The 115,343-nt window shown below is 28.2% G+C and carries 105 protein-coding genes, 8 tRNA genes, 1 pseudogene and 2 riboswitches (1 of these 116 running past the window's edge); of the genes and pseudogenes, 14 read left to right on the top strand and 100 right to left on the bottom strand.

Going from position 1 to position 115,343, the window contains the following annotated elements; translation table 11 throughout:
- The 13 genes and pseudogenes from CSBG_RS02480 to CSBG_RS02425 all read right to left on the bottom strand — a co-directional run.
- A protein-coding gene (locus tag CSBG_RS02480) for a hypothetical protein (RefSeq protein ID WP_008676761.1) crosses the window boundary here: on the bottom strand, positions 1–8 show its start. Its footprint begins 3,151 nt before the window's first position; 8 of the gene's 3,159 nt are visible here — the first part of the coding sequence; its start codon is at positions 6–8; the stop codon falls past the left edge of the window.
- A 32-nt stretch (positions 9–40) separates the two neighbouring features.
- Positions 41–868, bottom strand: coding sequence for a carbohydrate ABC transporter permease (locus CSBG_RS02475; protein ID WP_008676760.1), 828 nt, complete (start codon positions 866–868; stop codon positions 41–43).
- A complete protein-coding gene (locus CSBG_RS02470) occupies positions 868–1,830 on the bottom strand; it encodes a sugar ABC transporter permease (RefSeq protein ID WP_008676759.1) in 963 nt (320 codons plus the stop codon). The genes CSBG_RS02475 and CSBG_RS02470 overlap by 1 nt, the downstream gene beginning before the upstream one ends.
- 69 nt (positions 1,831–1,899) lie before the next feature.
- Positions 1,900–3,252 (bottom strand): extracellular solute-binding protein, encoded by a 1,353-nt coding sequence (locus CSBG_RS02465; protein WP_008676758.1) that lies wholly within the window; start codon positions 3,250–3,252, stop codon positions 1,900–1,902.
- 434 nt (positions 3,253–3,686) lie between these two features.
- Positions 3,687–4,745, bottom strand: a complete 1,059-nt coding sequence (locus CSBG_RS02460; protein ID WP_008676757.1) for a glycosyl hydrolase family 18 protein — start codon at positions 4,743–4,745, stop codon at positions 3,687–3,689.
- Positions 4,746–4,758: 13 nt separating this feature from the next.
- Complete coding sequence (locus tag CSBG_RS02455; RefSeq protein WP_008676756.1) at positions 4,759–6,444, bottom strand: polysaccharide deacetylase family protein; 1,686 nt, start codon at positions 6,442–6,444, stop codon at positions 4,759–4,761.
- Positions 6,434–7,732 carry a glycosyltransferase gene (locus CSBG_RS02450; protein ID WP_242825262.1) on the bottom strand — a complete coding sequence of 433 codons (1,299 nt, stop codon included), beginning with the start codon at positions 7,730–7,732 and terminating at the stop codon, positions 6,434–6,436. The genes CSBG_RS02455 and CSBG_RS02450 overlap by 11 nt, the downstream gene beginning before the upstream one ends.
- On the bottom strand, positions 7,722–8,318 hold the full coding sequence (locus CSBG_RS18665) for a PilZ domain-containing protein (RefSeq protein WP_242825261.1): 597 nt from the start codon (positions 8,316–8,318) through the stop codon (positions 7,722–7,724). Before CSBG_RS18665 ends, CSBG_RS02450 begins: the two co-directional genes overlap by 11 nt.
- A gap of 24 nt (positions 8,319–8,342) precedes the next feature.
- Positions 8,343–10,946: a polysaccharide deacetylase family protein gene (locus CSBG_RS02445; RefSeq protein WP_008676754.1), complete on the bottom strand. Its 2,604-nt coding sequence runs from the start codon at positions 10,944–10,946 to the stop codon at positions 8,343–8,345.
- A gap of 330 nt (positions 10,947–11,276) precedes the next feature.
- Positions 11,277–11,924 (bottom strand): membrane protein, encoded by a 648-nt coding sequence (locus tag CSBG_RS02440; RefSeq protein WP_035284937.1) that lies wholly within the window; start codon positions 11,922–11,924, stop codon positions 11,277–11,279.
- 164 nt (positions 11,925–12,088) lie between these two features.
- Positions 12,089–13,873, bottom strand: a complete 1,785-nt coding sequence (gene ade, locus CSBG_RS02435; RefSeq protein WP_008676751.1) for an adenine deaminase — start codon at positions 13,871–13,873, stop codon at positions 12,089–12,091.
- Positions 13,874–13,883: 10 nt separating this feature from the next.
- Positions 13,884–15,170, bottom strand: a complete 1,287-nt coding sequence (locus CSBG_RS02430; RefSeq protein ID WP_008676750.1) for an NCS2 family permease — start codon at positions 15,168–15,170, stop codon at positions 13,884–13,886.
- 271 nt (positions 15,171–15,441) lie between these two features.
- Positions 15,442–16,371 (bottom strand): annotated as a pseudogene (locus CSBG_RS02425) (YafY family protein).
- Positions 16,372–16,517: 146 nt separating this feature from the next.
- Between CSBG_RS02425 and CSBG_RS02420 the strand changes: the two are divergent.
- Positions 16,518–16,946: a pyridoxamine 5'-phosphate oxidase family protein gene (locus tag CSBG_RS02420; RefSeq protein WP_008676749.1), complete on the top strand. Its 429-nt coding sequence runs from the start codon at positions 16,518–16,520 to the stop codon at positions 16,944–16,946.
- 107 nt (positions 16,947–17,053) lie between these two features.
- Here the strand turns inward: CSBG_RS02420 and CSBG_RS02415 are convergent, their stop codons facing one another.
- The 8 genes from CSBG_RS02415 to CSBG_RS02380 all read right to left on the bottom strand — a co-directional run bounded on the left by CSBG_RS02415 (position 17,054) and on the right by CSBG_RS02380 (position 23,202).
- Complete coding sequence (locus CSBG_RS02415; protein ID WP_008676748.1) at positions 17,054–17,446, bottom strand: DUF1801 domain-containing protein; 393 nt, start codon at positions 17,444–17,446, stop codon at positions 17,054–17,056.
- Between the two features lie 149 nt (positions 17,447–17,595).
- Positions 17,596–18,063, bottom strand: a complete 468-nt coding sequence (locus tag CSBG_RS02410; RefSeq protein WP_008676747.1) for a flavodoxin domain-containing protein — start codon at positions 18,061–18,063, stop codon at positions 17,596–17,598.
- Between the two features lie 427 nt (positions 18,064–18,490).
- A complete protein-coding gene (locus tag CSBG_RS02405; RefSeq protein ID WP_008676746.1) occupies positions 18,491–19,267 on the bottom strand; it encodes a class I SAM-dependent methyltransferase in 777 nt (258 codons plus the stop codon).
- Between the two features lie 308 nt (positions 19,268–19,575).
- Entirely contained in the window at positions 19,576–20,937 is a 1,362-nt protein-coding gene (gene rlmD / locus CSBG_RS02400; protein WP_008676744.1) for a 23S rRNA (uracil(1939)-C(5))-methyltransferase RlmD, read from the bottom strand.
- Between the two features lie 19 nt (positions 20,938–20,956).
- Positions 20,957–21,352, bottom strand: coding sequence for an RDD family protein (locus tag CSBG_RS02395; protein ID WP_008676743.1), 396 nt, complete (start codon positions 21,350–21,352; stop codon positions 20,957–20,959).
- A 36-nt stretch (positions 21,353–21,388) separates the two neighbouring features.
- Entirely contained in the window at positions 21,389–22,060 is a 672-nt protein-coding gene (locus CSBG_RS02390) for a hypothetical protein (protein WP_008676742.1), read from the bottom strand.
- A gap of 160 nt (positions 22,061–22,220) precedes the next feature.
- Complete coding sequence (locus CSBG_RS02385) at positions 22,221–22,436, bottom strand: DUF350 domain-containing protein (protein WP_008676741.1); 216 nt, start codon at positions 22,434–22,436, stop codon at positions 22,221–22,223.
- 91 nt (positions 22,437–22,527) lie between these two features.
- Positions 22,528–23,202, bottom strand: a complete 675-nt coding sequence (locus CSBG_RS02380) for a helix-hairpin-helix domain-containing protein (protein WP_008676740.1) — start codon at positions 23,200–23,202, stop codon at positions 22,528–22,530.
- 157 nt (positions 23,203–23,359) lie between these two features.
- On the opposite strand from CSBG_RS02380, the gene CSBG_RS02375 reads away from it, so the two are divergent.
- Complete coding sequence (locus CSBG_RS02375; RefSeq protein WP_008676739.1) at positions 23,360–24,628, top strand: D-alanyl-D-alanine carboxypeptidase family protein; 1,269 nt, start codon at positions 23,360–23,362, stop codon at positions 24,626–24,628.
- Between the two features lie 195 nt (positions 24,629–24,823).
- Here CSBG_RS02375 and CSBG_RS02370 read toward each other — a convergent pair whose 3' ends face one another.
- From CSBG_RS02370 to CSBG_RS02245, 26 genes are all read right to left on the bottom strand, one after another.
- Entirely contained in the window at positions 24,824–25,720 is an 897-nt protein-coding gene (locus tag CSBG_RS02370) for an RluA family pseudouridine synthase (protein ID WP_008676737.1), read from the bottom strand.
- A gap of 74 nt (positions 25,721–25,794) precedes the next feature.
- Positions 25,795–27,138: an LCP family protein gene (locus CSBG_RS02365; protein WP_008676735.1), complete on the bottom strand. Its 1,344-nt coding sequence runs from the start codon at positions 27,136–27,138 to the stop codon at positions 25,795–25,797.
- A 48-nt stretch (positions 27,139–27,186) separates the two neighbouring features.
- Entirely contained in the window at positions 27,187–27,753 is a 567-nt protein-coding gene (gene yqeK / locus CSBG_RS02360) for a bis(5'-nucleosyl)-tetraphosphatase (symmetrical) YqeK (RefSeq protein ID WP_035284934.1), read from the bottom strand.
- Positions 27,754–27,785: 32 nt separating this feature from the next.
- On the bottom strand, positions 27,786–28,403 hold the full coding sequence (nadD, locus tag CSBG_RS02355) for a nicotinate-nucleotide adenylyltransferase (RefSeq protein ID WP_035284931.1): 618 nt from the start codon (positions 28,401–28,403) through the stop codon (positions 27,786–27,788).
- Positions 28,404–28,412: 9 nt separating this feature from the next.
- Entirely contained in the window at positions 28,413–28,709 is a 297-nt protein-coding gene (gene yhbY, locus CSBG_RS02350; protein WP_008676733.1) for a ribosome assembly RNA-binding protein YhbY, read from the bottom strand.
- Positions 28,710–28,720: 11 nt separating this feature from the next.
- Entirely contained in the window at positions 28,721–30,010 is a 1,290-nt protein-coding gene (gene obgE, locus CSBG_RS02345) for a GTPase ObgE (protein ID WP_035284928.1), read from the bottom strand.
- Positions 30,011–30,244: 234 nt separating this feature from the next.
- On the bottom strand, positions 30,245–30,544 hold the full coding sequence (gene rpmA / locus CSBG_RS02340) for a 50S ribosomal protein L27 (RefSeq protein ID WP_008676729.1): 300 nt from the start codon (positions 30,542–30,544) through the stop codon (positions 30,245–30,247).
- A 1-nt stretch (position 30,545) separates the two neighbouring features.
- Positions 30,546–30,920: a ribosomal-processing cysteine protease Prp gene (locus CSBG_RS02335; protein WP_008676726.1), complete on the bottom strand. Its 375-nt coding sequence runs from the start codon at positions 30,918–30,920 to the stop codon at positions 30,546–30,548.
- A gap of 5 nt (positions 30,921–30,925) precedes the next feature.
- Entirely contained in the window at positions 30,926–31,237 is a 312-nt protein-coding gene (rplU, locus tag CSBG_RS02330) for a 50S ribosomal protein L21 (RefSeq protein WP_008676723.1), read from the bottom strand.
- Between the two features lie 132 nt (positions 31,238–31,369).
- The gene (locus CSBG_RS02325; protein WP_008676720.1) at positions 31,370–32,818 is read right to left on the bottom strand and encodes a ribonuclease E/G; all 1,449 of its coding nucleotides are present in this window, start codon (positions 32,816–32,818) and stop codon (positions 31,370–31,372) included.
- A 13-nt stretch (positions 32,819–32,831) separates the two neighbouring features.
- Positions 32,832–33,533 (bottom strand): TIGR03936 family radical SAM-associated protein, encoded by a 702-nt coding sequence (locus CSBG_RS02320; RefSeq protein ID WP_035285581.1) that lies wholly within the window; start codon positions 33,531–33,533, stop codon positions 32,832–32,834.
- Positions 33,517–35,370 carry a TIGR03960 family B12-binding radical SAM protein gene (locus tag CSBG_RS02315; protein WP_008676717.1) on the bottom strand — a complete coding sequence of 618 codons (1,854 nt, stop codon included), beginning with the start codon at positions 35,368–35,370 and terminating at the stop codon, positions 33,517–33,519. Before CSBG_RS02315 ends, CSBG_RS02320 begins: the two co-directional genes overlap by 17 nt.
- 143 nt (positions 35,371–35,513) lie before the next feature.
- A complete protein-coding gene (locus tag CSBG_RS02310) occupies positions 35,514–36,374 on the bottom strand; it encodes a site-2 protease family protein (protein WP_008676716.1) in 861 nt (286 codons plus the stop codon).
- An 85-nt stretch (positions 36,375–36,459) separates the two neighbouring features.
- The gene (locus tag CSBG_RS02305) at positions 36,460–37,065 is read right to left on the bottom strand and encodes a hypothetical protein (protein WP_008676714.1); all 606 of its coding nucleotides are present in this window, start codon (positions 37,063–37,065) and stop codon (positions 36,460–36,462) included.
- A 135-nt stretch (positions 37,066–37,200) separates the two neighbouring features.
- Positions 37,201–38,328, bottom strand: coding sequence for a rod shape-determining protein RodA (gene rodA / locus CSBG_RS02300; RefSeq protein WP_008676712.1), 1,128 nt, complete (start codon positions 38,326–38,328; stop codon positions 37,201–37,203).
- Between the two features lie 149 nt (positions 38,329–38,477).
- The gene (minE, locus tag CSBG_RS02295; protein ID WP_008676710.1) at positions 38,478–38,738 is read right to left on the bottom strand and encodes a cell division topological specificity factor MinE; all 261 of its coding nucleotides are present in this window, start codon (positions 38,736–38,738) and stop codon (positions 38,478–38,480) included.
- Positions 38,739–38,753: 15 nt separating this feature from the next.
- Positions 38,754–39,548, bottom strand: a complete 795-nt coding sequence (gene minD, locus CSBG_RS02290) for a septum site-determining protein MinD (protein WP_008676707.1) — start codon at positions 39,546–39,548, stop codon at positions 38,754–38,756.
- 18 nt (positions 39,549–39,566) lie between these two features.
- The gene (gene minC, locus CSBG_RS02285; RefSeq protein WP_008676705.1) at positions 39,567–40,208 is read right to left on the bottom strand and encodes a septum site-determining protein MinC; all 642 of its coding nucleotides are present in this window, start codon (positions 40,206–40,208) and stop codon (positions 39,567–39,569) included.
- A 152-nt stretch (positions 40,209–40,360) separates the two neighbouring features.
- Complete coding sequence (locus tag CSBG_RS02280) at positions 40,361–43,342, bottom strand: penicillin-binding transpeptidase domain-containing protein (protein WP_008676703.1); 2,982 nt, start codon at positions 43,340–43,342, stop codon at positions 40,361–40,363.
- Entirely contained in the window at positions 43,339–43,830 is a 492-nt protein-coding gene (gene mreD, locus CSBG_RS02275) for a rod shape-determining protein MreD (protein ID WP_008676701.1), read from the bottom strand. Before mreD ends, CSBG_RS02280 begins: the two co-directional genes overlap by 4 nt.
- A gap of 10 nt (positions 43,831–43,840) precedes the next feature.
- On the bottom strand, positions 43,841–44,692 hold the full coding sequence (gene mreC, locus CSBG_RS02270) for a rod shape-determining protein MreC (RefSeq protein WP_008676699.1): 852 nt from the start codon (positions 44,690–44,692) through the stop codon (positions 43,841–43,843).
- On the bottom strand, positions 44,692–45,711 hold the full coding sequence (locus CSBG_RS02265) for a rod shape-determining protein (protein WP_008676697.1): 1,020 nt from the start codon (positions 45,709–45,711) through the stop codon (positions 44,692–44,694). The genes mreC and CSBG_RS02265 overlap by 1 nt, the downstream gene beginning before the upstream one ends.
- Positions 45,712–45,728: 17 nt before the next feature.
- On the bottom strand, positions 45,729–46,418 hold the full coding sequence (gene radC, locus CSBG_RS02260) for a DNA repair protein RadC (protein ID WP_008676694.1): 690 nt from the start codon (positions 46,416–46,418) through the stop codon (positions 45,729–45,731).
- Positions 46,419–46,474: 56 nt separating this feature from the next.
- A complete protein-coding gene (locus CSBG_RS02255; protein ID WP_008676693.1) occupies positions 46,475–47,041 on the bottom strand; it encodes a Maf-like protein in 567 nt (188 codons plus the stop codon).
- A 242-nt stretch (positions 47,042–47,283) separates the two neighbouring features.
- Complete coding sequence (locus CSBG_RS02250; protein WP_008676691.1) at positions 47,284–48,003, bottom strand: hypothetical protein; 720 nt, start codon at positions 48,001–48,003, stop codon at positions 47,284–47,286.
- Between the two features lie 187 nt (positions 48,004–48,190).
- Positions 48,191–49,642: an aminoacyl-histidine dipeptidase gene (locus CSBG_RS02245; RefSeq protein ID WP_008676689.1), complete on the bottom strand. Its 1,452-nt coding sequence runs from the start codon at positions 49,640–49,642 to the stop codon at positions 48,191–48,193.
- A gap of 154 nt (positions 49,643–49,796) precedes the next feature.
- Between CSBG_RS02245 and pyk the strand changes: the two genes are divergently transcribed.
- Positions 49,797–51,215: a pyruvate kinase gene (gene pyk, locus CSBG_RS02240; RefSeq protein WP_008676686.1), complete on the top strand. Its 1,419-nt coding sequence runs from the start codon at positions 49,797–49,799 to the stop codon at positions 51,213–51,215.
- Positions 51,216–51,289: 74 nt separating this feature from the next.
- Here pyk and rpsA read toward each other — a convergent pair whose 3' ends face one another.
- Entirely contained in the window at positions 51,290–52,438 is a 1,149-nt protein-coding gene (gene rpsA / locus CSBG_RS02235; protein ID WP_008676685.1) for a 30S ribosomal protein S1, read from the bottom strand.
- 481 nt (positions 52,439–52,919) lie between these two features.
- On the opposite strand from rpsA, the gene CSBG_RS18175 reads away from it, so the two are divergent.
- Genes CSBG_RS18175 through CSBG_RS02220 form a run of 3 tightly spaced genes read left to right on the top strand, consistent with a single transcriptional unit; the run spans position 52,920 to position 55,008 of the window.
- Entirely contained in the window at positions 52,920–53,681 is a 762-nt protein-coding gene (locus CSBG_RS18175) for a hypothetical protein (RefSeq protein WP_147567996.1), read from the top strand.
- Between the two features lie 17 nt (positions 53,682–53,698).
- Complete coding sequence (locus CSBG_RS02225; protein WP_008676681.1) at positions 53,699–54,352, top strand: PspA/IM30 family protein; 654 nt, start codon at positions 53,699–53,701, stop codon at positions 54,350–54,352.
- A gap of 8 nt (positions 54,353–54,360) precedes the next feature.
- A complete protein-coding gene (locus tag CSBG_RS02220; RefSeq protein ID WP_008676679.1) occupies positions 54,361–55,008 on the top strand; it encodes a hypothetical protein in 648 nt (215 codons plus the stop codon).
- Between the two features lie 223 nt (positions 55,009–55,231).
- On the opposite strand, the gene yaaA is transcribed toward CSBG_RS02220, so the two are convergent.
- From yaaA to CSBG_RS02160, 12 genes are all read right to left on the bottom strand, one after another.
- The gene (gene yaaA / locus CSBG_RS02215) at positions 55,232–55,999 is read right to left on the bottom strand and encodes a peroxide stress protein YaaA (protein ID WP_008676677.1); all 768 of its coding nucleotides are present in this window, start codon (positions 55,997–55,999) and stop codon (positions 55,232–55,234) included.
- Positions 56,000–56,023: 24 nt separating this feature from the next.
- Positions 56,024–56,440, bottom strand: coding sequence for a CBS domain-containing protein (locus tag CSBG_RS02210; protein WP_008676675.1), 417 nt, complete (start codon positions 56,438–56,440; stop codon positions 56,024–56,026).
- A 115-nt stretch (positions 56,441–56,555) separates the two neighbouring features.
- Complete coding sequence (locus CSBG_RS02205) at positions 56,556–57,452, bottom strand: 3'-5' exonuclease (RefSeq protein WP_008676673.1); 897 nt, start codon at positions 57,450–57,452, stop codon at positions 56,556–56,558.
- Between the two features lie 133 nt (positions 57,453–57,585).
- Positions 57,586–59,385 carry a MutS family DNA mismatch repair protein gene (locus CSBG_RS02200; RefSeq protein ID WP_008676672.1) on the bottom strand — a complete coding sequence of 600 codons (1,800 nt, stop codon included), beginning with the start codon at positions 59,383–59,385 and terminating at the stop codon, positions 57,586–57,588.
- 154 nt (positions 59,386–59,539) lie between these two features.
- A complete protein-coding gene (locus tag CSBG_RS02195; RefSeq protein ID WP_008676671.1) occupies positions 59,540–60,472 on the bottom strand; it encodes a zinc ABC transporter substrate-binding protein in 933 nt (310 codons plus the stop codon).
- 75 nt (positions 60,473–60,547) lie between these two features.
- Positions 60,548–63,295 carry an AAA family ATPase gene (locus tag CSBG_RS02190; protein WP_008676670.1) on the bottom strand — a complete coding sequence of 916 codons (2,748 nt, stop codon included), beginning with the start codon at positions 63,293–63,295 and terminating at the stop codon, positions 60,548–60,550.
- Positions 63,282–64,412, bottom strand: coding sequence for a DNA repair exonuclease (locus CSBG_RS02185; RefSeq protein ID WP_008676669.1), 1,131 nt, complete (start codon positions 64,410–64,412; stop codon positions 63,282–63,284). Before CSBG_RS02185 ends, CSBG_RS02190 begins: the two co-directional genes overlap by 14 nt.
- Positions 64,413–64,670: 258 nt before the next feature.
- On the bottom strand, positions 64,671–65,468 hold the full coding sequence (locus CSBG_RS02180) for a DUF4097 family beta strand repeat-containing protein (RefSeq protein WP_008676668.1): 798 nt from the start codon (positions 65,466–65,468) through the stop codon (positions 64,671–64,673).
- A gap of 12 nt (positions 65,469–65,480) precedes the next feature.
- Entirely contained in the window at positions 65,481–66,179 is a 699-nt protein-coding gene (locus CSBG_RS02175) for a hypothetical protein (protein WP_008676667.1), read from the bottom strand.
- A 20-nt stretch (positions 66,180–66,199) separates the two neighbouring features.
- Entirely contained in the window at positions 66,200–66,898 is a 699-nt protein-coding gene (locus CSBG_RS02170; RefSeq protein ID WP_008676666.1) for an ABC transporter ATP-binding protein, read from the bottom strand.
- 1 nt (position 66,899) lies between these two features.
- The gene (locus CSBG_RS02165) at positions 66,900–67,265 is read right to left on the bottom strand and encodes a GntR family transcriptional regulator (RefSeq protein ID WP_008676665.1); all 366 of its coding nucleotides are present in this window, start codon (positions 67,263–67,265) and stop codon (positions 66,900–66,902) included.
- 385 nt (positions 67,266–67,650) lie between these two features.
- On the bottom strand, positions 67,651–67,833 hold the full coding sequence (locus tag CSBG_RS02160; protein WP_008676663.1) for an alpha/beta-type small acid-soluble spore protein: 183 nt from the start codon (positions 67,831–67,833) through the stop codon (positions 67,651–67,653).
- 213 nt (positions 67,834–68,046) lie between these two features.
- Here CSBG_RS02160 and CSBG_RS02155 point away from each other — a divergent pair, with 213 nt between their 5' ends.
- Complete coding sequence (locus tag CSBG_RS02155; RefSeq protein ID WP_008676661.1) at positions 68,047–68,997, top strand: hypothetical protein; 951 nt, start codon at positions 68,047–68,049, stop codon at positions 68,995–68,997.
- 59 nt (positions 68,998–69,056) lie between these two features.
- Here the strand turns inward: CSBG_RS02155 and CSBG_RS02150 are convergent, their stop codons facing one another.
- From CSBG_RS02150 to CSBG_RS02120, 7 genes are all read right to left on the bottom strand, one after another.
- Entirely contained in the window at positions 69,057–69,722 is a 666-nt protein-coding gene (locus tag CSBG_RS02150; RefSeq protein WP_008676659.1) for a hemolysin III family protein, read from the bottom strand.
- Between the two features lie 123 nt (positions 69,723–69,845).
- The gene (gene ptsG / locus CSBG_RS02145) at positions 69,846–71,891 is read right to left on the bottom strand and encodes a glucose-specific PTS transporter subunit IIBC (RefSeq protein ID WP_008676657.1); all 2,046 of its coding nucleotides are present in this window, start codon (positions 71,889–71,891) and stop codon (positions 69,846–69,848) included.
- A gap of 76 nt (positions 71,892–71,967) precedes the next feature.
- Positions 71,968–72,816 carry a PRD domain-containing protein gene (locus CSBG_RS02140; protein WP_008676654.1) on the bottom strand — a complete coding sequence of 283 codons (849 nt, stop codon included), beginning with the start codon at positions 72,814–72,816 and terminating at the stop codon, positions 71,968–71,970.
- A 219-nt stretch (positions 72,817–73,035) separates the two neighbouring features.
- Positions 73,036–76,275: a sensor histidine kinase gene (locus CSBG_RS02135; protein ID WP_008676653.1), complete on the bottom strand. Its 3,240-nt coding sequence runs from the start codon at positions 76,273–76,275 to the stop codon at positions 73,036–73,038.
- 156 nt (positions 76,276–76,431) lie between these two features.
- Positions 76,432–76,507 (bottom strand) — tRNA-Trp (locus CSBG_RS02130).
- Between the two features lie 205 nt (positions 76,508–76,712).
- Positions 76,713–76,788: transfer RNA gene (locus CSBG_RS02125), tRNA-Trp, on the bottom strand.
- 52 nt (positions 76,789–76,840) lie between these two features.
- Positions 76,841–77,719: a zinc ABC transporter substrate-binding protein gene (locus CSBG_RS02120; RefSeq protein ID WP_008676652.1), complete on the bottom strand. Its 879-nt coding sequence runs from the start codon at positions 77,717–77,719 to the stop codon at positions 76,841–76,843.
- A 379-nt stretch (positions 77,720–78,098) separates the two neighbouring features.
- On the opposite strand from CSBG_RS02120, the gene tsaE reads away from it, so the two are divergent.
- Genes tsaE through rimI form a run of 3 tightly spaced genes read left to right on the top strand, consistent with a single transcriptional unit; the run spans position 78,099 to position 79,718 of the window.
- Entirely contained in the window at positions 78,099–78,560 is a 462-nt protein-coding gene (gene tsaE, locus CSBG_RS02115) for a tRNA (adenosine(37)-N6)-threonylcarbamoyltransferase complex ATPase subunit type 1 TsaE (RefSeq protein ID WP_008676651.1), read from the top strand.
- Complete coding sequence (gene tsaB / locus CSBG_RS02110) at positions 78,557–79,273, top strand: tRNA (adenosine(37)-N6)-threonylcarbamoyltransferase complex dimerization subunit type 1 TsaB (protein ID WP_008676650.1); 717 nt, start codon at positions 78,557–78,559, stop codon at positions 79,271–79,273. The genes tsaE and tsaB overlap by 4 nt, the downstream gene beginning before the upstream one ends.
- Complete coding sequence (rimI, locus tag CSBG_RS02105) at positions 79,257–79,718, top strand: ribosomal protein S18-alanine N-acetyltransferase (RefSeq protein ID WP_035284919.1); 462 nt, start codon at positions 79,257–79,259, stop codon at positions 79,716–79,718. Before tsaB ends, rimI begins: the two co-directional genes overlap by 17 nt.
- A gap of 26 nt (positions 79,719–79,744) precedes the next feature.
- Here rimI and CSBG_RS02100 read toward each other — a convergent pair whose 3' ends face one another.
- On the bottom strand, positions 79,745–81,127 hold the full coding sequence (locus CSBG_RS02100) for an MATE family efflux transporter (RefSeq protein WP_008676647.1): 1,383 nt from the start codon (positions 81,125–81,127) through the stop codon (positions 79,745–79,747).
- A gap of 1,029 nt (positions 81,128–82,156) precedes the next feature.
- On the opposite strand from CSBG_RS02100, the gene CSBG_RS18655 reads away from it, so the two are divergent.
- Positions 82,157–82,630, top strand: a complete 474-nt coding sequence (locus CSBG_RS18655) for a GGDEF domain-containing protein (RefSeq protein WP_161956049.1) — start codon at positions 82,157–82,159, stop codon at positions 82,628–82,630.
- Positions 82,631–82,667: 37 nt separating this feature from the next.
- Here the strand turns inward: CSBG_RS18655 and CSBG_RS02090 are convergent, their stop codons facing one another.
- From CSBG_RS02090 to CSBG_RS18895, 3 genes are all read right to left on the bottom strand, one after another.
- Positions 82,668–83,270, bottom strand: coding sequence for an ECF transporter S component (locus tag CSBG_RS02090; protein WP_008676645.1), 603 nt, complete (start codon positions 83,268–83,270; stop codon positions 82,668–82,670).
- A gap of 219 nt (positions 83,271–83,489) precedes the next feature.
- Positions 83,490–83,607: riboswitch (FMN riboswitch) on the bottom strand.
- A gap of 235 nt (positions 83,608–83,842) precedes the next feature.
- The gene (locus tag CSBG_RS02085) at positions 83,843–86,017 is read right to left on the bottom strand and encodes a Tex family protein (protein WP_008676644.1); all 2,175 of its coding nucleotides are present in this window, start codon (positions 86,015–86,017) and stop codon (positions 83,843–83,845) included.
- A gap of 287 nt (positions 86,018–86,304) precedes the next feature.
- Entirely contained in the window at positions 86,305–86,433 is a 129-nt protein-coding gene (locus tag CSBG_RS18895; RefSeq protein ID WP_268875675.1) for a hypothetical protein, read from the bottom strand.
- 207 nt (positions 86,434–86,640) lie between these two features.
- Here CSBG_RS18895 and CSBG_RS02075 point away from each other — a divergent pair, with 207 nt between their 5' ends.
- Positions 86,641–87,996 (top strand): M28 family metallopeptidase, encoded by a 1,356-nt coding sequence (locus tag CSBG_RS02075; RefSeq protein WP_008676641.1) that lies wholly within the window; start codon positions 86,641–86,643, stop codon positions 87,994–87,996.
- 141 nt (positions 87,997–88,137) lie between these two features.
- On the opposite strand, the gene prfB is transcribed toward CSBG_RS02075, so the two are convergent.
- The 6 genes from prfB to CSBG_RS02045 all read right to left on the bottom strand — a co-directional run bounded on the left by prfB (position 88,138) and on the right by CSBG_RS02045 (position 96,960).
- Positions 88,138–89,239, bottom strand: a protein-coding gene (prfB, locus tag CSBG_RS02070) for a peptide chain release factor 2 (RefSeq protein ID WP_097033584.1) whose coding sequence is annotated in 2 segments (ribosomal slippage) — positions 88,138–89,160 and positions 89,162–89,239 — 1,101 coding nt in all. Because the reading frame shifts where the segments join, the coding sequence is not laid out codon by codon here.
- A gap of 74 nt (positions 89,240–89,313) precedes the next feature.
- Positions 89,314–91,827 carry a preprotein translocase subunit SecA gene (gene secA / locus CSBG_RS02065; RefSeq protein ID WP_008676639.1) on the bottom strand — a complete coding sequence of 838 codons (2,514 nt, stop codon included), beginning with the start codon at positions 91,825–91,827 and terminating at the stop codon, positions 89,314–89,316.
- A 237-nt stretch (positions 91,828–92,064) separates the two neighbouring features.
- A complete protein-coding gene (gene raiA, locus CSBG_RS02060) occupies positions 92,065–92,601 on the bottom strand; it encodes a ribosome-associated translation inhibitor RaiA (RefSeq protein WP_008676636.1) in 537 nt (178 codons plus the stop codon).
- 475 nt (positions 92,602–93,076) lie between these two features.
- Positions 93,077–93,721, bottom strand: a complete 645-nt coding sequence (locus CSBG_RS02055; RefSeq protein WP_008676634.1) for a ComF family protein — start codon at positions 93,719–93,721, stop codon at positions 93,077–93,079.
- A complete protein-coding gene (locus CSBG_RS02050; protein ID WP_008676632.1) occupies positions 93,694–94,716 on the bottom strand; it encodes a hypothetical protein in 1,023 nt (340 codons plus the stop codon). Before CSBG_RS02050 ends, CSBG_RS02055 begins: the two co-directional genes overlap by 28 nt.
- 15 nt (positions 94,717–94,731) lie before the next feature.
- Positions 94,732–96,960, bottom strand: coding sequence for an ATP-dependent RecD-like DNA helicase (locus tag CSBG_RS02045; RefSeq protein WP_008676630.1), 2,229 nt, complete (start codon positions 96,958–96,960; stop codon positions 94,732–94,734).
- A 284-nt stretch (positions 96,961–97,244) separates the two neighbouring features.
- Here CSBG_RS02045 and nagA point away from each other — a divergent pair, with 284 nt between their 5' ends.
- Positions 97,245–98,375 (top strand): N-acetylglucosamine-6-phosphate deacetylase, encoded by a 1,131-nt coding sequence (gene nagA, locus CSBG_RS02040; RefSeq protein WP_008676629.1) that lies wholly within the window; start codon positions 97,245–97,247, stop codon positions 98,373–98,375.
- A gap of 72 nt (positions 98,376–98,447) precedes the next feature.
- Here nagA and metK read toward each other — a convergent pair whose 3' ends face one another.
- The 8 genes from metK to CSBG_RS02000 form a co-directional block, all read right to left on the bottom strand.
- Positions 98,448–99,623: a methionine adenosyltransferase gene (gene metK, locus CSBG_RS02035; protein ID WP_008676627.1), complete on the bottom strand. Its 1,176-nt coding sequence runs from the start codon at positions 99,621–99,623 to the stop codon at positions 98,448–98,450.
- Positions 99,624–99,721: 98 nt separating this feature from the next.
- A riboswitch (SAM riboswitch) is annotated at positions 99,722–99,830 on the bottom strand.
- A 150-nt stretch (positions 99,831–99,980) separates the two neighbouring features.
- Positions 99,981–100,065, bottom strand: a tRNA-Tyr gene (locus CSBG_RS02030).
- A gap of 8 nt (positions 100,066–100,073) precedes the next feature.
- A tRNA-Thr gene (locus tag CSBG_RS02025) sits at positions 100,074–100,148 on the bottom strand.
- Between the two features lie 104 nt (positions 100,149–100,252).
- Positions 100,253–100,328: transfer RNA gene (locus CSBG_RS02020), tRNA-Val, on the bottom strand.
- 17 nt (positions 100,329–100,345) lie between these two features.
- A tRNA-Tyr gene (locus tag CSBG_RS02015) sits at positions 100,346–100,430 on the bottom strand.
- A 6-nt stretch (positions 100,431–100,436) separates the two neighbouring features.
- Positions 100,437–100,511 (bottom strand) — tRNA-Thr (locus CSBG_RS02010).
- Between the two features lie 24 nt (positions 100,512–100,535).
- Positions 100,536–100,620, bottom strand: a tRNA-Tyr gene (locus CSBG_RS02005).
- Between the two features lie 296 nt (positions 100,621–100,916).
- Complete coding sequence (locus tag CSBG_RS02000; protein WP_008676625.1) at positions 100,917–101,483, bottom strand: hypothetical protein; 567 nt, start codon at positions 101,481–101,483, stop codon at positions 100,917–100,919.
- 110 nt (positions 101,484–101,593) lie between these two features.
- On the opposite strand from CSBG_RS02000, the gene yyaC reads away from it, so the two are divergent.
- Positions 101,594–102,130, top strand: a complete 537-nt coding sequence (gene yyaC, locus CSBG_RS01995) for a spore protease YyaC (protein ID WP_008676623.1) — start codon at positions 101,594–101,596, stop codon at positions 102,128–102,130.
- Positions 102,131–102,183: 53 nt separating this feature from the next.
- On the opposite strand, the gene mreB is transcribed toward yyaC, so the two are convergent.
- The 15 genes from mreB to CSBG_RS01920 all read right to left on the bottom strand — a co-directional run bounded on the left by mreB (position 102,184) and on the right by CSBG_RS01920 (position 114,724).
- The gene (gene mreB, locus CSBG_RS01990; RefSeq protein ID WP_008676621.1) at positions 102,184–103,218 is read right to left on the bottom strand and encodes a rod shape-determining protein MreB; all 1,035 of its coding nucleotides are present in this window, start codon (positions 103,216–103,218) and stop codon (positions 102,184–102,186) included.
- A 137-nt stretch (positions 103,219–103,355) separates the two neighbouring features.
- Positions 103,356–103,607, bottom strand: coding sequence for a sporulation transcriptional regulator SpoIIID (gene spoIIID, locus CSBG_RS01985; protein ID WP_008676619.1), 252 nt, complete (start codon positions 103,605–103,607; stop codon positions 103,356–103,358).
- A 94-nt stretch (positions 103,608–103,701) separates the two neighbouring features.
- A complete protein-coding gene (locus tag CSBG_RS01980) occupies positions 103,702–104,430 on the bottom strand; it encodes a M23 family metallopeptidase (protein ID WP_008676618.1) in 729 nt (242 codons plus the stop codon).
- 285 nt (positions 104,431–104,715) lie between these two features.
- Complete coding sequence (gene spoIID / locus CSBG_RS01975; protein ID WP_008676616.1) at positions 104,716–105,762, bottom strand: stage II sporulation protein D; 1,047 nt, start codon at positions 105,760–105,762, stop codon at positions 104,716–104,718.
- Between the two features lie 177 nt (positions 105,763–105,939).
- The gene (murA, locus tag CSBG_RS01970) at positions 105,940–107,199 is read right to left on the bottom strand and encodes a UDP-N-acetylglucosamine 1-carboxyvinyltransferase (protein WP_008676614.1); all 1,260 of its coding nucleotides are present in this window, start codon (positions 107,197–107,199) and stop codon (positions 105,940–105,942) included.
- Between the two features lie 21 nt (positions 107,200–107,220).
- The gene (locus CSBG_RS01965) at positions 107,221–107,868 is read right to left on the bottom strand and encodes a hypothetical protein (protein ID WP_008676613.1); all 648 of its coding nucleotides are present in this window, start codon (positions 107,866–107,868) and stop codon (positions 107,221–107,223) included.
- 192 nt (positions 107,869–108,060) lie between these two features.
- On the bottom strand, positions 108,061–108,465 hold the full coding sequence (locus tag CSBG_RS01960; protein ID WP_008676612.1) for a F0F1 ATP synthase subunit epsilon: 405 nt from the start codon (positions 108,463–108,465) through the stop codon (positions 108,061–108,063).
- A gap of 11 nt (positions 108,466–108,476) precedes the next feature.
- Entirely contained in the window at positions 108,477–109,868 is a 1,392-nt protein-coding gene (gene atpD, locus CSBG_RS01955) for a F0F1 ATP synthase subunit beta (RefSeq protein WP_008676611.1), read from the bottom strand.
- Between the two features lie 15 nt (positions 109,869–109,883).
- The gene (gene atpG, locus CSBG_RS01950) at positions 109,884–110,735 is read right to left on the bottom strand and encodes an ATP synthase F1 subunit gamma (protein WP_008676610.1); all 852 of its coding nucleotides are present in this window, start codon (positions 110,733–110,735) and stop codon (positions 109,884–109,886) included.
- A gap of 36 nt (positions 110,736–110,771) precedes the next feature.
- On the bottom strand, positions 110,772–112,286 hold the full coding sequence (atpA, locus tag CSBG_RS01945) for a F0F1 ATP synthase subunit alpha (protein WP_008676609.1): 1,515 nt from the start codon (positions 112,284–112,286) through the stop codon (positions 110,772–110,774).
- Positions 112,287–112,296: 10 nt separating this feature from the next.
- Positions 112,297–112,836, bottom strand: coding sequence for a F0F1 ATP synthase subunit delta (locus tag CSBG_RS01940; RefSeq protein ID WP_008676608.1), 540 nt, complete (start codon positions 112,834–112,836; stop codon positions 112,297–112,299).
- Complete coding sequence (locus CSBG_RS01935) at positions 112,836–113,318, bottom strand: F0F1 ATP synthase subunit B (protein WP_035285569.1); 483 nt, start codon at positions 113,316–113,318, stop codon at positions 112,836–112,838. The genes CSBG_RS01940 and CSBG_RS01935 overlap by 1 nt, the downstream gene beginning before the upstream one ends.
- A 39-nt stretch (positions 113,319–113,357) precedes the next feature.
- Complete coding sequence (atpE, locus tag CSBG_RS01930) at positions 113,358–113,588, bottom strand: ATP synthase F0 subunit C (protein WP_008676605.1); 231 nt, start codon at positions 113,586–113,588, stop codon at positions 113,358–113,360.
- A 74-nt stretch (positions 113,589–113,662) separates the two neighbouring features.
- The gene (locus tag CSBG_RS01925) at positions 113,663–114,361 is read right to left on the bottom strand and encodes a F0F1 ATP synthase subunit A (protein WP_008676604.1); all 699 of its coding nucleotides are present in this window, start codon (positions 114,359–114,361) and stop codon (positions 113,663–113,665) included.
- Complete coding sequence (locus tag CSBG_RS01920) at positions 114,362–114,724, bottom strand: ATP synthase subunit I (protein ID WP_008676603.1); 363 nt, start codon at positions 114,722–114,724, stop codon at positions 114,362–114,364.
- Between the last annotated feature and the right edge of the window lie 619 nt (positions 114,725–115,343).

Below are 115,343 nucleotides of genomic sequence, written 5' to 3'. Positions count from 1 at the left end.
ATATTCATCTTATCCTACCTTCTTTCTTCATATAATTTGCTTATTCTTTTACACTACCAGCAGATATACTGCTTATAATGTGCTTTGAGAAAAACATAAATGCTATCATTATAGGTAGTACAGATACTGCAACTGTTAAATATGTTGCTCCCATATTTGAACTTATATCCTTAGAGGCTTTCATTGATGCCATCATTACTGGTAAAGTAAATTTATCTGGACTAAGCAATAAAACTAATGGAACTAAGTAATTATTCCATGATCCAATAAATGTAGTTATTGATATAGTTGCTATACCTGGCATCATTATAGGCACTCCAATTTTATGGAACGTTCTTAATTCACTTGCACCATCTATTCTTGATGCTTCAATGATTGTCTTTGGTAATACCGATTGCACATATTGTTTTAAAAAGAATACTACAAATGGGTTTGCTATTGCTGGGATAATAAGCGGTATATAACTATCCATTAATCCCATTGCATTTACTAAATCATAGAAACCTAATAATCCTAATTGAGATGGAACCATCATTAACACTAAAATCACTGTAAATATTATATTAGATCCTTTAAATTTATAAATTGCAAAACCATAAGCTGTAAGAGCTGAAAAATATGCTGTCAATAATGTTACACATACTGATACAAATAAGCTATTTCCTAACCCCTGAAATATATTGAAATATTGGCTCATAGTGTTCCAGTTATCTTTTAAAGAGCTACCTGGAATTAAAGTAAATCCAGACATTATTTCCTGATTACTACGAGTTGCATTTACTAACATCATTGCAAAGGGAGCTAGACATGCTATACTTACGATAATTAAAAAGATATATAATAATGATTTTTTAAACTTAGTAAACATTATCTTACCTCCTTATTTTTATTTGAGCCATACATTGATTTAAATGTAAATGCTGAGCATATTGCTATTATAAAGAATAATCCATAAGCAATAGCAGCTGCATATCCTACATTGTTATACTTAAATGCCGTATTATATAAGTACATAACTGAAGTATTTAATGCTCCTGAAGGTGAACCTATTCCATCTGTAATTAAGAATGGTATATCAAATATTTGAAGACCACCTATTAATGATGTTATTGCAACATATAGTAAAATAGGCTTCAATAGTGGTAATGTTATTTTGCCAAATATAGTCCATCTCCCAGCTCCATCTATAGTCGCTGCTTCATAGTAATCCTTAGATATACCTTGAACTCCTGCCATTAATACTAAAAATGAATTACCAAACCACATCCATGCTCCAATTACAGCAACTACAAGTACTGCTGTCCCTGGTTGACCTAGCCAATTTATTCTAGTACTTATTAAACCTGAGTCTAATAAAATCTGATTTAGTGATCCAAATTGCCAATCTAATAAAGCTCCAAATAAAAATGCTACTGAAGTTGCAGCAATTAAATTCGGCAAATAAAATAATGCCCTAAATATGCTTAATCCCTTCATTTTATATTTCATATCACTAAATATAATTGTCAATAGAAAAGCTAAGCCCAATTGTAGTACTACATTTATTCCCCATATCTTCACTGTATTTAATAGAGAGTTCCAAAACATAGTATCTTTAATTAATCTGGTGTAATTATCCAATCCTATAAATGTTATATCTCCATATCCACTAAACTTTGTGAAACTTAAATATAATGTTCTAAGTATCGGATAGATATTAAATATAAGGAATACAACTAAAAATGGAAGTATAAATAAATAACCGTATCTATTTACATTACTTAAACTCTTAGCAGAAGTTTTTTCTTTAAAATTTACTATCGTATCAGATTGAGTTTTTGCTAGTTTCATTTCTTCACCCCTAATTTATTAAATTTTATTAAAGAGGTGAAATTTTCTCTCACCTCTTATGATTTTATACTAATTAGATGGTACTTCTATTTCAGGATAAACTGTCTTTACATTGTTATAGAACTCTTTTAAAGCATCCTCTTTAGATTTTTCACCTTTTTGCACTGCTTCTATAGCTTGTCCATAGAACTTACCTATTTGATCATCATATTTTGTTACTAATGAGTAATCTACTTGTTCTGCTTGCTCAGCCCAGAATTCATAAGATTTTTGTCCACCTAAAGCTGGATTTTCAAAGTCTTTATTTGCTTCTAATACTGATTTTAAAGCAACAACATCTCCATTTGATTTTTCTATCCACCATTGTGCTACGTCTTCATCTAGAGTACAGAACTTTACAAAATCCCAAGCTGCTTCCTTATTTTTACTATAACTACTAATACCTATAAATGTACCACCTGCAAAGTAAGCATTTGGTCCTGTTGTAACTCCAAACTTACCTGCTGTATCTTTAGCATTGTCTCTAAGTATTAAAGTACCCCAAGTTGGTAATGCATATGAAAATACTTCGGTCTTTTCTAAATCAGCATTAGCTTCCATTTCCTTCAACTTGTCTTCTTCTGTCCATTCTGCATCTACAGGTATAGGACCATTCATTGATGCATACCAAGCTGCTGACCACTCTGGAGCAAATGCAGTTAATTTTTGTTGATATAAATCTACTGCTGCATCTAAGTAATCTAATCTATCTTTTGTAACCATTAATTTATTATCTTTAACCCAAGGTTCAGGATCGTTACCATATACAAACCATCTTAAATTTCCTGTATCTGAAAATACTCTGTATCCTTTTTCTTTAAGTTCCTTACCGGTTTCGATAATTGTTTTTACGTCTTTAAATTTTTCTGCAATAAATGCTGGATCATCATTACCCCAAACTGCCTTAGCAATATCTCTACGGTAAGTAATTCCACCTGGAGTAACTTGATAACTTAATGCTCTAACTACTCCATCAGCATCTTTACCAGCTTCATATACATAATCTACAATTTTATCTTTATATTCTTCTACATTATACGGTGCTTTAGTTAAATCTTCAAAAAAACCTGCTTCAAAAAAGTTTGGTAGCATTTGCGGCTCTCCAACTATTACATCAGGAACTTCAGCTTTTCCTCTCAATGCAGTTGTAACTTTAGTTGGATAATCTGCTGGTGCAATAACAGTAACTTCAACTTTTTTATCTGGATTTTTTTCTTGATAATATTCAGCGAAAGTCTTTAAATCCTCTGCCAAACTCCAAACAACTATCTTATCGCTTCCCTCTGACTTTTTCCCTTCTGATCCATTTGACTTACCACATGCTGCAAAAGATGCTGCCATTACCCCTACCAATACTAATGACATTATTTTTTTTACCCTCATAATAAATCCTCCTAATTTTTATTTTTATATTTACTTAGTTAGTGTAATATAAACCCCATTCCGAAACTGGTTTCGAAAATGTTAAAAAAATTTTTCTGGTTTTTAAACTATGTTTAAGCACCTTTCGAAACCAGTTTCGAAAATTTAGAAAAATAAATTTCTTTGAAATTTATATTCTATGTTACTTAATAAATATAAATTTCAAAAAGAAATTGTTTACATTTTCATTATATCATTATTTTTATATTTGTAAATATCTTTCAAATAATTTTTAATTTATTTTATTAAATATACTATTTTTATTTTTGTAATTTATTAAAAAATAGAAATCCATACACTAGAACTGGTAGATACAAAGGAGCATTATTTTAATTTTCTTAACTAAATTTATTTAAAAAGAGAGTTATAAAAATTTAACTCTCTTTTTCTATATCTTATTTGTTAAATAAATTTCCCCCTAATCTCCACAAGCTAACATCATACCCTTCTTCTATGATAACTTTTGATAAATATTCTAATGTAACTTGATCTGCATACCATACTTCATGTTTGATATTTTCTTTATCCGTATAATCAAAATATAAATATTGGCTTTTATCATCTCTCTTAGCTTCTATTTTATTTTCTATCAATATTTGTTTAGCTTCAGCTTCTGATACTGATTTTGTACTGCCATTATCTTTCCACTCAAATCCACCAGTTGGAATTGCAAAACTTTTTTCTCCAGGAACTTCTTTCATCTTATCCATTAATTCTTTAATAAAATATTGATTTGACTTCTCTCCTGCTTCACTAAAACTTCCATGCAAATTATAACACATCATTACATATGTGGGACCTTCAGTAAAATTAAGCTTATCTATAGGTGTATTTACCTCTAAAACTACTCTTAATTTCAAATTATTAGTTAAAGCTTCACTATATAATTCATTTATAAATAATATATAATTTTCCCATAAAGCTAAATCATCTTTAATTTGCTCATAATCAATTTCTATTCCATCAAATCCATATTCTTTAGCTAAATAAATTATGTCATTAATATGCTTTTCTCTAGATAACTCATCACTAAGTAATATATTTAATATTTCCTTATCCTTCAATAAGGATGTTCCGTCATCATTAACTATGTCGTTCACTATCGTTATATATTTTTCATAATTATATGACTTTGTCTTATTGTAATACATTTCTAATTTCTCAGGAACAATTAAATCATTATTTTCATTAAAATTAACAGCAAAATATGAAATACTACTCAACTTCTTATTTAGAATATTTATTTCGCTATCTACATTTAAGTCCCAATAAACTATCCACGAAGTTAAATTATCTATATCAGAGAAAATATCATTATTTTTCTTCTGAGAAATTTTATTTGGAATCTCAATGCTACCGTCTTTCTTCAATACATTTTTTAATACTACTGATCCAATTAATAATATAATAATTCCTATTAAAATAAATTTTCTTTTATATTTTTTAATACTCATTTTTACCTCTTGTTTATAAATGTTTTATAAACCAATTTATAACCTTATTAAAGTATATAATTACATTGTATTTTATAAAATCCAATCCCTTTAAAGATGAATCATATAATATTGTATCATTTATTTCAGATATCTTAAACTTTTTAAATACTCCGTCATATACATCATCAGCTATATTTCTTTGACTATATCCATATTCTCCCCATGCTGATTCCAAATAAACACCACCTTCATTGGTATTTCTAACTTCTAATCCATCTACTATAAGCTTTCCATCTAAATTCAAGTTAAGCTTATTATTAGTTATATTTATATCTATCTTTTTACTATCTTGCTCTTTTATATCAATATTATCAATACTCTTATCATCATTTAAGTCTAACGAATATAATATTTCTTCATTTCCATTTAAGGTTTCTATAACCTCAATATTATTATTAACAAGCTTAACGCACAAACTATCTTTCAAATCATCACTTGTCCTAAAATATATAGCTTGAGAACCTATAACATTTCCATTTAACTCTGATGAAATTTTAATATCTTTATATTTATCACTATCTAATAATTTAATAAGGCCATTCTCTTTTGGCAATGATGTTAATATTATAGTATCATCAATAAATTCTGCTTCTCCTTTTATTTCTTGAAAAGCTTTTGCTTTTTCTTCATCTCCAACGATAAAATCTATATTTTCTTTAGTATCATCCCATATTCTCATTAATAAATGATTAGTTGCCCAATATGCTTGAGGCTGTATTCTTGTTAAATCATAAATTGAGTTATCCCTTTTATTTAAAGAATAGCCTTCTCTGTTGAAATTCATATTAAACAACTCTTTAATCCATTTACCATTTATTAAACTCACTTTATCATTTGTTCCAAATCGTCCTGTATTTGAATGCATAAGAGAATATAAATTTGGTACATTTCCAAGCTCTTTAGTATAAATTTTTGATAACTCTTCATAATCGTTATTAATACGTTCTTCCATTTCACTATAGGTTTCCATTGGAATATTATATTCATCTCTTATAAAGTCCATTAAATAATGGTTATAGTTTTTATTAATTGTATCTGAAAGCTTCGAAAAATCTAATGAAGTTAATTGTCCTAAATATTCATTTTCTTTATCAAAAACATTTATATACTCCAATCTATAACCATTTGTTCCTAACTCCCAATAAGAACTATCAACTAGTTTTAATAAATCTTTAGGCATTAAAAATTTAGGATCATTTTTTTCAAATTTATCGGCATAAGTAAACATAGTAGCCTTATAATTGTATTTTTCCATAATCTTTTGTGAGAAAATAGCAGTATCTCTTCTACCATCTTCAAATAATAAGAATAATGCTTTATCTGGTAGAGCCTTGCCCTCCATATAATAATCTAAAATATCTTGCTGTGTTACTGTGACATATCCATTATCTTTTAAAGCTTTTATTTGTTTTTCTAAAGCTTCAGTGCCTATTAACGTATCACTTCCTGTTCTATCTACTCCAAAATATGATACAGCAATAAATCCATTATCCTCAGCACTTGCTACTTCATTATAATCATAAGGCTTATATTCTGAGAATGTAAAAACCGCCTTTATAATTACTATTAATAATACAAATAATATTATTCCTTGAAATGTTCCTCTTAAAATCTTTATCTTATCTTTTTTCTCAGGAGAAAATCTTTTATTTTTCATTTTTAATTCCTCCCTTTTTATTAAACTTTTTTGCAGCTTTTTTTTGCTCCTTTTTCTTTTTAGCCTCTATATCACTTGGAGTCATTCTTGTTCCCCATGTTGACTTCCAAAATGTTACCCAAGCTATAGGCATTTGCCAAAGTAATACAACTTCATAGTATAAACAAAATAATAACCCAAATATCCAAGTAGTACTTTTTCTAAAGAACATTTGCGCAAAGCTCATCATTAAAGCCATCATTAATACACCAACAAGAAAAGTTGTTGGAAATATATTATGAACTACTGGAACATAAATAAGGTTATATACTACTACTATTGGAGCTGCTAAAGGAACAAGTAACCCAATATAAAAGAATAAAGACATAAAAGGCTCCTTCTTCCACATAAACTTACCACCAATAATAGATTCCCTAAGCCAAGACCTTTTCCACCTCATCTGCTGTTTTAAAAATACTTTATATTTATTAGGTACTATAGTAGAACAAATAGCTGTATCTTGATAACTAGTTCTATGTTTACTTAATACAAAATTAGTCATTGCTCTATCATCACCAAATGTAGCTCTTTGGCCTAAGAACTTTTGATTTCTCCAAGCTTCCATATTATCTATAATTATTTGTTTCTTGTAGCATGAAAGTGGTCCTGATAAACATGTAACTGCATCAAAGTAAGCTTCAGCTGCCTTCATTATTCTAAAAGCAATATAATATCTAACTGATTGCATTTTAGTTAATGTATTAGTATATGTATTAGCAACATCTGTTCTACCTGATACCCCTCCCATTTTAGGATCTTTAAAGGGCTGTACTAAATTAATAATTGCAAATGGATCTAAAAAGCTGTCTGAATCAACGAATACTACTAAGTCATGCTTTGCATTTAATACTCCTGTGCATAGCGCTTCTCTTTTTCCCATATTCTTTTCTTGTACAATGTACTTTAATCTTTTTTCAACATCAAATCTTTTTTCCTTTTTTAACTCTTCTACTATATCTTTTATCTTTTCTACTGATCTATCATGTGAATAATCATCTACCACTATTACTTCTAACTTATCAATAGGATAATCTTGATTAATACAACTTAAAATTGTTCTTTGTATCCATTCTTCTTCATTAAAACAAGGAATTATTATCGTTACTCCTGGAGTATAACTAGTATCTATAGGTACTGGTTTATATAAAGCACCAAATAAATATCTACTTAATAAAAATACAGCAGCTATTATACTATATAAATAAAGCCATTTATTAAATTTAAAATAAATTATACTTTCAGCCCTCATTAAAATTAATAAAAAGACTTATAAAAAATAATATTAAACTTGATGTGAGTAAAAAATATTTGTCTTTTTTTCTATTAGAGTATTCTGATAGTGTTTCTAAAAACTCCATTCCACAAAGTATTTTTCCACTCTCATCAATTGTATTTCTAACTTTTTTAGCATCTATATTTACCTTCATTTCATACCCTTCTGGCATAGATCCAGGTAATATTTTAAACTGCAATTTTACTTTATCTGCTTCATTAATTATATCTAATTGTTTTTTATCTTGTAGCTCTATTAACATTCCTGTAGTAGAAATATCTATAGACCTTGTTATAAATGTTAAATTTCCTTTTGAACTTTTGCATCTGATCTTAATATCAGTTTGCATTAGATATCTTATTCCTGCTTTATTTCCATTAATAAATGCATTTGAATCACTTACAGATTCATCTAATATCTTTTGTCCTCTACGATCAATTCCCTTTCTGATCCTTTCCTTATCTGGAACATTAGATAGCAACCTTCTATCCTTGCGTGGTCTTAAAAGAATATCATTGATAATACCTGTATCATTCTTATTTTCCTTATAACTAAACTTCACTATTAAACTCCTCTTCTAATACTTTTACTGTTCTAAATAATCGCTTAACTTAGCAATTTTATACTTCCTTCCATAAACTCCATTTTCATTATTAGTAAGAAATTTATCTAGAGCTTCTGCAGTATAATAGCTTTGATTATTCATATGCATTACAATTATGTTACCTCTTCCTTCTACTAATCCTGGTTCAATTGCATCTAAAATTTCTTGTGAAGAGGTACTTTCATAATCATGAGTAGAAATATTTCCACTAATCGTATATTTATATCCACTTTCAAATACTGCTGCCAAACCTTCCTTTTTTAGTAATAATGTTGGTGGCCTAAAATATTGTCTTAATGAATCCAAATCCCCTATTACATTAGACATAACATCATAAGACTTAATTAATGATTTTTCTAGTTCTGCTTTATTAGTATCTAAGAGTTCATGATTATAGTTATGACTTCCTATATCATGTCCATTTAAAGCAATAGTTCTTAGTAAATTAGGATTAATATTAGATATACCACTATTTATATCTACATATTTTGAAATAGTAAAAAATCCTGCTTTAACATTATGTTTATTTAAAACATTTAATATTTCATTTACTATTGGATCCCCGCCCCAATCATCAAATGTAAAAAATATTACACTTTCACCATTAGTATCTATAGTCCCAGTCTTATCAATATTTAGCTTTTCATCATCACTAAAATCCTCTAAATTAACATCTTCATTTCCTATATAGTTGGTTTTAATCATTTTTAAAGCTTCATCATAAGATTTCATTTCCATAGATTTTATATTAGTTAAAATATTATACCTTCCAAAATTAGATTGACTTTCAAAATTACTTTGTATATCTTTCAACGGAACTATTGAATAATTCAAAGGCTTTGTAGATAAGTAATATGTCTGTAGTTCCTTATTATATTTATGAACATAACCATTTTTTACATAGTTCTCTGTTAATATTTCAATTAAATTTGAAATTACAGTATTATCTTTAAACAAATCAGAATCTAATCTGAAATATACTATTTCACCTTTACTTAATGAAACATATGAATTTACGTTAAAATAATCTTTTATAATTTGATCTGCATTCATATCTTTATATTTACTTATAATCGGTGCCTTTGTATAAGTAATCAATTCATAATTTTCAAGTCCCTTAATCTTATTTATTGTAGATATAGCTTCCTGAACTTTAGAATTTGAATATCCATATCCAGACATATATGAGTTAGTGTATATACCTTTTTCTTTTAATAGCTTATCCACTTCATATATTTCTTTACATATTTCTTCATTGGTTTTATTTAATAAATCAGAGCTAACTGTTATTCCGCCATTTCCAATTTCATGTCCCGCTCCTACAATTTTTTTTATTCTATCAGGATAATTTATTATTTCATTTTTAGTAACAAAAAATGTTCCTTTTGCATTATATTTATCAAGACTTGCTAATACATTATCCAACACATTCTCATTACTTAGCCCTCTAAATGTATATGATAAAGCTTCTTGAGTTGTATAAAACCTTGAAACTATAGTAGAAAGCATACCGTTATTTTTATCTATTAACTCTTTAAAATCAATCTTGTCTACATTATTTTTGTTGTCTTCATACTTGCCACTACTACTATCATTGCTATTATTCATATTTTCTATTATTGTGCCACTTAACTTATCATTATTTAATGGTCCATCATTATAAATCCCAATATTATTTAACTCATTATATTTTCTAATACTTGGGAATTCCTTTAACTTAACTGCTACTTTTTCTTGTTCCTTAATAGCTTTTAGTACCCATTCTACTATTTCAGTAATAGTTCTTTCATCTTCTTTATCTTCTTTATCTTCTTTATTTTCTTTTATACCTGCTTGTTTATCTATTGCTGGCTTTTCTTCTACGATTTCTTTATTATATTCAAAATCGTTAAGCACCCCATCTAATTTTATCGATACAATAGTTCCATTTGATAAATTCTTTATATACCCATAAGCTTGTTCGTAATTTTTAAAGCTCTGATAACTCAAATAATGATCTGTACTAACAACATATTTATTCCCTGATGCAAAGGCTGATGCTAATACATTTTCATTGTTCATTATTGAATTACACTTTAATAACTCTACTTCTTTATCAGTAATTGACTTTAAAATTTTATTAGTAGTAGAAAAATCTAAAATCAAGTCTTCCTTTGACAAGTTTTCCATATTATTGTTTCCTGAAAGTGTTCCATTTCCTATATCATGTCCACCTTCTTTAATCATTTTAACTATACTAGAATCTTCAGCTGCTTTTATTCCTGGAATAAAAAAAGTAGCCTTAATATTATATTTATCTAATAAATCCACTACCTTCTCCATAGTGTCTTTATTTTTAATTCCTTCAAATGATAAAGAAACTATATTTGATTGAGTATCTATATTGGTTATAACTTCTGATTTTTTTGTAATATCAAAACTTTTAAGCGCTTCATTAACTTCTTTTGATGCATCATATCTATTTTTTTTAATAATATTTGTCATTCCCTTGCTATGATCTATTTTGTAATTTACATATGTATAAGCTCCTATGGAAATGCTGATTATTAATGCTCCAATAATGATACTAAGATATTTTTTCCTCATTATTTTCTCCTTAATTTATTAGTTTGCTAACAATAATTATACTTATTTTAGATGTATATTATCATATTAAAATTATTGAATTTCACCCATAACTTACCTTTTTTTATAATTACTTTTCAAACCTTTTCTATTATATATTCCCTTTAATCACCTATTATTCCTACAGTTAAATTCTACCATTTTATTCCAATTTGTACAACTTTTTTAATTTTTCCTTCTTAATTATACTAAATAAATTTAATATTTATATAAAAAACACCAAATTAGGTGCTTTAAATAAATATAGGATATCTTCAAATCATAATTGTCTTTTTGAAGATATCCATATTATTACTTATTAAAAATATTAACTACCTCTAAACTTTCCATTATTGCTTTATGCCTAATATTTACTACATCAAATTTACACGTCTTAAATATCACCTGCATGCAATACCCCAGTCCAACAGCACTTATAAATGTTCCTAATCCAGCAGCTCCACCTAGTAAAAATCCTATTATTAATACAGATATTTCTATACTGCCTCTAACTATCTTAATTGGTTTATTTAGCTTTTGACTTAATCCTATCATTAAGCCATCTCTTGGTCCGCAGCCTATTTCACATCCTATATATAAATAGCATCCATACCCCATAACAAACATACCTATTATCATCATTACAATTCCAGAAAACAAACTATTTGCTACGGGTATTATGTTGCTTTCATTAATAATATCTATGAACTTTCCTACAAATAATATGTTAAGTAGTGTTCCTATCCCAATCTTCTGCTTTAACATTATTCCTATTAAGACAACCAATACACTAGTTAATATACTTGCTTCTCCTATTGTAATTCCTGTGACATTTGATATTCCTTGGTGGAAAACATCCCATGGAGATAATCCTAAATTAGAATTTAACATAAAAACTGTTGAACTTGCACATAATAAAAATCCTAATATAAGTCTTATTGATTTTTTCAATATAATCATCAAAAATTTCACCCCTATCTAATATTTTTCATAAGATTAAGCCTTAAATGATTCTATCACCATGATAATATTTAAACAATAAACTCTTATCAACTTTCATATATAAAATAAATATAGGATATCTTCAAATCATAATTGTCTTTTTGAAGATATCCATATTCTTATTACTTATTAAAGATATTTACTATCTCTTTTTTATTTACATTTATTAAACCTAAATCTGACATCTTGCCTTCTGGTATTACTGGAAGTGCTAATGTAACAATTCTTAAAAGTGGATTCTTTATTTGTGTTAATCCCATATCTCTAAGTACTTCTTTCATTCTTTCTGCAACTATAGCTATTTCAGAAGCACTTTTATTTGTCATAAGTCCTGCTACTTCTAATTGAATATGCTCTTTTATCTCCCCTTCTACTGCACAACTTATTCCACCACCAATAGATATTAAATCCTCTGCAATTTTAAATGCCTCATTTATATCACTATAAACTATAGTTAGGTTATGACTATCATGAGAAATAGTACTTCCTATAGCCCCTTTATTTATCCCAAATCCTCTAACTAATCCAATAGATTTCGTATCTAACTTTCCATGTCTATTAATAACTATAACAAATTTCAGGTCATCATTATCATCAAGTACTACGGTTCCATTTTTAATATTAACCACTTCTTCTATGATTTCTGTAGCTGAAGATAATTGACTATTATATTTTATTACATTCACTTTAGCTTTTCCATTTTCTATTGGAGCTTTTAACTCAAAATCATCTAAAGATAAATTACTTATATGAACAGAATTCTCTGTTTCTAAATCAAACTTCTTATCATTTATTTCAGTAATTAGTTTCCCATTTTTAGCAACTAGTTTCCCCTCAAATATTACTGCTTTCACCTTCATATCATGTAAACTATCTAGTACTACTAAATCAGCTACATATCCAGGCGCTATCCCCCCCAAATTAGTAACACCTATTTCTCTTGCTGAATTTAAAGTTGCACATCTTATTGCATCTATAGGATCAAGCCCTGAATCTATTGCTGTTTTAACAACATCATTCATATGACCATTCTTAATTATTTCATCTGCTTCTCTATCATCTGTACATAATGTTAAATTATCTAAATATCTAAAACCACTTACCCCTTTAACTATTGCATCAACATTTTTAGATATAGAACTTTCTCTTGCATCTACATACATTCCATTTCTAATTTTATCCCTTGCCTCCTGAGATGTCCTACTTTCATGATCTGTAGTTGCTCCTCCACATAAATAAGATGATAGCACTCTTCCACTTAAAAATGGTGCATGTCCTTGTATAAAGCCACCTCTTTTTTCGGCTTCATTTAATATAGAAACCATCCTATCACTATTTTCAATAACTCCTACAAAATCCATAACTTCACCTAAACCTATAACTCTGTCTAGCTTTAGGAGTTCTTCAATCTCTTCACTAAAAAACTCTGCTCCCGAATTCTCAAGTCCTAAAACAGCTGGAACACATGATGGTGCTAAAACATACTGCCTCATAGGTAATCCTTCACTGCTATCATGCATATATTTAACGCCTCTTATTCCATAAACATTTGCTATTTCATGAGGATCTGTCACTACAGTTGTTGTTCCATATGGTATGACCTCTCTTGCAAAATTTTTAGGAGTCATAAGTGTACTTTCAATATGTATATGACTATCTATAAGTCCTGGAATTACAATATCTCCTTCAGCATCATAATACTTTTTAGCCTTTATACTTTCCGTATTTTTATTATCAATGCTTGTACTTATATGTGCTATAAATCCATCATATATACCTATATCTCCAATATATATCTCTCCAGTAAACACATTAACTATATTTGCATTTTTTATAACTAAATCACAAAGTCTCTTTCCGATTGCTGCTTCAATTAGTCCTTTTTTATCACTAGGTAAAATTTTCATCTTACATCTCCTAAATTATGAAATATGCTATTAGTGGAATTGATAATATATAGATTCCCCAATTTAAATCTTTAAACCTTCCTGCCATAACTTTTGTTACCATATAAGAAATAATTCCTATACTTATACCATTTGAAATACTTGAAGTAAATGCTGTAAATACTATTGTAGCAAAAGCAGGAAACGCTTCTGTGAAATCATTAAACTCAATATTTTTAACACCTGTAATCATTAATAGCCCTATTAATATTAAAGCTGGTGCTGTTGCTTCACTTGGTATCATTCCTGCAATTGGAGTAATAAACATTGTTAATGCAAAACAAATTCCTGCTACAACTGCTGTAAATCCAGTTCTTCCACCTTCTTCTACGCCTGCTGCTGACTCAATATAAGTTGTAACAACTGTAGATCCAAATAATGCTCCCACTACTGTTGCAATTGCATCAACTAAAAATGGTTTGTTTATATTTGGTAAATTACCTTCTTCATCTAAAAGATTTGCTTTTGCAGAAACTCCTAGTAATGTACCTAAAGTAGAAAAGAAATCTCCAACAAAGAATGTAAACATCAGTGGGAAAAAGCTCCACTTTAATGCTGCCATTATATCAAGCTTAAATGCTATTGGTTCTATTGATGGTGGCATTGTAACTAAGCTTTCTGGTACATTTGTAATTCCCATTGGAATACCAATTATAGTTGTTAATATAATTGCAACTAAAACTCCACCTTTTACTTTTCTAGCTTGTAAAAATACTACTATTACTAAACCTATTATAGTAAGTAAAACCCCTGGGGATTTAACATCTCCCATAGCAATACTTCCACCTTCAAGGCTCATTAAGCCTCCATTTTTAAATCCTAATAAAACTATATAAAATCCAACTGCAACACCAATTGCATATTTAATATTCTTAGGTATTAAATTAACTATAACTTCCCTAAGACCAAGTACAGTTAAAAGGATAAATACTACTCCTGAAATAAATACCATACCCAATCCAGTTTCCCAATTAACTATTCCACCTGCAACTAAAGTATATGCAAAAAATGCATTACTCCCCATAGCTGGTGCTAAGGCAAATGGTAAATTCGTATATATACCCATAAATATACTAAATATCGCTGATAATATAGCAGTAACAACTGTAACTGCTCCTACATCCATTCCTGCTGCTCCCATAAACATAGGTTGTAAAACTAAAATATATGCCATTGTCATAAATGTAGTTATACCTGCAGTTATTTCTATTCTTGCATTAGTATTACGTTCTTGAAATTTAAATATTTTCTCTAACATTAGCAATTCCTCCACTTTATCCTTTGTTCGCCACTTCATACACAAATGCGAATTATATTTTATATATTACATATAATATTCGTATAAGTCAATTATTTTCTCTAATTTTTTTACAAAATAATAGCAATTATTCATTGCATTTTTTCGTTTTATATATTTATACGTACTATATGCAATTATATGACTAGTAATAATCGTCATTAGTTATTTGTATATAATATTTTCATAATAACTTAAATTAAAATAAAAAAGCGCCTAAGCGGCGCTTAAACTAACTATATTTGTCTAGCATACTTTTTATTCTTCTAATAAATTCATTTCGTATATTAATAGGTTCCAAGCATTCACATTTATCACCATAACTCAGTAAAATATTATATCCAAACTCATCATTAATGAATGGAAAATCTATAAACAATTTATTATTTTTATATCTCTTAATATTTTCCTCACCACAATATTCAATCATTTTTTCTCCTAGAGATTCATCAACTAAAAGTTTTATCATAATAATATTTTTTTCTATATAGTCCCAATATCCTACTGATTTTAAATTAAACTCTCTTGTAATAAAGCTTTCTTCAATAACCTTAATATCTGAAATACGAGATAGCTTAAATATACGAAAATCTTGTTTCGAAATGCAATATCCTTGTAAATACCAATTTGATTCCTTTAATACCAACTGATAAGGCTCAACTTTTCTATTACTCTTTTTACCTTTACTATCAAAATAGTTAAATCTTAAAATCTTTTTATCATTCATAGCCTTTTTAATTTGTTCAAGATTAGATTTTAAATCCTTATTTCCTATCCACGGAGTAAGATCAATAGAAATTTGATTTGACTTTAACTCTATCTCTTTTATATGCTCCTCTGGAAACAATCCTTTTATCTTTGCTAAAGTACATTTAATTTCCTCCTTTGAAAAAGCGGACGACATACTGCTAAGACCTATTAAAAGTGTTTCTACGTCTGATTTAGTAAAAATCCTTTTATCTATCTTATACTAATCCATAATTCCAATTCCACCATTAACGCCAGGATATGTAACTATAGGAACCCCAGCTAAACTTATCGCTTCTATATCTCTCTATATAGTTCTTGGTGTTACTTCAAACATTTCTGCAAGCTCTGATGCACTTATCTTTTTACGTTCTAGTAATATCATTATAATTGATACAAGTCTATCTATCTTCAATCTAAATCACCTCTTATTTATCATCACATATTTAATTTTATTTTATCATAGAACCATGACATAACGCCGTCATGGTTCTATGATAAAATAAATCTATGCTGAACAAAATACTAATAATAAAAATAGCTTACAAAAGGAGAATTAAAATGGACTTAATACAAGAGTTTAATAGAGTAATGAATGAAACAAATAGAATTTCCTTAGCCACTACTGTAGATAATATACCCAATGTTAGAGTCGTAAATTTTTATAATAATCCTCAAAACAAAAAAATTGTCTATTTTGCATCATTTAGAGGTTCTTCAAAGACATTATACCTTTTACAAAATAATATAGTAGCATTTACAACAATACCTGTTTCTAATGAAAGTAGTGAACATGTCCGAGTGAAAAATGCTATAGTTAAAAAAAGTGATTTAACAATATATGATTTAAAGAATGGATTCATAAAAAAGCTACCAAGTTATAAAAAGATAATAGAGAAAGCTGGCGATATATTAGATGTTTATGAGATTAGCTTTAATGAAGCTGATGTAATTTTAGATCTCGGCAAAGGCGGCAAGGTAACTTTCTAAGAACTCTCTTATAATTTTATTCAAATAATTATAACTAAAATAAGGAGGAGAACCTTGCTTTTATATACAGATTCCCCTCCTTTACCTTTATGTAACACTGTCCATTTTCAATTTCTAATATTATGTTTTTTATTTTCTGCTCTCTTTATATTTTCATGAACTCTAAATTCTACTATCCTACTTATTAATCCATAAGGTAATGGCTCTCCTATTGGAAATTGAACTGACCCTTTTGCACCCTTATACTTAGATAACTCTTCTTTAAAAACTTCTATCCCACTAGGATCTGGATAAAATCCTATATGACTCTTAAAAGCTGCAAAGTGAACAAGATTTCCATGAAGATAAAATGTAGGCATTTGATAGCTTATCTTTTCTACCGCATTAGGAGCTGACTCCTTAATAACTCTTCTTATTTTTTCTAATATTTGTTGAATTTCACTAGGAAACTGTAATATATATTCATCAATTGATTTAAATGTGGATTTCTTCCCTTCCATACTTTTACCTCTCATTTTATATATTTTAATTTGCACTCTGTATCAAAAATAGATTCAGATTTAATTCTTTTGTGCTTCAACTATATTTCTGTATGTAAAAATTAAAAACTATCCATTATTCAATAGCTTTAAAATTTTATATAATAAAACTAAAATATATCAATTATTTTCCTAATAAACACTTCTGCTTTTTTAAAGTCCTTATCATTCGGATGTCCCTCTGCCAGTTTTCCCATAATATCGAAAACCTTACTATTAGAAAATTCCTTTGCTATAAAGCTACCTTTACATGCGAAACTCCCTTTGTTTATTGCTCCTTTTGAAGTTAATGCCTTAATTAACTTATTATTATAAAACTTCATTCCAATGCCACTAGTTGAAAATACAAAGACATTTTTTCTTGTTAAATTTAGCCTTTCAATTAATTTAAACAACTTAGGTGATAAGTTCTCCATGTAAACTCCAGAACCAAATCCAATTAAATCGTAGTTTTCTAAATTAATATCTATAGCATCTTTTACATTTATTAAATCGCAATCAATTTCTTCATTAAATTTACTCGCAACTTTCTGTGTATTATTTTTATAGTCAGAACAATAAATAATCAAGGTTCTCATAAATTCTATTCCCTTCCTTAATTTCTTTTTTAAATATTTACCAAAGTATCTACTAGCAATAATTATATATCCAATATATTGTTTATTATTTCATATTATGTGCATATATTGCTACAAAATAAAGAACATTTTATTACTTCTAGATCTTTTTATCATGTAAATTTTTTAATATTATTCTTCTATAAATTACAATAACAATTTAAACTATTTTATACCTATGACTTAAATACTTATGTTCACTTAGATTACATATATTTGTCTAGGTGTATTTCAAATAATGCTTATATAGTTTTATATATAAATCTTTTCATTATAAAAATATTCATAAAACATTCCATGAAACAAATATCAAAAACTTACTTAGTAATCCAGTAAATATATTACTTACTATAAGTGATGCTATAAATATTAATATATAATGTTTAAATCAATTTTTGTTCAAAATATCTAATGTATGAGCCCCTGCCCCTACTAACTCTTGTCTTTCACATGTAGACAAATGATAATCAATAAAAGTTTTAAAGGTTTCTTCATCCATAGCATTTAAAGTTGCTCTCATATAATTAGCTGGTCCATCTGCTGAAATTATTTTTATTCTTTTTACTCCAGCTGATTCATTTATTTTATTAATATCTTCAATCCTTACATAATCATATAGGTCTTCCGGATTTGATCTAACGTGAAAGTTTTTATCAAGCTTTTCATTTTCAATGCATTCTTTTATATTATTTTCTTTAAATCCATATGTTATTACACTATATTCATTCATGCAATAGGCAACTAATATATTTCCTCCAACTTTAGTAACTCTCTTTGCTTCTTCTAAAGCCCTTACCTTATCCTCAAATGTATATAGATGGTACATTGGTCCAAAAACCAATGTCATATCAAATGTATTATCTTCAAATCTAGATAAATTTAAGGCTGTTCCTTGAAATGCTTTTACTGTACTTCCCTTTGATTTTAAAACTCCTAAATTATGTTTCACAAGTTCAACTGCTGTAACATCATATCCTTCATTAGCTAAAGCTACTGAATATCTTCCTGTGCCTGCACCAACATCTAATATTTTCAAGTTTTTATTTCCTTTTAAATATTCATGTATATATTTCATAGAAGTTATGTATTCAACTTGTCCATGTCTTCTTGTTAATCTTTTATCTTCACAAAATTTATTATAATGTTTTTCTAATTCCACTGTCATTTTTTTCTCACCCTTAGTATAATTTATTCTTAATCCGTAAAGTAAATAAACTCTTCTCTAATATTTATATAAAATGTTACTTTTTTGCTAGAAAAGAACCTTGATTTCTCAAGGTTCTTTTAATATAGTCACTAAATAATAAACTATTTATAATCACACTAAAATATGACTCTATAAATCTCTATAATTTAAACCTTCTTAATAAACTCATAGTTTTATTTTGATTTTACTAAGAAATATATTATTTTGTTGTACTACATTTAGATAGACTTCATATTAAGTTTATACATTCCTTCGTTAAGTGTTCACTACCTATCCTTCAATACAAGTTTAACAACCACTTCCGCATGAGGCGTATTTGGGAACATATCCTTAACTGTACTTTGAACAACTTTGTATCCAGCTCCTATTAAATCCCTTAGGTTTTCTACTAAAGTTTTAGGGTTGCATGATACATAAATTATTTCCTTTGCATTGAATTTAATTACGTATTCTAATGCTTTGGGATGCACTCCACTTCTTGGTGGGTCTAGAATTATAATATCTGGTTTATCTTTAACAGTTTTTATTATTTCTGCAACATCACCTGCTAGGAATTCACAGTTATTTAAATTATTTAATTTTGCATTTTCTTTTGCTGCTTCTACAGCTTCTTCTATAAGTTCTATTCCAACTACCTTTTTAGCATTTGATGCTGCAATTTGACCTATAGTTCCTGTACCACAGTAAAGGTCAAATACAACCTTATCATTTGATTCTCCCATAAAATCTCTAACTATACTATAAAGGCTTTCAGCTCCCTTAGTATTAGTTTGGAAGAATGAAAATGGTGATATTTTAAATTGTAAACCTAATAAATTTTCTGTTATATAATCTTTGCCAAATAATAAATTCACCTTTTCTGGTATTACAGCATCTGAAAAAGAATTATTTTCAGTATGTAATATAGATACTAATTTTCCTTTATAAGTTTGTGATTTTAATAAATCTACATACTCTGATAAATCAAAATTTATTTGTGTTGTAGTAACTATATTAACCATTAATTCACCAGTATTTATTGCTTTTCTTATAACTAAGTGTCTTAAGTAGCCTTCTCTTTTCATAACTCTATAATAAGGTAATTCCTTATCCTTAAAATAATTAACAGTTTCTCTTATTACAGTTTTAAAATCTTCATCAACTATTAAACATTTATCAACAGTTATAATCCCAAAAGATTTTCCCTTCATATGCATGCCTAAAGTTAATTCTCCACCTTTTTCAAAATCTCCAAAGGTAAATTCCATTTTATTTCTGTACTCCCATTGTTCTTTGCTACCTACAACGCCTAAATACTCTCCCATAGGTATATCAGCCTCTTTAAACAATGCCTTAACCTCTTCACTCAGTAAATCTAATTGCTTATCATAAGTTAAGTTTTGTGATGTACAACCACCACAAACTCCAAAGTATTCACAAGGTGCTTCTATTTCATAATCTGCTCTTTCATCTACTGATAAAAGCTTTAACTCTGCAAATCCTTCTCTCTTCTTCTTTACTCTACCACTTACCACTTGATCTGGAAAGGCACCTTTTACATATATCTTTTTTCCTTCTAAAGTGCCAACTCCAACTGATGGAAATTCTGTTTTATCTATTTTAACTTGTACTGTACTTCCTTTTCTCATGCTATCTCCTAATTAATGTTTATTTTAACATTGTCTTTTTTCCTATAGTTCTTCCAAGCTTTGTTGATTCACAAATTGTACTATATAGAATATTCGTTATCACATATATTACTAAGAACATCGGTTGTCTTTGTGCAATATAAAAGCCTACAAATTTTAATAAAAAGTCAAAAATTAATAATAAAAGTAAAGCAAATGCTATAGCTACTATTTGATCTATAGTTGCAGCTAAAAGTCTCTTTATAAACTTAACTGCCTTTCCATCTTCTTTTACTTCTCCATTAATAGCATTATCTTCCTCTGTAACTTCAATATCTTTATTTAATTCTTCATTGTTTACTTCATCATTATTAATTACTTCATTATTAACCACTTCTTCTCCATTATCCATTCCTGCGTCTTCTCTATCTACCAATTTTATATCCTCCTAAATTAAAAATTAAAGTATGTACTATTTTTTAAAATCATAGTTTTTTGAATCTAATTTGTATAATAAGAAATCGTCTTTTATTGTTATTGTTTCTACTAATCCATTAACATTTGTTTCTATAGTTCCATTGCTATTTTGATTTATGACTATATCTTCTATTTTACTATTTAAATCTGAGTAATCTCTTTCTGGATTATTTGTCATAGCTTCTGAAAACTTTGCTATAGATGTTTCTTCAATATTAAACTTCTCTTCAGTTTTTATTTGTTCTAGATCTAACTTAAATCCTATCTTTAAATTTAAGCTTCCACTAGACATATCTGCACCATACATCTTAAATCCATAATACATGCTTTCCATTCTGTTTGGTTCAGGATTTAAATTGTCTATATATATATGGTTATCGTTTATAGTTTCTCCATTTTCTTCTGTAACTTTTTCTTCTTTAGAATATTCTAAATCATAAAAAGTAGCTGATTCTTCTATTCTTGCACTTATTTCATCATTTAAAATAGTTACTTGATCTTTTGTATAGTCTTCTGCCCATACGCCTTCGCCTATAAACTTCTTTTCTTCAACTTTAGGTGGCTCTTGAGCTGTTTTTGCTTCCTTATCATTTGAATTTCCACTACAAGCTACTAGTGATGTAACCATTATTCCGCTAATTAACATCATTAAAAATTTTCTTATCATAATAATCCCCCCTAGGATTTTTCTAATCTTCTGTATTTATAGTTTCCTAAATTCAATTTATTATAACATTAAAGATTCCAATTTAAAAGACTCTGTCACATAACTGTCATAATAACAAATGGGCAAAGAGTTGATACTCCTCACCCATCTATACACTAACCTATTTTACAACTTGCGATACTATTATTGCTATTCCAATTAAAGCTCCAGCTAAAAATATGGCCACTGCTATGTTCCCCTTTTCTAACTCTTTATTAAAATCAGCTGGTATTATAGCGTCAAATATTTTATATCCAATGACTAACACCAATATCCCAACTGCCCCAAATAACAAGCTTAATCCTAAGTTCATAAATGTGTTTAAAACTAAATCCATATCCCATTCCCCCCTTTAAATCAGATAGTATATGATTCATTTTATCATAAATACTATATCTATAATATAATAGATTTCAAAATTTTTGATATCATATTGTTATTTGGTCTTTCATCTTTTCAAAAGTTTTATCACCTATTCCTTCTATATTTTTCATTTCATCTATCGATTTAAATCCTCCATTTTTTTCTCTGTAATTAATTATACTTTTTGCTTTAACTTCTCCTACTCCATTTATTTTTTGAAGTTCTTCTAGACTTGCAGTGTTAATATTAATGATTCCATCTTCTGCGGTATTCCCTTCTTTGCTAACATTTATATTAGTATTTGCATTTGATAATTCATTCTTATTTGGTATAACTATAAGTTGATTATCTCTTAATTTATCTGCTCTATTTATTTTATCTATATTAGCTTCATTGGTTACTCCTCCTGCTTTAGTTATTAAATCTCTAATTATACTTCCTTCACTTATTTCATAAACATCTGGATTAGCAACTTCTCCTTTTATCTCAACAACTATCATTTTAGTGCCTTTTGTTAGTTGATTTTCTCCTTTTACCTCTTTAATAGGCTCTGCATTAACTTCCACACTATTATCATCAGGAGCTTCTTCCTCTACAAATATATTTTTCATATACTCATCCTTAAACACCTTTGATTTATTCTTTCCGTATAAGATAAATGATGTTATTACACATAAGAAAACTAACATAATCAATACTATATTTCGTTTAGTCATAAATTTTTCTATTCTTTTATCCATAAATCACCTCTAATTGATAAATCTTATTTTAATTATTAACTTTTTATTAAAAATTTAACTAATTTTATTTAAATATTTATAAAATATAGAATGATATCCTTATTTCTGATAAAATATTTTTGTCTATATGTAAAAAGTTTATTGTGGGAGAATTAATATGAAAAAATTTATGAGAAGAATCTTCCTATTTACTGCTTTTATATGCAGTGTTTTTACTATCAACGTAAAAGCTACTGAATTACCTACGGTATATTCTGAAGGTGCAGTACTAATGGATGGAAGAACAGGTAAAGTTATTTATTCCAAAAATGAGCATACTCAATATGAGCCTGCCTCAACAACAAAGGTAATGACTGCATTGGTTGTTCTAGAAAATACAAAATTAACTGACAAAGTTACTATTAATGAAAAACCAACTTTAGTAGATGGCTCTGCAATTGGTATAGCTAAGGGGGAAGTTTATACTGTTGAAGAACTTATGCTTGGTCTTTTATTAGAATCTGGTAATGATTGTGCTGAAGCATTAGCTGAACATGTTTCTGGATCTAATGAAGAATTTGCAAAGCTTATGAATGCTAAAGCCAAGGAACTAGGTGCATTAGATACAACCTTTAAAAATCCTAGTGGTTTACATGAAGATGGTCACGTTACTACAGCTTACGATTTAGCTCTTATAATGAGAGCTGCTTATCAAAACGAAGACCTTGTGAGAATTGCACAAACCGAATCTCACAAATATGTAAATCATCCATTTTCCGATGGTAGTGAAAAATGGGCTACAAATAGAAATCAACTATTTAATGAATATACTCCTTACTATTACCAATATGCCTATATTGGTAAAAATGGATATACTCCAGAAGCAAATCACACATATACTGCTACCGCTATGAAAGATGAGCAATTTTTAGTAGTAGCTTTACTAAATGCTACTGATAAGGACAACTTCTATACAAATATAGGTCCATTGTTCGATTATGGCTTTGATAATTTTGAAACTATAAAACTTATAAATAAAAATGATGTGCTTGATACATATAAAATTAATGATGATATCTCAATTCCTTTACTTGCTAAAGATGACTTATACTATACTAAGTCTAAAACGGAAGAAATACCATCATATACTGTGGATTATCAAAAGAAAGATATAAGTAAAAAAAATATAAATAAAGGTGATGTTCTCTTTAAAGCTAAGATAAATGCTAATAAAGAAACTATATCAGCCTTAGATTTAGTTAGTGGAGCTAACAGAGAGTATAATAGTCAAATTAAGATAAAAGAAAAGTTTTCAACTCTAGTAACTACACCTAAATTTATTGTTATAGCTGTGGTTGTAATAATTATCTTAGTAATTCTTATTAAATACTTAATTTTATCTATGAGAAGAAAAAATATTAGGAGAAGAAGGCCTAGATTTAAATAATCTAAAATTTATAGTAATAAAAAGTGTGTTGTAAAATGATTTTATAAATCATTTTACAACACACTTTTCTTTTCATATTAAATAAATTGTAGTTACTTTTATATAAAAATAAATAACTACATTTTTATAATTAATATAACTTCAAAAGTAAATTGTAGTTACTTTAATTTTTCAAAAAGTAACTACATTTATATACTACTTTAAATATTCTACAAGCTTTTCTATATCATCAGGCACTCTTGCTCTAAGGCTTAATTCCTTTTTAGTTCTTGGAGATTTAAAATCTAATCCATAGGCATGAAGGGCTTGCCTACTTATAATTTCCCCATCTTCTTCATAACCATATAAAGTATCCCCCCAAATAGGATGTCCTAATGAGCTTAAATGAACTCTTATTTGATGTGTTCTTCCTGTTTCTAATAAGCATTCAACTAAATCTGAATCCTTAAATCTCTCTATAACCTTATAATGAGTTATACTTCTTTGTCCTCTTTCATCTACAACTCTTCTTATAGTGCCTTCTTCTTCTGGTCTATATATTGGTAAATCTATAGTTCCTTCATCATTTTCCATATGTCCATGTACAACTGTAAGATATCTTTTTTCAACATTATTTAAAGTCATTTCTTTAGATAATTCCATATGTGCATATTGATTTTTAGCTATAATAATAAGCCCAGATGTATCCATATCTAACCTACTTACTAGCCTAACAATGCACTTTTGGTTACTTTCCTTAAAATAGTACATTAAAGCATTAGCTAATGTACCACTTTGATATCTTTTAGTTGGATGAACTACCATATTAGGCCCTTTATTGACAACTATTATATCTTCATCTTCATATACAATATCTATTGGTATATTTTCAGGATCTATATTTTGAGTTTCTTCTTTTACTAAGTCAATTAGTACCTCTTCACTTCTTTTTAGCACATAATTCATTTTTACAGCTTTATTATCTACAAAAATTCTTTTATCTATTGAAGCACTTCTAATTAACCTAGAAGATAATCCTAGTTCCTCTTTTAAAAATTCTCTAATTTTTCTTCCTTCGTGTTCTTTTGAAACAATTCTTTTTATAGTGCTCATTTTTCCTCCTAGTAAAAAGGAGCTGTCGCACAATTCTACAATTTACATTAAACTGCTTTCTGCGACAGCCCCTTTTAGTTTCCAAATAAGTTATAATCTTTACCTAATAATATTACAACATCATATTGCTTATATTCTGATTTGCCTATTTTTTCAAACTTTTGTATACCCGTATCATTTTTAAGCAAATCTTTTAATTCCTTATTATCTGATTGAATTACGCTTTTCTCTACATTATCAGTATTTCCAACTTCTATATTTGCATACCCAAGTGAAAGTAAACTATCTCTTGCACTTGATGCTAATCCATCAATTTTAGTTCCGTTTAATACTAACACATTTAGCTCCTTTTTATTTATTGAAGTTATAACCGGCGCTAATGAAGGGTTTTCTGTATTTAATGCATTTATTAAGTCCCTATTAATTTCTTTATCAGCAATTAAAAAGTCTTCTCCATAAAGATATTCTGGTTCTCCTTTAAGAGTTGTCATAATTATATCTTCTGACTTTAACCTAATAATCTTCATACCAAGAGAAATTAAATTTTTAGCTGGAATATTGGTTTCAACATTTTCACTTATAGCTTTTAATATTTTTGGTGCCTTAAAAACTATACTTGGACTTAAAGCTTTATCAATAACCTTACTAATGAATTGTTGTTGATTATTAATTCTACCTAAATCCCCTTCTTCTCCTCCACTACCATCATTATTTTTCCTCCATCTAAAGAACTCTTCTGCTTTTTTACCATCTAGCTGAACAGTTTCTCCAGCTTTAAAATTTATATGAAGGTTTTGTTCATCATCATCATAGAACATATCTTGTTGTATGTTCATTTCTATTCCACCTAATGCATCTATTATACTTCTAAATGCATTGTAATCTACTTCTACTATATAATTTAAATTTATACCTAATAAACTTTCTACATGTGTCTTTACTTCCTCTTCTCCGCCTAAAACATATGCAGTATTTATTTTCCAATATCTTCTGTATTCACCATTATCTAAATAAGCATCTACTTCAATAAGCGTATCTCTTGGTATAGAAACTATATGAACTTTTTTAGTATTAGGATTATAATTTAAAACCATTATAGTATCGCTTCTTCTACCAGCTTTATTTTGATTTTCTGCATCTCCTATATCCATACCTAAAATCAAAATGTTCACAGGATCCTTAGATGATATCGGTGCCACTCCAGTGCCTAAGTTGTTTGTTTTTAAACCTGATAAAAAGTTATATATATAAAGGGCACTTCCAAGTATTATTACTAATAGAATAGTTACTATAGATGTTGTTATTCTCTTTCTTTTTAACTTTTTCTTTCTAGCTTCAATTCTTTTTCTTTTAATTTGTTCATCTTTAGAAGGTCTTCTTCTTTCTCTGTTTTCCAGATTTTCTCTCCTACTCCCCATCCTTTTAATTCCTCTCTGATTTTTTTCATAGTTAAATAAATTTAGTTTTTATTTATTACGTAATAAATAATTTCTAGCTTTTATACTATTTATATCAATAGGAAACCCTTTATCTAATAAATATTTAATAGTATGAGTTACTCCTTGAAGAAGGCCTTTATCTAAATCAGCAAAGCTTTCTTTCCTAATTAAATCTACTCCAGGAAAACTTCTACCAGGCTCTATCATATCAGCCATATAAATTATCTTATCTAGTTTACTCATATTTTCTTTTCCTGTAGTATGCCATCTCATAGCACTTAATATTTCTTCATCTTCTATTTTAAAAATTTCTCTCCCCAATATCGGCGAAACAATACTATGCCATAACTCAAGAGTATTTTCTTCATCGTACGATAAATTAATATTATGTTTATCAATAATATCCTTTAACTCATAGATGGTCATATTTTTAGCTATATCATGAGCTAATGCTGCTATTTCAGCTTTATCTTTATCTACCTTATTTATTTCAGCTAATCTTATTGCAGTTTCAACCACACCTAAAGTATGGTTATATCTACTTTCTGTTAAATGTTCTTTAAGGTAGCTTTTCATTTCTTCCTTACTAAGCATATATCTTCTCCTTAAATATCATTATACTCTCATCACTCTTTAATATTTTTACAATAATTATATATATTATTTTTTCTAATAAAATCTAGAACCTCTTTTGGAATGAAAAAATCAATTTTCTTTCCGTCCTTAATTCTATCTCTTATCATTGTTGATGAAATTTCTAAGTCCATTATATCTAAAAAGTTGATACTTGTGTTATACTTTTTCTCAATTTCATTCTTTTGTAATTTTAATGACTCTTTATCATATCCCGGTCTATTAAATACCACTAATTTAGAGGCCTTAAATATTCTATCTGGATTTTTCCACTTTTCTATATTTATAAGACAATCAGCTCCAGTAATAAAATACAATATATTATCCTTAGATTTAAAGTTTTCTAAGGTTTCATAGGTATAACTAAAACCTTCTTTTTCTATTTCATAGTTACTTATTTCAAAATCCTCATATTTTTTTATAGCTTCGAGAACCATTTTATACCTTAAAGGAGCCTCTAATATATCCTCATTTTTTTTATGAGGTGGGCTCCCTGCAGGCATAAAAATCACTTTATCTAAATTCAATTGACATTTAGCTTCATATGCAATATATAGATGTGCTAAATGAATAGGATTAAATGTTCCTCCTATTATGCCAATCTTTTTCATAAAAATTCTCTATTTATTAGGTATTTCTATCTTAGGTTTTTTTGAGGATTTTTTATATAAAACTATTTTACTTCCTATAGCTTGAATTCCTTCACAACCAATTTTTTCACAAATATAATTTGATACTTCTCTAGCTCCTAAACCACTATTTTCAAGTACCTTTATTTTAATAAGCTCTCTCGCTTCTAAAGCTTCAGTTAATTGTGTTAAAAAAGCTTCTTCTACTCCATTTTTCCCAACTTGGAATATTGGATCTAAGTTGTTTGCAAGCCCTCTTAAATATGCTCTTTGCTTTCCTGTTATCATTCTTTATCCTCCTATAAAATATACTCAAATTCAAAATCGTTAAGTCTTACCATATCTCCATCTTCTATTCCCATTTCTCTTAATTTATCAAAGACACCTTTGTTTCTTAATACCTTATGGAAATATCTTAATGAATCAGCATCATGAATATTTACTGAATTTAATAATCTATCTACAAATGATCCATAAACTACATATACTCTGTTGTTATCTTCTCCATCTTCAATAGATACATCATATGTAAATCTCTTTTCTTCTTGTACGAATCTTTCTTCATCACTTATTTCTAAGTCCTTAATTGGAATTTCTGAAAGCATTCTACCTGCTTCTTTAATTATATCTTCAACACCTGATTTTGTTGCTGCAGACATCTTATATACCTTATCAAAGCCTAATTCATTTACTTTCTTCTTAAAGTCTTCAAAAATTTCTTCATCATAAAGCATATCTGTTTTATTTGCTACAACTATTTGAGGTCTATCCCATAGCTTAACTGAATATTTCTTAAGTTCTTCATTTATCTTAACGAAGTCCTCAAAAGCATCTCTACCTTCTATTCCTGATATATCTACTACATGTATTAATAATCTAGTTCTTTCAATATGTCTTAAGAAATCTAAACCTAAGCCAACCCCTTCAGCTGCACCTTCAATTATTCCTGGTATATCAGCCATTACAAAGGCATTCATACCTTCAGCCTTTACAACTCCAAGGTTTGGCTTTAATGTTGTAAAATGATAGTTTGCTATCTTTGGTTTTGCCGCAGTTACTGTTGAAAGGAAAGTTGATTTTCCTACATTAGGGAATCCTACTAATCCAACATCAGCAAGTAATTTAAGCTCTAATGTAATCCATCTATCCTCACCTGGCATACCTGGTTCTGCAAAATGTGGAGCTTGCCTTGTAGGTGTACAGAATTTACAATTTCCTTTACCACCTTTTCCTCCTTTTGCAATTACAAAAGTATCATCTTTATGTGAAAGGTCTGCTATAATCTTATTAGTTTCAAAATCTCTGATTATTGTTCCCATAGGTACTTTAACATGAAGATCATCTCCATCTTTACCATAACATTTTGAACCTTCACCTTTTCCACCAGCTTCAGCTACAAATTTCTTTTTATATTTAAAATCTAAAAGTGTAGTTAAACCTGGATCTACCTCAAATATTACACTTCCACCTTTTCCACCGTCTCCTCCATCTGGACCTCCAAGAGGAACGTATTTTTCTCTTCTAAAAGACACACATCCATTTCCACCATCACCGGATTTAACGAATATCTTGGCCTTATCTATAAACATAAAATCACCCATCTTTCTTGAAATTGTTTATAATAATATAAACACGTACTTACTTTATATTATCTCATTATTTTTAATGTTTATTATATCACACAAAAATTAATTTCTAATCCATTAAATTAATGGACAATTGACAGTGTACAATGGGCAAGTTTTATTCATTGTCAATTGCCCATTTCTATTCTTACAAAATAAAGCACCCTAAAACAGGGTGCTTTTTAGAAAAAAATAATATTATTCTGCTATTTCTTCAACATTCACTGGGTAAATGCTAACTTTCTTTTTGTCTCTACCCATTCTTTCAAATCTAACGATTCCGTCTTCTTTAGCAAAAAGAGTATCATCTCCACCTTTACCAACATTAGTTCCTGGGTGAATCTTTGTTCCTCTTTGTCTAACTAAAATGTTACCAGCTAAAACGAACTCCCCGTCAGCAGCTTTAACTCCTAATCTTTTTGATTCAGAATCTCTACCGTTCTTTGAGCTACCTACCCCTTTTTTGTGGGCAAATAATTGAAGGTTCATTATTAACATACTATTGCACCTCCTCTTTCAACATTCTTATATATTCACTGTCTTTTTTATTTCCAAAACTTAATTTAAGAGATTGTATCAAGCTTTCTATACTTTTTTCAAAAGTCAAAAGTAATACTTGGCACTTCTCTATATCCTCGTTATTAAGATTAGATAAGTTTATATGTAAAAAACCATCATCTATATCATACTTAACTTTAAGCTTTAATACTTCTTCAATACCTATTAAGGCACTTTGAGATAGTACTGAAACCGAATTGCAAATCATATCATAAGCATCTCCGACCTTCTCTATTTCAGCTCTTGATAAAGCATGACCTTTTATCTTAAATCCAAGGCATAAATCATCTTTTTTAAAAATCTTCACTTTAATCATAATAATTAAGCTTCGATTTTTTCGATTACTAACTTAGTGTATGGTTGTCTGTGTCCAGTTTTCTTTCTGTAGTCCTTCTTTGGCTTATACTTGAATACTGTAACCTTCTTAGCTTTGCCTTGAGCAACAACTTTAGCAACAACCTTAGCACCTTCTACAACTGGTGTACCAACTTTTAAAGCATCACCATTTGAAACTGCTAATACTTCTGTTAATTCAACTGTTGAGTCAACTTCAGCGTTAAGTTTTTCAACGAATATTACGTCTCCTTCTTGAACTCTGTATTGTTTTCCTCCTGTAGATAATACTGCGTACATTAAAAACACCTCCTCTTATTACGGTCTCGCCAACCGAGGTACAAAGTTCTAAACTTTGTTTAGATAAAAACCTCTTATGTGCGGTTTAACATCTGATATTGTATCATAATATTATGTTGCTTGTAAAGAAGTTTATTCATATTTTTCATAACCACTTACTCTTAATTTTTTTATATTTTCTTTTTGGCTATTAAATATAAGCGGCTCTATTTTATATCCTTCAATTCCATTGGTAAAATTCAAATAAATTTCTTTATCTAATGAATTTATATTTCTTAAAAATGAAAAAATATCTCCTTTTACCATTTCTTCATAATTGCTATCTAATTCTATATAAAATGAATTAATAGAATTTTCTTCTTCACATTTTATTATCTCATTTCTTATCAACTTTTCTATATATGATAGCTTTAAAACATATCCTTCTTTGTTGCACCTTCTACAGCCCTCTTCTAAATACTCATATATTGATTTTCCTCTTCTTTTTCTAGCTATTTGAACAAGATCTAGCTCTGTAAAAGGGAAAATCTTCATATTACCTTTATCTTCTTTTAAAGATTCCTTTAAAGCATCCATAACTAAGGCTTTTTGTGAAAAGTCCCTCATATCAATAAAGTCTATAACTATTATTCCAGCAAGATTTCTAAGTCTAATTTGTCTTCCTATTTCTTTAGCAGCTTCTATATTGGTTTCTAATATAGTTTTATCAAAATTTCTACCTTTAATATTTTTAGATGAGTTAACATCTATAACATACATGGCTTCTGTTTTATCTATCACTATATTTCCACCACAATTTAAAGCTACTTTTTTATGTCTTAATTTTAAGATTTCCTTTTCTATTCCATAGTAATCAAATAAACTTCTAGTATTATTAAACTTCTCTATATTAACTTTATCATTGTCTTCTAACAATGATTTTACCTCATTTAAATCTTCTTCATGATTTAAAATTATCTTGCATTCATTTCCTAGGTTTTCTCTTATTACTTTATTTAAAATAATATTTTCTCCATAGACTTTTCCTAGTTTTAAACTATATCTTAGTTTTTTAATAATTACTTCTAATTCTGATAAAAGACTTATTTTTTCTGCTAATAAATCTTCATCGCTTGCATGAACTGCTTCTGTTCTTATTGTTATACCATATCCATCTATATTATTAATAGCATTTAATATTCTTTCTTTTTCTTCTGTGCTACTAATTCTCTTGGAAAAGCTAATTCCGCTTCCCCCTAAAGTTAAAACCATGAATCTGCCTGGTATGCTTATATTTTTACTTACTTTAGCACCCTTATTATTTATTGGCTCTTTTATTACTTCTACTAATATTTCATCGCCTTTTTTTATTCCTTCACTTTTAATTTCATTACTAAAGTACATATATGCTTCTTTTTCTAAACCAATATCTACAAAAATAGAGTTAATAGCAGTCACTATATTTTTTACTCTTCCTTTATAGATTTCACCCATTTTAGGTCCTGAAGAGTGCTCCTCTACGAAGCACTCACTTAAAACATTATTATCCTTTATAGCAACTCTTAAAAGCGGCTCATCTCTTTCAATGAAAATTTCTCTCATAAGATACACTTCCCTAAATACATTTATATATCGGTATGTACTTATTATCTTTCAATACATACATTTCTTCTCTCTTTATATCTACAAAAGCATCTTCCACTATTTCTGGAATATTACTCTTTATATATTGTGCCACTAAATCTGGTGATAAGTGTTCTCTACTCCCTGATGATATTAATACATTTAAAATTAACTCATCATTATTTATCCAATGCTTCATTTCTTTTATCATAGTCTTTAGATTTACTTCTTTTTCACCTTTTTTGCTTTTCTTTATAGTATTCCATTCTGGATTGCTAATAAGCTCTTTAATTTTACTTTCAACTAAATTTGAGTCGAAGCAAAGCATCTTTATAGTGAATCTAGCTGCATCTACTAAAGCCATAGTTTGAGGTAATTTTTTTTCACCCTCTTTAGTTATAACTTTTCTAGCATTTAAAAACTTAATTCCAGATGCTGTCTTAGCATTTAATCTATCTATTATTTCTTTTTCTTCTAATTCTTCAACTAAAACTATATCCATATATTCAGCATCAGAATAAACTCCAACAGATAAAGGTTGTGCTATGGATAATGCCATATGTGGATTAAATCCCTTTGAATACTCCATTGGAAGATCAGCTCTTCTTATTACTCTTTGTATTGTTCTCATCAAATCTAAATGGGATATAAATTTAACACTAGATTCTTTAGTAAACTTAATTACATAACGCACCTTCAAAACACTTCCCTTCTTTAAAGTTTACATTTACTCCACAACCTGTACATCCTTTTCTACAGTTTTGTGTAAGTTCTGCTTTTTTTGCTTTTTCATTTTCAACTTCTAGATACTTTCTGTTTACTCCAATATCTATAAAGTCCCATGGAAGTATTTCATCATAACTTCTATCTCTATATACGTAGAAATCTTCATCTATATTGCATTCCTTCATTGCTTCCATCCATATATCATAATTAAAGTACTCTGACCATCCATCAAATTTAGCTCCCTTTTCAAAAGCCTTAACTAAAAGATCACAAGTTCTTCTATCTCCTCTTGCAAAAACAGCTTCCATAAATGAAGTTTTTTGTTCGTGGTAGTTATAATTTATAGCTCTTGATTTTATTGCACCTTTTACTGCATCAATCTTTTGCCAAACTTCATCTGGTCTAGCCATAGGAGCCCATTGGAATGGAGTAAATGGTTTTGGTACAAGTATTGATGTACTTACAGTAATCTTTAATCCCTTTGCTCTTTTTTCCTTTGGAATTCCATAGTAAACAGCAGCCATCTTTTCTGCAAGTTCACCTATTCCAGCTGCATCCTCTATTTCTTCATAAGGAAGTCCTACTATAAAGTAAAGCTTAATAGTACTCCAACCTGATTCAAAAGCATTTTTAGTTGCTTCTAATATTCTCTCTTCTGTAAGTCCTTTATTTATAATATCTCTCATTCTTTGAGATCCAGCCTCTGGTGCAAAAGTTAAACCTGTCTTTCTAACCTTTTGTATTTCTTTTATTAAATCAACAGAAAAAGCATCTACTCTTATAGATGGAAGAGCTACCCCTACATTTTTATCACCATGCTCTAAAATTAAGCTACTTACAAGATTTTGTATATCTGAATAATCACAAATACTTAATGATGCTAAAGAAACTTCTTGATATCCACTTGCATCTATCATTTTTCTTGCTTGATCTAATAATGTATTAGTAGTTTTTTCTCTAACAGGTCTATAGATCATACCCGCTTGACAGAATCTACATCCATTTGTGCATCCTCTTGAAGTTTCTAAAACTACTCTATCATGTACTATTTCTGAATATGGAACTATCATATCTAATGGAAAATCTACTTTATCAAAATTATTAACTATTCTCTTTTTAACTCTAGCTGGGACATCATCGAACTTCGGCTTAAATTCTTTTATAGTTCCATCTTCCTTGTATGTAACATCATATAAAGAAGGAACATAAACACCTTGAATTTTTGATATTTCTCTTAAAAATTCTTTCTTTTGTCCTTTACCCTTGTACTTACTATACACATCAAGAACTTCATTCATAATCTCTTCGCCTTCACCAATTTCAAAGAAGTCTACTATGTCATATAAAGGTTCTGGATTGTATGCACAAGGTCCCCCTGCCATGATTATTGGTTCATCTTCTCCTCTTTGTGAAGCTCTAATTGTGATACCAGCCATATCTAGCATATTTAGTATATTTGTATAACTCATTTCGTATTGAAGTGTAAATCCTAATATATCAAATTCAGTAAGAGCATCTTTTGTTTCTAATGTCATTAGTGGTATTTCATTTTTTCTAAGCTCAGCTTCCATATCTGGCCATGGTGCAAATACTCTTTCACAATATGTATCTTTTCTTTCATTTATTGTATGATAGAGTATTCTTGTTCCTAAATGAGACATCCCTACTTCATATACATCTGGGAAACAAAACGCAAATCTTATATCAACATCTTTTGGGTTCTTAACTACTTGATTCAACTCACCGCCAACATATCTTGATGGCTTTTCAACCTTATGTAAAATATGGTCTGTAATTTTCTTCATAATCTTTCCTCCTAAAGTGAGAATAATCCATTAAAAAAGAAGTATATCTCTATACTTCCTTTATATCTTTTCTATTCTAGCATATATACCTCTAAAAAGTAAATCTATTACTCACTATATACAGATTATAAATTTATCCCATTTTAAGATATAATTAATTTCCGTTTTATATACTCCTCCAAAGTCATATTTCCATAAACTTTTAATGCATCAATTAGCTCATCTTCATTTAATATATAAATAAGCTTCATATCATCATCTAAAATATAAAATATATTAAATTTGTTTCTATCAACTAAAGCTAATACATTAACAAGTCCCTGCTTGTAATATACTGATATGGATTTATTTTCTATATACTTATTTTTTAAAAGTTTATTTCTTTTTTTAACTACGTTACTCATAGTTATATACATTGTAGTATGCTCTTCCATTCTAGTAATATATATTATTATTATTGCACCTATAATCATACTTAAATTTAGACTATGTAGAAATATATAAATAATAGCTGATATTATAATAAATAAGGCTGCTATTGAAAAACTAACTATACTAATTATCTTTTGAGCTTTTTTAAATAACATTTTCTTTGATAAAATAACTTCTAATATTCTTGATCCATCCAATGGATATGCAGGTAATAAATTAAATACAGCTAATCCTATGTTTAAATTCATACTAGTTTCTATAAAACTAGAATCATATTTAATATTTATAATATAGAAAAATATCGCAAGAACTATATTTAATAAAGCTCCCGATAGATAAACTATAATTTTTTGATTTTCCTTTAAACTATCTATATCTATAAGTTCTGCCTTCATTCCAAATATATGAAACTCTATATTATAAAACTTACAACCAAATTTTAATGCAACTAGTATATGCGTTATCTCATGTAAAAATACCCATATTAACGCAAATATAAACATTTTATTATAGCTACAAACTAAAACTATTAATATTATTTCTGCCAATATTTTTTTTGTCTCTCTCTTCATTTATATCTCCCTAAAAATTGCTACATCTCTATATAAATCACCTTCTACTTCTAACGTCTTAATAATTTAAAATCATACTTGATATTTATAAATCGTTTGTTTTGATATCTTCAGTTGACTTACTTTGTTCTTCATTTATACTATATTTATCTTGTACGTCAGACAATCCCTCACCCTTTGATGACTCATTGCTATTTATCGATTCATCTACATTTGTTTTTATCCCTTCTTCTTTAAAACTCGGAATGCCATTATCTAAATTTTTTATTTCTCCCATTACATCAGTATATTTTTCTTCTATAACATTAAGTACACTTTTATAATCAATTCCCATCTTATCCATACCTAATAATACATTTTCATAATTAAAATTAGCACCTACTGTGGTCTTGCATATATTATAGAGCTTTTTCGCATCACTGTTTGGTATTGTTTTTAATGTAAAAGCCCCTAAAAATAATAAAAAGGTACATATTAATCTAAGGATAAACTTATCTATATATCCCATACTTTTTTTAGGTACTCTAGCTCCATAACTCCCTCTTTGATAACTAAAGTTATGGACATTTCTTATATTAGGATATATATCATCCCTTGTATTAATCACTTTTTCTTTCTTATCAGTTTTTGCTTTTACTTTTTTTCTTATTCTATCGTAATATTCCTTATACTCCTCTCTATACCTCTCCATACACCTCACTCCTATCTCTTAATATTGTATTTATATTTTTAATTATAATGATTTATGCTACCTACAATATATTTTGAATCCCTAAAATAAAAAAAGCTATAGAAGATTTATAACCTTCTATAGCTTTCAGTATTATTAAAAGTATATTTTTTTCCTTCTCATTCCTACATTTAAGACCAATCCTATTGACATTACAGTTGTAAGTAATGAAGTTCCTCCATAACTAAGCAAAGGCAATGTTATACCTGTAATAGGCATAAGTCCTATAGTCATACCTATATTCTGCAGCAATGCAAATAAGAAATATGCAACAAGCCCTACACAAATTATTGAACCAAAAGTATCTTTAGCCGTTCTTCCTATTGCTATCATTTTTGAAATGAGCAATCCATATAACAGCAGTAAAAATGCTGCGCCTGCTAGTCCCCATTGTTCACCTATACTCGCAAATATGAAGTCAGTTTGAACTTCTGGCACATATTGAGCTGCATATCCTACAGTTTTATCTTTCGTAGCTGAGCCTTTTAATCCAAAAGCTCCCCCATTACCTATACTAATAAGCGATTGTCTAAGCTGATAGCCCGATTCGGATGTATCTGATTCCGGATTCATAAATGAAGTTATTCTTTTCTTTTGATAAGGCTGTATTACTCCTGAATTCCAAACTATTATAACAACTAAGAGTAATGATAAAAGCCCCCCACCAATAATTTTCAAATCAAGTCCACCAATAAAAAATATTCCTACAACTATAAAGAATAAAACCATAGTCATTCCCATATCTGGCTGTATAACTATAAATACCGCTGGAACTATCGCATAAAAAGCCATTGTTAAAAAGTTTTTCCACTCATTTATTGTTCCATTCATTTCCTCTAATGTCTTACCTAGCATCATTATAGTAGCCATTTTAGCTAATTCTGATGGTTGAAAGGATAATGGTCCAAGTCTTATCCATCCTCTTGCTCCATTAATATCAGTTCCTATAAATATAGTAACTATAAGCAAAAGTATAGATCCCCAATAAAAAAGGGGAGTATATGACTTTAATAATGTATAGTCAATTGCTACAACAAAATATAAAGCTACTAAACAAACAATAAACCATAATGATTGCCTCTTTAAGAATAATGTCCCATATTCAGCTGAACTAGCTAAATATATATTAATTATTCCAAATATCATTAAAGCTATCATTGAAAATAACATCACTTTATCTATTTCTTTTAACTTTTTAAAGTCTATTTTAAATTTCGATAACATATTTCACCTCCATCTTTCAACCTAAGAATTATTATATCCAAAAACTAATACTTTCTCCATATTAATTGAAATAATAATTAAAATTTAAGAAAATATTAATTAAATTTAATTAAAAAAGAGAAAAAGTATCTCCACTTTTCCTCTCATGGTTATTTTATGTTCTTTATTGGAATATTAGCTACTAAAGCCGGATTATTTCCTTCAACATTTTCAGTTTTGCTTACAGCTATTTCTACATCTTCAGAATCTATTTCTATATACTTAGATAGTACTTCTAATATTTCCATTCTTATTTTTTCAAGGGTTTCATGAGGTAAATCCCCTCTATCATGTATTAATATTAGTTTTAGTCTATCTTTTGCCACCTCTTTAGGTGTTGGTCTACTTGAAAGTTTTCTTAAAAATTCCACCTCTCATTCCCCCTACTAACGCTTAAATAATCTTTTTATTGATGCAAAGAAGCCTTCTCCCCCTGTTTTTAAATCTAAAAGAGGTACTTCTTCTCCAGTTATTCTTCTAGCTATATTTTTAAAAGCTTGTCCAGATATTGATTTATCGTCAAGAACTATAGGCTCCCCTTTATTAGTTGAAACAGTTATGTTTTTATCATCAGGAACTACACCCAATAGTTCTATTGATAAAGTTTCAATTATATCTGAAACATCTAACATATCTCCTCTTTGAGTCATTTCATAATTTAATCTGTTGATTATTACTGCATGATCATCCAGTCCTTTAGCATCCAATTTACCAATAACCCTATCAGCATCCCTTACTGAAGTTATTTCTGGATTAACTACAACTACAGCTCTATCAGCTCCAACAACTGAATTTTCAAAGCCTTGTTCTATTCCTGCTGGACAATCAATTAATACATAGTCAAAATCTTCTTTCAATTCATTAATTAATTTTAACATATCCTGTGGTCTTATATCATCTTTGTCTTTAGTTTGAGCTGTTGGTAATAAACATAAATTTTGATATCTTTTATCCTTAATTAAAGCTTGCTTAAGTCTACATCTATTTTCTATAACATCTGTTATTGTATAAACTATCCTATTTTCAAGCCCCATTAAAACATCTAAATTTCTAAGACCAGTGTCACCATCCACAACTACAACTCTCTTATTTAATGCAGCTAAAGCAGTACCAATATTAGCTGTTGTTGTTGTTTTTCCAACTCCACCCTTACCTGATGTAATAACTATAGAAACTCCCATTTTTTTCTCCCTCCAACGCTATATATATTTCTTTGGTAAATATGGCTCTACCACGATAATATCGTCTTTAATCTTTGCTAGTTCCGGATATGATGGCTTTATACCATCTTCTGGCGCTATAGTAACTATCTCCGCTATTTGGAGTATTTCTGGTTGAAGGCTAAAAGCAGAAATTATAGCTTTTTTATTACCACCTACTCCAGCATGCACTTGTCCTTTAATCGTTCCTAAAACAATTATATTTCCCCCTGCATAAACCTCAGCTCCATTATTTATATCACCTATTATAACAATATTCCCATGATACCTTACTAATTGTCCGCCTCTTATTGTTTTCTTTATAAATTTAGTTTTTCCTTCATATACGCCACTAAAAATTTTACTTTCTTTTTGCTCTTCTCGTTTAACTTCTTCAAAAAAACATTCTTTGATTTGTATTTTTTCAAACAAAACATCTTTTAGTCTTAAAATATCATTTTCATTTACATTCTTTAAATTAGCTGCAATTTTAAGAGATGCTCCTTTGTAAAATCCTTTCCCTGCTGTTAGCTTATCTATTAACACTTCTAACATTTCATCAAAGTCACTAAATCTCTCCATATCAATAGTTGCATTGATACCTTCTTTTGTACCTTTTATTTGAATTCTATCGTCATTCATTGGTCACCCTCCACCAATAATTAAAGCTTCAGTAATTATAAATCCTATTACATATTTATAATTATACAATTATATTATATCACTTAACAATAATAATTTACATAATTTATAATAAAATAAAAAAAACCATGCAAAAACATGGTTTTTATTGGTTATTGATTATTTGTACTAGTACTATTATTAGTAGTATTTGTTGAGCTATTATCTAGCTTTATACTATCATTTTTATTATCCTTAAGAGGTGATTCTAAAACGTACTTTCTAAATGATTCTGACTTAGAAGCATATGAAGGATCAAGTTTCAATAATTCCTCCTTAAAGAAAGCTTCGTATATAGCTTTATGAATACTAGCACCAGAACTTCCTTTATTTCCATCATAAATAGTAGAAAAAATAGCTATTTGTGGATTATCTAAAGGCGCCATACTAATATAATTACCATATGGTTTCCTTCCTATTTCCTTATATCGTTCATCAGTATTGAAGTCTGCTGTACCAGTTTTACCTCCAACTTTTATAGGAAAATTAGAAAAGCTTTGATATGCAACACCATTTGCTGGATTATTATTAACTCTATACATACCATCCTTTACAGTTTGTAAATATTCATCTGGAATATCTAATTGATCCACTATTTCAGGCTTAAATTCTTTAATTATTTCACCTGTTGGAGAAGTTATTTTATCTACCATTGTAACTTTATATCTTGTTCCTCCACTTCCAAGTGTAGCTACATAATTAGCCATCTGTATCGGAGTAAATAAATTCATCCCCTGCCCAATAGCACTTGATATTATTTGTCCCGGAGTAGTAATTTGTATAGCTGCGTTATTTATCGTATAATATGCAATTGCATCTGCTATTACAGCTGCTTGATCATTAACATCTATATTTCCTCCACTAGATTTCCTTGATTTAATTTCATTTTGATACTGTGGTGATAAATCCATTATCTTTTTCACATTGTCTACTATGCTTTCAGCAAATTTCGTATTATCCGATATCTCTTCATCTGTTCCTACTTTAGATAATGTATCACTTATCTTGGACTTTAAATCTTCTTTTGCTGCTTTTAACTCATCTGTATCATCATCATTCTTACTTATATTTAATGGAATGAAAGTATAATTATAATATTTCCCTACAGCTAACGCTTCTACTAATTCATATAAAGGTGCATTCACTATACTCTCTTTTCTGTAATTAAAATTATATATTTGACCAAAATTTTCTTCAATTTCTATTCCTGTTTTAGGATTTTTAGCCTGAGGTGATAATGGATCTATTCCCAGCCCAAACTTATATCCATATTTAGCCAATGAATCTAAAGCTTCTATATCAGCTCCATTATTTTTCCATAATCTATATCCAAGCTCATAAAAGTATAAGTTTGATGATACTTCTAAGGCTTTTCTTGCATCTGTTGGTCCATTTGCAGATCCTTGGAAATTTTGAAGTGTAAATCCTTTCAAATCATCCTTAGTCCAAACTCCACCATAGTCATCCATTGACTCTGTTGGGCTAACTACTCCATCCATCAAACCAGCGATAACTGTTAACGGCTTAAAGGTAGATCCTGGTGGTAATAACCCTTGAGTTGCATAATTAAAGAAACTCTTTGGATATGCATCTATATCATCAGTTCTTTTTCCTGTATTCTCATCTATAGGAAATAGCTCATCTATATTTCCCGTTGCTCCAGTTCTTTGTATATATTCCTTAGCAAAACTATCTATATCCGGACTAAAATATTGCTTTGATAAATCTTCCGTTAAGCGTCCTGGTATAGAAAAAATATTAGGATCATAATCTGGATAACTAACCATTGCAATTACTCTTCCTGTATTGACTTCAATAGCAACTACTGCTCCCCTTGTTGCATTAGGCTGACCTTCTTGAGTCCTTATTCTTTCTAACGTATCTTTCATAGCTTGCTCTGCAGCATATTGAACATCCTTATTTATTGTTAAATGAACATTATTTCCAGGATATGAATCTAATTTAAATAACTCTTCTGTCACTCTTCCTTTTGAATTAACTTTAACAGTTGTTCCTCCTTTAGTTCCCTTTAACTGACCTTCAAAAGCAGCTTCTATTCCTGCTACACCAATTAAATCAGAAGATGCATCATATCCTCTTAATTCATAATTTGTTTCCTTAGACGAATCTATTGAAGATAAATATCCTAATGCACCAGAAGCTAAATTACTATATGGATAATATCTTACAGGTTCTATACTTACATCTATACCTGCTAAATCATTTAACTTTTGATATATTATAAATGCAGTTTCTTGCTTTATATTTGAAGCAATAGTAACTGCTCTATAACCCTTAAAACTTTGCATTTTTACAGCATCTTTTATTACTATATAATTTCTTATATCGTTAATTGAATATGTTGCTAAAAGCTCGTCTAATATTTCCTTACCAGACATATCATCATAAGCTTCCATCTTATTATCATACGCCTCAACTCTTGCTTCATAAGCCTTGTCACTTTCTCCGTCTTCTTTAACAGGTGATGGATTTGTAAGCTCTTGCATATTATAAACCTTAACTAATTCATAAAAAGTTTCCTCTGGTGATAACTTTAAGAGTTCACTATCTACCTTAGCAATTTCTTCATCTGTATAATCAGATTCCTTATCTTTAAAAAGCTTTTTCTCTATAGCTTCATTTAATCCTCTATCTCTTTTAAATCTAACTTCTACTATTTTTTTTGTATCTGCATCATCAGTCTTAAAATCAAAATAGAATTTTCCACTACTATCTATCTTAAGCATTAAATCATCTTGAAATTTCTCCCCATTTTCAGATAATATTTTAAATACTTTATCCATAGTTTCATAGAAATTTTCTTTTTCATCATTTGGTTTAGTATATGTTAATGTATATGTTTGAATATTAGTTGCTAAAACATTTCCTTCACTATCATATATCTTTCCTCTTGGCGCTTTTTCTGATATAAATCTTGTAGAACTTATATCTGCCTTTTCTTTATAATCTTCATGTTTATAAACTTGAATATATAAGAGTTTTGCCATTATCATAGTAAAAAGTGCTAGCATTATAATATTTAGAACAGTATATCTTGAAATCTTCTTTTTCTTTTTCGGTTTATTTACTATCATTTAAACCTCCATGACCTTTTCTTATATTCAATATTATAAATCCTTAAAACAAAATCATACCCTAAAAACATTACTACTGAACTATATAAAGCAGTAAACATTCCAACTTGTATATTTATAGATCTTCCCATAAGTTTAAATATTGTAAACACTGCTAATATCTTTAATAAATATAATAATATAACCGATATTACTGGTATAAGCTTCTTTTCCCTATAAATATTTTCACCTATAATTGCAGCTATTAAACATATGAGCATATTTATTAATGCATTGATACCAAAGCCATTATAGAAAAATATATCTTGCATTAGTCCAGATATAACCCCAATAACAACAGCTTCTGACCTTCCATTTATTATAGAATACGCTATTGCAAAAACAAAAAGTAAACTTGGGTAAGCACCTTTTATAGCCAAAAAAGGTATAAGAGAATTATCTAGTATTAAAAGTACTAATGATATTAAAATTAAAACCCACTTTTTCATATATTAACCTCTAATTATCATATTTTACTTCTCTTGTTTCCTTAGGAATAACTACAAAAAGTTCTTCTAGCTTATTAAAATCAACAAAAGGCTTAACTATAGCTGTTTTCATTACCTTAACTTCATCTGTTTCTACAGATACAACTTCACCAATTCTAACTTCCTTAGGATAAATTTGTCCAAGGCCTGATGTAACTATTACATCACCTTCTTTTATTGCTGAATCTATTGGTAAATTAGTAACTTTAGTTAAATTTTGATTACTATGAGTTACATATCCTTTTAATATTCCAGTTGTTTCTCTTGTACTATTTACCATTACTGAAACTGCAATATTTTCATTTATCAAACTTTGTACTATTGCCCAATTAGATCCAGTACTGGTGACCTGTCCCACGAGACCTTTGTTTGAAATTACAATCATGTCTTTTTTTAAGCCATCATTTTCACCTTTATCAATCACATATCCACTTGAAAAACTTTCTCCACTATACCCGATTATTTCACAACCTAAGTAATCATAATTATTCTTTGAATTTTTAAAATTTAAAACTTCTCTAAGTCTATCATTTTCTTCTTTTAACTTGTCGTATTCTAATAACTTATTTTCTAAATCTATATTTTCTTTAGTTAATTCTTCGTTTTCTTCTTTTATCTTTGAAAAATTCAAGAAAAAATCTAATGTTCCTTTTATTTTATCATTTATTGAGTAAACTACCTTCTGAAGAGGATTAACAGCACTACCTACACCACTCGAAACAATACCTTTTTGTTCATTATTCATTGTATAAATAATTATGCCTAAAAAGGCAACTGACAGCACTATTATAGTAACTGCCAGTTTATTTTTTAGAAGCTTCATTATTGACCTCTTTGACTCTTACTTAATTCATCAAAGTTATCTAATGCCTTACCTGCTCCTAAAACAACACAATCAAGTGGTGATTCTGCTATGTGAACAGGCATATTTGTTTCGTGGTTAATTAATTCATCTAACCCTCTTAGTAGAGCTCCTCCACCAGCTAACATTATTCCTTTTTCCATTATATCTGCTGCTAATTCAGGTGGTGTCTTTTCTAAAGTTGTCTTTATTGACTCTATGATAGCATATACAGGTTCTTTTAATGCATCTCTAATTTGAGTATCTGTAACTGTAACTGTTTTTGGCAATCCAGTAATCATATCTCTACCCTTGATTTCCATACTCATTTCTTCATCTTCAGTCTTATATGCTGAACCAAGTTCCATCTTAACTTGCTCTGCTGTTCTTTCCCCTATCATTAAGTTAAATTCTTTCTTAATATATGCCATTATTGCTTGGTCTAATTCATCCCCAGCAACTCTTAATGACTTACTTGTTACTATTCCTCCTAATGAAATTATAGCAACTTCTGTTGTACCGCCTCCGATATCAACTATCATACTTCCTGTTGGCTCTCCAACTGGAAGACCTGCTCCAATAGCAGCTGCCATAGGTTCTTCCATTAATACAACATCTCTTGCTCCAGCAAACTTAGCTGCTTCTTCTATAGCTCTTCTTTCAACTTCTGTTACACCTGAAGGGTAACAAACTATAATTCTTGGGCTAGTAAATGCACTTTTACTAGTTACTTTTTCTATTAATTTTTTCAACATTGTTTGTGCTACATCAAAATCTGCTATAACACCATCTTTTAATGGTCTGATAGCTACTATATTTCCAGGTGTTCTTCCTATCATAAGTTTAGCTTCAGCACCTACAGCCAAAGGTTTTCTTGTTGTACTATTAATAGCTACAACTGAAGGTTCACTTAAAACTATACCTTTACCTTTAACAAAAACAAGCGTATTTGCTGTTCCTAAATCTATTCCCATATCCTTATTACTACTGAAAAATCCCATATGAATTCCCCTTTCGCTTAAATTATTCCTTTTTCTTTTAAACTTACAAACTTACCTTTTCCAATTATTAAGTGATCCAATAAATCTACCCCTATTATTTTACTACATTCCTTCAATCTTAATGTAATATTTATATCCTCTTTACTTGGTGTAGGATCTCCTGACGGATGATTATGACAAATAATTATACTTGAGCTGCTTTTTTTAAGAGCTTCTTTAAATATTTCTCTTGGATGCACTATAGATGTATTAAGGCTTCCCTTGAAAACATCCTTGATACCTATAATATTATTCTTTGTATCTAACATTATTAACTTCAATATTTCTTGCTTTAAACTCATCATCTCATTTATTAAAAGCTTTGCTATATCTCTTGGAGAAGATATACTATTACCTTCTCTTATTAGATTTAATGAATTAAATCGTCTAAAGAGCTCTCCTATAGCTAATATTTGACTTGCTTTTATATTTTTTATTCCTTTTATACTAGTAATTTCACTAATACCTATATCCAATAAACCATTAAGTCCATCAAACTCTGAAAGTATTCTTGTGCTTAAAGAAATTACATTTTCCCCTCTTGTTCCTGTTCTTAAAATCACAGCAAGAAGCTCTGCATTACTTAGTATTTCAGGTCCGTTTATAAGCAATTTTTCTATAGGTCTTTCTTCCTTTGGTATATCTATAACTTTTATACTATTATTCATATAAATACTCCTTAAAATAATAATAGTTTTATTAATAAATATACCCTAAATCCCTATTATTTAACCTTTCTAAGCATTTTATTCAAAAGATTTAACGGTAATCCTACTACATTGTAATAGCACCCATTAATACCTTCTATAAACGCTCCACCATACCCTTGTATTCCATAAGCCCCTGCTTTATCAAGCGGTTCTCCAGTCTTTATGTAACTTTCTATCTCCTCTTCGGTTAAATTAGAAAATTTAACTTCCGTATAAAGAGATTCTTGCTCAATTTTATTATTGTACATGTTTATTACTACTAATCCAGAATAAACTCTATGAGTTCTTCCACTAAGTTGTTTTAACATGTTGTATGCATCTTCTTCATTATTAGGTTTTCCTAAGATTTTATCATCTAAAACTACTACTGTGTCTCCTGCAATTATTATAGCTTCTTCTTTTAGACTCTCTTTAACGCTAAGAGCCTTTCCCTTAGCTAAATCAACTACATATTCATCTACATTTCCTTTAAATAAAATCTTATCTTCATCGAAGTCACTTACTATTATGTTAAATTCATCTACTATTCTATGTAATAGTTCCTGTCGTCTTTCTGAGCCTGACGCTAAAACATAATTCAACCCTATCACATCCTATTTTTATACATATTTTATAGTATTGACAAAACGGTATGGTTTAATCATTTAAGTTTTAAAATACTTAAATTAGCAATGCAAAGATATAAAGACAAAGCCATTTATCCCTATCTTATGTCTTATATAGTGTATCATTATATAAGCCTTCAAACAAGTGGCTTTGTCTTTCTTTATTTAATTTTTATTTATTTGTAATAGTTTTGTTATTTTTATCCATATAACATTTTTTATTTTTGCCATTTTACTAAAATAGAATAGATATACTCTAATTCTGATACTATATTTTCCTTGTTAATTGTTTCTGGTAATGCCTCTATATGTGTCTTATATTCCTTAAGAATATCTACTCCATCACCTTCTTTAACTTCACTTAATTCTTTTGTCCATTTTTTAAAATCGCTAGTATTTATTTCTTTCACTTCATCTTCACTTGCAGTATTTATTATTTGTAGATATCCTTCTGTTATAGCTCCTATTTGTCCTTGAACTTCATCATTTTTATTTAATGATACACCTATTTTTGCATTTTCAATTGACTTTGCTTTCAATTTTTCTGTTATTTCTGAACTATCTTCTTCTTTTGCTATACCAGCTAGTACTTTAAATTTTCCTGTTTCATCTTTAATCATAAAAGAGTTAAATTCGTTTTCTATTTTTGCTAATACCTGTTTAGCATTATCCTCTTTTGAAAAATAACCACATTGTATAAATGCAAATTTTTGTTCTTGAACCTGTTGTCCATTATTTTCAGTATTACTATTATTATTTACATTTACTACTGGTTCTTGTGTTATCCCATTTCCTTTATTGATATCAGGAATAATCTTAAGTAATACCCAAGCTCCAATTAATCCTATAATTACAGCTGCAAGTGTTGTCATAACTAAGGAAGTCAAAAACTTAGCCCCCTCATTTTTCTTTTTGTAATGATATTTTGTGTACTTCATTTTATCATCCCCCTCTTTTTATATTAAATATATATTCAAGTAGATTTAATAATATTCATTATGTAACTTATTTTTTAATAAAAAATTAAGGTAAAAATCCTTAAGTATTTTTAAATAAAAAATAGTTAGACCGCAAAATAACGGCCTAACTATTTATATTTACATATTTATTTAATTATTCATAAATTTATTTTAATGATTTTAATACTTCTAATAGGTAATCCCAAACATTTTTTACTGATGTTATACTCATATGTTCTTGTGGTGTATGAACATCATAAAGATCTGGTCCAAAACTAATCATATCTAGTTTCCCTAATTTTTCATTAAATAATCCACATTCTACTCCAGCATGTATCGCAACTATTTTTGCATCTTTTCCATACATTCTCTTATAGACATCTTGACATATTCCTCTAACCTTAGATTCATTATCATATTGCCATTCTGGATATCCTGCAGTTGTTTCAAAGTCTGCTCCAATAAGTTCTGCTATAGTTTTACTTCTTAAAACTATTTCATCTTTTAATGATGCAACTGAACTTCTTATAGCACTATCAAATTCCACTTTATTACCTTCAGTAGTAACAACTCCTAAATTAGTTGAACTTTCTACTAAATTCTTTATTTCTACGCTATTTGAGTTTATTCCATTAGGTATTAAGTATAATAAATTCACAGTTTTTTCAGTAGATTCTTTTGTAAATACTTTTTCTACATTTTCTGTATTTTCTAAAATACTAATATTAACGCCAGGGTCTTGTGTCTTTAATTCATTTAATAAAATTGGATTCCAATTATTTATTAATTCCTTAGCTTTTGCTACACCTTCTGATTTTAATGCTATTATTGCATCAGCTTCTCTTGGTATAGCATTATTTTTAGATCCACCATTTACTGAAACTAATTTATAGTCTAAAGATAATAAAGATTTTAAAATTCTACCCATTATTTTATTAGAATTTCCTCTTTCTTTATTTATTTCCATTCCAGAGTGACCACCCTTTAATCCTCTTACAGCAATATGTAAGAAATTATCGTAATCACCAGCATCTTCTAAAGTAACATTTAGTGTATGTTTACTTCTTATTCCACCTGCACAACTTACTAATAAATGCCCTTCTTCCTCATTATCTAAGTTTAATAATATTTTCCCATTTATATGCTCTTTTGAAATTGCCATAGCACCTGACATACCAGTTTCTTCATCTGTTGTTATTAGAACTTCTATTGGAGGATGTGGTATATCTGTAGATTCAAGAATTGCTAAAGCATATGCAACTGCAATACCATTATCAGCTCCTAAAGTAGTATCAGTTGCATAAACCATATCATCTACTACTCTTAATTTTAATGGATCCTTTTGAAAATCATGATCTGTTCCTTTATTTTTTTCACAAACCATATCCATATGACCTTGAAGAATTACTGTTTCAGAATTTTCATATCCCTCTGTTCCTGGTTTCTTTATAATAACATTTAATGCTTTATCTTGTATTACTTCTAAATTTAATTTTTTTGCTACACTAACTAAATAATCACTTATAGACTTCTCATTTCCTGATCCTCTAGGTATTTGTGATATTTCTTCGAAGTATTTAAAAACGCTCTTTGGTTCTAAATTTTGTAAAATATTCATGTTTTTTTCTCCCTTCTTAGTAAATTATGTTAGAATTATTATATAGTTTTAAGTATATCATAGTATATATGATACTTAAATTCTATTTTTTTATTATAATTATTCGAAATATTCTTAATATTTTATTTGCTAATTAAAATGTGAGGTGATTTTTATGCAAAAAACAAAAATGATTTTTACCATTGGACCTGCAAGTGATAACGAAGAAACTTTAAGAAAATTTATCGAAATAGGAATGAGTGCTGCCAGATTAAATTTTTCTCATGGCACTCATGAGACACATAAGGAAAAAATTAATCTTATAAAAAAAGTAAGAGAAGACTTAAATGCCCCTACTGCTATTATCCTAGATATTAAAGGGCCTAAAATTAGAACACATAATTTTATAAATGACGGAGTTGACCTTAAAGAAGGTCAAGATTTTACTTTCATTTGTGGTGATGAAATACTTGGTGATACTGAAAAATGCTCTATATCTTATACCGATTTATATAAAGATGTTAAGATTGGTGGAGAAATATTAGTTGATGATGGTTTATTAAGATTTATTATAGAAGATGTTGTAGGAAATAAAATTAAATGTAAAGTAACGGTAGGCGGAACTATTAAAAACCATAAAGGTGTTAATGTTCCAAATGTAAAAATAAATTTACCATCAATAACTGAAAAAGATAAAGAAGACTTAATTTTTGGATGTGAAAATAAGGTTGATTTTGTCGCAGCTTCATTTATTAGAAAAGCTTCTGATATTGAAGATGTAAGAAATGTATTGAAAACTCATGGTGGTGACTATATACAAATTATTGCTAAAATAGAAAATCAAGAAGGTGTTGATAACATAGACTCCATTATAGAAGCTGCAGATGCAATAATGGTTGCTAGGGGTGATATGGGAGTTGAAATTCCTATTGAAAAAGTCCCTATTATTCAAAAAAACATAATTAGAAAATGTAACGAGGCTGGAAAAATAGTTATAACTGCTACTCAAATGTTAGACTCAATGATTAGAAATTCTCTTCCTACTAGAGCTGAAGCTTGTGATATATGTAATGCAATCTTCGATGGAACTGATGCAATAATGTTAAGCGGTGAAAGTGCAAGTGGAAATTATCCTATAGAAGCTGCTGAAACAATGTCAAGAATTGCAATCGAAACAGAAGATAACTTAGACTACAACTACTTAAATAAAAGGCTAAAAGAACCTTCACTAACCTCATTTTCAGAAGCAATTAGTTATTCTGCTTGTAGAAGTTCAAATCTTTTACACGCAAAGGCAGTTGTTGCTGCAACGAATAGTGGTGCAACAGCTAAGCTTATATCAAAATACAGGCCTAAATGCCCAATTATAGCTATAACTCCTTATGATGAAGTTAGAAGAGGATTAAATCTTAATTTTGGTATTTTCCCTACTAAATGTGATGTATTTACTACTACTGATGAAATATTAAGTGAAGCAAAAAAAGTGGCTACTAATTTATCTATTGCTGAAAAAGGTGATGATATAATCGTTGCAGCAGGAATGCCTAGTGCTACTACAGGTGGAACAAATATGCTTAAAATAGAAAAAATATAAATAATTTTATTCATTAATATAAAGGTGTTTTGCAAGCAAAACACCTTTTATTTCATTAATTCATTTTTCATTTTTTAATTTTTAAATAGGTCCTTAAATAAATCTCCTAATGATACTCCTTCATCTGAATCATTATATTGTAAATATTCTTTTGATTTTTCTTCTGCATCTTTTATAGTTAATGATATTCTCTTATTTGTCTTATCAACATCTAAAACTTTAACTTTTACATTTTGTCCTAGTTTTAACACATCTGATGGTTTAGCTATGTTTTCATCTGTTATTTCATTTATATGAACTAACCCTTCTACCCCAGGGAATATCTCTACAAATGCTCCAAAGTTAAGGAACTTAACTACCTTACCATCTAAAATACCACCAATTTTTAGATTTGATACGTTTGTTTCCCATGGATCTTGATCTATATCTTTTAATATTAATGATACTCTTTCATTCTTAACATCTACTTCTCCAATAAATACTTCAACCTTATCTCCTATATTAACCACATCTTCTGCTCTGTGTATTCTGCTCCAAGATAAGTCATTTAGGTGTATTAAACCAGTTATGCCTCCAATATCAACTATTGCTCCAGCCTTAATTATCTTTTTAACTACACCATTTCTTTTTTCTCCTGACTTAACTGATTTCCATAATTCTTTTTTCTTATTTTCATATATAACATCTTCTAAAACTCTTCTCGATGCAACTATCTTTCTTGATTTAAAATCCAATTCTATAATTCTAACTTCTATTTCTTTTCCTACTAATGTACTTAATTCTATTCTTTCTCTTGAAGCTAGTGATGCAGGTATAAATACTCTTATATTTCCATAATAAGCAACTAATCCGCCTTTAACTTCTTCCTTAATATATACAATTATATTTTCTTCATTTTTAAATGCTTTTTCAATTTCTTCTTTTTCAGTTATTTCTAAAGCTTTTGTTCTTGAAAGCTTAACATATCCTTCTCCGTCGTTAGGTGATAAAACATATACTTTTATTTTATCTCCTTTATTTACAACTTCTCTAGGATCCTTATCTGTATTAGTTAAATCTTCTTTTGAAATCATCCCATCAAATGCATAATTGATATTTACCATAACTTCTTTATCATTTACATCAATTATTTCTCCATCTAATATATCACCTGTTCTTATTCTTTTAACATCGAAGTCTTTTAATAAATCTCCCATAGTTTCTTCTAAATTTTGATTTGTCATGTATTTCACTCCTTAAAAATGTTGTATCATAAATTAATTTTAGAATAATATGATATTGATTACAAGACTTTAAGTTTATTATTATCTTTATAACCTCAAATATATTTATTTAAATTAGTAATATGATAGATAACATTATATTTAGATATAAATATTCATACAAAAATATTGTATCACTAACCTACTTATTAATTTTAATATACATTAAATGAATCTATAATTCCTGTCCAAACTTATATAAATTATTTAAATATGTTATAATTAAATATATTATAAACCAATTCTCAAATTGCTATTAAGCGTTATCTTAAACCTTTTAATGCAATATACTTTAATATTAAATGTAAGTATTGTTACGATATATTGCGAGGTATTTAGATTTTTAATGTTTTTCTTCATTTTTGCTACTATTTACCTTTAAATGAGTTTTGAGAAATTATATTTTTTACTATAATATATAAATACAATCTTTTTCTTGGAGGTGAAATTTATAAAAAAGAATAATAGAAAACTAATATTCACGCTACTTTTAACTTTTATTTTTCTTACTTCTAGTTTTCTTATTGATACTATATCTGTATTTGATAATATTACTCATGGAGAAATAACTGTTTCTGCTAAACCTAGAAGTTCTGGAGGATTTAAATCTAGTTCTAGCTTTAAATCTAGTTCTAGCTTTAAATCTAGTACTAAATCTAGCTCTAGTAGCTTTAAATCCAGTGGTGGTAAATCAAATGTTTCTAAATCAACTAGTGGTTTTAAAAGCAGCTCTTTTAGTAATAGCTCTAAGAGTTCCAATAGTTCTAAATCTAGTAATAGTAGCAGTAATAGTAGCAGTAATAGTAAATCAAGTACATCAAGTTCCAACTCGAAATCCACCTCAACTTCATCTAGTGGATATAAAAGTGGTTCCTTTAGCAATGTAGATAAAGGTAAATCTGGAAGTTCTAAAAACTTCTCATCTGGATCATTTAGTACAACTTCAGATGATGAAAAGAAAAATTCAAGTAGCTCTACGAGCGATAAAAAAAGCACCCAAGATAAAGATAATACGAATACAACAACTAGTTATGATAAAGGCTTTTCTTTTGGCGAAATAGCTTATGGACTTTCTGCTATGAGAAACTTTGGTTTTAGCAGAGGGGGAAGCGCAATCTCCTTTGGCTCTATATTCAAGCTAGCTATTATCTTAATAATTATAGTTATTGTAATACGAATTTATTTAAAGAATAGAAAATATTAATTTCAGGAGGACAAATCATGGGAATTTTTACAAGAATGTCAAATATGTTAAAATCAAAGGTAAATTCAACTTTAGATGAAATGGAAAATCCAATAGAATTATTAGATCAAAAAATTAGAGATATGGAAAAACAACTTAACACGGCTAAATTAAACTCTGCACAAATTATAGGAAATGCACATGAAATTAAAAAGAAAATGGAAGTTGCTGAGCTAGAAGTTAAGGATTTTGAGGATAAGGTTAAATTAGCTTTATCTAAAAACAATGAAGATTTAGCTAAAAGAGCTTTAGCTAAAAAGCTTGAATCTGAAAAGAAATATACAAGTTTAAAATCTAGTTATGAAACTGCAAGAGCACAAGCAGATACTATTAAAAAGAATCTAGCTGCGTTAGAATCAGAAATTGAAAAAACAAGAAATTATAGAGATGAAGCTGCTGCAAGATATAGTAATGCTCAGGCTACTCAAAAAGTTAATGAAGTTCTTGCTAATGTGCAAACAAAATCAAATTCAATTGAAATTGATAGCATAGAAAGAAAAATCCAAAAACATGAATCACTAGCTAATGGTTTAGGTGAGCTTAGAGATGTTGATACATTTGATAGTGAATTTGAAGCTTTAGATACTGTTGATCTTGATTTAGAGCTTGAAAAATATAAAAATGCAAATTAGGTGATTGAATGTCAAGCACTATTGATTTTATAAATGAAGAAAAGGCTACTATTGGTAAAGTATATACCGATATAACTTATGCTATAAGTGAAGTTAGTCCTTTCCTTGATGAAAATATTTTAAAAAAGAGAAAGTATTACTCTAAACTTCCTATATTGAAAGAATATATGGATATGTTAAATGATGCAGAATACTCTAATAAAAATAAAAAATTTAGTTTTTTCAAGAAAGATAATAGTAAAATAAAACTAACTGATTATAAACAAAATAACTTAGCAGTGTTTAATCAATTTGAAAATTGCTCTAAATGCTCATGCTTAAACTGTATAAAGGAATGTCAATTTCAAAGTTGCAGTGGTTGTAGAGCTAATTCATATATAAAAACCTGTGATAAATCTAAATTAAATGTTCGCTTTAATAATAACTTTATTTTGGATTTAACTAATAACAATACAGGTAAAGCTAGTAGATATAAGGTTCTTGCTACTATAGAAAATTGTGAATATGATAGATTGTATATAGCATTAGAAAACCTTAGTGATTCTAACGATAAATTTATTCTTTATTATTATCCTGGAATTTCATCTGATGAGTTTGGTGAAATAACTGATGAAGAAGAATTTAATTTGGTTGTTGAAACCTATGAACAAGCTTAAATTTTATTAGTGATTCTTAGAGAAGAGAAAATTTTGTGTAATCAACTTTTTTCTCAATATATAACTAAGGGGGGCGCGAAACGCGACCCCCTTGGTTTTTACTTAATTTACTTGTTCTAATAACTTTATATTGCTAAAATATGCAACTCATAAATCTTTTTAATATATTATTACAAAATTTTAACTAACCTACTAAATCAACTCTGAATCTATTACGCTTTTACTATTCCCTAGTAAAAACTAGTTCTTTTTCAGTAGATATTTCTTCATTAAATTCATATCCATCTAAATTAAATTTTTTGATATCCTCTATATCCTCTATCTCATTTTGAATAATGTATCTAGACATCATACCTCTAGCTCTTTTAGCATTTAAGGAAATTATTTTATACTTATCACCTCTAAATTCCTTAAATGTTATTGTGATCACATTGACTTCTTTTCTATTAACTAATCCTTCAATAGATTTAAAATATTCCTTAGATGCTAAGTTTATTATAGTCTTATTTTTATGATCCTTTATTTCCTCTAATATACCTTCTTCTAAAGTTTTATCCCAAAACTCATATAAATCTTTTAAATCATTAACCGGTAACTTTATTCCCATTTCTAATCTATATTCATTTATCCCATCAAATGGTCTTAATACTCCATATAAACCAGATAAAATTCTTAAATGATCATTTGCATAAAAAAGCTCAGAATGAGATAAGCTTCCAACATCCATCCCCCTATAAGCATCACCTCTAAAAGCTAATAGGGCTTGTTTAGAAGTTTCTAAACTAGTTGTCCATTTCTCAATTCTATCTCTATTTAATGTTGCTAATTTAGTACTTATCTTCATAAGTTTTTCTAAAGAGTAACTATCATATTTAGTTAACTCATTCATAATTTCCTGCGACTTTTCTAAAAACCTCGGCTCACTCATTGGTAAGTTATTATCTATTTCTTCAAAATCTAAAGTTTTTGCAGGAGAAATAACTATTATCATAACCAATCCTCCTATATATTCTGATTATACTATTTTCTTTTTTCTCATTTCACTATAACAATAATTAATTATATCACTTCTTTTTATTATACCAATGAATATCCCTTCATCGTCTACTACTGGTACAAAATTTTGATTTGTAGCAAGTGAAATTAAGCTTTCTACATCTGCATTTATTGAAACGCTTTTATGCTTTCTTTTTCTTGGAATATCTATAATTCTAACATTTTCAGTATTTTTAAAATTTAAATCAGGAGTATTTTTAAGTTTCCATAGTAAATCTCCCTCTGTTAATGTTCCAACATATTTTCCTTCTTTATCTATTAAGGGAATAGCTGTATATCCATGATGTTCCATTCTCTCTATAACTTGTCTCATGGTTGCATCTAAATATTCATATATAACCTCATTTTTAGGTGTTAAAAAAAATGCTATATTCATATTTTATCAATCTCCCATACTTATAATTTAAAACTAAGCCACATATACATTTTATCATAATTACAATGTAATTGTTTTAAAATTATAATTATTTAATATTTTATTAATTTATCACCTAGTTTTTTTTTATTTTATAACTATAATTCATATACTCTATTTCATCTACAATAGTAGAAATTTCTTTATAAACCTCTTCCCCACTAAATGTCTTTTTTACTATTACTTCATTTAAAATCTTATTATTACACTTAGGACATTTACAAAGAGATACGAATCTCCATTTTATAGGTATAAAATCATACTCAATCTCTAAATCTACATTACACTTAGGGCATTTGTATCTTATCTTATTTAAATCCAACTTATACTCTGACAAGTTTTTTAACTCTACTGCTGGCATATTATAGATATCTTTAATTATATAACTTTTTAATGCTCTTGAATTATATATTCTTTTAAATACTAAAGATGTATAAATAGCATCGTTTAAAGCATCATGCAACTTATTATTATCTATTCTTATCTTTAATTCCTCCAAGGCATTTTTCAAGCTAAGTGACTTCTTTTTGCCTAATATTTTTGTTGAATATTCCTGTAAATCAAGGTAGTTTTTAAGCCAATCTAAATTATCATATTTATGATATACTGCATTATTAATTATTTCTATAATATCATCCTTTGCCCAAGAGCAAATAATATCTCCATCATCTATAATTTTTGATAAACTTTCAATTCCTACCTCAAATGATACTCCTTTTTCCAAATCCTCTTCTTTAATGTTTGTTATTTCTGATATTTTTGGATTTAATACAGGAATAACAGATGGTTTTATATATGTCTTAAACTCTTCAAGCGGCTTCATATAATTATCTAGTTTTATTGCACCTATTTCTATTATTTCATTATCTAAATCTATATTTTGTAAATTTGGATAATCTTCAAATATATTTGGATAATATTTATGTATCCCTTCTAGATTGTTAAATTCTAAATCAATTATTATAAACGCCATTTGCATACCTCTCATTAATTATTATTATAGGTATATTATGCCATTTTATTAAGTTCTTTTCACTATTATTTAGGATTTTTACAATAATAAATTTGAAAATACTATATCTACAACATATAACTTAGAATTCAGCTTAATTATCATTAAATTCTATACCTGCTAGCTTCATTAAATGAACTGCATTTTGAGTTTTACTTCTTCCTTCTCTTAACTTATAGTCAAACTTAATATTATTTTTTTCATAGTATTCTTGGAAGTTATAATTTTTAATCCATTTCTTTGTTTTTTCTAAATCGCATAATTCTAAATCATGAGTAGAAACAAGCCCCATAGCATTATTATTTACTAATTGATTTATAAGAACTTGTGCCCCTTCATGTCTATCCTTTGAATTTGTACCTTTAAAGATTTCATCCAGTAAGAAAAATACCTTTTCTCCATTTTTAGCGGCTTCAATAAGTATTTTTATCCTTAATATTTCAGCATAAAATGATGATATACTTTCTTCTAAGTTATCCTTAGTTCTCATACATGTATATATACTAAAAACTCCACAAGTAAAGCCATTACTACAAGTAGGAGCTCCTATATAGCTCAAAAGTAGATTTAAACCAATAGTTCTTAAGAAAGTGCTTTTTCCAGACATATTTGAACCTGTTATTAAAGCAACTTTTGAATCATGATTTAAAGTGAAACTATTAACTACAGCTCTCTCCCCTAACATAGGATGGCCTATATTTATTCCTTCAACTACATCTAAATTGCTAATTGTAGGATAACTCCATTCATCAAAATCAAATGACAAGTTAGATATACTAGATAAGGCTTCAAACTCACCCATTACATTAAGCCATGCTTCTAGCTTATGCCCATTTAACCTTCTCCATTCTTCTAAATTTCTTAAAATAAAAGTATCTGACAATACAGTTACATTCAATAATAAATAATATGCATTAGATGAACTATCACCTAACCAATCAACCAGTTTTTTAAGTGCTTTCATTTCCTCAACACAACTTTTACCTGAAGAATTCATCTTATTCTTTAGCTCTTTTAAAAGTACTGAATCGAAATTTTCATTCTCTATAAGTATCAATAAATTTGTATATGCTTCTATATCTTTTTTATGCTTATCAAATAACTTTATTATTTGTACTAAATCCTTTGTAAGTATTTTTACTACTAAGTAATTAATCATAAAAACTAAAATTACATAACTTATTGGCAAGACTTTTAAAACTACTAATACTATTGATATCATAGTAATTGCTATAAATAAATAGGGAACTATCTTAAATAATGGTTTTATTTCACTTTTTCCATTTGCCCACTCTAAAAGTTCATTTATATCTTTTGTTCCGCTCTTTTTAATAGTAGATTTAACTTCTAGATGTTGTCTCCACTCTACTTTTTTACCTAATTCATTTATAGCTTCTTGCTTTTTTAATATTTCTTCTCTACCTGGAATTGCATTTAAATTTAACATTTGAGATAGTTTAGCTCTTCCAAACTTAGTCTTTGTTGAATTAATCATTTGAAAAAGCGAGTTTCTTCCAAATACGTCTAGATCGCTTGCAAATGGATGCTCATCGCTTAAAAATTCTTCTCCTTTATCTTCCCTTTCCTTAAAAGTTCCCTTTATTCTATTTATGCCATTCCTATTTATATTTATATAAATTTCATACTCTCTTTTTTCCTGAATTCTTTTGTTATGATAATATGCTACTACAATAAATATACCTACAGATATAACTATAGATGATATTAAGTATGCTATACTCTCTCCTTTGTAAAAATAATATGCCAATAATACAGCCATAATAGCTATTATCAACCTTAAGGTAGAAATCTTAGTTATAACCCCATTTATATTTTTTATTTTCTCTTCATATTTTGAAATTTCACCTTCATAAAAACTTAATGCCTTACTCATAATTTACACCACCCTTACTTAATAATTTTATCATATTAAAATATATATGTTTCAATTAATAGATAATAAAAATCGGATATAGGAACTCTTAATGCCTATTATCCGATATCTCTTAAATCTTCATTAAACAAAAACTATATTTTGCATATAGATATTAATTTTTTAATGAATTATATATAGTTTCTAAGTTATATTTCATACCTTCTAAATAACTTTTATCATCTTCTTTAGTTTCAAGACTATATATCTTCTCTACTTTAGCTCCAACTTCTCTTGCTAAAGTTTCTGATTCTTTTGCACTTGCTGTAGATTCGCTAAATATAACTTTCACATTATTTTCTTTACAATAATTTATTAAAGTTTCTAAATTTTTAGGAGTTAATTCACCTTCTCCAAATACATCAGCTATACTCTTTTGTGTTAATCCAAAATCTCTACATAAATAAGCAAAGGCTGCATGTCCAGTAACAAAATCCTTATTTGTTATTTCTTGAAAATTACTTTTATATTCATTTTGTAAATTAGCAAAATCTTGTTTCAACTTTTCATAATTACTTTCATAGTAATCTTTATTTTCCGGATCCATTTCAACTAAACTATTTTTTATGTTCTCAGCTTGTTTTGTTGCATCACTTAAGCTTAGCCACATGTGAGGATCATTTCCACCATGCTCATGACCATGGTCTTCATCACCCTCTTCATGTTCGTGATCTTCTTCTGATATACTAATTGGTTTTATCCCATTACTAGCTTCTACTATTTTAATATCTTTACCTTCAACTGTATTTAAAACAGAATCTATCCATTCTTCCATGCCAAGTCCATTATACACAAACATATTGGTATTTATTAAATCTTTTAAATCCTTTGGCTTTGGATCAAAACTATGTGCATCACTACCATCTGGTATTATTGAAAACACCTCTACTTTATCCCCACCTATAGCTTCTGTAAAATCCTTTAGAGGGTTAATTGTAACTCCTACTCTTAATTTTTCTCCGTCATTCTCATTACTTTTATTTACACATCCAGAAAAAGAAAATATAATTCCTAGTATAAGAATTACACCTACTATTTTTTTCTTCATTTCTCCACCTCTTCTGCAAATGATTTGCATTATTCATTGGTATAATTTTATCTTCTTATACTATTATTGTCAATACTACAATGAAATATAATTAATTTCTATATTTTTCTTTTCAAATATAGCCTTTTCTCTTGATTGACATGTAAATATTAATAACTGCTTGAATTTACAGCTTAAAAGTAGATCAATAGCTTTTTCAGTTCTAGTATCATCATATTGCACAAAAGCATCATCTAATATAACTGGAAAGTCCATTTCCTTATATATCATATTAATAAATGCTAATCTAAGAGATAAATATAGTTGATCATTTGCTCCATTACTTAAAATAGCACCAGGTAGCACCTCTGCCCCCTTCCTTACTTTCATCTCATATGAATCAGATACCATAACATCATTATAGCTCTTATTTGTTAAATTCTTAAAATATTCTATAACACTAGAATTTAAAATATTTCCAAAGTTCCCTCTAACTTCTCTTATAGATTCATTCATTTTTTCTATGGCTAATTCAGTGGCTTTTAGCTTCAATTCAAACTTGCTAATTTTTTCCCTAACATCTTCTATTTCTTCTTCTATTTGAGGTATACCTCTTTTGCCTATAAATCTATTATTCAAATCATTTTCAACATCTTTAATAGACTTCTCGATTTCTATTAATTCATTTGATTTTATTGAGATCTGATTATCTATTTCCTCTTCTGATGAATAAGTGTAATTTATATTTTCATTAATTATGTCCTTTAAATCTTCTTTTATTGCATCGATATCTTTATCCTTAGTTAAGGCTTTATAGGTTTCATCTATACTTTCTAAAGTCTTAACTATTTCTTCTCTTTGCTTTACCTTTTGTTTTATCTCTAGTAATTTTTCTTCTAAACTAAATAAATCTATATCTTCTAATCCTATAAATTCAAGCTTTTCTCTTATTCTTTTTTCTCTTATCTCAAGCTCTTTTTGTAATTTATTTATTGATTGTTCTTCTTTTTCTATATCTATTTTTAAAGATAAAATATCCTTATTTACTTCTTCGTATTTAGATAACATTAATATTACTTCATTTACATCTTTTGTTTTTGCTAAATCTAATATATGTTCTATATATTCTTCGTTACTTTTATAATTTTCTTCAACTGTCCTTATATTTAGAACAGAAACTTGAATTTCCTTTTCTGTTATCTTTATATTTTGCTTTTCTTCATACAAGTTGAATTCATCAAAAAGCTTTAGTTTTCTAATAAAATCTTCATAGGAAGTTGCTCCAACCAACTTCGTATATTTAAAAATATCCTTTTCTATTTCCTTTATATCCTCTTCCAACTTATCAATACTAAATAAACTATTATGTTTATCACTTTTATTTATTTCTGCTCTTAAATTAAAAGCTTTAAATATAAGAAGGCTTAAAACACCTGTTAATATAACTATCAAAAATAAATTGTTTCTAAATAAAAAAATCGATACAGCTAAAATAATAGAGCAAATTATAATTAATAAATTGATAAGTCTATTTTGACTCTTCAATTTAATATCTATATTTTTTTCTTTTATATTGTTAGAAGAACTCTCTAATTTAAACTTAAGCTCCTTCAACTTATCTTCATATTTTTCTAGTAACTTTCCTATTTCATCTCTTATTCCTCTAAAATTTATGGCACTTCCTATATAATCTTTCTTTTTTTCTATATCATTTTTTATAAGATTTATATCATTATTTAGAACTCCATAATTCTTAATCTTTTCCTTTAGGTTTTCTCTTTCCATAATAGATTTCATAAACTTATTCTTATCTTCACTTGATAAATCTTCTATAAAAAATAAATTTTCAAATTCACTTCTCTTATTTGAATAAATTTCTTTACTTCTAATTAACTTTTTTTCCTCTTCTGATTTCATATCTAATATACTAAAATATAAAGAGTTTTCATCCTTTATGTCATTTAATAAAACTTCATCTATTACACCGTTTCTAGAGGATATGCTTTCTTCTATATATCTTTCCTTTTTCTTTAACTCTTCCTTTTTCTTTAAATATTCAGTGATTTCTTCATATTCTTTCTGAAGTTTAGCCTTTTTCATGTATTTTTTATATATATCTAAATTTTTAAGTTCTTTTCTTAATTCTTCTCTATTATCTTTCAAAATAATTAAGGCCTGTTCTTTATCTATACTTGTTTCTGATAATTTATAAGCCTCATATCTTTCTTCATTTAGCAAATTATATTTATTTCTAAGTAGATCTAATTCTCCATTTTTTCTACTTGTAGTTATAGATTTTTTTATATTATCTAACTTTTCTAATGCCTTTTGCAGTGATACATTTTCTTCTCCGCTACCTAATAAATTTGCTGCTCTATCTATTATTTCTTCTTCCTTATCTTTAGAAATTGATACCCCTAATTGGCTAATAAATAATGTTTTTAAAAATGTTGAGGTGTTTACATTAAAAAAGTACTTTCCTGGTTCATCTTTTGGTATATCTAAAATTATATCTCCAGATTCAGCATCTAATATCTCTGATGTATCATCCTTCTTAGTTAAGCCAAAACTTCTTCTTATAATATACTTTCTACTATTATGTGATACATGAAGTTCACCTCTTATCTTATCTCCATCAATAGGCATAAATCTCATTCTATCATTATTTTTAATATCCTTGCTTCTTTTAGCATTCATACCATAAAGCCAAATCCTAATAAAATTTTGAATAGTACTTTTACCTTTCTCATTTTCACCATATATTAAATTTGTTTCATCACTTAGCTCAATTATCTTATCTTTTAATCCAGCAAAAGAAATAATATGTATCTTATTTATAATCATTCAAATTCACTTCCTCATGTGATAAGCATTGTATTCCTATCTTTAAAGCTAATTTTATAACTTCATCATCATAATCATCTTCTTCCATTTTATCTAGTAGCTTTCTTGCATAAACTCCTTTAATGGAATAATCCTTTGATATTTTATCAAAATCTAGCTTTACATCAGTATTATCAATCACTTTAACAAAATAAAAATAATCTTTTATCTTCTCAAATACTACATCTTCATTTAAATTTATATAAGATTCTATTTCACCCTTTAAAATAACTTTATATAAATTATTTTTTCTTTCTTCCTCACTTATAGAATTTATTACTCTTTCTTTTATTTCTTCATAACTTACAGAATTACTTATGTCTACATCAACTACATAATAATTTCTTTTTGAAGTCCTAATAAATTTTAGATCTACAGTACCTTTTGAAACTTCTCCAACTATAATACCTTTATCTCCAAGCTCATCAAAACCTCTTCCTTGAGGACATCCTGCATAAGCATAACAAGTGTCTTTTTGCCTTAATATCCCACTATAATTATGTCTATGCCCTATGGCTATATAATCCAATCTACTATCTTCTATATCTCTTAATGTTATTGGATTATAATCGTTTCCTTCATCACTATTTGATATATCACCATGTATCACCATTATATTTATGTATTTTTCATTTATAGAAATATTCTTTAACATACTTTTTTTAACATGATGTGTATTAAACCCTGCACCCCATACAACAGTTTCTAAATCTTGCAAAACTACACTTTCAACTGAACTTTTAAATATATGAACATTACTTGGCCATTCTATCATTTTATAAAAGGATTTTTCGTAATAAGGATCATGATTTCCAGGGGATATAAATACTTTTATGTTACTTATTCTTTCTAATTGACTTTTAATAAAAACTAGTGTTTTTTTATTTACTGTTAGATTATCAAAAATATCCCCAGTTAATAATAAAATATCAACAGAATTTTCTATACACATGCTAATAATCTTACTAAAAACTTCTAGAAGCTCTTCCTTACTTATTAAAGCTATATTTTTATTTAAATCTTTAAATGGAGTATCAAAATGTAAGTCTCCTGCTTGTAATATCTTAACTTTTTTCATATTATCACCTTAATTATAATTGTTCTCAACGAACTTTTGTTCTCATTTTATCATTTTTCATCTTCCTGTACAATATTAAGCATATATATAAACATAATAATTTATATTAGTAATATTATATAAATTAAAACAAAACTCTAAAGTTCTAATAAATATATTCACAAATATATTATTACTTCAATTAATTAAATCAGTAGTTAGATAATTTCATTTTTACTTGATAATAATAAAGATGCAGGCAAATTTACCTGCATCAATTTAATTTGTTATATTTATTTCTCCAATTCCTATACTAATATCAAATATATATTTATTTTCTCCAGATGTTTTAGCACTTATATTAGCATTTCCAAGACCAGAATCAGTTTTTATACTTACTGGAGAATTTGATGGAATACTTATATTAGTATCTCCTACACCACCTTGAAACGTTAAGTTACCATTTACATCTCCTAATGATACATCAACGCTTCCAACTCCCCCTTTAATATCTATATCCCCTGTTCTTTCTTTTGTTTCTAATTCAACATCTCCTACTCCACTTTCTAAATAAAGTTTATTAAATGAAATATTCTTTATAACTATTTCTCCTACTCCTGAACGAACATTTATATTATCAACTTTTAAGTCCCTAACTTCATATTCTCCGACACCAAACTCTAAGTCTACATTCCCATTATAACTATTTGGTATCTTTATCTTTAAATCACTAGCAGAATCTCTAATTATACTATTGGATTTTTTTGATTTTTCATTAATAGTTAATTCATCAGAACTTTTATCTATTGTAACTCCTTTAGAAATCTTTCCTAAAGTACCCGAAACTTCAATATCCTTGCCTTCATAGTACATTATCTCTACATTGCTAACTTCTATTTTTATATTAAGTTTATTTATGCCTTCTATTGATTCAACCTTATTTATGCTTTCTCCACTATAATTAGTTGAATCTGTGTAATTATCATTGTTTCTACTTTCTATTCCGAACTTAACACTACAACCAACTAATACAACGCTTAATGATAGTGCTAAAAATATCTTAAATATCTTTTTCATAATTATATCCCCCTAAATAATATCTAATTTTTTATCTAGATGATTCACTGCCATTGTAACAAGAATACCTACCCATAAGATCCCCAAAAGCATAGATATCAAATCAATTTCTATAAATGATCCAATTTTTAAATAAACATATGGAAATAAGTTAGTTATAAACTTATTAATTCCTGCAACAAAACCTTGAATAATTCCACCACCTACTATAACAGAAAGTATGCATAATCCTATATTATAAATATATGTCGAAAATATTACTATAAACGAAGTAATTACAATATATGCTGCTATAGTTCCAAAAGCCACTCCAAATGATGCCATCTTAACTACTTCTGCCATTGTATTGCCGGAAAGACTTGATACTATATATGCAACAACAGCAATACTTCCTTGTAAAATTATAAATTCTATATACTTAGCAATCATAAATTCCCAAGATTTTATTGGTAAAGTAAAGATTAGTTTACCATTATCTTTTGATATTTGTGATATGAATTTTATTATTGAAGTTACGAAGTTTATCCCTAAAAATGTTGAAATGAATGCAATGTTCATGATTGACATCAACTCTCCAATAAACGGTACTTTTATAAATATCCCTAAAGTTAATATACATAAAATTATAAAAGCAATTATATACAATATCTTACTTATTCCTGAATTGTATTTTCCAAAATTATATTTTAAAATATTTAAAACATTTTTCATACTATTACTCCTTCTTCAATCTACTCTGCAAATACTTTCCTATAAATTTCATCAATTGATAATTTATATTTTTCTCTCAGCTCTTCAGCATCTCCAAATTCTATTATTTTCCCATCTCCTAAAAAAGCAACTTCATCAAATATTCTCTCGAGTTCTCCAATATAATGAGTAGTTATTATCATTGAACTTTCTTCTGATAAATTATCTAATATTGCATCTAAAATCTTTTCTCTTGAAACAGGATCAACACCTGATATAGGCTCATCTAACAGATACAACTTAGCTTTTCTGCTTAAAGTTAATGATAAGCTAAACTTTTCACTTGTTCCTTTTGATAAATCCTTTATTTTGGCTTCAATATCTAGATTCATGAAATCCAAATAATATTTCATCTTTTCCATATCAAAATCATTGAAAAAATCTGAGTATAAATTTATTGCATCCTTTATCTTCATTGTTTTATGAAAAATATTTTTATCTTGTAAAAATGCAATATAATTTTTAGTTTCAGCTCCTATAGATAATCCATCAACGTTTATTTCCCCTTTATCAAACTTTAAAAATCCTTGTATTGTGTTTAAAAGAGTTGTCTTACCTTGTGCATTAGGCCCCATTATTCCTAAAACTTTCCCTTTTTCTAGGCTTAGATCTATTCCATTTAATACTTTCTTTCCTTTTATTGTTTTATATAAATCTTTTATTTCTAATAAACTACTCATCTTAATCCTCCTTATATCTTTCTGATATAATTGCTAATATTCTTTCTTTAGTAAATCCTAATGCCCTAGAGTCTTCAATAAATTTATCTATAGTTTCATTAAATATCTCTCGTCTTAAATCATTTATTCTTTTTTCATCTTCAGTTACAAATTTTCCAATTCCTCTTTGGGTATATATTAAATTTTCATTTTCTAACTCTGAATAAACCTTTTGAACTGTATTTGGATTAACTTTTAATTCGTTTGCATATTCTCTTACAGACAAAACCCTTTCGCCCCCTTTTAATTCCCCAGAAACTATTCTTTTTTTCATATAAGCAATTATTTGAAGATATATCGGCTCTTTTGAATTTAATTCAAGTAACATCTTTTATCTCCTTCCTCGACAGTATTAGTGTATTAATTAAATAGTATACTAATACTGAACTATTTCCTATACTCATTTATATATAAATATAATCATTGTAAGAAGTTATCTTTATTTATTGTTAATTTTCTTTATTTATCCTTGTTTTACTTATTATTTTAAAATATAACTTTATAATATCAATCGCCTAAAGTTTAATATAACTGTGAATACATCTCTATAACAAAATGAAATTTTCTTTTATAAATAAAAAAGAGGTTTCTAAAATAAAAATATAATTTTTATTTTAGAAATACCTCTTCTTTTTTGAATGGTTACAATACTAAATTCTTTGGCGGTATATCCATCCTATCTTTTTAACCTTTAGTTAATTTGTTCCGGTGGCTTACTTTATTGAACTTTCGTATTGTTCAACCATTCTTTTTACCATCTCGCCACCAACGGAACCACATTGTTTTGATGTTAGGTTACCATTGTAATCGCTAAATGGAACTCCTAACTCTGCTGCAACTTCATTCTTGAATGCACTTAATCCTTTTCTTGCTTCTGGAACTAATGTTTTTGCCATTTGTAATTCCTCCTTTGGCTATTGGTTTTGTAAACTACTTTTAAAATTGAACTCCCTCTCATTTAAAAGTTTTTTGTTTACACTATTATATTAACCCTAATCCTAGTTTATATTCTTAGTAAATTATACATACTTTAGAATATTTTATATGAAGGATATTTTATATTTTTGTGCACAAAATATTTAGTGAATATACTAAATAGGAGGTTCTATATGAAGATTTCTATGTTTAAATTAAAAAATATTAAATATAAATCAATTTCTATTTTTATTATTTTATCTACATTATTATCTATATGTAACCGATCTAATGTATCCATGGCAACTATAAGTTCACCAGATACCATCCCATTTCTTGAGGATAAGTTTATAATATTAGATGTTAAAAAAAATTATAAACTTCCTCCTAGATTTAGAAGCATTCAAGAACTAAATATCTCAGGTTGTGCTCAATTTAGACCTAGCCAAATAGATAATATAAAAGTAGCTATAACTAGTCCTAAAATAACTGTAGTTGACTTAAGACAAGAATCTCATGGATTTATTGATGATAGTCCTATAAGCTATTATAGTTTTTTCCAGCTTATAAATAGTAATTTAAATTCTCAAACCACCTTAAAAGCAGAAAAGGAAGACTTATCAAAAATATCAATAGGTGCTAATATTCCAATTTTTAAAACAACAGGAGAATATTTAGAATCATTGAAAGCAAATGTGGTATCAAATGAAGAGAAAACTTGTGAAAATTTCGGATTAGGTTATAAAAGAATTGCAGTAAGGGATAATTCAATTCCAACTCCTGAAGCAGTAGATGACTTTATAAACTTTGTTAATAATACAACTGATGATATACATATACTATTTCATTGTGACGCTGGGGATGGTAGAACAACTATGTTTATGTCAATGTTTCAAATGATGAAAAATCCATCTAATGAATCTCTTTCAACAATACTTAATGATCAAATTACTATTGGCGGAATAATATTAACAGATAATATTCCAAGAGCCACTTTTCTAGAATATTTCTATAACTATACTTTAGAAAATAAAGAATCCGAATTTAAGACCAACTATTCTACATGGTTAAAAAATAAAAAAGGTCTCTATAGTGAAGGTGCTCCTTTACCTAGTGAAAATGAACCCATAAATGAAAAAAACTAAAAATAAAAGTTAAAAGTATTTATATATGAACTAGTATATAAATACTTTTAACCTTAAAATCATAAATATAGTATTCCTAAGAATATTGCAATATAATGTAATACACTTCCTGCAATTACAAATAAGTGCCATATAAAATGATTGTACGGCATTTTATCTAATGCATAAAATATACATCCTATAGTATATGCAAGACCGCCTGCTACTATATATATTAATATTTTCATAGGTACTAAAAGTAAAACTACCTTAACGTTAAGTACTATGATCCAACCCATTAATATATATAGTATTGTCGATAAAATAGAAAACTTATCTATCCAAAATATCTTAAATATTATTCCTAGAAATGCAATTATCCATAGTGCTAATAATATTTGCATAGATTTTTTATCACTATTCATCAGTATTAATATAATAGGTGTATATGTTCCTGCTATTAATAAATATATAGACGAATGATCTAATATCCTTAATATTCTTTTAGCTAAGGCTCCTGGAATACTATGATATAAAGTTGAGCCAAGATATAATATTATTAAACAAATACTATATACCCAAACTCCAACAAAAGCATAATTACTTCCTGAATTCGCTGCTGCTATAATTAAAAATACACTTCCTATAATAGATAGTATAGCTCCTACTCCATGAGTTATAGCATTTGCTATCTCTTCACCTTTAGTATAAAAATTATAAACTACTTGTTCCTTTTTGTTGCTCATAAATCCTTTCTTTTTCACCCTCCAACACTTTTAATTACTTTAATAATATTGCTCATTTAACAATATATTATTCTTTTTAGAAAAAGGAACAATCTTTTAACTATAAAGATTGCTCCTAAAATTTTAATTATTTAATTTTTCATGTATTTCAACTTTGTTAATATCTCCGGACTTAACATCTATATCGTTATTAAAATATATAAATTTCTCCTTAGACAGACCTTTAAATATAACAGGTATCATTGGTGATTTTAACTTTTCTCTTATTTCATCTAAAGGAAATTCTATTAACAAATCTCCTTCATTAACTATATCTCCTTCTTGTACAAAAGCTTTAAACCCATTTCCATTTAAATTAATACTATCTATGCCTATATGAATGAATATATCAAACCCATCTAGCCCCCTAATTGTTATAGAGTGGGATGTTTTTGAAATTGTTAATATCATTCCTTTTATTGGAGATATTAAAATATTCTTTTTAGGATCTATTGCAAACCCATCTCCTATAAGCTTCATTGAAAATATATGATCTGGAACCTCTTCTAATCTTAAAAGTTTTCCAGTAACAGGCATCATAATCGAACTTTCTATTTTCAATCCTTTTTCTATTTTCTCTATATTTTTTTTCTTTTTAACTTTTACTTCTTTTCCATCTATTATATCTTTCATTTGCTCCTTAAGCATGTCAGACTTAGGACCAAATATAGCTTGAATATTATCTCCAATTATCATTAAATCTGCTGAACCTAATGACTTAAGTTTACTTCTGTTTACCAAACTTATATTTTTTACTGTAACCCTAACTCTAGTTATGCAAGCATCTAAGTATTTTATATTTTTTACGCCTCCGAAAGCATCTAGTACATTATAAGCTAAATCCCCATCAGTAATATCTATATCAATTTCACTTTCTTCTCTTTCTCTTCCAGGCGTCTTTAAATCTAACTTTCTTATTATGTATCTAAAACCTATATAATAAATAGCTGCAAATATTATTCCAACTATTATTATCCACCACCATTTTGTTCTATTAGGAAGAACACCAAATAATATAAAATCTATAAGTCCACCTGAAAATGTCAAACCAACCTTAACATTTAGTATTTGCATTATCATAAATGATAAACCAGCAAATATACAGTGTACCCCAAATAAAACTGGAGCAACAAATAAAAACATAAATTCAATAGGCTCAGTTATTCCTGTCAAGAAAGATGTTAATGCACCAGAAAATAATATACCTGCTACTAGTTTTTTCTTATCACTATCTGCTTCATGATACATTGCTAAAGCAGCTGCTGGTAGTCCAAACATCATAAATGGGAATTTTCCAGTCATAAATGTTCCTGCAGTAAACTCTACCCCCTCCTTTAATTGAGCAAAAAATATTGCCTGATCTCCAACCACTAATTGTCCAGCTAAATTAGTATATTCCCCAAACTGATACCAAAATGGGTTATACCATATGTGATGTAATCCAAAAGGTATTAATGCTCTTTCCACAATCCCAAAAATTAAAGCCGAAACAGTTTGATTAGTTCCTATCATACTCCTTGAAAAAGCCAATAGAAAATTTTGTATTGGAGGCCAAATTACTACCATTATTATCCCTATCAATACCCCTGCTATTGCAGCTACTATAGGTACAAATCTTTTTCCTGAAAAAAATCCTAGGAATTCTGGCAACTTTATAGTATAAAATTTTTGGTATATAATGGCAGAAACCATCCCAATTAATATGCCACCAAATACTCCTGTTTGGAGAGTAGGAATTCCAAGTACCATATCATACATTGGATTAGTATCAACTTGCAGCAAATCAACTCTAGCTGTTATTCCAATAGTCATATTCATTATTAAAAAAGATACTATAGCTGCTAAGGCTGCAACACCATCTCCATTGCTCATACCTATAGCAACTCCTACTGCAAATATTAGTGGTAAATTAGAAAATACAATATCACCTGAAGATGACATTATATTAGCCATTAGCTGAAAAGTTTCACCTGATAACATTGGAATATTATTTATTATATTGGGATTTTGCAGCAATGTTCCAATTCCCATTAAAAGTCCAGCTGCTGGCAATAAGGCAACTGGTAACATTAATGATTTACCTACCCTCTGAAGAACTCCAAAATATTTTTTTAGAAATATAGTATTCATTTTCCCTCCTAATTAATCTCATATTAAAGCAAAGACTTAAGCACTAAATTCTTCGGCTTAAGTCTTAATAAACATACTAATGATTACTTCTTAATACAGAGATGACCCTGTGTATATGCATAGTTAAATATACTATTTCATCTTCATTTACTTTATAATCATAATTACTTTCTATATATTGTTGTATCTTTTTAGCACAATCATAAGCTTCTGGATAACTTCTTGATGCTATTTCTAAAAATTCACTACTATTATCATCATTTTGATTGTTAGTTATTACTCTCTTTGCAAAATATTTAAGATGAGTTAATAATCTATCATAATTTAAATCCTCTTCATTAAATTCAACTGAGTAGTAATACCTAACTATATTTAAAACACCTTTAATTATGTTAGTTGCAAGTACTGATTCTTTTGCTGTTTCTTGATAACTTGCATTAACAAGATGTAGCGCAATAAACCCAGCTTCGTCCTCAGGTAAATCTATTTTTAATCTATTATTTATATAATCTACAGCCCACAGTGCTATTTTATATTCTTCTTTATGTATTCTTCTTATTTCATCTAATAAGTCATTTCTAATTTTCACCTTATTTTTATATCTCTTAATTGCAAAAGCAATGTGATCAGATAGAGAAATATATATTTGTTTATCTAATTTTCTATTTAATTGTTTATCTGCATAGGATATAATCTCATGCGATAATTCAAATATCCCATCAGGTATTTGATTTATAAGCTTTTTAAGTTTATTACCCATTCGCTTATCATCTACTACAAATATTTTTTCTATCTTATCTTCTTCTATTTCTTGCCCTACTTTCCTCTTGAAGGCGATTCCAGGTCCCATAAGAATAACTTCTTTTTTAGTCTTTGGATCTATTGAAACAACAACATTATTGTTTAATATTTTTTCTACAATCATATTACCTTCATTCTCCTAACGCTTGGAAAATAAAATACCTAAATTAAGATAATGTTTTATCTTAATTTAGGTATTGCCTGCTTTGCAGTTACAATCCACATACTTATTTATTTAATATAATATCATTGTAAACAACTACTGTCAAGCGCATATTATTAGAGTTATACGGACTTATTCATATATAATTTATTCAATCTTTTATATATAAATTACTGTATTTTACATAGTATATTTAACTGGCAATATTATTACAAATTCACTACCATGCCCAGGTTCACTTTTAACAAATATTCTCCCATTATGTAATGTAACCAGCTGCTTTGTTACTGTTAATCCTAGACCACTTCCTCCGTGCTCTTCTGATACATCATTATATGCTTGCCCAAATCTATCAAATATAGCGTCATGATATTTTTTTTCTATTCCAATTCCAGAATCTTTAACTGATATTTTTACCTTATTGTTTAAATCTACTATTCTTACTTCTATTTTTCCACCCCTTGGTGTAAACTTAACTGCATTTCCAACTAGATTTACAATACACTTTTCTATTTCACTACCATCACATTCTATTATTTTCTCTTCTACATCTGGATCAATTACTAGTTCTATCCCATTTGCTTCGATAAAATCCTTCATAGATAAAACAATTTCCTCTACTAAATAAACAATATCATGTTTTTCTATTATTAATTTATATGATCCGGACTCAATTTTCGATGTATCTATAATATTATTTATTAGCTTCAATAATCTATCAGAATTCCTTCTCAAAGTACTCATATAATATAAAATTTTTTCTTTAGGTATATCCTTATCTTCTTCATTTAATTTAGTTATTAATTGCTGAGTCGATATAATAACATTCAGTGGAGTTCTAAGTTCATGAGATAAATTAACAAAATAATTATTCTTGTATTTTTCATTTTTTATTAGCTTATCATATAACTCTTTATTTTCTTTAAGCTTACTATTTAACTCATGAGTTCTTTGTTCAACTAAGCTATCTAATATTTTAACCCTATTCCATATTATGTAAAGCACTAAAGAAACTATTAAAGCATATATTACATAAGCTAATGGTGTTTGCCAAGGTTTCATTCCAACCTTAAAGGATACTGTAGTAACTTTACTCCAATCGCCACTTGAGTTTCTTGCAACTACTTGAAATTTATATACTCCTGACTCCAAATTTGTATAACTTACATAATTTCTATCATCAGAAAAAATCCAATTTTCATCTAATCCATCTAATTTATATGCATATTGAATTTTGCTTACATTTCTATAATCAGGCATAAAAAAATTAAATTGTATATTACTATTTTTATAACCAATTTTTATATTGGATATATCTAAAATTTCTTTTTCTCCACTATATATACTATCAATCACTACATTAGGAGAAAACTTTTTTTCTTCTAATTGGTTTGGATAAAAATAAGTAAGCCCATTAATTCCCCCAAAAAACATTTCTCCACTCTTACTTTTAAAATATGAATAACCATTAAACTCATTGCTTTGCAGTCCATCTGTAACATTATAATCAACAAATTTATCATTTTTTATATCAAATTTTGATATTCCATAATTTGTACTCATCCATGGATTATCCTCATTATCAATTAAAATACCATATATAAAATTATTTGATAAACCTGAATCTTCTGTATACCTATGAAACTTTTCAGTACTTCTATCGAATTTATTTAACCCGAATTGGCTTCCTATCCAAATATTATTTTTACTATCTATTGCTATAGTTTTTAATGCATTAAAGCTTATACTATATCTATCTTCTTCATTATTTCTATAGCTTTTTATCTCATTTGTATTTTTATTTAATCTAATTAATCCACCATCTAACGCCGAAGCTATCCATATAACTCCATCCTTATCTTGAATTATATCCGAAAACACATTTTCAGTTATTCCATTTTTGATAAAAATATCCTCATATGATTTAAATGTATCTTTTCTATCAAAGGTACACAATCCATCCCTAGTTCCTATCCATAAAATACCTTCATTATCAATATATAATGTTCTAACATCATTGTATAATAAACTATTTTCATTATCTTCATTATAATATCTAGTAAATTTTTTTGTTAATTTATCATACTTATTTAATCCAAATTCTGTTGCTATCCAAATTTCATTTTGTATTCCAACTATATCTCTTATATGGTTATTGCTTAAAGAATCTTCATCATCTGAGCTTTTGAATTTAGTTATATTTCCGCTTTTTCTATCTATTAAATTTAATCCTTCATTCACTGTTCCAACCCATAAAAGGCCTTCATCATCTTCATATATTCCAGCCATCATATTTTCACTTAATGAATTCGTATTGAAAGGATCATTTTTATAATTCTTAAATGAATTTTGAGGGTTAAATAAACTTATCCCATCATAAGTTCCAACCCAAATTGCTCCTGATTTATCTTCAAATAAACTTAATACATTATTACTAACTATACTTTGTGGGTCATATATTTTAGATTTATAGTTAATAAATTTATTTTCTTCTTCATTCAATCTGCTTAATCCATTATTAGTTGCAATCCATAATTCATTTCTACTATCTCTTAATATGTATCTTATAAAATTTCCTGCTATGGAAGTGTCGTCATTAGGATCATTTTCAAACTTTTCTATTTTATTAGTTTTTAAGTCAAGTTTATTCAATCCTCCATTATATGTACCAATCCAGAGATTATCTAAATTATCAGCATATAGCTTAAATATGAAATTATCATTAATAGAGTTATCTCCTCCATCAGAATAATATTTAATTATTTTTTGTGAATTATTTTCTATTTTATTTAAACCATTATCAGTTCCAATCCAATAGTTACCATAATTATCTTCCACAATAGAATATACAAATTGACTGCTTAATGAATTTTTTTTATCCCCCGAATTATATAATCTTATAAAATTATCATCTTCTTCATTATATAAATTTAATCCGTCTTCTGTAGCTATATATATATCGCCTTTTGAATCTATTAATATTTCTGTTATATTGTAATTGGATAAATTACATCCATTTACTCCTGGTAAATATGTTGTTATTTCACTTGTATGTGTATTTATTCTATTTAATCCTCTAGATGTACCAACCCATATGTTTCCTTCATCATCTTCAGCTATTGCAGAAATATAATTACCACTTATACTATTAGGCTTATCTTTACTATATCTAAATACTTCAAATCTACTTCCATTGTATCTATTTAACCCATCTATTGTTCCAATCCACATATATCCTTTACTATCTTGAAATAAATACTCTACTGATGTTTGTGATAATCCATCTTCTACTGTTATTCTTTTAAAATTTATATTTTTATCATCATTTGTTATCGCAAATGCATTATTTACGCTCATATTTATTATAAAAATAATACTTACTATAATCATAAATATAACTTTATATAGCTTTTTTCTCATCTTAACCCCTCGTAAAAGTTTAAAAATTCTTATAATTAAGTAACTATATTATATCAGATTTATCATCTATTTATATAAATTTATAGTACATTCATGTAGTTACTTATAATTTTTCACAAAATAAATAAGAGAGTGTAATATCTACACTCTCTTATTTGGCAGGGGCAGTAGGAATCGAACCCACAACCAACGGTTTTGGAGACCGCTACTCTACCAATTGAGCTATACCCCTTCAACAAAACTTATTCTATCATGACATTTTAACACTTGTCAATAAAATAATTTACTTAACTTTCAATTATTCAATATATTATTTAGATTATTAATTATTTTTTATTTTAAAAAATATCATTCTTATTTACTTATATTTTTAAATTTATAATAATAAATCTTCTTTTACAAAAAAATAAATCGATAATTATCATTATCGATTTATTTGGCAGGGGCAGTAGGAATCGAACCCACAACCAACGGTTTTGGAGACCGCTACTCTACCAATTGAGCTATACCCCTTTGCAACAATAATTATTATATCTTATGTATACATAAAAATCAACCATTAATGTTAGTTTTTATTTTTTATACCATCAATTATCTTAGTAACATTATCTTTTAGTATATTATTGTCACCTTCAGTATTCAATTCTATATAATCACAACTTATTGCAATTTTATTTTTTAAATCGTCTAAGTTTCCTAATTTATTATCATGAATAAATATAATCTTAGAATTCTTATTTTCATTAGCAATATTTTTAATCTCTTCATTATTCTTTATCTTTTTTACTTGGATTCCAAGATCCTTAAATAAATAATCAAACTTATCACTATCTGTAACAATTAAATAATCCTTATGTTTTTTTAATTCTTCCTTTGAATTAGTTAAAAATTCATCTAAGTCCTGAATAATAGTATTATAATTTTCTTCATAATAATTTCTATTAATAATATCTCTTTCTTGTAATACGGTCTTTATATTATATAAAGCAATCTTGTACTCATTAAATCCTAATAAATAATAAGGATTTTCTTTATTTTCATCAGATAACTCTCTAGTAATTGATCTTATACCTCTACTCATATTTATAATACCTATACTTGAATTTTTTGCACTATCTATTACATCACTTATCCAAGTTTCATATCCTAATCCATTATATATAAATAAATCCATATTTAATATGTTACTTTTAACATTATCACTAACCTCAAAAGATTCCATATCACTTTCATTACTAAACAAATATTCAACGTTATGTTTATTTCCAACTAATGCTTTAGTCATCTTATATTGCTCTTTGTTAACTGTTAATATATTTAAAAAAGTCTCCTTTTCCTCATCAAATTCATCGGTAGGGTTAGCCATTAATGGATTATAGGAAAATGTCAGTCCCAAAAATAAAATAGAAGTAAAAATAACTAAAGCATATGTTAACTTCTTCATAAACCTTTCCTCCAGGAAATAAATAATTATATATATGTTTCAATTGATATATCTATTTCCTTAAAATATCAAAATCAAATCATATATTATTTAATTTTTTATATACGTTGCTAAAATTCTAACTTTATTTAACTTCCGTCAATATATTTATAGTTTTTTAAAATCAAATCTTTATTACAACTTATATACTTTCATAATATCTTATCACTGATAAATAAAAATTACAATTCTATTACATCTTAATTACAATTCCAATTATATTAACATTTTACTATATATCCACCTACAATTCCATATTATGTATATTATTTTACCTTTCTTTTTTTTCGTATTTTGGATAGAATATATTAATATAGAATATTTAGAAAGGAGTCTACTTATGCATTTTTATGTTAATGATATAGAAGAAACAACAAAAATAGGTTTTTCTATAGGTAAACTACTAAACCCTGGCGATATAATCTGCTTAACTGGTGATTTAGGAACAGGAAAAACTCATATAACTAAAGGAATAGCTAAAGGTTTAGATATTGATGATCATATAACTAGTCCAACATTTACTATTGTAAATGAATATGATTCAGGAAGACTAAAGTTATACCACTTCGATGTTTATAGAGTTAGCGATCCTGATGAAATTTATGCAATAGGGTTTGATGATTATATATTTTCTGATGGTGTTTCTATAATTGAATGGGCAAATTACATAGAAGAAATTTTACCTAAAGATTACTTACATATATTGATTGAAAAGGACTTATCAAGAGGTGAAAACTTCAGAAAAATTTCTATTACTCCATATGGAGAAAGATATAATTATATAAAGGAGTTAGTCTTATGAGAATTTTAAGTATAGATTCAGCCTCTAAAGTAGCAACAGCTGCTCTTTTAGATGAAAATAACTTAATAGCAGAATATACATTAAATAATAAAATGGAACACTCTACTTTAATAATGGACATGGTAGATAAGTTATTAAAAGATTCTAATTTATCAATTGATGATATAGATGGATTTGTAGTATCAAAAGGTCCTGGATCATTTACTGGACTCAGAATAGGTATGGCTACAATTAAGGGGTTAAGCTTTGGTTCAAACAAGCCCTATATTAGCATTTCAAGTTTAGATGCCCTTGCATATTCTCTTATAAGTTTTGATGGTATCATTTGTCCTATAATGGATGCTTTAAGAGATAGCGTTTATACATGTCTATATAAAAATAATAATGGTAACTTGGAAAAATTAACAGATTATTCAGCACTTGATCTAGATGAATTAATAGAAGTTTTAAAGGAAAAAGGTGAAAAAGTCATATTTACTGGAGATGGATTAATTAAGCATAAGGAATATCTATCAACTAATCTTCCTAATGTCTACTTTGCACCTAATCATCTTAGTATAATAAGAGCATCATCATTAGGAGATTTAGGGGTAAAATTATTATTAGATAATGTGTCTGATGAATTTAATTCTTCTCCTTTTTATCTAAAAAAACCTCAAGCACAGAGAGAATTAGAAAAAAGGCTAGCATTAGAAAATGAAAATAAGCTATAACTTGATGAATGAAGATGATGTTAACGGTGTATTAGCTATTACAAATTTATGCTTTTCTACACCTTGGAGCAAAAGCTCTATTACTGGTGAACTAAATAATCCTTTGGCAAAGTATATAATTGCTAAAGATCTAGAATCAAATTCAATAGTTGGATTTGTTGGCGCTTGGATAGTTGTCGGTGAAGCTGATATAACGAACATAGCTGTTCATCCAAACTATCGAAATCTTGGAATTGGAAGTAAACTACTTTCTTCTTTAATAGTTCTTTGTGAAGATTTAAATTGTTCATTAATAAACTTAGAAGTTAGGGTTTCAAACACTTCTGCTCAAAATCTATACAAGAAATTTTCTTTTATAGAAAATGGTCTTAGAAAAGGATATTATGAAGATAATAAAGAAGATGCACTTTTAATGACTTACTTTTATAATAAGAAACAGGTATAAACTTTAAAGTTTATACCTGTTTCTTATTAATTTGCTTCTTTAAGCAATTCCTCTTCAACTTCTACTTTTTCTTTAACTTTCATACTTTTTACTAATATAAAAATCGTTACTGCAGTTGTTAATACATCACTTACTGGCTGAGCAATCCATACTCCATCTAATCCTAATCCAAAAGTTCTTGGAAGAATTATTATAAAAGGAACTAATAAAATTACTTGTCTAAGTAAACTCAAAAACATTGCAGTTTTAGCTTCTCCTATAGATTGTATATAATTTGAACCAGTTATTGATATTCCCACTATCGGAAGCATAAGTAGATATATTCTCATTCCTTTAACTGATATGTCCATAAACTGAGGATCTTTGTTGAATACTCCTATTATAGCTTCTGGGAATACTTGAACTGCAATAAATGCAATCACTAATATTATTGTAGCCACTATCGCTGAAAGTTTAAATGCCTTTTGAGCTCTTTCTTCTTGTTTTGCACCATAATTAAATCCTATTATAGGTTGTGCTCCTTGGTTTATTCCAAAGATAGGCATTAAGCACATTAAACTTACAGATGATATAGTTGCCATAGCACCTATTGCTAAATCAGTTCCATATTCTTTTAAAACATTATTAGCTATAACTTGAACTAAACTTGCTGCTATTTGCATAGCAAATGGTGCAGCTCCAATTGATAATATCTTTAAAGTTATTTGCTTATCTAACTTTAAACTTGATTTATCAAATTTCAAATTAGACTTTCCACTAATATAGTACCCTAGCCCTATAACTGCTGTTACAAGTTGAGATATAACTGTAGCTATTGCTGCACCTTGTATCCCCATATTAAATATAAATATAAATACTGCATCTAAAATTATATTGGTTACGCATCCAATTACCATAATAGTTGCTGCTAATTTAGGATTTCCATCTCCTCTTATAGTATTATTTAAAGCAAATGCTACCATATTAAATACTGTTCCTAATAAAATTATATATATGTAAGCTTTAGCATAATATAAAGTTTCATCACTAGCACCAAATTTTGTTAAGATTACATCTCCAAAAACTAATCCAACAATTGTAAGTATAAGAGATAAAATAACTGCTAATGATATTGCATTTCCAATTACTTTAGCTGCTTCTTCTTTCCTTCCTTGCCCAAGCTTTATTGATATAGTTGTTGTAGCTCCTACTCCGACAAGCATGGCAAATCCAAGTATGATAGTTGTAATAGGCATTGTTACACCAACACCAGTAATAGCTAACGATCCTACCCCTGGTATATTTCCTATAAAAATTCTATCAACTACATTATACAAAGCATTTACAATCATTCCTATTATAGCTGGTACAGAATATTTTAATAATAATTTTCCTATTGACTCTTTTGCAAGTAATTCTTGTGTTCCCATTTAATCACCTCTTTCTATTTTTTTCAAACAAAATTTATTTTATTAATATAAGCATATTATATAATTACATAAAAAAAGAAACTGCCCATATAAAATTTAAAGTTGAGCTAATTCCTTTAAAGAAATCATATTCTCTTTTCATTTTAAGAATAAATTTTTATATTTTTTGGTTATGAATACAACGTTATATTTTATCTAATTTCATACTATATTAATATACAACTGATTTACATTATATCATATTTATCAACTGTTGCAACCAGTTTTATATGGCATTAAATCTCAAAACAATTTTATCAATATATAACACACTTCATACATATAATATAAATAATATATTGTATCTACATCATGGAAGGAAGAAAAATGGATAAGATTATACAAACTCAAGTTAATATAATGAGCCTTTTCACATTATTTATGCTCATTTTTCACAGTTATGTAAAGCTTGATATGAAAAAAATGTCCAATAAACTATTCATAAATATATGTACTCTAACTTCTTTTATATTAATTTTAGAAATTCTAAAAGTCTTTATAAATATTAATATATTAAATTATAAATTTATATATATCAATAAATTAGTTAATACATTGTTACTTATAGCTTCACCACTTCCTATATATATGTGGAACAAATATTTATCAATATGGATTAGCAAAAAAATTATTAATTTTAAGATAAAAATAAGCTATTTTGAAATACCCTTAATCATAAATACTACAATACTTATTTTGAATTTAAAGTATAATATAATTTTTTCAATTAATAGTTCAAATTTATATCATCGCGAAAGCTTTTTTATAATTCCATTATTAACTTGCACATTATATTATATAAATAGTTATTTAATTTTACTAAAAGAAAGACATAACCTTTCTAAGGATATATATAAATTTTTACACATACTTTATATTTTCCCTATTTTTACATTAGTAATACAATCATTAATTCCTCAATACTTATTATTTTGGAATAGTATCGCAACTATTTTTGTATTTACTTATATTTTAGTACAACAAGAACTATTGGAAACTGACTCTTTAACTGAAGCTTTCAACAGAAATTATTTTAATAACTTTATTTCCAAACTAAATAAACTTAATATCAATTTATCTAGGCTAGGTGCAATAAACATAGATCTAGATGAATTTAAATATATAAATGATACCTATGGTCACCAGGCTGGTGATGAGGTTCTTAAAGATTTTGTCCTTATATTAAATAAATCCTTTGGAAAAAAATCAAAAATTATTAGAATGGGTGGAGATGAATTTTTAGTTATTATAGAAAATACTTGTCCCAAAGAAATTGAAAGTGACTTAGAATTATTAAATTCTATAATAGAATCTCATAATTCTCACAGTAAATATACCATTAAATTTAGTTTTGCATATTGTATTTATTCTGATGACTTTGATAACATATATGATTTTTTTAATTATATTGATAATAAAATGTATCAAAATAAATACTTAAGAAAGACAGATAATATTAAATAAAGCTAACTATTAAATTTTTAATAGTTAGCTTTATTATTTATATTGAATTTAATTTACTTTTTCTAGAATTATCAAAATTTGAATCTACTTTAAAGATAGATAAAGAAACTCTTTTATATAGTACGTATGTTATTCCACATACTAATATAGATTTTATCCCATTAAAAGGTAATAATCCTATAGTAACATATTGAATTAATTCATCTTTTACCATATTCATTCCAAATGCAGGTAATAACAAATAAACATTTGCTATTATTCCTATAATTTCTATCGATAATGTTCCTAATGCCATTCCAAGTAATGCATTCTTTCTACTTTTATTTCTATGATAAACCCATGCTGCTGGAGCTACCAGAGAGACCCCTACTATAAAATTAGCAAGTTCTCCAACAAAATACGTTGATGTTCCCTTAACTATTAAAATTAATAAATTCTTTATCAATTCTACAACAATACCTGCCATAGGTCCAAAAGCAAATGCTCCCATAAGTGCTGGAATATCACTTAAGTCAATTTTAAGCCATGGAAATGGTAGAAATGGTATTGGAAAATCAAAGTACATAAGCACTACTGCTATTGCACCTAAAAGTGAAATTTTAATAAATTTGTTTAGGTTTTTGTTTTGTTGACTGTTCATTCTTTCTCCTCCCAAAAGTCTATCCCCTGGGGCAATGGGTTAGATTACATCTCAGTAAAATGACATTAATTTAACAATTCATTTTAATAATTTACCCATCTTATCTTAATTAGATACATATTAATAAATAAAAAATCCCTGATATATTAAAATATATCAGGGCTTAAAATACATAAGAAATAAGATGTGCTTAAAATAAATATCAAGCAATATCTAACCACTTACCTTCTTTCATCCAGACTATACTGTCGGCCTCGGAGTTTCACCGAATCATGCTAAAACTTAGCTCGCGGGCTATACCGCCGGTGGGGAATCACACCCCGCCCTGAAGATAATTTATTTACACTCATATTATATGCCTTACTATACCTTTTTGCAAGTATCTTTTTTAACAATTTTTCTATTTTACGAAACAAAATAATTAAAAAATGAAAAAATGGAGGAATGAAAAAATTAAGGCAAAAATCCTACAGGATTTTGAAATAGAAAGTGCTTGGCACCTATATTTTAAGTTTTGCGTAGCAAAACAAGCTTAATTCTTTCATCAATAAATTGCTTCACAATTTATAACCCTAGTTTTCTTCTTTAGGGATGTCTTTCATTGATAGTGAAATTCTATTTCTCTTACTATCTACTTCTAATATTTTAACCTTTACTATATCTCCAACTTTAACAACATCTAATGGATGCTTCACAAACCTATTAGCCATTTGACTTTTATGAACAAGCCCATCTTGATGGACTCCAATATCAACAAAAGCTCCAAAGTCGGATACATTTCTTACTGTCCCCATAAGTATCATACCTTCTGATAAATCTTTTAAATCAATTACTCCAGTTTTTAAAATAGGCTTTGGCATTTCCTCTCTTGGATCACGGCCTGGTTTTTTAAGTTCTTTTATTATATCTGACAAAGTAAGTTCTCCAATTTCTAACTCCTTAGAAATATTTGATATACCTTTATCCTTTACTCTTTCATCTATATCTTTAAGATTATTTTCTTTTAAATCTTCTTTAGTATATCCTAATAATTGAATTAAATTTCTTGCTGCCTCATAAGACTCTGGATGAACTGATGTATTATCTAAAGGTTCATTACTTTCCATAACTCTTAAGAATCCTGCACATTGCTCATAAGCTTTTTGTCCAAGTCTTTTTACCTTTAACAACTCTTTTCTATTTTTAAATCCGCCAGCTTCATCTCTATAGATTACTATATTATTTGCAATGCTTGAATTTATACCAGCAACATAAGTAAGTAATGATGGCGTTGCAGTGTTTAAATCTACTCCAACCTTATTAACAGAATCTTCAACAACACCCTTTAATGATTCATCAAGTCTTTTCGGTGTAACATCATGTTGATATTGCCCAACCCCCAAGGCTTTAGGATCAATCTTAACTAACTCAGCCATAGGATCTTGTAATCTTCTTCCTATAGAAATTGCTCCTCTTACTGTAACATCTAAATCTGGATATTCTTTAGTAGCAAGCTCTGAAGCCGAATAAACTGATGCACCAGCCTCTGAAACTATAACATATGCTATTTCTTTTCCAGTTTCCTTTTTTACTTCTGATATTATTTCAGATACCACTTCTTCTGATTCTCTTGAAGCAGTCCCATTTCCTAATGAAATTACTTCTACATCGTACTTATTAATTAAATCCTTTAATATATCTTTAGTTTCTTTAACTTTGTTTTGTGGAGCAGTTGGATATACTGTTGACTTATCTAGGAACCTTCCAGTACTATCTAATATTGCTATCTTACAACCTGTTCTAAATCCTGGATCATACCCCATAACTACTTTGCCCTTTATAGGTGGTTGCATTAATAATGCCTTTAAATTTTCCTTAAATATTTTTATAGCACCTTCTTCACCTATATTTGTAAGCTCACTTCTAACTTCTCTTTCTATAGATGGATATATTAATCTTTTTAGAGAATCTCTTATTGCTAATTTTAAGTATTCATCAGTAATATTATTATTTTTTAATATTTCATTTTCTAAGTAACTTATTATTTTCTCTTCATTCACTGCTATTTTTACTGATAATACTTTTTCTTTTTCTCCTCTATTTATGGCTAAAATTCTATGTGGTGGTATTTTAGCTACTTCTTCACTATAGTCGTAATACATCTCGAATGGTGTATGTTCATCGCTTTCACCTGTTGACTGTATCTTCCCTTCCTTGAATACTAATTCCCTTATCCACTTTCTATATTTTGCTTCATCAGATATTTCTTCTGCTATTATATCTAAGGCTCCATTAATTGCATCTTCTTTACTATTAACACCCTTTTCTTCATCAATAAATTTAAGTGCTTCACTATTTAAATCAGCATTAAATTCACCGCTTGAAATAATATCTGCAAGTGGCTTTAATCCTCTTTCTAAAGCCATAGTTGCTCTTGTTCTCTTTTTTTGCTTATAAGGTCTATATATGTCTTCTACTTCTGTCAAAGTCTTTGAAGCTTCCAAGGCCTTTACTATATCATCATTTAATTTTCCTTGCTCATCTATAAGTCTTAAAACATCTTCTTTTCTTTCTTTTAAATTTCTAAGATATATAAGTCTTTCTTGAAATTTTCTTAATACTTCATCACTTAAAGCGCCTGTTTGTTCTTTTCTATATCTTGAAATAAAAGGAACAGTATTTCCATCATCAAGCAGTGATATTACATTATTTACTTGGGTTATACTTATTCCTAATTCAGATGATAATCTTTCAACAATATCTACCATAAAGTCCTCCTATGCTATAGCAAAAATTTTTCTCCAAATTTTACATAATGATATTATAATACAATATCATACTTTTATGTAACATATAATTCATTTTTATAAATATATTAATAAATATGGAACATTTACTTTAATTATAATATTGATATTATGTAAAATTAAGATTATAATATAATTGTAAAATTTTTACAAATAGGTGATGATATGAATAAATTTATAATGATAATTAATAAAATAATAAGTATTCTTCTAATCTTCTTTATAGTCTTTATTATACTAAATGAATATTATGTAATAGAATTTTCCACTACTTTAAAGTATGTTTTGTATTTCTTAACATTAATACTTATACTTATTTCTTCAACAAAAGAAATAATAGTAAATAAGTCCGGATTATCTAAATTTATAAACTGCATAATATTATTTTCATCAATAGTTGGTGGTGTTTTTTCAATAGTTACAAACCAAATAAATATCTTTATTTATATATGCATTCTTTTCTCACTAATCTATGGATTTATAGAATTAGTTTATAAAAAGGCATAAATGACTACACTTATTTTTTCATAATCTCATGCCTCAAGTAATAGTATTAAGTATAACTATTATTTGAGGTATATTTTATGAAAAAAAAATTGTTTTATTCTGTATCACTAATTACTAGCATAGTATTATTATCTATTTCTATATTTTTTAATTTTACATATTCGCCTTTCAATGCTAATAATGTAAAAGAAAATATTGCGATATTTTCTTCTGAAACTTATGGTGGTAGACTAGCTGGTAGTAACGGTAATTTACTTGTAGGAGAAATAATAAGAAAAAACTTTGAGGATAATAAATTGGTTCCACTTAATGAAAATTATAAAGAGAGCTTTAAAACTCTATGTCCAATAAATAATAATAGCTCTCCATATCTTAAAATATCATTAGATGACGAAGTTGTTGAAACTTTAAAGTATGGCGTTGACTACAAAGAGGATATGCTTAATTTTAAGATCAATAGTTTAAGCTTTTCTGAAGATGATAAGGTAAATATTTATACAACTTCAATTGAAGTTGTAACTGATGAAGGAAATTGTTTATTTTATGTAGCTCCTAATAATGATTTTTCATTTAGAAGTTCATTTATGAGTAATTTTCCTTATGATATGATAGTTTTAATAACAACTGATACTTATAATAAAATATTAGATTCAGTTCGTTCTGGACTAACAGTTTCTGTTAATTTACCATTTTCAACTTCTGAAAAAGAGCTAGTAAATATAGTTGGAGTTCTAAAAGGATCTTCTAGCGATCTTCCCCCTCTTGTTTTAACTGCTCATTATGATCACTTAGGTCAAGATGGTCTAAAAAACACTTATTACGGTGCCTTAGATAATGCATCTGGAACAGCATTTTTATTAGAACTACAAAGGTCCATTGCTAGCTTCGGAACACCAAAACGAGATATAATTTTTGCTGCTTTAAATGCTGAAGAGTTTGGACTTCTCGGCTCTAAGAGTTTTGCAGAAAATAATCTTGAAAAGATTAAAGATGCCGAAGTAATTAATTTTGATATGATAGGTAGTGATAATTACCCTCTTACTTTAATGCTTGGAGCATCTTATAAAGATAAGGATTCTGAACTACTTAATTCTGTTGAAAAGATTTCTAAAAAAAATAATGTTGATACTAATGTTGTTTACGAAGATTCAAGTGACCATGCTAGCTTTAACAACTTAGGTATAGATGCTTTAAGCTTTTGTCATAGTAATATGACTAAAATCCATACCCCTAATGATACTGTTGATTATATAAGTGTTGATGCAATAGACAGTGCTTATAGCGTCATAGAAGATAAGATAAATGAATCTTGTTATGGAACACTCACTTTATTTTTCCATAATAAAACTTCACTATTTATATTTGCAATAATATTTGGCTTCTTAGCTTCAGCACCATTTGTATCTTATATAAAAAAGAAGAAAATAAGTTAATAAAAGTAGTTACTTATTTAAAGTAGTTACTTATTTAAAGTAGTTACTTATTTAAGTTATAAAGTAACTACTTTTATTTTAAACTCTATATTAAAAATAAAGGGGCGTTTTTATACAGCCCCTTTATTTTCAATAAATTTTTTAGTTATTATTTTTTAAATATGCAGTAATAAAATTATCTATTTCACCATTCATAACCGCATTTAAATTAGCTGTTTCTTCCCCAGTTCTATGATCTTTAACCATATTATATGGATGGAAAACATATGATCTTATCTGACTTCCCCACCCCATATCTTTTAATTCACCTGTTAGATCTTCTATTTTTTCCTTATGTGCTCTTTCCTTTAGGTCTATAAGTTTAGATTTAAGCATTGCCATAGCTGTATCTTTATTAGAAAACTGACTTCTTTCACTTTGGCATTGTACAACTATTCCAGTTGGCAAATGTGTTATTCTTATTGCTGATTCTGTCTTATTTACATGCTGACCACCAGCTCCACTTGCTCTATAAGTATCTATCTTTAAATCTTCACTTCTTATTTCAATATCTTGATCTTTTGTTAGTTCAGGAAGTACTTCAACTGATGCAAATGAAGTTTGTCTTTTACCATTTGCATTAAAAGGAGATATCCTTACTAATCTATGAACTCCCTTTTCAGCTTTTAAATATCCATATGCAAACTCGCCTTTTACCTTTAATGTTACACTCTTTATTCCAGCTTCATCGCCTTCTAAATAATCAAGAGTTTCTACCTTGAAACCTCTTTTTTCACACCATCTTGTATACATTCTAAGTAGCATTTCAGTCCAATCATTTGCATCACTTCCACCTACTCCAGCATGTAGTGTTAATATAGCATCGTTTCTATCATACTCTCCTGATAAAAGTAATTCTATCCTATAACCTTCTACATCTTTTTCTATAGACCTTATCTCTCTTATAACTTCATCTATAGATTCTTCATCATCTTCATCTATTAATTCTGCTAGTATCTCGACATCTTCAATTCTTGATACTAATGATTCATATCTATCTATTTTATCTTTAATTCTTTTACTTTCCTTTGTAACTTCTTCTGCTCTTTTTATATCTTCCCAGAATCCATTTTCCTGCATTTGAAGTTCTAATTCTTTTAATTGCTTTTCCAGTGCTTCTTTGTCAAAGAGAAGCCCCCATTTCTTTTATAACTTTCTTTATATCATTAAGTTTAGCTAATTCTGATTCTAACTTAATTATCATATAATCACCCTATCTTTTTTTTATTTCTCTAAAATAGCTTAATAGCTTTAAAAAAGTGCCCAAAGGGCACTTTTTTATACTTCTCTTCCACAGCAGTTTTTATACTTCTTACCACTTCCACATGGACATAAATCATTTCTACCTACTTTAGGTTCATTTCTAACTGGTTGCTTCTTTACATCTGAATCATCCCCACCATGGCTTGCTGATGTTTCTTCTGCTACTCTTTCTCTTTCAACAGTTTTTTGAACTTGGATATGGAATAAGAATTTAACTGTATCTATCTTTATTCCATTAATCATTTCTTCAAACATAGCACTACCTTCCATTTGGTATGCTTGTATTGGATCTAATTGCTTATATGCTCTAAGTCCTATACCTTGTTTTAAGTGATCCATATTATCTATATGATCCATCCACTTTTGGTCTACTACTCTAAGAAGTATTACTCTTTCAACTTCTCTAAAGTGCTCTTCACCAAACTCTTCTTCTTTTTCATGGTAAACTTTCATTAATATATCTAATAATTTATTAATTATTTCATCATTAGATAATTCTACTAACTCCTCAGTCTTAACTGCTCCATGAGGTAAGCATATATCTTCTAAGTATTGAATTAACCTTCCTATTTCTTCTTCAATGTTTTCATTTACACCATCTAAATGAGCTTTAACTGCATCGGATACTATTTCACTTACCATTACATTAATTTGTTCTCTCAAGTCTTTTCCTTCTAAAACTTCAGATCTTTGTTTGTAAATAACTTCTCTTTGCATATTCATAACATCATCATAACCGATAAGGTTCTTTCTTATATCAAAGTTATTACCTTCAACCTTCTTTTGTGCATTTTCTATTGCTTTACTTACCATCTTATGATCAATAGCTTCATCTTCTTCTAGGCCTAATTTATCCATTAATCCTTGAATCTTTTCTGATCCAAATATTCTCATTAAATCATCTTCTAAAGAAATATAGAATACTGATTCCCCTGAATCTCCTTGACGACCAGATCTACCTCTTAACTGGTTATCTATTCTTCTTGATTCATGTCTTTCTGTACCTATTATCTTAAGTCCGCCAACTTCTTTAACACCTTCTCCAAGCTTAATATCTGTTCCTCTACCTGCCATATTAGTAGCAATAGTAACACTACCTAATTCACCAGCATGAGAAATTATTTCTGCTTCTTGTTCATGGTATTTAGCATTAAGTACTTTGTGCTTAACTCCTCTTTTCTTTAGTAAAGAAGATAAGTACTCTGATTTTTCTATACTTACTGTACCAACTAGAACTGGTTGACCTTTCTTATTAGATTCTATTATCTCTTCTATAATAGCATTATACTTTCCTTTTGTGTTTTTATAGATTAAATCACTCTTATCTACTCTAGCGATTGGTCTATTTGTTGGAACAACTATTACATCTAATGCATAGATTTCTCTAAATTCATTTTCCTCTGTTAATGCTGTACCTGTCATACCAGATAACTTATTATACATTCTAAAATAGTTTTGGAATGTTATTGTAGCAAGAGTTTTTGATTCTCTTTCTATTTTAACTCCTTCTTTAGCTTCAATAGCTTGATGAAGTCCATCTGAATATCTTCTACCTTCCATAAGTCTACCTGTAAATTCGTCAACTATTATTACTTGACCATCCTTCACCATATAGTCCTTATCTATTTTCATTCCGTAATTAGCTTTTAACGCTTGAGTTATATAGTGTTGTAATTCTAAATGATCTGCATCCGCATAGTTATCTATCCCAAATGCTCTTTCAGCTTTTTCCACCCCTGCATCAGTTAACATTACTGAATTAGCTTTTTCGTCAATTGTATAATCTGCTTCAGCTAATAATTGTTTAACAAAATTATCTGCAACATTATAGAATTTAGTTGACTTTTCTCCAGCTCCTGAAATAATAAGTGGTGTTCTAGCTTCATCAATAAGTATTGAGTCAACTTCATCCACAACTGCAAAGTTCAATTTTCTTTGAACTTTTTCTTCTTTGTAAATTACCATATTATCTCTTAAGTAATCAAAACCAAACTCATTATTAGTTCCATATGTTATATCTGCAGAATATGCTTCTCTTCTTTGCTCAGATGTTAAGCCATGAACTATACATCCTGTACTTAATCCTAGGAAATTGTATAACTTACCCATCCATTCAACGTCTCTTGTTGCTAAGTAATCATTAACTGTTACTAGATGTACTCCTTCTCCTGTTAATGCATTTAAGTATAATGGTAATGTTGCAACTAAAGTCTTACCTTCACCAGTTTTCATCTCTGCAATTCTTCCTTGATGAAGAACCATACCACCTATAAGTTGAACTCTATAGTGTTTCATACCTAAAACTCTCCATGCAGCTTCTCTACAAACTGCAAAAGCTTCTGGTAGTATATCATCAAGAGTTTCACCATTTTTTAATCTTTTCTTAAACTCATCAGTTTTAGCTTTAAGCTCATAATCTGATAAGCTTTGCATAGTTTGATCTAAGGCTTCTATTTTATCTGCAAGTTTTTGTAATTTTTTGACTTCTCTTTCACTATATGACCCAAATAACTTTTCCAAAAATCCCATTATAATTTTCCTTCCAATCGTTTTATTTTATTAATTAGTTTAATCATGTACATGTATTTTATTTATCAATTTTCATGTATTTTATTTATCAATTTTAATTTATTGAATTTCATTTATAAATTATACCATTTTACTAATAATTAATTCAATAAATAAGTTACTTTTTAATAACATTATAACTAAAAAGGAAGTGCATTGCACTTCCTTTTATTAATTAAATGTAATATTCGTAAAATTTTAAATATAATCTGGTTCTAATAAGCCATAATCTCCATCTTTTCTCTTATATACTACACATACTTTATTTGCTTCTGAATCTTGATATACGAAGAAATTATGTCCCACTAACTCCATTTGAAGTACTGCTTCCTCAACTGACATAGGCTTAACTCCAAATCTTTTGACTTTAACAACTTCTCCATTTGTTTCTACAACTTCGTCGCTTAAAGCAACTTCATCTAATTGTGGGAATCTTAATGACTCATTGTTTCTTCTAGATAACTTTGTTCTTTGTTTTCTAATTTGTCTTTCTAGCTTTGCAACTACTAAATCAATTGATTTGTACATATCTTCAGTTGATTCTTCAGCTCTTAATATTATTCCATTAAACGGTATTGTTATTTCTACCTTCTGTTTATTTTTTTGCACTGATAAAGTAGTTTTTGCTTCTACCTCTGGATCAAAATATCTTTTTACCTTAGAAAGCTTTTTTTCAATCATTTCCTTTAATGCTGGTGTTGCTGTAGTATTTTTTGCTATTACTGAAACTCTCATATAAGTTCATCCCCTCTCTATAAGCTTAAACCTTACTCAGTAGTCTTAAATTTGTTTGTTTTATGATTATATTATACTACTTAGAAACCTTTTCAATCAAGATGAATATGAGCAATTGACAGAAAATTCACTTTATTTTACTCAATAAAACTTCTGTTTCCTCCTTGTTTTATATATATTTTAATTTTAATAAATTTTAAATCTTTTATTCTTACATATATAAAAAATAGCCACTAGTAAATACTAATGGCTATTTTTTCGTAAAGTTAGCTGACCTGGATTTTGACCCCACACTCGCCTACTGGAGCTTTTGCTACTCGGAATTAACCTCTCACTACTAACCCTCTCAATTTTCTTGGTAGGACTTACTTCTATACCGCACCATGCTCATTAGGAATTTTTCCAAACTTACGTGGATCGTTTTGCCTGCGACTGGCATCGACTTTCATCCACAGACCTAAACTTTACATTATTATTATATATAACTTTTTGCAACTGTCAATATTTTTATCGAATTAGCTCCACTTTTTTTTAGTAGTTTTTCACATTCAAGTAGCGTCGCACCTGTTGTTATTACATCATCAATTAAAATTATATTTTTATCTTTTATATTTTTATTGCTTTTAATTCCAAAAGCACCTTCTATATTTTTAAATCTATCTTCTTTTGATAAAGTTTTTTGCTCTTTTATATTTTTCACTTTAATTATGTCACTATATATTGGTATATTTAATGTTCTACTTATCTTTTGCGCCATAAACTCACATTGATTAAATCCTCTATCTTTTAAAGCTTTTTTACTGCTAGGAATAAATAATATTGCATCTACATCAATATTATTTTCATTTATTAACTCACATAAATAATCTGCCAATATATTGCCAGCTAAAAAATTTTTATTGTATTTAAATTCAAGTATTAATTTCTTCATTACTCCACTATAATATCCATATGATAATATCTTAGATTCTTCTTTTACTCTCATTATCTTACTTTTACATATTGGACATACACCTATGACTTCATTATCACAGGTAATACATTTATTTTTAGGTGGATATATTATATCTAGTAACTCATCTATAATCTCTCTTAATAGTTTAATAAGCCCTTTTCCCATATTTCCTTGTTATATCCCCTTGTTATTTCTTTAGCCAAGTCCATATCCTCTGATATTTCCTTACCAACTAGAATTACTTCTCCTGTTTTATTTCCCTTTACATTTTTTCCAACCTCAGCACAAAAGTATATTATTTTTTTATAACTATAAAATATTTCATCAGAAAATAATGCAACTATATCTATATCCTCTGAATCTATTTTATATTCCCTAACATTATTCGTAATTACAAAAACGCTTTTATTTTTTAATTTATATAAAGAATCTATTTTTTTTATATTTTCGCCTCTAAAAAATTTAACTATCTTTATATCCTTAATCTTTAGTTCTTTTGTATAATAATCAAATAACTTATTAATCTTTTCTTCATTAGGTACATATATAATAACCTTTCGATTATTACTTTTAAACCACATTAAATAATCATATAGTGTATAAGGCATATCTTCATCTAACTTTACTCTAGTTGTAATTATTCTCGGCTCTACAAAAGGTATGTTTCTAGTTAAGTCCGAAACTGATATACATCTACCCATGTTAACTATTCTTTCTACAGAAAATATTATCATCCTTCTACTACATAAATATAAATATTCAATAGATTGCCTAAGCTCTTCTTTTGAACTAAGCGAGTATAAACTTATATCGTCAATTATACATAACTCATAACAATTACTTATTTTATTAACATTTTTAAAATTTACAAAAACTAAATCCTCATTTCCTTCTTCTTCCTCAATATATGAATATTTAAATTTGTAATTATTATTTTTTAAATCCTCTATTATTTCTTTATTAAAATCTGTTCCCGCCCACACATATAATACTTTTTTATTTTGTTCTAGTATTGACTTTATTAACGGTAAAAATATAAATGTACTATTATATGGACTAGTTATTACAGTTAGTATTTTAGATTGCTTATTATACCATTTATTTATCTTAGATGTACAATTATTAAACTCTTTTAGGTTTATTAATTTTTTATCTAACATTTAACCTCTCCTCATTTATTCACTAAACACATCTTGACTTGTAATATCTATTATTCTATCTCTAAGTGAAGAATATCTCTCCATACTTCTTGTATTAGATACCATATATTTTAAAGCCTTTGGAATACCAACAACAACTACAAGTTCTTTTGCTCTAGTTATAGCTGTATATAATAAATTTTTATTCATTAATAGTGGTGAACCCATAAATGCTGGAGTAATTATTACCTTAAACTCACTTCCTTGACTTTTATGTATAGTAATTGCGTATGCTAACTCTAGTTCATCCAAATATATGTAATCATAAACTACTTTTCTTTCATCATCAAAGATTATAGTAATTGTCTTCTCTTCTTCATTTATGCTTTGAATAAAGCCCATATCTCCATTAAATACCCCTACACCTTCATTTTCTCCACTTCCATTAACTCTAATCCATTTTAAAGAATAATTATTTTTAGTTTGCATTACTTTGTCACCTTCTCTAAAAATAACTTCTTTCAACTCTTTTTCTCTCTTGCTAGGGGATTTAGGATTCAAAACTTCTTGAAGTTTATTATTCAAATTTTGCACACCTAATATCCCTTTTCTTGTAGGTGTTAATATTTGAATATCTCTATACTTATCCCATGCTTTTTTAAAGTTAGGTAGCCTTCTATTTATTAAATCTATTATTGTAGATAATATTAAATCCACATTGTCTTTATTTTCAAAAAAGAAGTCACCATCTCTTCTATTTATATACGGCATTTCACCATTATTAATTTTATGTGCATTCGTTACAATAAGACTTTCTTCTCCTTGCCTAAAAATATCCTTAAGTCTTACTACTTTTATAAAATTACTTTCTATTAAGTCCTTTAATACATTTCCTGCACCAACTGATGGTAATTGATCTACATCACCAACTATTATTAATCTTGTTCCAAGCTTTATTGCTTTAAGCAAACTATGCATAAGCATTATATCTATCATAGATGCCTCATCTATGATAATTACGTCAGCCTCTAATGGTTCCGATTCTCCTTTTCCATAATAAGAATTTTCATCTTCACTTACTCCCATTTCTAATAATCTATGAATTGTTTTTGCTTCTCTACCAGTAGATTCAGTCATTCTCTTAGCTGCTCTTCCTGTTGGTGCTCCTAATAAAACCTTCATGCCATTATTTTCATATATTTCTATGATAGATTTTATAATTGTAGTCTTTCCTGTTCCAGGACCTCCAGTTATTATCTCTATACCATTTTCAAAAGCTCCAACAATAGCTTCTCTTTGGGAATTGGCAAATTTAATTTTATTTTTTCTCTCAAAAGTTTCAATTTCAAATTCGACATCTGTATTTATCGTTCTAAAGTTCTCTATACTTAATGTTATTATTTTATTTGTAACACCTAATTCACAATAATAATATGGTAATGAAAACACCGCTTCTATATCATTAATTTTTTCTATTTTTATTTTAGTTTCTAATGCTAAGTTATATAAGTTTTCTTCTACCATTTGACCCGGTACACCTAATATTTTAGATACTTCATCAATTAAATTGTTTTTAGGCATATATGTATTACCCGATGCTGAAAATTGATTCAATATATATCTTATTCCACTTTGTATTCTAAATGGTGAGATAGATTCTATTCCAAGGCTTTTTGCTATTCTATCTGCCGTTATAAATCCTATTCCAGAGATCTCATCGCAAAGAATATAAGGATTTTCTGAAACAATAGCCTTAGCATCTACCCCAAACTTTTTATATATTTTTATGCATTGGTTAGTTGTCATCCCATGACCTTGAAAATATATTATTATATCTTTTAAATCTTTTTGTTCTATATAAGATTCATAAATTATCCTAAATTTCTTTTCACCAATACCTTCAATTTCTTGAAGTCTTTCAATATGATTTTCTAATATATCTAAAGTTTCTTCCTTAAATCTATCAACAATTTTTTTAGCAGTTATTGGACCTATTCCATGAATTATACCTGTACTCAAATATTTTTTAATTCCATCTATGGAATCTGGTAATACTTCTTCATATTCATCTATATTAAACTGACGTCCAAATTGCTTATGAAGAACCCATTGTCCTTTTAACTTAACATGTTGCCCTTCCTTTAAAAAAGGAACTATTCCAACTGCATTTATACAATCTTTATCTATCCTTACCTTTGATACAACATATCCTGTATCATCACTTTTGAATACAATAGATTCTACTATTCCGTTTAGACATTCCATGTTATCTCTCCAAATCTTCTAATAATATTTTAATCTCACTATTTTTATTATATAATTATATCATATATAAGTTGTAATAAAGATTATACATTTATTTAAATCTTACTATAATTAATGTGCTATAATTAAATATATAAGTATACTAACTTATAAAAATAATAAAATTTATATTATTTCAATTTTATACTATATTTGAATACGTTTTATAGCTATTTCTGTTATGTCTAGCTATTAATGTTATAGTTTTTAATTGAGATTTATATTAAAAATATGGAGGTGCTCATATGATAATCAAAAATTGTAACATAGTATATTTTGATAGGATAGAAAAGGGCTCTATCTTAATCGAAGATGGAAAAATTAAAGAAATAAACCCAAATAATATTAATGACTCTGAAGTAATAGATGCAGAAGGACTATATTTATCTCCAGGGTTTATAGATGTTCATATCCATGGTGCAGGTGGGCATGATACAATGGATGGTACTTTTGAGGCAATCAATGAGATTTCTAAAACTATAGTTAAGCATGGAACTACTGCTTTCACACCAACTACAATGACAGTATCAGTAGATGATATAAGAAAATCTATGAAAGTTATAAAAGAAGCCAAGGAAAATGGTACTGATGGTGCTATTGTTCTAGGAGCTCATCTTGAAGGTCCTTTCATTAGTCCAAAAGCTATAGGAGCTCAAAATCCTAATTTCTTAATTTCTCCAACACTTGATAATTTTAATGCTATGGTCGGAGATGCTGAAGATGCCGTTATATCAATTACAATTGCTCCTGAAGTTCCAGGTGCTAAGGAATTAATAAAAGAATTATCAAAAAAAGGAATAGTTTGCTCTATAGGTCATACTAAAGCTACTTATGATGAAGCTATGGAAGGAATTAAATGTGGTTGCTGTCACTCAACTCATTTATTTAATGCAATGACACCATTTGCTCATAGAGAACCTGGAGTTGTAGGTGCTATATTTGATAGCGAGATAACTACAGAAACAATTTCTGATGGTATCCATATATCATATCCATCACTTAGAATAGCTTACAATCAAAAGACAACTGATAAAGTTTTATTAGTCACTGATGCAATGATGGCATGTGCTATGCCTGATGGCATGTATGCATTAGGCGGCCAAGATGTTGTTGTTAAAGATGGAGCTGCAAGACTTTTAAGTGGAAGCTTAGCTGGCTCAATATTAACTTTAGATAAAGCTGTTAGAAATGTATATAAGAACGTTGGTCTTCCACTAAATGAAGCTGTAAAAATGGCAACTTTTAATGCTGCTAGACATTGTAAAGTTGAAGATAGAAAAGGTCTTGTAAAAGAAGGCTATGATGCTGATTTAGTTTTATTTGATGAAGACATAAATATAAAAAATGTTATAGTTGCTGGTAAAGTATTAGTATAAACAAAAATGCTCCAATTTTGAATTGGAGCATTTTTTATTTTAAATATACTTTATCTCTTTTACTTTATTATTTTAAAGATATTTCTTTATTTCTTCTACTTTATTTAAATTTTCCCAAGGTAAATTTAAATCATTTCTTCCAAAATGTCCATATGCAGCTGTTTGCTTATAAATTGGTCTTCTTAATTCTAGATCTCTTATTATAGCACCTGGTCTTAAATCAAATACTTTTTCAACTATTGAAATTATTTCTGCTTCTGATTTCTTTCCAGTTCCAAATGTATCTATTTCTATTGATACTGGTTTAGCTACTCCAATAGCATAAGCTAATTGAATTTCTAATTTATCTGCAACTCCTGCTGCAACTAAATTCTTAGCAACCCATCTGGCTGCATAAGCTGCTGATCTATCAACTTTAGTTGGATCTTTTCCTGAGAAAGCACCACCGCCATGTCTTCCATATCCACCATAAGTATCAACTATTATCTTTCTTCCAGTTAATCCGCTATCTCCTTGTGGACCTCCAACAACAAATCTACCAGTTGGATTTATGTAATACTTAGTAGTATCATCTAATAATTCTGCTGGAACTACAACTTTAATTACATGTTCCATTAAATCTTCTCTTATTTGTTCCTGAGATACATCTTCACTATGTTGTGTTGATATTACAATTGCATCTATTCTTATTACTTTATTATCATCATATTCAACTGTAACTTGAGTCTTTCCATCTGGTCTTAAATATGGTAAAGTTCCGTTCTTTCTCACTTCTGATAATCTTCTTGATAATCTGTGAGCCATTGCTATTGGTAAAGGCATGTATTCTTCTGTTTCATTTGTTGCAAAACCAAACATCATACCTTGGTCTCCAGCCCCAACTGCCTCAACATCATCCTTTTGTCCATCTCTTGATTCTAAAGCTTCATCTACACCCATAGCTATATCGCCTGATTGCTCATCTATTGATGTTAAAACTGAACATGTTTCGCAGTCAAAACCATACTTAGCTCTATCATATCCAATTTCTTTTACTGTTTCTCTAACTAACTTTGGAATATCAACATAACAATTAGTTGATATTTCTCCCATAACTAGTACCATTCCTGTAGTAACAGCTGTTTCACAAGCAACTCTTGCCATAGGATCTTTAGCTAAAATACTATCTAATACTGCATCTGAAATTTGGTCACAAATTTTATCTGGATGCCCTTCTGTAACTGATTCTGATGTAAATAATCTTCTCATTTTCATTTCTCCTTTCATTTTACTTGATATTAATTCTGAATTAATTTATAAAATAAAAAAATCTCTTCGATAAGAAGAGACGTTAAAAATCCTAATCTTTCTTATCTTGCAAAATTACTTTGCAGGAATTGGCACCACACTTAAACTTAATAAAGTAGGTTGCCGGGTTTCATCGGGCCCTTCTCCCTCCACCTCTCTGGATAAGAACTAATATCAAATTTTACTTTTTAGAGTATATCACCTTTAATACTACTAGTCAACTATAAAATATAAATTTATTACATATTTAAATTTCTTAACTAATAAAATATTAGGTTATTTGTAAATATAAAAAAAGACAAGAATCCTTGTCTTTTGTGGTGGGGGAGGACGGATTCGAACCATCGAAACGAAACGTAACAGATTTACAGTCTGCCCCCTTTGGCCACTCGGGAACTCCCCCATATTTATTGGAGCTGGCAATAGGAATCGAACCTACAACCTGCTGATTACAAGTCAGCTGCTCTACCGTTGAGCCATGCCAGCATATTTATTAATGAAATATCTACTTCTCTTCTTTCAGTAGATTGGCTTTTACACTAAATTCAGTTATCACTATACTCTACTTCATTAAGTGTTTAATACCAAAATGGTGGAAACAACAGGGATCGAACCTGTGACCCTCTGCTTGTAAGGCAGATGCTCTCCCAGCTGAGCTATGCTTCCATATCAATGTTATAAAATGGTGGGGGAGGACGGATTCGAACCATCGAAACGAAACGTAACAGATTTACAGTCTGCCCCCTTTGGCCACTCGGGAACTCCCCCATTTTATGGAGCTGGCAATAGGAATCGAACCTACAACCTGCTGATTACAAGTCAGCTGCTCTACCGTTGAGCCATGCCAGCATATTATATTAAATAAATTTTATATGGTGGGGGAGGACGGATTCGAACCATCGAAACGAAACGTAACAGATTTACAGTCTGCCCCCTTTGGCCACTCGGGAACTCCCCCATTAAATTTATTTAATTTCAGTTAAGTAAACATTGTCGTCTCAACTGACAATGATTAGTATATATTTATTGTATCCTAATTTCAAGTGTGATATTCACTTATTTAAAGAGATTATACTTATTTTTTTCTATATTTCTTTAATTTTCTTCTATTTAATACTAATATCACTTTTTTATTGTCTTATATTGTCCTAAAAATAAATTCGTCTAAAGCAATATAATTGTATAGTTATTATTAATAATTGTTTGAATTTTTACTGAGAAAATACATACATATTTTTATCAATACTCAAATCATCAAATTTTTTCTTCAATAATATCTAAATCAATATATCTACTTATGATACTCTTAAACTCTTCATAATCCGATAATGACATTCTCTTTTTTACTAATGAAAATCCTTCTCTTACATTGTCATCATCATATTTATCAGAAAAATGATCATTTATCTTCACTATATCTACTATAGATAAACTTTTTAACATTCTGTCTATTTCTAACTTTTCACTTTCTTCTAGTTCTCCAAACAAATTATTTTCAATATCGCTTTGCTTTATTGATAGCCCTTCTATTTCATTTTCACCAGTTATTATATTTTCATTAGAATTACTACTATTACTCATATTAGATTTTTCTTTAATATTAATGCTATTTTTATTACTATCTATTTTCTTCTTATTCAGATTATTTGATATATCTTGCCCATTTGAAACTTCACTACTATTTAAAATTTTTTCAGTAGTAGATCTCATTGAATTACTTATAGCCTCTTCGCTTTTTAATGGCTCCCATACTAATAAATAGTATATAGGTATACTAGCTCCAAGAATTATAGTAATTATATAAAAAAATATTTTTTTCACATTTATTCATCTCCTTTTATTTAATTAATTTCCTCTTTATGTTTTTTTATACATTTTATTATATTTATTAATCTTGGAACATATATTGTATAAGCGGAGGTGAATTTTTAGTGAAGCATAAAGTATTATATAATTCTTATAATTCTCATATTGAAATAGCAAAATTTATCAAAGACTATATTACGAATAATACTGTAATTGTATGTATAGGTACTGATAAGTGCATTGGTGACTGCTTAGGTCCAATGGTTGGTACATTTTTAAAAGAAAAAAATTTTCCTCTTCCAGTGTACGGAACTATAGAATCTCCAATACATGCTCTTAATATAAATAATAGATTAAATGAAATTAATAAATTGCATCCAAAATCTTTAATTATAGGAATAGATGCCTGCTTAGGTGAAGCTAGTTCTATTGGTGAAATACATACCAGAGACTATCCAATACATCCCGGAAAAGGAGTGGGGAAAAACTTACCTGACGTTGGTATAGCTTCTATAATCGGTATTATTGATTCAAGTGAAAATGCTGAGTTTTTTACATCTAGAAGTATTCGTCTACATTTAGTCATGGAAATGTCAAAAATAATTTCAGCTGCCATTATTTATGCATATAATCTTACTCATAACCAAAAGGGGAGTCTTTGAACTCCCCTTTAATAATTTTATATATTTACTATGTATTTAATAATATCTATAGATTACTCAACTAATGTTATTTCATTATCTGAAGAATTTGTATCTATCTTGTCTAAGTATCCTAAAACTTTACCTGTTCCCTCTGCTACTGCTTCTACTGAATTATTCGCAACCTCAACAGTAACCCCAGTTTCATGCTCTATTAGCTTATCTAATCCATCTAATAAAGAACCTCCACCTGTCATTAGTATCCCTCTCTCTATTATATCAGCAGCAAGCTCAGGTGGTGTTTTTTCCAATACAAATTTAACACTATCAACAATTAAGGATACCGATTCTTTTAATGCATATATTATTTCATCTGTTGAGATAGAAAGTTCATCTGGTAACCCAGTAATTAAATTTCGTCCCTTCATATTTGCAGTTAAGCTTCTTGATCCTTTAAACGCTGATCCTATAGTTACTTTTAATTCTTCTGCGGTTTTCTCACCTATCATTATCTTGTACTTATTTCTTACATACTTTATTATTGCATCGTCAAATGTATCCCCAGCTACCTTAATAGATGATCTTACAACAACTCCACCAAGAGATATTACAGCTATATCAGTAGTACCTCCACCAATATCTACAACCATGGATCCACTTGGTCTAGTTATATCTAATCCTGCACCTATTGCTGCAGCTAAAGGTTCTTCTATTAAATGAACTTTTTTGGCTCCAGAGTTTCTTGCCGCATCAATTACTGCTCTCTTTTCAACTTCTGTTGCTTGAGACGGAACACATACCATTACTTTAGGAGCCGTAATCTTACTCTTTCCATACGCCTTTTTAATAAATTCTTTTAACATCTTTTCTGTTATATCATAATCTGATATAACCCCATCTCTTAATGGTCTTACCGCAACTATGTTACCTGGAGTTCTTCCAATCATTTTCCTTGCCTCTTCACCAACTGCAAGTACTTTATTATTATTCTTATTTATTGCGACAACTGATGGCTCTTTTAATATTATTCCTTTACCTTTTGCATAAACTAAAACAGTCGCTGTACCTAAGTCTATTCCTAAATCGCTCCTATTTCTCCAAAACCACATTCCTTGTTCACTCCTACTCTATTCACACTATATAATATTTGAAATCTCTCTTATTTTACAATATTCGCTCTATTTCTTATTATATATGGAATATGGTAATCCTTCAATATATTTGTATTTAATTTTGTAATCAATTACTACTCTGCGGCCTTATATTTCATTTTGGTAGCTTTTCCACCTCTTATGTGTCTTTCAGCTTTATTTAACTCTAGTATTGAATGAGTTTGTTCTGCTATAGCTGGATTTATCTTAGGTAATCTTTCTGTCATATCTTTATGAATAGTACTTTTACTTACTCCAAATACTTTTGCAGTTTTTCTAATTGTATCTTTTGAATCTATAATGTATTTCGCCACTTCTAAAACTCTTTCTTCTATATAATCTTTCAAAATATTACCTCCCTTTGGATAGCTTATTAATACGCGACCATTAAAATTTAATATATTCATCAGCCATTTTAAATTAATGGCTGATGAATGTTTATTATTCTTGATTAAATGTAAAATATGTTGTTGGATCTAAATCTTTTCCATCTACATCTTGAACTTGAATATTTAAATGTTCGCCAAATTCATTATTTGTAAATATTTTAGAACTATCTCCTACAGTTCCTATAACAGTTTCTTCTGTTACTTTATCTCCAACGTTTACCCTTATATCCTTGGATAAATTACAATACTTTGTATATAATCCATTTGCATGGGCAACAACTACATAATTTCCTTCTTCAATTTTGCTTGAAACTTCTTTTACTTCACCTACAGCTGCGGCTTTAACTTCTGTTCCAACGCTAGCTTTTATATCTATTCCTCTAATATTTCTACTGCTTCCATCACTCATAGCTTGTGGCTTTGGATAAGAATATCCTCTTGCAATTGATCCATCTAAAGGATTTGCAAAACTCACTTCTACATTAGTTCCTGTAGAAACATTAACATCTTCTTCTGTAGATGCTATTTCATTTTCTGCTAATACATTATTTTGAGTATTTTCTACTCTATCAGCATTTTGTTTTTGTAAATCTGAAGTTGCTTTATCATCAACATTTAAAGTAAATTCATTTTGTGATTGATTACTTTGTTCTAATGCCTTATTTTTCTTTGTTGTAACAACAGCAACAGTTGCAATTACACATAAGCAAAGGAATAGTACTAAATAAAAGCCCTCCTTTCTGAAAAAGTCTTTTACCTTATCTTTCTTATTTTGGTCCATATCAACACCTCCTTTTTGTATTCTTGCCCGTTCTAATAAATTAATACACTTGAAATTGGATTTATTTACACCAAATTTCTACATTTACCAACATTTCTAGTAACTATATTAAAAATTAGTATTTAATAAGATCAATTAATAAGTTTTAATTTTATTATCTTAAAATAAAAAAGAAGTAAGATATAATGCAATTTCATATAGCCTTATATCTTACTTCCTTATAATATATTTATATTTTAATTATGAATTTTATCTATACTCTTCCTATTTGCTACTAAATAAAATTCAATTAAACTTTACCTCTTTTAACTCAATCCCTGTATAGTAATGCTTCAATATCTCTTCATATCCCTTTCCATCCTTAGCCATAACATTTGCTCCCCATTGACTCATACCAACGCCATGACCGTATCCTTTGCAATTAAATATTATCTTATCACCATTTATAGTAAATTGAAAATTAGTTGAACTTAATCCAAATGCCAATCTAAAATCTGAGCCCTTAACTTTTGCTCCTCCAAATCTTATTTCCTTTACTCCGCCTGCATCACTTCTACCTAAAATTTCTATATCATTTTGTAAATTTTCTTCGCTTATTTTTGCATCTTCATATTTTGAATTTATATTACTTACAAACTTAGAAATATCAAATGAAAACTCACTTGTAAATTTAGGTGCTATTTCTTCTCCCTTACTTTCTGTAGATACTAAATAAGGAACAGCGCTTGAAAATACATCCACAGCATTTTCCGTCATTCCTGAACTTGTAGAGAAAAATTGTGGATATTGTACTAATTCATTATCATATGTTAAAACCATACCTTTTGTTGCATCAACAGCTTCTGATATTTTAGCCCAATATTCATTTCCTTGATCACCCCATTTTTCTAATCGACTTTCTTTAGTTATAAAGACTTGACAGTGAGTAGTATCACATACATCTCCTCCCTTAGCTTCATTGCAAGGTCTAGTTTTTTTTGCTGCTACATATGTTCTTGCAGCTACCGCCTGTGCCTTTAAAGCTTCTGATTCAAAGCTAGCTAGCATTTCACCTGATACTACACTCTTTACATACTCTTCTAAAGGAATTTCTATTATTTTATCTTCCTTTGTCAAATGAACTTTTATAACATCATTTCCTGTTAAAGTTACAAAATTATTTTCTTTTACTTCAGTATTTACATCTGTATTATCTACTTGTGCTTCTTCAAGTGCACTGACTGGAGAAGACTTAATCACAAACATTGGAATTGCAATCATAGATATTAAGACTAGAGCGCTAAAAAAAATAAGAGATATCAACCCTTCTATTGAACTTAATTTATTTTTCAATCACATCGCCTCCTAATTAAATAAATACAATTTAATATATGTGAAAATTCATTAAGTATACTTTATTTTTTATTTTTTATGTTAAGTTATCTTGAACTAATATAAAAAATAAAGAACCTAGATCTAATTCTAAGTTCTTTATTTAGGTGAATATAGCCATATTTATTTAAAATATATTTATCTGTCAACCCTGTATATATTAGCTCCTAAGCCTCTAAACTTTCCTTCTATATTCACATATCCTCTATCTATGTGATATATATCACTAATTTCAGTTTCACCTTGCGCTACTAGTCCAGCTAGTATCATAGCTGCCCCGGCTCTTAAATCTGTGGCTTTTACCTCACAGCCGGTTAGCGATTCAACACCTTCTATTATTGCAGTTCTTCCATCTATTTTTATGCTCGCACCCATTCTTACTAATTCAGCAACATGCATAAACCTATTTTCAAATACAGTTTCTGTTATGATACTTGATCCCTTTGTTACAGCCAATAATGTCATCATTTGAGCTTGCATATCTGTAGGGAATCCAGGATAAGGTAATGTTTTTATATCAACAGGACTCTTTTTTCCTGTTCCATCAACCAACATAACATCCTCTTTTATACTCTTAAATTTTACCCCACATTCTTTTAATTTTTCTATAGTTGGTCTTAACTGTTCTTCATTAGCTCCATTTATAGTAATCTTACTATTTGTTATAGCTGCTGCTACCATGAATGTTCCAGCTTCAACTCTATCATATATTGGTTTATAAGTTACTCCTTTTAATTCTTTGACACCTTCTACAGTTATTTTCCCCATTCCAGCTCCATGAATTTTTGCTCCCATTGAATTTAAAAAGTTAGCTAAATCCCATATTTCTGGTTCTTCAGCTGCATTTTCAATAATCGTTGTACCTTGTGCTAAAACAGATGCCATTAAAATATTTTCAGTTGCACCAACAGATGGAAAATCTAAATATATTCTATTTCCTTTAAGTTTTTTAGCTTTGGCTTCAACAAAACCATGTCCCATTTCAATTTCTGCACCTAAGAGTTTGAATCCTTTTAAATGTAAATCGATGGGCCTACTACCTATGTTGCAGCCTCCTGGCATTGATATTTTACATCTTCCAAATCTAGATAACATAGGTCCCATAATTAAGAAAGATGCTCTCATCTTTCTTATTAGTTCACTATTCATATCTGTTTCTTTAATGCTATCAGTATTTATTTTTAGATCGCCATTTGAGTCATTCTCAATTTGACAATTCATTCCTGATAATAAATCAGTTAAAACTACTACATCTTCTAACATAGGTGCATTTTGAATAATTATATCATTTGGACTTAAAATACTTGCAACTATTATTGGTAAAACAGAATTTTTAGCTAAACTAATATTCACTTCACCATTTAGTTTATTCCCACCTTCAACTATAATTTTTTCCATATTGTCCTCCATAATGAATTGTTAGTATGTTACGAATATCACTGGTGTTCCTATAATTAAATATTCTCCTGTATCATATTTAGTAAATCCCATATTAATTTTATTTCCATCATATAGCTCTGCTTTTCCTACTGACCCATTATGAATATTTAATACTTCCAGAGTTTTCATATCTATATTGTTCTTTAGTGTATCTAAAAGATTCTGCTTTTGGTCTTCTATTATTTTTACCTTTATAAAATTAAAATATTTTATATTTTTTGCTGCAATATTTTGTATTTGTTTTAATTCTTGTTTTAATTGAAAAGTATTAGCATTTTTATCATTATTTATATAAGTAATTTGAACTTTAGTGTCTTCATCATTACTCCATACTACTACCTTTATTTCTTTAATTAAATCTTTATAAACAATGATATTTTCATTAGCTTCTATATCTTGCCCAAAACTTTTTTTAAAATTTTCTTTAAGTAAAGAAAACTCTTTATTAACAGGTTGACCTATACTATATTCCACCTTAATACCATTTTGAATAAAATCACTGTTTTTTATAAATTCAGTTTCCATAAAATCAAAATTATCTGAGTTCGACTCAGATCTAATTGGAACTGCACCAATAATTAATAAAGATAAGCTTAAAACAAACATCAATTTCATAACATTCTTCACAATATCCCCCTACCTTTCTATTTAATTATTGTCCAGTTTATTTTTTTTTATTCAAAATTAATAGCTATAATATAATATATAGATTTAGTTGAAATTTGTGATTAATTGTCACTATTTATACAAATCTAAATTGATTATATAAAAAATAGAGGGATAAAAGAAATTCTATTTCTTTTATCCCTCTATTTAAAGCTAATGATTAATACTTATAGTACTAATTCTTGCATTAGCTCTTGCCAATGCCCTTTTAGCTCTTTCAACATCTATATTTTTATCTTCTTTTAACCTTTTTTCTGCTCTTTCCTTTGACTTTTCTGCCCTATCTACATCTATATCAGATTCTCTCTCTACAGCATCACAGCAAAACTTTAATTCATTATCTTTTAAATAAATTATTCCTGATGATGTAAATATTCTTTCTTTCATAGTTCCATTTATTATTAATGTAGTAGTTGGAATAGTACTTAATATTATAGGAGCATGATTTGCTTTGAATTCAATTTCACCATCTTTAGTCAACGTAATTAAACTTTCAGCTTCTAATTTTAAAGGTTCTTTTCCTGGGGCGATTATACTTATATTAAAAGTTTTACTCATAATTCCATCCCCTATCTTAAGGTCTTAGCTTTTTCTATAGCTTCTTCTATAGATCCTACAAATAAGAATGCTGATTCAGGTAGATCATCATGCTTACCATCTAAAATTTCCTTGAATCCCCTTACAGTTTCTTTTACCGGTACATATCTTCCTTGCATACCTGTAAATTGTTCTGCTACTGTAAATGGTTGTGATAAAAACCTTTGAACTCTTCTTGCTCTAGCAACTACTTTTTTATCTTCATCTGATAATTCGTCTACTCCAAGAATTGCAATTATATCTTGTAATTCCTTATATCTTTCTAGGATATTCTTTACCTCTGTAGCTACATCATAATGTTCTCTTCCAACCACTCTTGGATCTAATATTCTTGAGTTTGATTCTAACGGGTCAACTGCTGGATATATTCCAAGTTCAGCTATACTTCTTGATAAAACTGTTGTTGCATCAAGGTGAGTAAATGTTGTAGCTGGTGCTGGGTCTGTAAGGTCATCTGCTGGAACATATACTGCTTGAACAGATGTGATTGATCCATTCTTTGTTGATGTTATTCTTTCTTGAAGTGCTCCCATTTCAGTTGCAAGAGTTGGTTGATATCCAACTGCTGAAGGAATTCTTCCTAATAACGCAGAAACTTCTGATCCCGCTTGAGTAAATCTAAATATATTATCTATAAATAAAAGAACGTCTTGACCTTGATCTCTAAAATATTCAGCCATAGTTAATCCAGTTAATGAAACTCTCATTCTTGCTCCTGGTGATTCATTCATTTGTCCAAATACTAAAGCTGTCTTATCTATAACCCCTGACTCTTTCATTTCATAATATAAGTCGTTACCTTCTCTTGACCTTTCTCCAACTCCTGTAAATACAGAAAGACCACCATGCTCTTTTGCTATATTATTTATTAATTCTTGTATAAGAACTGTTTTACCAACTCCAGCTCCTCCAAATAGTCCTATCTTTCCACCCTTTTGATATGGAGCTAATAAATCTATAACTTTTATTCCTGTTTCAAACATTTGTGGCTCTAAAGATTGCTCCTTAAAACTTGGTGCTGGTCTATGAATTGGGTACATCTCTTTAATTTCTACATCTCCAGCATTATCAATAGGATGCCCAAGAACATTAAATACTCTTCCTAATACCTCTCTACCAACTGGAACAGATATACATCTTCCCATATCAGTAGCCTTCATTCCTCTTTTTAATCCATCAGTAGATTCCATAGCTATAGTTCTAACAATGTCATCTCCCATATGCTGTTCAACTTCAACTATCAGTAGTTTTTCTCCCATATCTATTCTAATTTCATTATAGATATTAGGTAAAGCATCTGAATCAAATTTTATATCTACTACTGGTCCAATTACTTGAACTACTTTTCCTACTCTTTCAGGCATAGTAATACCTCCTTACTATTTTTGAGCTTCTGCGCCTCCTACAATCTCTGATATCTCTTGTGTTATCATTCCTTGTCTTATTCTATTGTACTTAAGGTTTAAAGATTGTAATATGTCATTAGCATTTTGTGTTGCTCCGTCCATAGCAGTCATTCTAGCATTTTGTTCGCTAACTTTTGAATGCAGCATAGCTCTTCTTAATTTACTCTTAAAATATACATCTAAACTTGAATTTAAAACCTCTTCTAAACTAGGTTCAATTAATAATTGTTCTGACTTTTTATTTTCTATATCCATTGGAAATAATCTTTCTATCTTTACTTCTTGCTTTATAGGAGATTTAAATTCTGTGAAAACTATATTAACTTCACCTATTTCTCCAGTTTTAAACATATATAAAGCATCATCGTATATAGATCTTACTTCTTTTATTGTAGGTATATCTGGAATTTCTACATATTCTCTAACTGTATCAAATCCATATTTCTTCATATAAGAAATTCCCTTACTTCCTGCAACAACTATTCTAGCTGATCCTTTATCTTTGATCATTTCATTCATACTACTAGCTATATTTCCATTGAAGCCTCCACAAAGACCTGTATCAGAAGCTATAACAATATATAGTTTATCTAAATCTTTAGAAGCTTTCTTAAAGAAAGAACTCTCATAGTCTTCTGGTAATGCTGACATTAAATTAATTAATATCTCTTCACATAATTTATAGTATTCTTCATTATCATTAAGCTCTTTCCTTGCTTTTCTAAGTTTAGAAGTGGCTACAAGATTCATAGCTTTTGTTATCTTTCTTGTACTTTCAACCGACTTTATTCTTCTTTTTATTTCTATAAGTCCTGCTGATCCCAAATTTCCACCTCCTAAAGAAGTGCATAGCTATTTAAGCTATGCATCTTGTAAGAATAATTTCTTAAACTCTACAATAGAGTTTTCTAATTCTGTCTTTATTTCATCTGTTAATGATTTTACATCTACTATTTTCTTTAATAATTCTCTATGGTGAGTATCCATATATTCTAAAAGTTCTTTCTCAAACTTTCTAACATCTATAACTTTAATATCAGATAAGAAGTCTTTTACTATTGCATATAAAATTACAATTTGTTTTTCTACTGCCATAGGTGAGTATTGATCTTGTTTTAATACTTCAACTAGTCTCTTACCTTTTTCAAGTCTCTTCTTAGAATCTTTATCTAAATCTGAACCAAATTGAGCAAAAGATTCAAGTTCTCTATATTGAGCTAACTCAAGTCTTAAAGTTCCTGAAACTTGTTTCATTGCTTTAATTTGAGCATTTCCACCAACTCTTGATACTGATATACCAGCGTTAACTGCTGGTCTTTGTCCAGAATGGAATAAATCAGATTCTAAGAATATTTGACCATCTGTTATTGATATAACGTTAGTTGGTATATAAGCAGTTACATCTCCAGCCAATGTTTCTATTATTGGAAGAGCTGTTAATGATCCTCCACCATTTTCTTTAGATAGCTTTGCAGCTCTTTCTAAAAGTCTTGAATGAATATAGAAAACATCTCCTGGATAAGCTTCTCTACCTGGTGGTCTCCTAAGTAGTAGTGACATTGTTCTATAAGCTACTGCATGTTTAGAAAGATCATCATATATTATAAGTACATCTTTTCCTTGATGCATAAAATATTCACCCATACTACATCCTGCATAAGGTGCTAAATATTGCAATGGTGCTGATTCAGACGCTGTACCACTTACAACTATTGAATAATCTAAGGCACCAAATTCTTCTAAAGTATTTACGATATTTGCAACTGTTGATTGTTTTTGTCCAATAGCAACATATATACAAATTACATCTTTGCCTTTTTGATTTAAAATTGTATCTAGGGCTATAGCAGTCTTACCTGTTTGTCTATCACCAATTATAAGTTCTCTTTGTCCTTTACCTATAGGAATCATGGAGTCTATTGCTTTAATTCCTGTTTGTAAAGGTTCGTTAACTGAACTTCTATCTATAATACTAGGAGCTGGAACTTCTATTGGTCTATAACCAGAGTTATTTATTGGTCCCTTTCCATCTATAGGGTCTCCTAATGAGTTAACTACTCTTCCTAATAATGCTTCACCTACTGGTACTTCAACTATTTTATTAGTTCTTTTAACTATATCGCCTTCTCTAATTCCTTCTTCTGATCCTAAAAGAACACACCCTACGTTATCTTGCTCTAGGTTTAGAGCCATACCATAAACATTATTAGGGAATTCTAATAATTCACCTTCCATACAATCATCTAATCCATAAACTCTTGCTATACCATCACCAATTTGGATTATAGTACCTGAATCTACAGTTTTTATTTCTTTTTCATATCTTTCTATTTCCTTTTTGATTATGGAAGTTATTTCTTCAGGCTTAATATTCATACCTTCACCTCTATTCTGTTCTAAGCATTAAATCTTTTAGTTCATCTAATTTAGATTTAACCGTTCCATCTATAACATCATTATTAACTCTTACATATATTCCTCCAAGAATATTTTCATCAATAATTTGCTCTAATATAATGTTTTTATTATACTTTTCTTCTAATGTTTCTATCAAATTATTGAACTCTTCTTGAGTTAAAGGAACTGTAGTTTTTACAATACCATTTAAAGTATTTTTTCGCTCTAAATCAATTTTTTCCATTTCTTTAAGCTTTTCTTTTAAATAAAGTATTCTATCTTTCTCTATAAGAATTAATAAAAATGATAATAATTCCTCGTCTATATGTCCTTTAAAAATATTTATAAAAGTTCTTTTTTTCTTTTTAGTACTAATTTGAGGGTGCTTAATTACTTCGTAGAATTCCTTATTTGTTTCTATAAGATTACAAATTTCTCGTAAGTCTTGTAGATACTGTTGAACTTTCCCTTTTTGTTCAGCCACTTCATATAGAGCTAATGCATATCTACGGTCTAAATATTCATACATTATGAATTACCTACCTTAGTTATAAATTCTCCAATTAACTCTCTATTTTTTTCTTCATCTATATTTTTTTCTATAACCTTTTTAGAAAGTTCAATAGCTAAATCTATAGCTTCCTTCTTTAATTGATATTCTACTTTTTCTTTTTCTCTATTTATTTCAACCTTAGCTCTTTCTAAGATTATTTTAGCTTCTTGATTAGCTTCTTCAACTATTTCATCATATATCTTTTCAGCTTTTTGCTTATGTCTTTCTGTAATTAACTTCCCTTCTTCTCTAGCATTTTTTAATACTCTTTCATTTTCTATAGCCAGTATTCTAGCCTTTTCAGCCTCTTCTTCAGCATTATCTAATTGTTCATTAATCAGATTTTCCCTTTCATCAATAATAGCCTTAACTTTATCGAAAAAGAAATACTTTAGAATTGCAAAAAGAATAATAAAGTTAATTATAGTGGCTATAAGGGTACTAGGGTTTATTTCCATTAACATATATTATTGCCTCCCTTCTGGAGCCCTAAGACACTATTTTACTCCAACGAATATTAAAAGGATTGATACTAATAAACCGTAAATAGCAGTTGCTTCTGCGAAAGCTGATCCAAGCATTAATGCAGTAGTTATCTTACCACTTGCTTCTGGTTGTCTTGATATTCCTTCTACAGCTTTAGCTGTTGCATTTCCTATTCCAATTGCAGCTCCTATACCTACTAATACAGCTATAGCTGCTCCTAATGCTCTCATTGATATTTCCATAATAAAATCCTCCTTTAATATAAAACAAAATAATAATTATATAATTGATAAATTAATATAATACTTAATTAAATTTAATGTTCTGTATGTCCTGAATGCTCTGCTATCATTTTGATATTTATCATGGTTAACATTATAAAAATTATTGTTTGAATACCACCATCAAAAATATCAAAATACGCATGTAAAGGCACAGGTATTCCTATTTGAGCTATAAATCCTATATGATTTAGTGCTTCATAACATAACTCTACTAAGAATGTAGCTGCAAGTATATTACCGAATAATCTCAGCGCTAATGATACAGGAAGCATTATTCTTTCTAATATATTTATTGGTGTAATTATAGCAAGGGGGAACGTATATCCTCCAAAATAACTTTTTAAACCGTACTTTCGAATTGTATAAAACTGTACCATATAAAAAGTTATTAAAGCTAATGCTACTGTTACACTAAAGTTTTTGGTAGGTACAGGTAGTCCTATCAGTCCAGTAAAATTCATAAATAATAAAAACACTGCTAAACTTCCTATAAAAGGAATAATGTCTAAAAATTCCTCTCCCATATTTGCTGTAACTACATTTTTTAGCATAGTGTATATAGATTCCACTACAGCTTGTTTTTTATTAGGCCTAAGCTTCATATTTCTTGTTGCCCATATAGCAATAATAGCTATTAATACAATAGTTATCCACTGCATTACCACTTCAGGAACTATTTCAAGTTTAATAGGTCCAATAGCGTAAGACCAAATAGGTTCTAGTGGTTCCACCTAATCACTTCCTTTCCCTGTTCTTATCGAATAGAATACAATAAAAATAAAATGTGATAAATATCCTATAAGATATGCCATTAGTTGTATTAAGTTATTTAAAAATGGCAATGCTATAATAATGATAGTAGCTATTCTTATAATATAACTAAAAGCTAATAATGTTTTTTTATTATTACTTAAAGAGTATTCTAAAATTAAGCCACTAGCTATTGTATTTAATAATGATATCATTAAACCTAATAAAAAAATAAGCGCCACTTTTAAATTAATCAGAAGGGATACTATAAGTACAAAAATGAATCCTGCTATTAAATCATATTTTACCAACTTAAATATTAACTTATTCATTTCTCTACTCATTTTATCCTCACCCCCAACTAACTCTTGTTATTATAGTACTCTGAAAACATTAATGAAAATCTTATTTTAATTCATTTAACTCATTTAATCTTTATATTTGATGATTTAATGAGTTTATTGCTATTTTACTTAAGTAACTTCACTTTTATTTCTATTTTCTTCATATATAGTAATATTAAAGGAATGTTATTCATTTTTCAGAATTATTTTAATATTCTTTATATAGATTTTTGCTATTGATATCATTTTCATACAAACTTTTTTATATTTTATTTCCATAATATGTATTTAAGAATGATTTTTATAAGCTTTTATAAACTTTTAAAATAATTAATTGTCTATTATTATTTAAAAAAATGAATAAACATTTATTTGATTATTCATTTTTTTATTTTGTTCTTTTTTAGTTTTTTATAAGCTTTTATAATATGCACTTTTTTATTCAAAGCAACTATTTTATAAGTTTTTAATAATCCTATTTTTAACTCATTTAACCATCATAAGAGTTCTTAATTAAGACATCTACATTCTATTTATTATTTCTCCTTATATAATATTATTATCTATTACTATTTTAATAATTCATATAAATATAAAAACTCTTGATATATCATCAAGA

Source organism: Clostridium sp. 7_2_43FAA (assembly GCF_000158375.2).
Classification (GTDB): Bacteria; Bacillota; Clostridia; order Clostridiales; family Clostridiaceae; genus Clostridium; species Clostridium tertium.
This window is presented reverse-complemented; position numbering and strand designations above follow the sequence as displayed.

What these genes read in the sequence shown, in the direction of transcription:
- CSBG_RS01960 (WP_008676612.1), bottom strand. Translation starts at nt 108,465, where the DNA reads ATGAGTAAAACTTTTAATATAAGTATAATCGCCCCAGGAAAAGAACCT.
- CSBG_RS02370 (WP_008676737.1), bottom strand. Translation starts at nt 25,720, where the DNA reads ATGAGCACTATAAAAAGAATTGTTTCAAAAGAACACGAAGGAAGAAAA.
- CSBG_RS02090 (WP_008676645.1), bottom strand. Translation starts at nt 83,270, where the DNA reads ATGAACAGTCAACAAAACAAAAACCTAAACAAATTTATTAAAATTTCA.
- CSBG_RS02170 (WP_008676666.1), bottom strand. Translation starts at nt 66,898, where the DNA reads ATGAGTAGTTTATTAGAAATAAAAGATTTATATAAAACAATAAAAGGA.
- ptsG (WP_008676657.1), bottom strand. Translation starts at nt 71,891, where the DNA reads ATGAATACTATATTTCTAAAAAAATATTTTGGAGTTCTTCAGAGGGTA.
- rimI (WP_035284919.1), top strand. Translation starts at nt 79,257, where the DNA reads ATGAAAATAAGCTATAACTTGATGAATGAAGATGATGTTAACGGTGTA.
- CSBG_RS02075 (WP_008676641.1), top strand. Translation starts at nt 86,641, where the DNA reads ATGAAAAAAAAATTGTTTTATTCTGTATCACTAATTACTAGCATAGTA.
- tsaE (WP_008676651.1), top strand. Translation starts at nt 78,099, where the DNA reads ATGCATTTTTATGTTAATGATATAGAAGAAACAACAAAAATAGGTTTT.
- CSBG_RS02475 (WP_008676760.1), bottom strand. Translation starts at nt 868, where the DNA reads ATGTTTACTAAGTTTAAAAAATCATTATTATATATCTTTTTAATTATC.
- rplU (WP_008676723.1), bottom strand. Translation starts at nt 31,237, where the DNA reads ATGTACGCAGTATTATCTACAGGAGGAAAACAATACAGAGTTCAAGAA.
- tsaB (WP_008676650.1), top strand. Translation starts at nt 78,557, where the DNA reads ATGAGAATTTTAAGTATAGATTCAGCCTCTAAAGTAGCAACAGCTGCT.
- CSBG_RS02195 (WP_008676671.1), bottom strand. Translation starts at nt 60,472, where the DNA reads ATGAAGAAAAAAATAGTAGGTGTAATTCTTATACTAGGAATTATATTT.
- CSBG_RS02200 (WP_008676672.1), bottom strand. Translation starts at nt 59,385, where the DNA reads ATGAGTAAGGCATTAAGTTTTTATGAAGGTGAAATTTCAAAATATGAA.
- rpsA (WP_008676685.1), bottom strand. Translation starts at nt 52,438, where the DNA reads ATGACAAATCAAAATTTAGAAGAAACTATGGGAGATTTATTAAAAGAC.
- CSBG_RS02415 (WP_008676748.1), bottom strand. Translation starts at nt 17,446, where the DNA reads ATGGAAGGGAAGAAATCCACATTTAAATCAATTGATGAATATATATTA.
- CSBG_RS01940 (WP_008676608.1), bottom strand. Translation starts at nt 112,836, where the DNA reads ATGTATGAATATTTAGACCGTAGATATGCATTAGCTCTATATGAAGTG.
- atpD (WP_008676611.1), bottom strand. Translation starts at nt 109,868, where the DNA reads ATGCCTGAAAGAGTAGGAAAAGTAGTTCAAGTAATTGGACCAGTAGTA.
- CSBG_RS02310 (WP_008676716.1), bottom strand. Translation starts at nt 36,374, where the DNA reads ATGAAGAGAGAGACAAAAAAAATATTGGCAGAAATAATATTAATAGTT.
- murA (WP_008676614.1), bottom strand. Translation starts at nt 107,199, where the DNA reads ATGGAAAAAATTATAGTTGAAGGTGGGAATAAACTAAATGGTGAAGTG.
- CSBG_RS02450 (WP_242825262.1), bottom strand. Translation starts at nt 7,732, where the DNA reads ATGAGGGCTGAAAGTATAATTTATTTTAAATTTAATAAATGGCTTTAT.
- CSBG_RS02155 (WP_008676661.1), top strand. Translation starts at nt 68,047, where the DNA reads ATGAAGATTTCTATGTTTAAATTAAAAAATATTAAATATAAATCAATT.
- CSBG_RS02385 (WP_008676741.1), bottom strand. Translation starts at nt 22,436, where the DNA reads ATGGATTTAGTTTTAAACACATTTATGAACTTAGGATTAAGCTTGTTA.
- CSBG_RS02430 (WP_008676750.1), bottom strand. Translation starts at nt 15,170, where the DNA reads ATGTTAGAGAAAATATTTAAATTTCAAGAACGTAATACTAATGCAAGA.
- mreC (WP_008676699.1), bottom strand. Translation starts at nt 44,692, where the DNA reads ATGAAGCTTCTAAAAAATAAACTGGCAGTTACTATAATAGTGCTGTCA.
- CSBG_RS02185 (WP_008676669.1), bottom strand. Translation starts at nt 64,412, where the DNA reads ATGAAAAAAGTTAAGATATTACAAGCAGGAGACTTACATTTTGATACT.
- CSBG_RS02120 (WP_008676652.1), bottom strand. Translation starts at nt 77,719, where the DNA reads ATGAAGAAGTTAACATATGCTTTAGTTATTTTTACTTCTATTTTATTT.
- CSBG_RS02210 (WP_008676675.1), bottom strand. Translation starts at nt 56,440, where the DNA reads ATGAATATAGCATTTTTTTTAACACCTAAAAATGAGGTTATATATGAA.
- CSBG_RS02045 (WP_008676630.1), bottom strand. Translation starts at nt 96,960, where the DNA reads ATGGAATGTCTAAACGGAATAGTAGAATCTATTGTATTCAAAAGTGAT.
- CSBG_RS02405 (WP_008676746.1), bottom strand. Translation starts at nt 19,267, where the DNA reads ATGACAGTGGAATTAGAAAAACATTATAATAAATTTTGTGAAGATAAA.
- minC (WP_008676705.1), bottom strand. Translation starts at nt 40,208, where the DNA reads ATGAATGACGATAGAATTCAAATAAAAGGTACAAAAGAAGGTATCAAT.
- CSBG_RS02465 (WP_008676758.1), bottom strand. Translation starts at nt 3,252, where the DNA reads ATGAGGGTAAAAAAAATAATGTCATTAGTATTGGTAGGGGTAATGGCA.
- CSBG_RS18895 (WP_268875675.1), bottom strand. Translation starts at nt 86,433, where the DNA reads ATGCAGTTTATAAATTTAGATAATCCGGACTTATTTACTATTATTTCT.
- CSBG_RS01980 (WP_008676618.1), bottom strand. Translation starts at nt 104,430, where the DNA reads ATGGACCAAAATAAGAAAGATAAGGTAAAAGACTTTTTCAGAAAGGAG.
- CSBG_RS02150 (WP_008676659.1), bottom strand. Translation starts at nt 69,722, where the DNA reads ATGAGCAACAAAAAGGAACAAGTAGTTTATAATTTTTATACTAAAGGT.
- nagA (WP_008676629.1), top strand. Translation starts at nt 97,245, where the DNA reads ATGATAATCAAAAATTGTAACATAGTATATTTTGATAGGATAGAAAAG.
- CSBG_RS02055 (WP_008676634.1), bottom strand. Translation starts at nt 93,721, where the DNA reads ATGGGAAAAGGGCTTATTAAACTATTAAGAGAGATTATAGATGAGTTA.
- CSBG_RS02365 (WP_008676735.1), bottom strand. Translation starts at nt 27,138, where the DNA reads ATGGGGAGTAGGAGAGAAAATCTGGAAAACAGAGAAAGAAGAAGACCT.
- nadD (WP_035284931.1), bottom strand. Translation starts at nt 28,403, where the DNA reads ATGAAAAAGATTGGCATAATAGGAGGAACATTTAATCCTATTCATTTA.
- pyk (WP_008676686.1), top strand. Translation starts at nt 49,797, where the DNA reads ATGCAAAAAACAAAAATGATTTTTACCATTGGACCTGCAAGTGATAAC.
- obgE (WP_035284928.1), bottom strand. Translation starts at nt 30,010, where the DNA reads ATGTTTATAGATAAGGCCAAGATATTCGTTAAATCCGGTGATGGTGGA.
- rpmA (WP_008676729.1), bottom strand. Translation starts at nt 30,544, where the DNA reads ATGTTAATAATGAACCTTCAATTATTTGCCCACAAAAAAGGGGTAGGT.
- CSBG_RS02140 (WP_008676654.1), bottom strand. Translation starts at nt 72,816, where the DNA reads ATGATTGTAGAAAAAATATTAAACAATAATGTTGTTGTTTCAATAGAT.
- mreD (WP_008676701.1), bottom strand. Translation starts at nt 43,830, where the DNA reads ATGAAAAAGTGGGTTTTAATTTTAATATCATTAGTACTTTTAATACTA.
- CSBG_RS02225 (WP_008676681.1), top strand. Translation starts at nt 53,699, where the DNA reads ATGGGAATTTTTACAAGAATGTCAAATATGTTAAAATCAAAGGTAAAT.
- CSBG_RS02160 (WP_008676663.1), bottom strand. Translation starts at nt 67,833, where the DNA reads ATGGCAAAAACATTAGTTCCAGAAGCAAGAAAAGGATTAAGTGCATTC.
- CSBG_RS02220 (WP_008676679.1), top strand. Translation starts at nt 54,361, where the DNA reads ATGTCAAGCACTATTGATTTTATAAATGAAGAAAAGGCTACTATTGGT.
- CSBG_RS02305 (WP_008676714.1), bottom strand. Translation starts at nt 37,065, where the DNA reads ATGGAGAGGTATAGAGAGGAGTATAAGGAATATTACGATAGAATAAGA.
- CSBG_RS02460 (WP_008676757.1), bottom strand. Translation starts at nt 4,745, where the DNA reads ATGAGTATTAAAAAATATAAAAGAAAATTTATTTTAATAGGAATTATT.
- CSBG_RS02100 (WP_008676647.1), bottom strand. Translation starts at nt 81,127, where the DNA reads ATGGGAACACAAGAATTACTTGCAAAAGAGTCAATAGGAAAATTATTA.
- CSBG_RS02455 (WP_008676756.1), bottom strand. Translation starts at nt 6,444, where the DNA reads ATGAAAAATAAAAGATTTTCTCCTGAGAAAAAAGATAAGATAAAGATT.
- CSBG_RS02410 (WP_008676747.1), bottom strand. Translation starts at nt 18,063, where the DNA reads ATGAGAACCTTGATTATTTATTGTTCTGACTATAAAAATAATACACAG.
- atpA (WP_008676609.1), bottom strand. Translation starts at nt 112,286, where the DNA reads ATGAATATTAAGCCTGAAGAAATAACTTCCATAATCAAAAAGGAAATA.
- CSBG_RS02165 (WP_008676665.1), bottom strand. Translation starts at nt 67,265, where the DNA reads ATGTTACTTGAATTAAATTCAAAAGAGCCGATATATCTTCAAATAATT.
- atpE (WP_008676605.1), bottom strand. Translation starts at nt 113,588, where the DNA reads ATGGAAATATCAATGAGAGCATTAGGAGCAGCTATAGCTGTATTAGTA.
- CSBG_RS02390 (WP_008676742.1), bottom strand. Translation starts at nt 22,060, where the DNA reads ATGATAAGAAAATTTTTAATGATGTTAATTAGCGGAATAATGGTTACA.
- CSBG_RS02440 (WP_035284937.1), bottom strand. Translation starts at nt 11,924, where the DNA reads ATGATTATATTGAAAAAATCAATAAGACTTATATTAGGATTTTTATTA.
- yaaA (WP_008676677.1), bottom strand. Translation starts at nt 55,999, where the DNA reads ATGATAATAGTTATTTCTCCTGCAAAAACTTTAGATTTTGAAGAAATA.
- CSBG_RS02085 (WP_008676644.1), bottom strand. Translation starts at nt 86,017, where the DNA reads ATGGTAGATATTGTTGAAAGATTATCATCTGAATTAGGAATAAGTATA.
- secA (WP_008676639.1), bottom strand. Translation starts at nt 91,827, where the DNA reads ATGGGATTTTTGGAAAAGTTATTTGGGTCATATAGTGAAAGAGAAGTC.
- CSBG_RS02280 (WP_008676703.1), bottom strand. Translation starts at nt 43,342, where the DNA reads ATGATAGTAAATAAACCGAAAAAGAAAAAGAAGATTTCAAGATATACT.
- CSBG_RS02190 (WP_008676670.1), bottom strand. Translation starts at nt 63,295, where the DNA reads ATGATTATAAATAAGATACATATTATTTCTTTTGCTGGATTAAAAGAT.
- CSBG_RS02250 (WP_008676691.1), bottom strand. Translation starts at nt 48,003, where the DNA reads ATGAAGTACACAAAATATCATTACAAAAAGAAAAATGAGGGGGCTAAG.
- raiA (WP_008676636.1), bottom strand. Translation starts at nt 92,601, where the DNA reads ATGAGAGTTTCAGTAATAGCAAAAAATACTACAGCAACACCAGCATTA.
- ade (WP_008676751.1), bottom strand. Translation starts at nt 13,873, where the DNA reads ATGAAAATTTTACCTAGTGATAAAAAAGGACTAATTGAAGCAGCAATC.
- radC (WP_008676694.1), bottom strand. Translation starts at nt 46,418, where the DNA reads ATGAATAATAGTATAAAAGTTATAGATATACCAAAGGAAGAAAGACCT.
- rlmD (WP_008676744.1), bottom strand. Translation starts at nt 20,937, where the DNA reads ATGAGAAAAGGAAGTACAGTACAAGTTAAAATAGATAAAACAGAATTT.
- CSBG_RS02245 (WP_008676689.1), bottom strand. Translation starts at nt 49,642, where the DNA reads ATGAATATTTTACAAAATTTAGAACCAAAGAGCGTTTTTAAATACTTC.
- CSBG_RS02205 (WP_008676673.1), bottom strand. Translation starts at nt 57,452, where the DNA reads ATGGCGTTTATAATAATTGATTTAGAATTTAACAATCTAGAAGGGATA.
- rodA (WP_008676712.1), bottom strand. Translation starts at nt 38,328, where the DNA reads ATGTTATCGAAATTTAAAATAGACTTTAAAAAGTTAAAAGAAATAGAT.
- CSBG_RS02050 (WP_008676632.1), bottom strand. Translation starts at nt 94,716, where the DNA reads ATGTTAGATAAAAAATTAATAAACCTAAAAGAGTTTAATAATTGTACA.
- minD (WP_008676707.1), bottom strand. Translation starts at nt 39,548, where the DNA reads ATGGGAGTTTCTATAGTTATTACATCAGGTAAGGGTGGAGTTGGAAAA.
- CSBG_RS02265 (WP_008676697.1), bottom strand. Translation starts at nt 45,711, where the DNA reads ATGGGATTTTTCAGTAGTAATAAGGATATGGGAATAGATTTAGGAACA.
- CSBG_RS02335 (WP_008676726.1), bottom strand. Translation starts at nt 30,920, where the DNA reads ATGATTAAAGTGAAGATTTTTAAAAAAGATGATTTATGCCTTGGATTT.
- CSBG_RS01920 (WP_008676603.1), bottom strand. Translation starts at nt 114,724, where the DNA reads ATGAGTAGAGAAATGAATAAGTTAATATTTAAGTTGGTAAAATATGAT.
- mreB (WP_008676621.1), bottom strand. Translation starts at nt 103,218, where the DNA reads ATGTGGTTTTGGAGAAATAGGAGCGATTTAGGAATAGACTTAGGTACA.
- CSBG_RS02175 (WP_008676667.1), bottom strand. Translation starts at nt 66,179, where the DNA reads ATGAAAAATGTTTTAAATATTTTAAAATATAATTTTGGAAAATACAAT.
- yqeK (WP_035284934.1), bottom strand. Translation starts at nt 27,753, where the DNA reads ATGCTTAGTAAGGAAGAAATGAAAAGCTACCTTAAAGAACATTTAACA.
- CSBG_RS02445 (WP_008676754.1), bottom strand. Translation starts at nt 10,946, where the DNA reads ATGAGGAAAAAATATCTTAGTATCATTATTGGAGCATTAATAATCAGC.
- CSBG_RS02375 (WP_008676739.1), top strand. Translation starts at nt 23,360, where the DNA reads ATGAAAAAATTTATGAGAAGAATCTTCCTATTTACTGCTTTTATATGC.
- metK (WP_008676627.1), bottom strand. Translation starts at nt 99,623, where the DNA reads ATGAGAAGATTATTTACATCAGAATCAGTTACAGAAGGGCATCCAGAT.
- CSBG_RS02180 (WP_008676668.1), bottom strand. Translation starts at nt 65,468, where the DNA reads ATGAAAAAGATATTTAAGATATTTTTAGCACTATCATTAAGCGTTGTA.
- CSBG_RS02470 (WP_008676759.1), bottom strand. Translation starts at nt 1,830, where the DNA reads ATGAAACTAGCAAAAACTCAATCTGATACGATAGTAAATTTTAAAGAA.
- CSBG_RS02380 (WP_008676740.1), bottom strand. Translation starts at nt 23,202, where the DNA reads ATGGATAAAAGAATAGAAAAATTTATGACTAAACGAAATATAGTATTG.
- yhbY (WP_008676733.1), bottom strand. Translation starts at nt 28,709, where the DNA reads ATGATAACAGGAAAGCAAAGAGCATATTTAAGAGGGCTTGCAAACAAC.
- CSBG_RS02325 (WP_008676720.1), bottom strand. Translation starts at nt 32,818, where the DNA reads ATGAGAGAAATTTTCATTGAAAGAGATGAGCCGCTTTTAAGAGTTGCT.
- CSBG_RS02135 (WP_008676653.1), bottom strand. Translation starts at nt 76,275, where the DNA reads ATGAGAAAAAAGCTATATAAAGTTATATTTATGATTATAGTAAGTATT.
- CSBG_RS02420 (WP_008676749.1), top strand. Translation starts at nt 16,518, where the DNA reads ATGGACTTAATACAAGAGTTTAATAGAGTAATGAATGAAACAAATAGA.
- CSBG_RS02315 (WP_008676717.1), bottom strand. Translation starts at nt 35,370, where the DNA reads ATGAAGAAAATTACAGACCATATTTTACATAAGGTTGAAAAGCCATCA.
- CSBG_RS01935 (WP_035285569.1), bottom strand. Translation starts at nt 113,318, where the DNA reads ATGGAAATAAACCCTAGTACCCTTATAGCCACTATAATTAACTTTATT.